Annotated in this window: 105 protein-coding genes and 1 pseudogene (1 of these 106 running past the window's edge); 60 read left to right on the top strand and 46 right to left on the bottom strand. The window is 64.8% G+C overall.

Annotation, left to right across the window (positions count from 1 at the left end; translation table 11 throughout):
- Positions 1–886 (top strand): hypothetical protein (locus KVT37_RS04140; protein ID WP_217569995.1); only part of this gene is annotated, 886 nt, incomplete at its 5' end.
- 133 nt (positions 887–1019) lie between these two features.
- Here the strand turns inward: KVT37_RS04140 and KVT37_RS04145 are convergent.
- The gene (locus KVT37_RS04145) at positions 1020–1559 is read right to left on the bottom strand and encodes a dihydrofolate reductase family protein (RefSeq protein ID WP_217569997.1); all 540 of its coding nucleotides are present in this window, start codon (positions 1557–1559) and stop codon (positions 1020–1022) included.
- Between the two features lie 224 nt (positions 1560–1783).
- Between KVT37_RS04145 and KVT37_RS04150 the strand changes: the two genes are divergently transcribed.
- Together KVT37_RS04150 and KVT37_RS04155 are read left to right on the top strand one after the other, a co-directional pair.
- Positions 1784–2215, top strand: coding sequence for a hypothetical protein (locus KVT37_RS04150; RefSeq protein WP_217569999.1), 432 nt, complete (start codon positions 1784–1786; stop codon positions 2213–2215).
- Complete coding sequence (locus tag KVT37_RS04155; protein ID WP_217570001.1) at positions 2215–3081, top strand: alpha/beta fold hydrolase; 867 nt, start codon at positions 2215–2217, stop codon at positions 3079–3081. The genes KVT37_RS04150 and KVT37_RS04155 overlap by 1 nt, the downstream gene beginning before the upstream one ends.
- Positions 3082–3114: 33 nt before the next feature.
- Here KVT37_RS04155 and KVT37_RS04160 read toward each other — a convergent pair whose 3' ends face one another.
- Positions 3115–3702 (bottom strand): hypothetical protein, encoded by a 588-nt coding sequence (locus tag KVT37_RS04160; protein WP_217570003.1) that lies wholly within the window; start codon positions 3700–3702, stop codon positions 3115–3117.
- Positions 3699–4892 carry a cytochrome P450 gene (locus KVT37_RS04165; RefSeq protein WP_217570005.1) on the bottom strand — a complete coding sequence of 398 codons (1194 nt, stop codon included), beginning with the start codon at positions 4890–4892 and terminating at the stop codon, positions 3699–3701. Before KVT37_RS04165 ends, KVT37_RS04160 begins: the two co-directional genes overlap by 4 nt.
- Before the next feature lie 275 nt (positions 4893–5167).
- Here KVT37_RS04165 and KVT37_RS04170 point away from each other — a divergent pair, with 275 nt between their 5' ends.
- The 7 genes from KVT37_RS04170 to KVT37_RS04200 all read left to right on the top strand — a co-directional run bounded on the left by KVT37_RS04170 (position 5168) and on the right by KVT37_RS04200 (position 13684).
- Positions 5168–6040, top strand: a complete 873-nt coding sequence (locus tag KVT37_RS04170) for an Lpg1974 family pore-forming outer membrane protein (RefSeq protein ID WP_217570007.1) — start codon at positions 5168–5170, stop codon at positions 6038–6040.
- 19 nt (positions 6041–6059) lie between these two features.
- Positions 6060–6917 (top strand): alpha/beta fold hydrolase, encoded by an 858-nt coding sequence (locus KVT37_RS04175; protein WP_217570009.1) that lies wholly within the window; start codon positions 6060–6062, stop codon positions 6915–6917.
- Between the two features lie 236 nt (positions 6918–7153).
- The gene (locus KVT37_RS04180) at positions 7154–8194 is read left to right on the top strand and encodes a LacI family DNA-binding transcriptional regulator (RefSeq protein ID WP_217570011.1); all 1041 of its coding nucleotides are present in this window, start codon (positions 7154–7156) and stop codon (positions 8192–8194) included.
- Positions 8195–8270: 76 nt separating this feature from the next.
- The gene (locus KVT37_RS04185) at positions 8271–9518 is read left to right on the top strand and encodes a sugar ABC transporter substrate-binding protein (protein WP_217570013.1); all 1248 of its coding nucleotides are present in this window, start codon (positions 8271–8273) and stop codon (positions 9516–9518) included.
- Positions 9519–9895: 377 nt separating this feature from the next.
- Positions 9896–10816 (top strand): carbohydrate ABC transporter permease, encoded by a 921-nt coding sequence (locus KVT37_RS04190; protein ID WP_217570015.1) that lies wholly within the window; start codon positions 9896–9898, stop codon positions 10814–10816.
- Entirely contained in the window at positions 10816–11673 is an 858-nt protein-coding gene (locus KVT37_RS04195) for a carbohydrate ABC transporter permease (protein WP_217570017.1), read from the top strand. The genes KVT37_RS04190 and KVT37_RS04195 overlap by 1 nt, the downstream gene beginning before the upstream one ends.
- Before the next feature lie 25 nt (positions 11674–11698).
- Complete coding sequence (locus KVT37_RS04200) at positions 11699–13684, top strand: glycoside hydrolase family 127 protein (protein ID WP_217570019.1); 1986 nt, start codon at positions 11699–11701, stop codon at positions 13682–13684.
- A gap of 9 nt (positions 13685–13693) precedes the next feature.
- Here the strand turns inward: KVT37_RS04200 and KVT37_RS04205 are convergent, their stop codons facing one another.
- Genes KVT37_RS04205 through KVT37_RS04215 form a run of 3 tightly spaced genes read right to left on the bottom strand, consistent with a single transcriptional unit; the run spans position 13694 to position 16896 of the window.
- The gene (locus KVT37_RS04205; protein ID WP_217570021.1) at positions 13694–14503 is read right to left on the bottom strand and encodes an endonuclease/exonuclease/phosphatase family protein; all 810 of its coding nucleotides are present in this window, start codon (positions 14501–14503) and stop codon (positions 13694–13696) included.
- A gap of 22 nt (positions 14504–14525) precedes the next feature.
- The gene (locus KVT37_RS04210) at positions 14526–15986 is read right to left on the bottom strand and encodes a phospholipase D-like domain-containing protein (RefSeq protein WP_217570023.1); all 1461 of its coding nucleotides are present in this window, start codon (positions 15984–15986) and stop codon (positions 14526–14528) included.
- Positions 15987–16044: 58 nt separating this feature from the next.
- The gene (locus KVT37_RS04215) at positions 16045–16896 is read right to left on the bottom strand and encodes a LysR family transcriptional regulator (RefSeq protein ID WP_217570025.1); all 852 of its coding nucleotides are present in this window, start codon (positions 16894–16896) and stop codon (positions 16045–16047) included.
- A gap of 220 nt (positions 16897–17116) precedes the next feature.
- Here KVT37_RS04215 and KVT37_RS04220 point away from each other — a divergent pair, with 220 nt between their 5' ends.
- Positions 17117–17710, top strand: coding sequence for an ankyrin repeat domain-containing protein (locus KVT37_RS04220; protein WP_217570881.1), 594 nt, complete (start codon positions 17117–17119; stop codon positions 17708–17710).
- Positions 17711–17757: 47 nt separating this feature from the next.
- Positions 17758–18942: a cyanate transporter gene (locus KVT37_RS04225; protein ID WP_254633811.1), complete on the top strand. Its 1185-nt coding sequence runs from the start codon at positions 17758–17760 to the stop codon at positions 18940–18942.
- Between the two features lie 27 nt (positions 18943–18969).
- Here KVT37_RS04225 and KVT37_RS04230 read toward each other — a convergent pair whose 3' ends face one another.
- The 4 genes and pseudogenes from KVT37_RS04230 to KVT37_RS04245 all read right to left on the bottom strand — a co-directional run bounded on the left by KVT37_RS04230 (position 18970) and on the right by KVT37_RS04245 (position 21947).
- Entirely contained in the window at positions 18970–19617 is a 648-nt protein-coding gene (locus KVT37_RS04230; RefSeq protein WP_217570027.1) for a class I SAM-dependent methyltransferase, read from the bottom strand.
- Positions 19618–19650: 33 nt separating this feature from the next.
- Positions 19651–20709 (bottom strand): aminopeptidase, encoded by a 1059-nt coding sequence (locus KVT37_RS04235; RefSeq protein WP_217570029.1) that lies wholly within the window; start codon positions 20707–20709, stop codon positions 19651–19653.
- A 150-nt stretch (positions 20710–20859) separates the two neighbouring features.
- Positions 20860–21048, bottom strand: a pseudogene (locus KVT37_RS04240) (hypothetical protein); the annotation flags it as partial.
- Between the two features lie 149 nt (positions 21049–21197).
- Positions 21198–21947, bottom strand: coding sequence for a DUF899 family protein (locus tag KVT37_RS04245; RefSeq protein WP_217570033.1), 750 nt, complete (start codon positions 21945–21947; stop codon positions 21198–21200).
- A 120-nt stretch (positions 21948–22067) separates the two neighbouring features.
- Between KVT37_RS04245 and KVT37_RS04250 the strand changes: the two genes are divergently transcribed.
- Entirely contained in the window at positions 22068–23288 is a 1221-nt protein-coding gene (locus tag KVT37_RS04250) for a helix-turn-helix domain-containing protein (RefSeq protein WP_217570035.1), read from the top strand.
- A gap of 67 nt (positions 23289–23355) precedes the next feature.
- Positions 23356–23997 carry a DUF5074 domain-containing protein gene (locus KVT37_RS04255; protein WP_217570037.1) on the top strand — a complete coding sequence of 214 codons (642 nt, stop codon included), beginning with the start codon at positions 23356–23358 and terminating at the stop codon, positions 23995–23997.
- A 20-nt stretch (positions 23998–24017) separates the two neighbouring features.
- On the opposite strand, the gene KVT37_RS04260 is transcribed toward KVT37_RS04255, so the two are convergent.
- From KVT37_RS04260 to KVT37_RS04270, 3 genes are all read right to left on the bottom strand, one after another.
- On the bottom strand, positions 24018–25106 hold the full coding sequence (locus KVT37_RS04260) for an acyltransferase family protein (protein ID WP_217570038.1): 1089 nt from the start codon (positions 25104–25106) through the stop codon (positions 24018–24020).
- A gap of 108 nt (positions 25107–25214) precedes the next feature.
- Positions 25215–26474, bottom strand: a complete 1260-nt coding sequence (locus KVT37_RS04265) for an MFS transporter (protein ID WP_254633812.1) — start codon at positions 26472–26474, stop codon at positions 25215–25217.
- A complete protein-coding gene (locus KVT37_RS04270) occupies positions 26471–27202 on the bottom strand; it encodes an MBL fold metallo-hydrolase (RefSeq protein ID WP_217570040.1) in 732 nt (243 codons plus the stop codon). The genes KVT37_RS04265 and KVT37_RS04270 overlap by 4 nt, the downstream gene beginning before the upstream one ends.
- 112 nt (positions 27203–27314) lie before the next feature.
- On the opposite strand from KVT37_RS04270, the gene KVT37_RS04275 reads away from it, so the two are divergent.
- Positions 27315–27989, top strand: coding sequence for a metalloregulator ArsR/SmtB family transcription factor (locus KVT37_RS04275; protein WP_217570042.1), 675 nt, complete (start codon positions 27315–27317; stop codon positions 27987–27989).
- Here KVT37_RS04275 and KVT37_RS04280 read toward each other — a convergent pair whose 3' ends face one another.
- Positions 27990–29984, bottom strand: coding sequence for a BTAD domain-containing putative transcriptional regulator (locus KVT37_RS04280; protein WP_308642554.1), 1995 nt, complete (start codon positions 29982–29984; stop codon positions 27990–27992).
- A 169-nt stretch (positions 29985–30153) separates the two neighbouring features.
- On the opposite strand from KVT37_RS04280, the gene KVT37_RS04285 reads away from it, so the two are divergent.
- Together KVT37_RS04285 and KVT37_RS04290 are read left to right on the top strand one after the other, a co-directional pair.
- On the top strand, positions 30154–30405 hold the full coding sequence (locus KVT37_RS04285; RefSeq protein ID WP_217570046.1) for a DUF1127 domain-containing protein: 252 nt from the start codon (positions 30154–30156) through the stop codon (positions 30403–30405).
- A 505-nt stretch (positions 30406–30910) separates the two neighbouring features.
- Positions 30911–31633, top strand: a complete 723-nt coding sequence (locus KVT37_RS04290) for a phytochelatin synthase family protein (protein ID WP_254633813.1) — start codon at positions 30911–30913, stop codon at positions 31631–31633.
- Positions 31634–31729: 96 nt separating this feature from the next.
- Here the strand turns inward: KVT37_RS04290 and efp are convergent, their stop codons facing one another.
- Positions 31730–32299, bottom strand: a complete 570-nt coding sequence (efp, locus tag KVT37_RS04295; RefSeq protein ID WP_217570050.1) for an elongation factor P — start codon at positions 32297–32299, stop codon at positions 31730–31732.
- A 129-nt stretch (positions 32300–32428) separates the two neighbouring features.
- Here efp and epmA point away from each other — a divergent pair, with 129 nt between their 5' ends.
- From epmA to lpxK, 7 genes are all read left to right on the top strand, one after another.
- Positions 32429–33472 (top strand): EF-P lysine aminoacylase EpmA, encoded by a 1044-nt coding sequence (gene epmA / locus KVT37_RS04300; RefSeq protein ID WP_217570052.1) that lies wholly within the window; start codon positions 32429–32431, stop codon positions 33470–33472.
- Positions 33473–33662: 190 nt separating this feature from the next.
- Positions 33663–35006: a TldD/PmbA family protein gene (locus KVT37_RS04305; RefSeq protein WP_217570054.1), complete on the top strand. Its 1344-nt coding sequence runs from the start codon at positions 33663–33665 to the stop codon at positions 35004–35006.
- Entirely contained in the window at positions 34993–35802 is an 810-nt protein-coding gene (locus tag KVT37_RS04310; protein ID WP_217570056.1) for a 3'(2'),5'-bisphosphate nucleotidase CysQ, read from the top strand. The genes KVT37_RS04305 and KVT37_RS04310 overlap by 14 nt, the downstream gene beginning before the upstream one ends.
- A 75-nt stretch (positions 35803–35877) precedes the next feature.
- A complete protein-coding gene (locus KVT37_RS04315) occupies positions 35878–36123 on the top strand; it encodes a DUF4170 domain-containing protein (RefSeq protein ID WP_217570058.1) in 246 nt (81 codons plus the stop codon).
- 5 nt (positions 36124–36128) lie between these two features.
- Positions 36129–36908: a lysophospholipid acyltransferase family protein gene (locus tag KVT37_RS04320; RefSeq protein WP_217570060.1), complete on the top strand. Its 780-nt coding sequence runs from the start codon at positions 36129–36131 to the stop codon at positions 36906–36908.
- Entirely contained in the window at positions 36905–38221 is a 1317-nt protein-coding gene (gene waaA, locus KVT37_RS04325) for a lipid IV(A) 3-deoxy-D-manno-octulosonic acid transferase (RefSeq protein WP_217570062.1), read from the top strand. The genes KVT37_RS04320 and waaA overlap by 4 nt, the downstream gene beginning before the upstream one ends.
- 138 nt (positions 38222–38359) lie before the next feature.
- Entirely contained in the window at positions 38360–39388 is a 1029-nt protein-coding gene (gene lpxK, locus KVT37_RS04330; protein ID WP_217570887.1) for a tetraacyldisaccharide 4'-kinase, read from the top strand.
- 37 nt (positions 39389–39425) lie between these two features.
- Here lpxK and KVT37_RS04335 read toward each other — a convergent pair whose 3' ends face one another.
- Positions 39426–40370 (bottom strand): UDP-glucuronic acid decarboxylase family protein, encoded by a 945-nt coding sequence (locus tag KVT37_RS04335; protein WP_217570064.1) that lies wholly within the window; start codon positions 40368–40370, stop codon positions 39426–39428.
- A 140-nt stretch (positions 40371–40510) separates the two neighbouring features.
- A complete protein-coding gene (locus KVT37_RS04340; RefSeq protein WP_040986608.1) occupies positions 40511–40744 on the bottom strand; it encodes a DUF2093 domain-containing protein in 234 nt (77 codons plus the stop codon).
- 113 nt (positions 40745–40857) lie between these two features.
- Between KVT37_RS04340 and KVT37_RS04345 the strand changes: the two genes are divergently transcribed.
- Positions 40858–41463, top strand: a complete 606-nt coding sequence (locus tag KVT37_RS04345) for a hypothetical protein (RefSeq protein WP_217570066.1) — start codon at positions 40858–40860, stop codon at positions 41461–41463.
- A gap of 10 nt (positions 41464–41473) precedes the next feature.
- Here the strand turns inward: KVT37_RS04345 and KVT37_RS04350 are convergent, their stop codons facing one another.
- On the bottom strand, positions 41474–42400 hold the full coding sequence (locus KVT37_RS04350) for a LysR substrate-binding domain-containing protein (RefSeq protein WP_217570068.1): 927 nt from the start codon (positions 42398–42400) through the stop codon (positions 41474–41476).
- 90 nt (positions 42401–42490) lie between these two features.
- On the opposite strand from KVT37_RS04350, the gene KVT37_RS04355 reads away from it, so the two are divergent.
- A complete protein-coding gene (locus KVT37_RS04355) occupies positions 42491–43384 on the top strand; it encodes a DMT family transporter (RefSeq protein ID WP_217570070.1) in 894 nt (297 codons plus the stop codon).
- A 200-nt stretch (positions 43385–43584) separates the two neighbouring features.
- Here the strand turns inward: KVT37_RS04355 and mutL are convergent, their stop codons facing one another.
- Positions 43585–45459, bottom strand: a complete 1875-nt coding sequence (mutL, locus tag KVT37_RS04360) for a DNA mismatch repair endonuclease MutL (protein ID WP_217570072.1) — start codon at positions 45457–45459, stop codon at positions 43585–43587.
- Between the two features lie 260 nt (positions 45460–45719).
- Positions 45720–46622: a LysR substrate-binding domain-containing protein gene (locus tag KVT37_RS04365; RefSeq protein ID WP_217570074.1), complete on the bottom strand. Its 903-nt coding sequence runs from the start codon at positions 46620–46622 to the stop codon at positions 45720–45722.
- 90 nt (positions 46623–46712) lie between these two features.
- Between KVT37_RS04365 and KVT37_RS04370 the strand changes: the two genes are divergently transcribed.
- The 4 genes from KVT37_RS04370 to KVT37_RS04385 all read left to right on the top strand — a co-directional run bounded on the left by KVT37_RS04370 (position 46713) and on the right by KVT37_RS04385 (position 51142).
- On the top strand, positions 46713–48263 hold the full coding sequence (locus KVT37_RS04370; RefSeq protein ID WP_217570076.1) for a trimethylamine methyltransferase family protein: 1551 nt from the start codon (positions 46713–46715) through the stop codon (positions 48261–48263).
- Positions 48264–48326: 63 nt separating this feature from the next.
- Positions 48327–49976 carry an ABC transporter substrate-binding protein gene (locus tag KVT37_RS04375; protein ID WP_217570078.1) on the top strand — a complete coding sequence of 550 codons (1650 nt, stop codon included), beginning with the start codon at positions 48327–48329 and terminating at the stop codon, positions 49974–49976.
- A gap of 100 nt (positions 49977–50076) precedes the next feature.
- Positions 50077–50550 (top strand): DUF3828 domain-containing protein, encoded by a 474-nt coding sequence (locus KVT37_RS04380; protein WP_217570080.1) that lies wholly within the window; start codon positions 50077–50079, stop codon positions 50548–50550.
- Between the two features lie 4 nt (positions 50551–50554).
- Complete coding sequence (locus tag KVT37_RS04385; RefSeq protein ID WP_217570082.1) at positions 50555–51142, top strand: hypothetical protein; 588 nt, start codon at positions 50555–50557, stop codon at positions 51140–51142.
- Positions 51143–51363: 221 nt separating this feature from the next.
- On the opposite strand, the gene queF is transcribed toward KVT37_RS04385, so the two are convergent.
- Entirely contained in the window at positions 51364–51825 is a 462-nt protein-coding gene (gene queF, locus KVT37_RS04390; protein WP_217570084.1) for a preQ(1) synthase, read from the bottom strand.
- A gap of 135 nt (positions 51826–51960) precedes the next feature.
- On the opposite strand from queF, the gene KVT37_RS04395 reads away from it, so the two are divergent.
- From KVT37_RS04395 to KVT37_RS04430, 8 genes are all read left to right on the top strand, one after another.
- Complete coding sequence (locus tag KVT37_RS04395) at positions 51961–54006, top strand: FAD-dependent oxidoreductase (RefSeq protein ID WP_217570086.1); 2046 nt, start codon at positions 51961–51963, stop codon at positions 54004–54006.
- A 202-nt stretch (positions 54007–54208) separates the two neighbouring features.
- Positions 54209–54982 (top strand): SDR family NAD(P)-dependent oxidoreductase, encoded by a 774-nt coding sequence (locus KVT37_RS04400; protein ID WP_217570088.1) that lies wholly within the window; start codon positions 54209–54211, stop codon positions 54980–54982.
- Between the two features lie 100 nt (positions 54983–55082).
- Positions 55083–56405 carry a histidinol dehydrogenase gene (hisD, locus tag KVT37_RS04405; protein ID WP_217570090.1) on the top strand — a complete coding sequence of 441 codons (1323 nt, stop codon included), beginning with the start codon at positions 55083–55085 and terminating at the stop codon, positions 56403–56405.
- A 12-nt stretch (positions 56406–56417) separates the two neighbouring features.
- Complete coding sequence (locus KVT37_RS04410) at positions 56418–57440, top strand: zinc-binding dehydrogenase (RefSeq protein ID WP_217570092.1); 1023 nt, start codon at positions 56418–56420, stop codon at positions 57438–57440.
- 32 nt (positions 57441–57472) lie between these two features.
- Positions 57473–58204 carry a histidine utilization repressor gene (gene hutC, locus KVT37_RS04415; protein ID WP_217570094.1) on the top strand — a complete coding sequence of 244 codons (732 nt, stop codon included), beginning with the start codon at positions 57473–57475 and terminating at the stop codon, positions 58202–58204.
- 283 nt (positions 58205–58487) lie between these two features.
- Entirely contained in the window at positions 58488–59489 is a 1002-nt protein-coding gene (locus KVT37_RS04420) for an ABC transporter substrate-binding protein (protein WP_217570889.1), read from the top strand.
- Positions 59490–59581: 92 nt separating this feature from the next.
- Entirely contained in the window at positions 59582–60376 is a 795-nt protein-coding gene (locus KVT37_RS04425) for an ABC transporter permease (protein WP_254633840.1), read from the top strand.
- A 13-nt stretch (positions 60377–60389) separates the two neighbouring features.
- Positions 60390–61172 carry an ABC transporter ATP-binding protein gene (locus KVT37_RS04430; RefSeq protein WP_217570098.1) on the top strand — a complete coding sequence of 261 codons (783 nt, stop codon included), beginning with the start codon at positions 60390–60392 and terminating at the stop codon, positions 61170–61172.
- Between the two features lie 123 nt (positions 61173–61295).
- Here KVT37_RS04430 and KVT37_RS04435 read toward each other — a convergent pair whose 3' ends face one another.
- The gene (locus KVT37_RS04435; protein WP_217570100.1) at positions 61296–61703 is read right to left on the bottom strand and encodes a hypothetical protein; all 408 of its coding nucleotides are present in this window, start codon (positions 61701–61703) and stop codon (positions 61296–61298) included.
- 149 nt (positions 61704–61852) lie between these two features.
- Between KVT37_RS04435 and KVT37_RS04440 the strand changes: the two genes are divergently transcribed.
- On the top strand, positions 61853–62290 hold the full coding sequence (locus KVT37_RS04440) for a MarR family winged helix-turn-helix transcriptional regulator (RefSeq protein ID WP_217570102.1): 438 nt from the start codon (positions 61853–61855) through the stop codon (positions 62288–62290).
- On the opposite strand, the gene KVT37_RS04445 is transcribed toward KVT37_RS04440, so the two are convergent.
- The 3 genes from KVT37_RS04445 to KVT37_RS04455 all read right to left on the bottom strand — a co-directional run bounded on the left by KVT37_RS04445 (position 62281) and on the right by KVT37_RS04455 (position 65452).
- Entirely contained in the window at positions 62281–63015 is a 735-nt protein-coding gene (locus tag KVT37_RS04445; protein WP_217570104.1) for a polysaccharide deacetylase family protein, read from the bottom strand. The genes KVT37_RS04440 and KVT37_RS04445 overlap by 10 nt on opposite strands.
- Before the next feature lie 79 nt (positions 63016–63094).
- Positions 63095–63331 carry a hypothetical protein gene (locus KVT37_RS04450; protein WP_217570106.1) on the bottom strand — a complete coding sequence of 79 codons (237 nt, stop codon included), beginning with the start codon at positions 63329–63331 and terminating at the stop codon, positions 63095–63097.
- Between the two features lie 51 nt (positions 63332–63382).
- On the bottom strand, positions 63383–65452 hold the full coding sequence (locus KVT37_RS04455) for a bifunctional diguanylate cyclase/phosphodiesterase (RefSeq protein ID WP_217570108.1): 2070 nt from the start codon (positions 65450–65452) through the stop codon (positions 63383–63385).
- 300 nt (positions 65453–65752) lie between these two features.
- On the opposite strand from KVT37_RS04455, the gene KVT37_RS04460 reads away from it, so the two are divergent.
- Genes KVT37_RS04460 through tdh form a run of 3 tightly spaced genes read left to right on the top strand, consistent with a single transcriptional unit; the run spans position 65753 to position 68232 of the window.
- Positions 65753–66940 carry a glycine C-acetyltransferase gene (locus KVT37_RS04460; RefSeq protein ID WP_217570110.1) on the top strand — a complete coding sequence of 396 codons (1188 nt, stop codon included), beginning with the start codon at positions 65753–65755 and terminating at the stop codon, positions 66938–66940.
- Positions 66937–67149: a hypothetical protein gene (locus KVT37_RS04465; protein WP_217570112.1), complete on the top strand. Its 213-nt coding sequence runs from the start codon at positions 66937–66939 to the stop codon at positions 67147–67149. The genes KVT37_RS04460 and KVT37_RS04465 overlap by 4 nt, the downstream gene beginning before the upstream one ends.
- 48 nt (positions 67150–67197) lie before the next feature.
- A complete protein-coding gene (tdh, locus tag KVT37_RS04470; RefSeq protein ID WP_217570114.1) occupies positions 67198–68232 on the top strand; it encodes an L-threonine 3-dehydrogenase in 1035 nt (344 codons plus the stop codon).
- A gap of 201 nt (positions 68233–68433) precedes the next feature.
- Here tdh and KVT37_RS04475 read toward each other — a convergent pair whose 3' ends face one another.
- Positions 68434–68880 carry a MarR family winged helix-turn-helix transcriptional regulator gene (locus tag KVT37_RS04475; RefSeq protein WP_217570891.1) on the bottom strand — a complete coding sequence of 149 codons (447 nt, stop codon included), beginning with the start codon at positions 68878–68880 and terminating at the stop codon, positions 68434–68436.
- 129 nt (positions 68881–69009) lie between these two features.
- Here KVT37_RS04475 and hmgA point away from each other — a divergent pair, with 129 nt between their 5' ends.
- Genes hmgA through KVT37_RS04495 form a run of 4 tightly spaced genes read left to right on the top strand, consistent with a single transcriptional unit; the run spans position 69010 to position 72771 of the window.
- Positions 69010–70323, top strand: a complete 1314-nt coding sequence (hmgA, locus tag KVT37_RS04480; protein WP_217570116.1) for a homogentisate 1,2-dioxygenase — start codon at positions 69010–69012, stop codon at positions 70321–70323.
- Entirely contained in the window at positions 70320–71219 is a 900-nt protein-coding gene (locus KVT37_RS04485; protein ID WP_217570118.1) for an MBL fold metallo-hydrolase, read from the top strand. The genes hmgA and KVT37_RS04485 overlap by 4 nt, the downstream gene beginning before the upstream one ends.
- The gene (locus KVT37_RS04490) at positions 71216–72229 is read left to right on the top strand and encodes a fumarylacetoacetate hydrolase family protein (protein WP_217570120.1); all 1014 of its coding nucleotides are present in this window, start codon (positions 71216–71218) and stop codon (positions 72227–72229) included. Before KVT37_RS04485 ends, KVT37_RS04490 begins: the two co-directional genes overlap by 4 nt.
- A 2-nt stretch (positions 72230–72231) precedes the next feature.
- A complete protein-coding gene (locus KVT37_RS04495; protein WP_217570121.1) occupies positions 72232–72771 on the top strand; it encodes a DinB family protein in 540 nt (179 codons plus the stop codon).
- On the opposite strand, the gene KVT37_RS04500 is transcribed toward KVT37_RS04495, so the two are convergent.
- The 3 genes from KVT37_RS04500 to hppD are packed head-to-tail and all read right to left on the bottom strand — an operon-like array spanning position 72772 to position 74541.
- A complete protein-coding gene (locus KVT37_RS04500; protein ID WP_217570123.1) occupies positions 72772–73146 on the bottom strand; it encodes a type II toxin-antitoxin system VapC family toxin in 375 nt (124 codons plus the stop codon). It lies immediately after the preceding gene.
- Positions 73143–73370, bottom strand: coding sequence for a type II toxin-antitoxin system Phd/YefM family antitoxin (locus KVT37_RS04505; RefSeq protein WP_217570125.1), 228 nt, complete (start codon positions 73368–73370; stop codon positions 73143–73145). The genes KVT37_RS04500 and KVT37_RS04505 overlap by 4 nt, the downstream gene beginning before the upstream one ends.
- 55 nt (positions 73371–73425) lie before the next feature.
- Positions 73426–74541 (bottom strand): 4-hydroxyphenylpyruvate dioxygenase, encoded by a 1116-nt coding sequence (hppD, locus tag KVT37_RS04510; RefSeq protein ID WP_217570128.1) that lies wholly within the window; start codon positions 74539–74541, stop codon positions 73426–73428.
- A 138-nt stretch (positions 74542–74679) separates the two neighbouring features.
- Between hppD and KVT37_RS04515 the strand changes: the two genes are divergently transcribed.
- Positions 74680–75147 carry an Lrp/AsnC family transcriptional regulator gene (locus tag KVT37_RS04515; RefSeq protein WP_217570130.1) on the top strand — a complete coding sequence of 156 codons (468 nt, stop codon included), beginning with the start codon at positions 74680–74682 and terminating at the stop codon, positions 75145–75147.
- Positions 75148–75301: 154 nt separating this feature from the next.
- On the opposite strand, the gene KVT37_RS04520 is transcribed toward KVT37_RS04515, so the two are convergent.
- From KVT37_RS04520 to aztA, 4 genes are all read right to left on the bottom strand, one after another.
- Entirely contained in the window at positions 75302–75640 is a 339-nt protein-coding gene (locus KVT37_RS04520; protein ID WP_217570132.1) for a TIGR01244 family sulfur transferase, read from the bottom strand.
- Positions 75641–75910: 270 nt separating this feature from the next.
- Positions 75911–76852, bottom strand: a complete 942-nt coding sequence (gene aztC, locus KVT37_RS04525; protein WP_217570134.1) for a zinc ABC transporter substrate-binding protein AztC — start codon at positions 76850–76852, stop codon at positions 75911–75913.
- 23 nt (positions 76853–76875) lie between these two features.
- Positions 76876–77751 carry a zinc ABC transporter permease AztB gene (gene aztB / locus KVT37_RS04530; RefSeq protein ID WP_217570894.1) on the bottom strand — a complete coding sequence of 292 codons (876 nt, stop codon included), beginning with the start codon at positions 77749–77751 and terminating at the stop codon, positions 76876–76878.
- A complete protein-coding gene (gene aztA / locus KVT37_RS04535) occupies positions 77751–78560 on the bottom strand; it encodes a zinc ABC transporter ATP-binding protein AztA (RefSeq protein ID WP_217570135.1) in 810 nt (269 codons plus the stop codon). The genes aztB and aztA overlap by 1 nt, the downstream gene beginning before the upstream one ends.
- A 223-nt stretch (positions 78561–78783) precedes the next feature.
- Here aztA and KVT37_RS04540 point away from each other — a divergent pair, with 223 nt between their 5' ends.
- Positions 78784–79128: a RidA family protein gene (locus KVT37_RS04540; protein WP_217570137.1), complete on the top strand. Its 345-nt coding sequence runs from the start codon at positions 78784–78786 to the stop codon at positions 79126–79128.
- Between the two features lie 215 nt (positions 79129–79343).
- On the opposite strand, the gene hutC (KVT37_RS04545) is transcribed toward KVT37_RS04540, so the two are convergent.
- Both hutC (KVT37_RS04545) and KVT37_RS04550 read right to left on the bottom strand, forming a co-directional pair.
- A complete protein-coding gene (gene hutC / locus KVT37_RS04545) occupies positions 79344–80090 on the bottom strand; it encodes a histidine utilization repressor (protein WP_217570139.1) in 747 nt (248 codons plus the stop codon).
- A 7-nt stretch (positions 80091–80097) separates the two neighbouring features.
- Positions 80098–81453: a formimidoylglutamate deiminase gene (locus tag KVT37_RS04550; RefSeq protein WP_217570142.1), complete on the bottom strand. Its 1356-nt coding sequence runs from the start codon at positions 81451–81453 to the stop codon at positions 80098–80100.
- Positions 81454–81550: 97 nt separating this feature from the next.
- On the opposite strand from KVT37_RS04550, the gene hutI reads away from it, so the two are divergent.
- The 8 genes from hutI to KVT37_RS04590 all read left to right on the top strand — a co-directional run bounded on the left by hutI (position 81551) and on the right by KVT37_RS04590 (position 99507).
- Positions 81551–82780: an imidazolonepropionase gene (gene hutI / locus KVT37_RS04555; protein WP_217570896.1), complete on the top strand. Its 1230-nt coding sequence runs from the start codon at positions 81551–81553 to the stop codon at positions 82778–82780.
- On the top strand, positions 82777–84318 hold the full coding sequence (gene hutH, locus KVT37_RS04560; RefSeq protein ID WP_217570144.1) for a histidine ammonia-lyase: 1542 nt from the start codon (positions 82777–82779) through the stop codon (positions 84316–84318). The genes hutI and hutH overlap by 4 nt, the downstream gene beginning before the upstream one ends.
- Positions 84318–85136 carry an N-formylglutamate deformylase gene (hutG, locus tag KVT37_RS04565; RefSeq protein ID WP_217570145.1) on the top strand — a complete coding sequence of 273 codons (819 nt, stop codon included), beginning with the start codon at positions 84318–84320 and terminating at the stop codon, positions 85134–85136. Before hutH ends, hutG begins: the two co-directional genes overlap by 1 nt.
- Before the next feature lie 25 nt (positions 85137–85161).
- Entirely contained in the window at positions 85162–86835 is a 1674-nt protein-coding gene (gene hutU / locus KVT37_RS04570; protein WP_217570147.1) for a urocanate hydratase, read from the top strand.
- A 114-nt stretch (positions 86836–86949) separates the two neighbouring features.
- A complete protein-coding gene (locus tag KVT37_RS04575) occupies positions 86950–87537 on the top strand; it encodes a HutD family protein (protein ID WP_217570149.1) in 588 nt (195 codons plus the stop codon).
- A 270-nt stretch (positions 87538–87807) separates the two neighbouring features.
- A complete protein-coding gene (locus tag KVT37_RS04580; protein ID WP_217570151.1) occupies positions 87808–96387 on the top strand; it encodes a glucoamylase family protein in 8580 nt (2859 codons plus the stop codon).
- A gap of 375 nt (positions 96388–96762) precedes the next feature.
- Positions 96763–98532, top strand: coding sequence for a glucan ABC transporter ATP-binding protein/ permease (locus tag KVT37_RS04585; protein ID WP_217570153.1), 1770 nt, complete (start codon positions 96763–96765; stop codon positions 98530–98532).
- Between the two features lie 216 nt (positions 98533–98748).
- Positions 98749–99507 carry a heme ABC transporter permease gene (locus tag KVT37_RS04590; protein WP_217570155.1) on the top strand — a complete coding sequence of 253 codons (759 nt, stop codon included), beginning with the start codon at positions 98749–98751 and terminating at the stop codon, positions 99505–99507.
- 273 nt (positions 99508–99780) lie between these two features.
- Here the strand turns inward: KVT37_RS04590 and KVT37_RS04595 are convergent, their stop codons facing one another.
- Positions 99781–100839 (bottom strand): D-TA family PLP-dependent enzyme, encoded by a 1059-nt coding sequence (locus KVT37_RS04595; RefSeq protein WP_217570157.1) that lies wholly within the window; start codon positions 100837–100839, stop codon positions 99781–99783.
- A 206-nt stretch (positions 100840–101045) separates the two neighbouring features.
- Between KVT37_RS04595 and KVT37_RS04600 the strand changes: the two genes are divergently transcribed.
- Complete coding sequence (locus KVT37_RS04600; RefSeq protein WP_217570160.1) at positions 101046–101732, top strand: D-lyxose/D-mannose family sugar isomerase; 687 nt, start codon at positions 101046–101048, stop codon at positions 101730–101732.
- A 62-nt stretch (positions 101733–101794) separates the two neighbouring features.
- Here KVT37_RS04600 and KVT37_RS04605 read toward each other — a convergent pair whose 3' ends face one another.
- The 7 genes from KVT37_RS04605 to KVT37_RS04635 are packed head-to-tail and all read right to left on the bottom strand — an operon-like array spanning position 101795 to position 108336.
- Positions 101795–102334 carry a hypothetical protein gene (locus tag KVT37_RS04605; protein ID WP_217570162.1) on the bottom strand — a complete coding sequence of 180 codons (540 nt, stop codon included), beginning with the start codon at positions 102332–102334 and terminating at the stop codon, positions 101795–101797.
- 30 nt (positions 102335–102364) lie between these two features.
- The gene (locus KVT37_RS04610) at positions 102365–103246 is read right to left on the bottom strand and encodes an RDD family protein (protein ID WP_217570163.1); all 882 of its coding nucleotides are present in this window, start codon (positions 103244–103246) and stop codon (positions 102365–102367) included.
- On the bottom strand, positions 103233–104249 hold the full coding sequence (locus KVT37_RS04615) for a stage II sporulation protein M (RefSeq protein WP_217570165.1): 1017 nt from the start codon (positions 104247–104249) through the stop codon (positions 103233–103235). Before KVT37_RS04615 ends, KVT37_RS04610 begins: the two co-directional genes overlap by 14 nt.
- Positions 104246–105550, bottom strand: coding sequence for a DUF58 domain-containing protein (locus KVT37_RS04620; RefSeq protein ID WP_217570167.1), 1305 nt, complete (start codon positions 105548–105550; stop codon positions 104246–104248). Before KVT37_RS04620 ends, KVT37_RS04615 begins: the two co-directional genes overlap by 4 nt.
- On the bottom strand, positions 105547–106503 hold the full coding sequence (locus KVT37_RS04625; protein WP_217570169.1) for a MoxR family ATPase: 957 nt from the start codon (positions 106501–106503) through the stop codon (positions 105547–105549). Before KVT37_RS04625 ends, KVT37_RS04620 begins: the two co-directional genes overlap by 4 nt.
- Positions 106490–107704 carry a DUF4350 domain-containing protein gene (locus KVT37_RS04630; RefSeq protein WP_217570171.1) on the bottom strand — a complete coding sequence of 405 codons (1215 nt, stop codon included), beginning with the start codon at positions 107702–107704 and terminating at the stop codon, positions 106490–106492. Before KVT37_RS04630 ends, KVT37_RS04625 begins: the two co-directional genes overlap by 14 nt.
- Positions 107701–108336 carry a DUF4129 domain-containing protein gene (locus KVT37_RS04635; protein WP_308642557.1) on the bottom strand — a complete coding sequence of 212 codons (636 nt, stop codon included), beginning with the start codon at positions 108334–108336 and terminating at the stop codon, positions 107701–107703. Before KVT37_RS04635 ends, KVT37_RS04630 begins: the two co-directional genes overlap by 4 nt.
- Positions 108337–108486: 150 nt before the next feature.
- On the opposite strand from KVT37_RS04635, the gene KVT37_RS04640 reads away from it, so the two are divergent.
- The 3 genes from KVT37_RS04640 to KVT37_RS04650 all read left to right on the top strand — a co-directional run bounded on the left by KVT37_RS04640 (position 108487) and on the right by KVT37_RS04650 (position 111124).
- Positions 108487–109269, top strand: coding sequence for a hypothetical protein (locus tag KVT37_RS04640; protein ID WP_217570175.1), 783 nt, complete (start codon positions 108487–108489; stop codon positions 109267–109269).
- Positions 109270–109462: 193 nt separating this feature from the next.
- On the top strand, positions 109463–110344 hold the full coding sequence (locus KVT37_RS04645) for a hypothetical protein (protein WP_217570177.1): 882 nt from the start codon (positions 109463–109465) through the stop codon (positions 110342–110344).
- A gap of 27 nt (positions 110345–110371) precedes the next feature.
- Positions 110372–111124, top strand: coding sequence for a hypothetical protein (locus KVT37_RS04650; RefSeq protein ID WP_254633815.1), 753 nt, complete (start codon positions 110372–110374; stop codon positions 111122–111124).
- A gap of 13 nt (positions 111125–111137) precedes the next feature.
- Here the strand turns inward: KVT37_RS04650 and KVT37_RS04655 are convergent, their stop codons facing one another.
- The 3 genes from KVT37_RS04655 to KVT37_RS33765 all read right to left on the bottom strand — a co-directional run.
- A complete protein-coding gene (locus KVT37_RS04655) occupies positions 111138–112835 on the bottom strand; it encodes a M48 family metallopeptidase (RefSeq protein WP_217570179.1) in 1698 nt (565 codons plus the stop codon).
- Between the two features lie 83 nt (positions 112836–112918).
- A complete protein-coding gene (locus KVT37_RS04660) occupies positions 112919–114043 on the bottom strand; it encodes an FAD-binding oxidoreductase (protein ID WP_217570181.1) in 1125 nt (374 codons plus the stop codon).
- Between the two features lie 55 nt (positions 114044–114098).
- Positions 114099–114476: the end of an amino acid ABC transporter permease/ATP-binding protein gene (locus KVT37_RS33765; protein WP_217570182.1), read on the bottom strand. The gene runs 1137 nt beyond the window's last position; only the last 378 of its 1515 coding nucleotides appear in the window; its start codon lies beyond the right edge, outside the window; the stop codon is at positions 114099–114101.

Raw genomic sequence — 114476 nt, forward strand, 5'->3', positions numbered from 1 at the left:
CACCACCGGCGAGGACTTCGCCAACTTCGTGAAGTTCTCGATCTCGGGCACCAAATACACCGACGCCAATGGCGACGACACGACGACCCATAACGCCGACGACACGCCGCTTGGCGGCATCACCATCAATCTCTATGCCAGCGGCGATCTCAGCCATGCCCTGGCGAGCACGGTAACTGCGGTCGACGGCAGCTATCACTTCGACAATCTCGGCCCGCTCAGCGGCGGCCAGACCTATTTCGTGCAGGAAGTGCTGCCGAACGGCTATGTCGAGACCCTGGGCAAGGACGGCTATATCGTCGCGGCAACCAGCGGCAACAACACCACGGGCGAGGACTTCGCCAACTTCCTGCCACCGACGGGCCAGGGCTTGACGCCTGGCTTCTGGAAGAACCACATCGATATCTTGAACCAGGAGTTGGGTTCGTTCCATCCGGGCTGGAACTCCAACACCTCCTTTGAAACCATCTTCGGTTTCGTGGACCTGAACAAGATCCCCAAAACGCCCTCAATCGCGGATGCGCTGGGAGCCAAGGGTGGTGGCGTGAACCACCTCGAACGCTCGTCGGCGGCGGCGTTCCTCTCTGCTGCCGTCACCGCCGTGCCCGACGGCCCCGGCGGCAAACCGGAGCTCAATTTCAGTTTCTCCGCGGCGACCAGTTCGAACCCGGCCATCATCTCTATTCTCAATCTGATCGACGCGAACCATGATCACACGCTCCAGCCGGGCGAGGTGACTGCCGCGGTGCGGGACGTCCTTAACGATACCGGCGCCCCAACCAACAATTTCGGCCTGACCGGTCAACCGGGGGTCGAGGATGTCGCCAACGCCTTCGACGCGATGAACAACCAGACGCATCCGGACGCCAGCGTTTTCCTCATCTGACGAGCTGTGCGCGAATTTCGTGATCGGGGGCACCTTGCCCCCGATCGTTCTGCGACAAAACGCAATCAGGCACAGGGCTCGCGCGATCAAGCGGGCGGTCACGTCCCTGGCATCAAGGCGGTCTGGAATTGCGCTAAGCGTTCGCGACCGGCTTGTATTCCATCGCCACCACACCGTTGTCGAACGGCACGGCCGACACAAGCTCGAGCGCGACCGGCGCGTCGGACGGAAACAACTGTTTGCCTCGACCGGCGGCTCCCGGATAGACGAGCAGCCGCACGCGGTCGACCAATCCGGCGCCGAGAAGCTGCCGGGCGACGCTCAGGCTGCCATGCACATAGATGTTGCCGCCGGGCTGCTGCTTCAGTCGGGCGACGGCCTGGGGCAGGGGCCCATCGAGCAGCTCGGACGGTTTCCAGTCGACCGTCTTGAGGCCGGTCGAGGCGACATATTTCGGCAGCGCGTTGAAACGATCGGCGAAGTCGCCGGTTTCCGACGGCCAATGTCCAGCAAAGATCTCGTAGGTCAGACGTCCGAGCAGCATGGCGCCGCTGTCGGCAAGCTCGTCCTCCTTGAACCTGGTCATCGCATCGTTCCAGGCGACGTTGGGCAGCAGCTCATGCTCGGCGATGCCGTCGACGGTGATGAATTCGGTGACGATCAATTCTCTCATGGTCATCCCTCCTGGAGCGCGCCGCCTCTCATATTTATTTAGATCATAGAATAATAAGACTGTCGAAGATATAGGGAGGCGGCGCCTGGCGTCAACGCGGGGCTGCCACTCCCATGTTCGAAAAATCGACCTGACAAACGGTAGCGTTGTCCTCGCTCTTTCCCTCTAGCCCCGCGCGGCTTGCTCATCATAGTCTCTCGCGCCGTTTCAAACGCACGAGTCGCATGAGCAAACTTCAATTCAGCCGTGTTCCCGCCAGTCCGGTCTCGCTTGGGCTCGTCTGCAATTTTCTTGCGCACTACCCGCCCTTCGACGCCTACGAGTTCGGGCTGATGGTGAAGACCTTGCGCTATCAGCTCGAGCAGCAGACACATCTCATCGGCTCGGTCGAGGATCAGATCGTCGCCTATGTCGGCTGGATCGTGACCAGCCGCGAGATCGCCGAGGCATGGGTCGCGCATAGCGGCCCGCTCAATCCCGATCCCGACGGCACGGCCATTGCCGCGACGGTGATGGCGACGCGCTCGTCCGCGCATATCCTGCCGCTGATCAAGGAGGCCAAGCTGCTCAACCTCGACAAATCCGTCTATTGGAAACGCGATTTCATCGATGCGCGAGGCGCCATGAAGCGCGCCGTGCGCAAGCGGGACGCCTGATGGACCAGGCATCGCCCGGCGAGGCGCTGACGCAGGAGATTCTTGTCCGGCTCGGCGAGCGCTATGCGTCGATGTTCGTGCGTATCTGGCAGCCGGCGGGCACGCCGCGCGGCAGCGTGTTCTGCCTGCACGGCTTTACCGGAAACGGCTCCGATTTCGACTATCTCGCCGCATTCCTCTGCCGCAACGGTTATCTGGTGGTCTGTCCGGACTTGCTCGGGCGCGGGCGCAGCGCCTATCTCGGCGGCGGCTATGACATCAACGTCTACTATAACTGCCTGCGCGCGCTCGGCCAGTTTGCCGGCAAGGAGAACCATTTCATCGGCTCGTCCTGGGGCGGCACGATCCTTCTTTTGTTTTTGTATATGACCCGTGCGCGCGCCACCAAGGTGGTGCTCAACGACGTTCCCATGCTTGGTGGCGCCAATGTCGACCACATCCGCTCCGAGATCGTGCGCGACAGCGAGGCGCAATTTTCCACCCGCGCCGAGGCCGAGGCCTATGTGCGCTCGACGCGCTCTTTCATGGGGCCGGTCGAGGAGAGCGTCTTCTCGCGCTATGTCGCCAACAAGATCGTTTCCGGCCCCGAAGGTTTTCGCCTGGCTTATGACCCGGCCACGACCGCAAGCTTCGGTTCGATGACCGGTCGCGACTACGACCTGTTCCAGATCGTCGCGAAGCTGCAAGCGCGCTTCCTTCTGATGTATGGTCGCGAGAGCAATTTCATCGACAGGCAGGCCATCGACCGCACCCGTCAGGGCCGGCCGGATCTGTTGGTGGTCGACAATGTGGATGCCGGCCATCCCCCGTCGCTGATGACGCTCGACCAGGCGCTGCTTGTCCTGGGCTTCCTCACGACCGTCTGAAGGCGCGGATGCTCGGCTGCGCCCGGTGCGCGATCAGCCTTCCGCGTCTATCATCTCGATCCGGCACCACGGCCGCCCTTGGCGGGTGATCGAGCAGGCCGTGAGGCCGCGTTCGGTTCTTGGGTCCTTCAGACTGACCAGCTCGATTGTCGCCGCGGGCCGCCGCTCCAGATGCAATGTTCGAAGCAGGAAGCGCCGGCCTGTGGCCGCCTGATAGCGGTTGAAGACCACCGCCAGGATTTCCGAATGGCCGTGTCTGCCCAGAACCAGATAGCGATGGTATCCGGCGCCGCCGGGAAGCGCGACGTGGGCGGCAAGCGCAGGCTCGCTTTCCGCGCGGGGCAGGGCATCCTCCAGATTGGCGACATAGAGATCGACCGATGCGCCATGGCGTGGCGTCAGCGACACCGCTACGGCCGTGGCGGGGCCGCGCTTGAAGCTGATGACGGCACGGTTGGCGATCGGCCGCAGGAATTTCAGCCCAAGGCGGGCGAAGTCGGGGCAGCGGCGCTCGACCAGCGCTGCGACGTCCAGCCCGCGCACGTAGCGGCGCTGGCCGACGCGCGGGAAGGCAAGCTGCTCGCCCTCGGTGAACAGGCGTGTGAGAGGCACCTCGTTCATCGCCGCGCGACGCTGACCGAAGAGCCGGCTGCCGGCCGCAGGGCCAGCGCATAGTCGAAGCGAATCACGTCGTCGGCGCGGCTGAAGCTGAACTGGCGCACCACGGCGCGCACCGCCTCCTTGACCTCCAGCCGCCCGAGCCGGGCGCCGCCGCACATGCGCGGCCCGGTCAGGAATGGGATGAAGGCGCGGCGGTCGTAAGTGTCTTCGATAAATTCCCGCCGGCTGGCATCGAAGGTCCTCGGGTCCGACCAGAAGGCCGGATGCTGGTGAACGCCCACCACCGACAGCAGGATGAGCTGTCCGGGCACCAGCCTGCGACCGTCCAGCGTGGTCTCGGCGCCAACCTCCCGGACGAGGAACGGGATCGGCGGCAGGTAGCGCATCGTCTCGTTGACGATGCAGTCGATGAACGGCGTCTCGGCCGCGTTGCGGTCGATCTCATCCTGGATGCGCTGCTGCACCTTGGCGTTGGCGCCCATCCGGTCGATCACCCACAGAATGGTTGCGACCGTCGTTTCCACGCCGGCAAAGGCGTTCATGACGAACTCCTCCACCGGGGAGAAGCCATCTATGTCCTTGGCCCTGTCCGCGAAGCGCGCCATTTCCGCCGCGGCGCGCGGATCGGCGGCCAGCTGCCCGGCGAAATCGGCGACCACCTGGCGGGCCTCGCCTATGGCGCCATCGCGCTCCGAGGTTGTCGGCGCTACCCAGGAGAAATATTGCAGCCGCCGCAGTACCTCGCGCACACGGTCGATGAGCGAGATCGTCGAGGCGATGTCGGGAACCAGGTTGAACGCACGGTAGAAAATCGTCAGCGAAGCGGCGAACAACGCCTTCTGGATGCCGGCGAGCGTTGCTTCGCTTTGCGACAGACGAGTGGTGTAGACGTCGCAGACCGCGTTCTGCTGCGCCGGCTTGGCCGCCGCGAGATAGGCATCCTGCGTGATTTCGCGTCGTACCGCCCAGTCTTCGTCATTGGTGTTGAAGCGGCTGTAGCCCAATGCCGAGATCATCGAGAAATTCTTGCGGAACAGCGCCGGCGCCTTGACGATGCGGTCGACCGCCTCCGGGTGGTCGAACACCTGCAGGTTGCCGACGCGTTTCTCCGCGCCGCTCTGCTCGCCGCTTTGCGCGTAAAGCGCATAGACGAGACTGTTGAGGACGTCCTCGATCTGCGATTGATTCATGGCCCCCGCCAAGCCCACCGGTCGCGGCGGCCGAACTGTTACGACCCAAAGGCTAGCCATATTTGTTTCGAGTCGAAAGGCCGATCGGTAGCTGGTGGACCTAGCTGTGGCAAAGCTGCAACATCGCGGCAGGAACACATTTCGATAGCTTTCGTCAAAAGTTCCGTTGAGTTAGCTTCGCGCGGGTTTTGGGTTTTAGCTTCCAACGGGGGGAAGGTATGCGGGCGCAAGCTTCCGGCAAATTTCTGGCGACTGTAGCGGCCTCGGCCGCGTCTATGACATCGGTTGGCGTGGCAACGGCCCATGCCACCGAAGCGCAGGTGACCGATCCGTCGGTGATCGATTCGCGCATCAAGATCGCCTTCGAAGGTGCTGTGTTTCAAAACAACGTCCACAGCGACAAGACCGGCCTGGGCGGCAGCGACAAGCTCGGCAACGCCAATGGCGATCTCTACGGCTCGATCGCGCTGACCAAGCAGATCTCGCCCGACGTCGACTGGCGCCTCGCCGGCGCTTTCCACACCGGCAAGGATCGCTCCTGGGATTTCAACGCCTCCACGCCGACCGAGGCGGTCAACTTCAACTATGGCGACGACTTCAATTTCCAGACGCTGGACTTCGATCTCGGCAAGCACGTCAAGATGCAGGCCGCCGACATCCGTTTCTTCGGCGGGTTGCGGCTTGTGCACTCCAAGGAGCATATCGGCATCGGCGAGGGCTTCAGCGAGACCAGCCCGGTCGACAAGAGCGGCAGCGCGGATAAGCTCGGCAAGGCCGAATACTGGGGCATCGGTCCGCATGTCGGCGTCGAAGGCTACTATCCGCTCGGCGAGAAATGGGGGCTGACCGGCTCGGCCTCCGGTGCGGTCATGTGGGGCCGTCGTACTGAAACCGTCTCCTTCGATGTTGTCAGCGACAACCCGAACAACACTCCCGCCCATCAGGAAGGCCACTTCAGCCAAAGCCAGCACTCCAACGAGACGGTCACGAGCTTCGACGCCTCGGCCGGTATCAGCTGGACGCCCTTCACCAACACCACCTTCACCGCGGGCTACAAGGTCGAGCAGTGGCACAATCTGCTGGTCACCGCGGACAAGAAGACCTCGACCTTCAACGGCCCGTTCCTGCGCCTCGAAGTCAAGATGTGACGGAGGCGGCCGGCTGCAGGTGAACGGGGAAGCGGGTTTCGAATCCAGGTTCGCGGCAAACGGTGGCGTCAAACTGCACTACACAGCGGCGGGCTCAGGCCCGCCGATCGTGTTTCTGCACGGCTTTCCCGACCATGGCCTCGGCTGGCGGCGCCAGCTCGAAGCACTCCAGGGCAGATTCAGGGTGCTTGCGCCGGATCTGCGCGGCTTCGGCCAAAGCGATGCCCCGCAAGGTCACGCCAACTACGCACTGATGCCCTGCCTGATCGAGGACGTGCTGGCCGTGCTTGCGGCCGAAGGCATTTCGCAGGCCGCCATCGTCGGCCACGATTGGGGCGGCATGATCGCCTGGTGGCTTGCGATGCGCGTGCCGCAGGTTGTTCGCCGCCTGGTGCTGCTTTCGGCGCCGCACCCGCGCCACTACCTGCGCGCCATATCCGACCCTGCCAATGCCGGCACCATCGACTATATCCGCCGTTTCCAGGGCGTGGCCGACGCCGTCCTGCCGACACCGGATGAACTCGCCGCCTGGGTCGCCGACAAGGCGGAGAGGCAGGCGCTTGTGGAAGCGCTCCGGCGATCCCATCCGGAGGCAATGCTCGGCTATTACCGGGCCAACATCCCGCTGGGCAAAATGCCCGATATCGGCCCGCAGCCGCTGGTCAGGGCGCCGACGCTGGTCCTGTTCGGCGCCGACGATCCGTACATCCCGACCGCCGCTTATGACGGCACCTTTCGCGAAGTCGACAACGTCACGTCGCTGGTGGCGCTCCCCGGCGCCGGCCACTTCATCCACCACCAGGCGGCGGGATTCGTGACGCGCGAAGTGGAGGCGTGGGTGTCGAGGCCGCCGTCGAGCTTTCGAGCTTTGGGGTAGCGGCAGAGGGCCCTGACGTGAACGGCCATGCTTTGGCGCGTCCTTGGCCGACACGATGTCCTTTCATCAGATCGGCTGTCACAAAAAAATCCTTGCCTTCATGTCCATCTTCACTTTTAATCCCATCTGAGAAAACCTTTTCCCAACCCTTCGCTTTCGACATCCGCCCCCCGGTTCGAATGCAGCAGGCCTCAGTGAGAAAAGGTTTTCTCAACCTGGGAGGTCCTGCGCCGAAAATGGTTTCAGACGCCGAGCAAGCGCCTGTCTTTGCCAAGCCCGTCACGCTCCGCGAGGTGGCGGTGGCCGCTGGCGTCAGCGTCGCGACGGCCTCGAAGGCGCTGAACGGGCAGGGACGCATGACCGCCGAGACGCGCGAGCGAATCCGCGAGACGGCCAGGCTGCTCGGCTTCCGGCCAAACAGCCTGGCGCAGAGCCTGCTGCGTCGCCGCTCCTTCACCGTCGGCCTGCTCACCAACGATACCTATGGCCGCTTCTCGCTGCCGCTGATGGCGGGTGTGTCCGACGCGTTGGTCGACAAGGGCGTGTCAGTCTTCCTGTGCAATGTCGAGGACGACACCAGGCTCGGTCAGCTGCATGTCGAGGCCATGCTCGACAAGCGCGTCGACGGCATCATCGCCACCGGAAAACGCATCGACCGCCATCTGCCGGTCGATCTCTCCAATCTGCGCGTGCCCGTCGTCTATGCCTTCACCCGGCCCGATCCCGGCGCGGTCGGCCTCGTTTCCGACGATGCCGGTGGCGCGCGGCTGGCGGTCGAGCATTTTTTGCGGCTTGGGCGCCGGCGCATCGCTCATGTCAGCGGCCCGCCGGGCTTCGGGGTGGTGCATGAGCGCGCCGATGCCTATCGCGCGGTGCTTCAGGAGAACAACCTGCCGATCGGCGAGCCGCTACTTGGGCAGTGGTCGGAAGCCTGGGGTCACGAGGCGGTCGCCAAATTGTTCGGGGGCATGGGCGAGCGGCCGGACGCGGTCTTTTGCGGCAACGACCAGATCGCCCGCGGCGTCATCGACGCGCTGCGCGAGCGCGGCATCCGCGTGCCCGACGATGTCGGCGTCATCGGCTTCGACAATTGGGAGATCGTGGCCGAGGCGACGCGCCCGCCGCTGACCTCCATCGACATGAATTTGGAGAGCCTCGGCCGCGAGGCCGGGCTTGCCCTGCTTTCGCTCGTCGACGGCCGGCCGGCCGCGCCGGGCATCAGGAAACTGCCGTGCCGGCTGGTGGTGCGTCAGTCATGCGGAAGTCCGCCGGAATGAAGCAACAAGGCCGCGCGCCCGGATCCGCCGGACGGCACGGTCGAAAACTGGGAGGAGAACCATGAGGAGGAACAACGTGAAAACCATGCTTGCCAAGCTGGCGCTTGCCGCGGCCGTCATCGGTGGCGGCCTGCAGGCTGCGTCCGCGGAGACCGCCAACATCTGGGTGCGCGCCGACGGCTCGAACTTCATGCCGCGCATCGTCGATGCCTTCAACAAGGCGCATAAGGACCAGATCAAGCTCGACATCATCCCCAATGCCGAGATCATCCCGAAATATGGCGCCGCCGCGGCCGGCGGCACCGCGCCCGACGCGCTGTCCCTCGACCTGATCTACACGCCGTCCTTCGCCGCCGCCGGCCAGCTCGAGGACATCACCGACTGGGCGAAATCCTTGGCCTATTTTTCGAGCTTGTCGCCGGCGCATGTGAAGACCGGCACCTACAAGGACCGCATCTACGGCCTGCCGTTCTCGGCCGACGCGTCGGTGCTGATCTGGAACAAGAAGCTGTTCAAGCAGGCCGGCCTCGACCCCGAGAAGGGGCCGACCAACTGGGCCGAGATCGAGGCCGACGCCGAGAAGGTCAACGCGCTTGGCGGCGACGTCAAGGGCTTCTACTTTTCCGGCAATTGCGGCGGCTGCAACATCTTCACCTTCACGCCGCTGATCTGGGCCTCGGGCGGCGACATCCTGTCGGAAGACGGCTCGAAGGCGACGCTCGACAGCCCGCAACTGCGCGGCGCCATCGACCTCTACCGCTCGATGGTCAAGAAGGGCCTGGTGCCTGAAGGCGCGCAGACCGACACCGGCTCCAATTTCTTCGCCGCCTTTGCCGGCGGCAAGATCGGTATTTCGCCGTCCGGCGCCTTCGCCATCGGCGCGCTCAACACGCAATACCCCGACATCGACTACGGCATCACCTTCCTGCCGGGCAAGGATGGCGGCTGGTCGTCCTTTGCCGGCGGCGACAATTTCGTCGTCACCAAGGGCACCAAGAAAATCGAGGTGGTGAAGCAGTTCCTCGACTTCGCCTATTCGCTGGAGGGGCAGACGATCCTGGCCAAATATGGCAGCCTGCCGGTGCGCAACGACATCGCCAAGGACGCGCTGAAGGATCTCGACCCGCGCTACCAGGTGGCGGCCGAGGCGATGGCCAAGGGCAAGACGCCTTATTCGGTGGTGTTCAACGACCTGATCAACTCCGCCAACGGGCCCTGGACGCAGATGATCAACGAGGTGTTCTTCGGCGACGACGTCGATGGCGCCATCAAGAACGCGCAGGACACCATGCAGTCGATCATCGACCAGGCGCCGAACAAGTAACACCAGGGCCTGCAGGCGGCGAGGAATGCGCAACGCTCGCCGCCGAAAAGCTCTGACCGGCCGCCCGCCCCGTCTCCCTGGGCCGGGCGGCCGGATGATGTATCGTTGAATGGCAGGGTTATCGCGTTGAGACAGCAGTCATACATCTCGATGGACAGCCGGATTGCGATCGGCAGTTCGGGGCGCCGGCGGGCTGGCTCCCCCTTCTCCCCTTGTGGGAGAAGGTGGCCGAGCGTAGCTCGGACGGATGAGGGGTGCTCCAGCGGAGTGAGACGTACGCAATCGCCGCCGCCTCATTCCTTCCAACACCCCTCATCCGTCTCGGCGCTGCGCGCCGATCCACCTTCTCCCACAAGGGGAGAAGGGAAGGTCCAGCTATGACCGCCATCACCGCCGCCTCCGCACCCGCCCGGTCACGCGCCGGCGCCGGCCTGCGGCAATGGGTGGGCCTGCTCTATGTCCTGCCGGCCGTTGCCTTGGTCACCGTCTTCTTCGTCATCCCGCTGGGCATGACGGCCTGGATGTCGCTCAACAACTGGCCGCTGATGGGCGAGCATTCCTTCGTCGGCTTCGACAACTACGTCGCGATTCTGCGCGACACGCGCTTCTGGAACGCGTTGAGGTTCACCTTCTACTACACGGTGATCGTCACCATCGCGATTTTCGCCGTGGCGTTCCCGCTGGCGATCTTCATCGAAAAGCCGCGCGCGCTCACCAACCTCTACCGCACCGCATTCTTCATGCCGGCGGTGGTCGGCTTCGCTTCGGCGAGCCTGCTCTGGTCCTGGCTGCTCAACGTCGATTCCGGCCTGTTCAGCCCCGCCGCTTTCGACCTGGGCCTGACCGAGAAGAAGGTCAATCTTCTCGCCACCTTCCAGCCGGCCTTCTGGTCGATCATCGCCATGGTGGTGTGGAAGGTCGCAGGCTTCACCATGATCATCCTGATGACCGGCCTGCAATCGATCCCGCAGGATCTGCAGGAGGCCGCCGTCATCGACGGGGCAGGGCCGTTCGCCAGGTTCAAAGCGATCACCCTGCCGCTGATGCGCCGCACGCTGGCGCTGGCGCTGATCCTGTCGGTGGCGGGCTCGATCCTTGCCTTCGACCAGTTCTACATCATCCTGCGCGGCGGACCGCGCAACCAGACGCTGACGGCGGTCTATTGGATCTTCAACCAGTCCTTCGTGTCGTTCAAGCTCGGCTACGGCGCCGCACTCTCCATGGTGCTCTTGGCCATTCTGGTGGCGCTCAGCCTCATCCAGCTCTGGCTGCTGCGCAAGCCCGAGGGGCTCGATTGATGGCCGAGGCGATGTCGCAGAGCCGTAAAGCGGGTTTCAGCCTCGCCCGGCATTCGACCGGCATCATCGCCTCGGTGCTGTTTCTGGCGCCGATCGTGTGGACCGTGCTGTCGACCTTCAAGCCGGCGCAGGAAGCGCGCCAGCCGCCGCTGCCGCCCTGGCCGACCACAGGCTTCTCGATCGAGAACTACGAGACGCTGAACTCCTTCGGCGACGGGCTCTGGGTCTCGGCGCAGAACAGCATCTATGTCTCGGTGATGACGGTGCTGCTCTCGGTGCTGGTCAGCGTGCTTGCCGGCTACGGTTTCTCGCGTTTCCGCTTTCCGTTCCGGGATTTCTTCTTCGTCCTGATCCTGTCGACGATCATGATCCCGTTCCAGTCGATCCTGACGCCGATCTTCCTGGTGCTGACCAGGCTCGGCTTGCACAACACGCTGACCGGGCTGGTCTGCGTCTATGTCACGCTGCAGCTGCCCTTCTCGATCTTCATGATGCGCAACGCCTTCGACGCCGTGCCGCGCGAGATCGAGGAGGCGGCGCGCATGGACGGCGCCAACAACGTCACCATGCTCATCAAGGTGATGCTGCCGCTGGTCTGGCCGGGCGTCGTCACCATCGCGCTGTTTGCCTTTCTCGGCGCCTGGAACGAGTTCCTGGCGGCACTGGTGCTGATGACCGACCAGTCCAAGTTCACCCTGCCGGTGATGATGACTGCACTTCAGTCCGGCCGCTTCGGCGCCATCGACTGGGGCGCGGTGCAGGCCGGCGTCACGGTGATGATGGTGCCCTGCCTGATCCTGTTCCTGGCGCTGCAGCGCTTCTACATCCGCGGCCTCATGGCCGGGGCCGTCAAGTAAATCGCATTCGAATGGAGTGAAGTTCATGACCGCACCGCAAGCCGCCGCCAAGGCCGAGACATCCGCCAAACCGAAGCTCGCCTTCCGGCCGTTGCCCGTGCCGCAGGTCGATGTGCGCGGCTTCTGGGGCGACCGTGTCGACGCGGTCGCCGCACGCACGGCCGGGATCCTCTATGACCGCTGCGTCGAGGCGCGCATGCTGGAGCAGATCGACCCGGACGTGCCGTCGCCCGGCGTCGTCATTCCCTTCCACTCGCCGTCACCGGACGAGGCGGCCAATCCCACCTTCACCGGCTCGACGGTGACGACGCAGATGTTCTGGGATTCCGACTGGGGCAAGACCATCGAGACCGCCGCCTATTCGCTCTACCGCCGCCGCAATCCCGAACTGGAGAGCAAGATTGACGCCGTCATCGACCTCTATGAGAAACTGCAGCAACCCGACGGCTATCTCTCCAGCTGGTACCAGCGCATCCAGCCCGGACTGCGCTGGACCAATTTGCGCGACTGCCACGAGCTCTACTGCGCCGGCCATCTGATCGAGGGCGCGGTCGCCTACTACCAGGCGACCGGCAAGCGCAAGCTGCTCGACATCCTGTGCCGCTATGTCGACCACATCGCCTCGCTGTTCGGCCCCGAACCGGAGAAGAAAAAAGGTTACTGTGGCCATGAGGAGATCGAGCTGGCGCTGGTCAAGCTCGCCCGCGCCACCGGCAACCGGAAATACATGGACCTGGCCAAATACTTCATCGATGAGCGTGGCCAGCAGCCGCATTATTTCGACGAGGAGGCGCGCGCCCGCGGCGCCGACCCGAAGGCCTATCACTTCAAGACCTACGAATATAACCAGTCGCACAAGCCGGTGCGTGAGCAGGACAAGGTCGTCGGCCACGCGGTGCGTGCGATGTATCTCTATTCCGGCATGGCCGACATCGCCACCGAATATGGCGACGACACGCTGCGCGTCGCGCTCGACCGTCTCTGGGACGATCTGATGACCAAGAGCCTCTACGTCACCGGCGGCCTCGGGCCGTCGGCGCACAATGAGGGCTTCACCAGCGACTACGACCTGCCCAACGACACCGCCTATGCCGAAACCTGCGCCTCGGTCGGCCTGGTGTTCTGGGCAAGCCGCATGCTCGGCATGGGGCCGAATGCCCGCTACGCCGACATGATGGAGCGCGCGCTCTACAACGGCTCGATCTCCGGCCTGTCGCTCGACGGCTCGCTGTTCTTCTACGAGAACCCGCTGGAGAGCCGGGGCGGCCATCATCGCTGGAAGTGGCACCGCTGCCCGTGCTGTCCGCCCAATATCGGCCGCATGGTGGCCTCGATCGGCAGCTATTTCTACGGTCTCGCCGACGATGCGCTCGCGGTCCATCTCTATGGCGACTCGACCGCGCGCGTCGAGATCGCCGGACGGCAGGTGAGCCTCGTCCAGACCTGCAACTATCCCTGGGACGGCGCGGTCGCGATCGAGGTCGGGCCGGAGGCGCCGGTGGAATTCACGCTCCATTTGCGCATACCTGGCTGGTGCCGCAAGGCGGCGCTCAAGGTGAACGGCAAGCTGGTCGATCTCGAAGCGGTGATCAGCGACGGCTACGCCGCGATCCGCCGCGAATGGCGCCAGGGCGACCGCGTCGAGCTCGACCTCGAAATGTCGATGGCGCGCCTCTTCGCCAACCCGAATGTGCGCCAGGACATCGGCCGCGTGGCGCTGGCGCGCGGCCCGTTGCTCTACTGCGTCGAGGAAACCGATAATGGCGCCGGGCTGCACCGCATCGCCCTGCCGCGCACGGCGAGGCTGGAAGCGAACAAGGAGCCGAACCTGCTCGGCGGCATCGTCACGCTTTCGGCCATTGGCAGCCGGGCCGAAACGGAGAACTGGGGCGCCGATCTCTATCGTCCGGAACCGCCAGTGACTGAAGAAACGAAGCTAAAGGCGGTTCCCTACTTCGCCTGGGACAATCGCGATCCCGGCGAGATGCTGGTCTGGCTGAGGGAAGGGTAGGGCACCGGGCTATAAATGCACGAAGGCCGTCAGCGGCAGGTGGTCGGAGGCGACGCGCGACAGCGGCGTGTCATGCGCCTCCACCGCTGAAACCAGGTCGTGCCGGTTGCCCATGATGCGGTCGAGCGCCAGCACCGGCAGGCCCGATGGGAAAGTCGGCACCGCCGGCGGCGTCGGGCCGAAGGTCGTGTGCAGCGTGTTCAGCGCCGAACGGTTGCCGAGCCGCCATTCGTTGAGATCGCCGAGGAGCAGCGTCGGCCTTTCGTCGGCGCTGCTCATGATGTCGAGCACGACGCGCGCCTGTTCGGAGCGCGAGCGGCGCAACAGGCCGAGATGGGCGGCAATGACGCGCAGGCTGCGTTTCTCGTCGAGATCGATCTCGGCGACCAGCGCCCCGCGCGGCTCCAGCCCCGGCAGCTTGATCTGGTGCACGTCGCGCACGGTGCCGCGCTTGAACAGGAGCACGTTGCCGCGCCAGCCATGCCCCTTGCCGTTGCCGATGACCGGCACCGGCACCAGCCCGGTATCGTGTTCCAGACGGTTGAGGTCGAGCAGCCCGGCCTTGTCGCCGAAGCGGTTGTCGGCTTCCTGCAGCGCGATCACGTCCGGGCTCATTTCGCGGATGACGCGCGCCGTCCTTTCAGGGTCGAATTTTCGGTCGGTGCCGATGCACTTGTGAACGTTGTAGGAGGCAACCACGATCTCGGCGCCGTTGACGCGCTTGCGCGGCGTCGCCTTCGCCTTGCGCGCGTTTCTGCCGCGGATCGTAAGCAGCACGGTCTCGGGGAGGCTGCGGCCTTTTATGTCGTTGATCTCCATGATCCCGAAGCTCGTTCCTGTTCTAAAGATAGGGCGATCCCAGCCACAGCAAGCGGTCGAAGACGCGGATTACGAACGGCCTTTCCTTCAGCGTCTGCAGCGTCACCGGCTGTGCGGTGGAGATGGCGGCCGCGATGCGGGCGTCGATCTCGGCGGCGAAGTTTTGATCCAGCACTTCCATGTCGATCTCGAAATTCAGCCTGAGCGAGCGGGCGTCCAGATTGGAGGAGCCGACATAGGCCCACACGCCGTCGATTGCCATCAGTTTTGAATGGTCGAACGAGCCTTCATGGCGCCAGACGCGGCAATAATGCTTCAACACCTGGTCGAACTGCGCCGTCATCGCATGGTCGACGAGGAAGAGATTGTTCACCGCCGGCACCACGATGTCGATCTCGACGCCACGCCGGCCGGCGGTGGTCAGCGCGCTGATGAATTCGCGATCCGGCAGGAAATAGGGCGACATGATGCGGATCGATTTGCGGGCGACCGAGAAAGCGCCCATCAGCAGCTTCAGGTTGGTTTCGTTCGACGCGTCCGGCCCGCTGGCGACCGCGCGGACCAGCATCGGCTGCCCGGGCGGCGGGATCGTCCGCTCTACCTGCCAGGGTTCGTCCTTCAACGCCTCGTTGCCGGCAAAGCGCCAGTCCTCGGCGGCAACCGAGAACAGATCGGCCACCACCGGCCCGCTGACCTCGAAATGCGTGTCGCGCGAGCTTTCCGAACCGGCGAATTCGGCCGAGAATCCTTTGCGGATATTCATGCCTCCCGTGAACGCCACCATGCCGTCGACGATCAGTATCTTCCTGTGGGTCCTGAGATTGGCATAGGGAAGTCTCAAGCCCATGACGATATTGCCGTTGAAGAGATCGACGGTGACGTCGGCCTCCCTGAGCTGCTTCAGGATGCTCGGCACCGAATAGCGCACGCCGACAGCGTCGATCAGCACCCGCACGGTGACGCCGCGCTTGACCGCATTGCCGAGCGACTCGACGAAAAGCGCCCCGACCGCGTCATTGTCGAAAATATAGGTCTCCAGAAGCACGCTTCTTTGCGCCGCGTCGATCGCCCGGCACATCGCCGCATAGGCCTCGTCGCCGGTCTTGAGCACGGCGATGGTGTTTCCCGAGGTGAGCGGACGCCGCGCCACCCTGTCGCCAAGCGTCTTCAGCCCGGTGAAACGCTGGCCGAATTCGGCGCTGATCAGGGCTTCGAGCGCAACGTCGCGGTCGTGCCTCGCCGCCGCCGCTTCGCTGGAGACGGGGCGCATGGCGCTGATCGTCGCGCGGCGGATGCGGTTGATGCCGGCAATGGCGTAGATGATCGCGCCGAGGAACGGCGACAGGAGCATGACGCCGACCCAGCCGGTGGCGGCGCGCACGTCCTCCTTGGTCATGATGGCGTGCACGATGCCGACCGCCGCCATCGCCAGCGAGAGGATCAGGATAAGCGTCGACCAGTGACTCGCAATCGCCTCGAACATCGGCCCGACTATTGTGCGGACGGGCGCGGAAGGCAATGCGGGCGGGTTACTCCTGCGCTCATTCGGATGCCTTCTGCCTGACCGCAAGGACCGCGGTCATCTGATCGGCCAGCTCCGCGACCGCCCCGGTCTTTTCCCAGGCATAGAGCGAGACAACCATCGAGGGCTCGGCACCAAGCGGCGCGTAGGGCCGCACGCGATGGCCGATCGTCGCGCTCCGGGGCAGCAAAGAAAGGCCAAGCCCGGCCTCCACGCCGACCAGCACGTTGCGGAGACTACTGCCGGCGAAGGCGATGTACCAGCGGCGCTGCCCGCGCTCGATGCGCTCGAACATGGCCTCGCGGTAGAGGCCGCCGGGCGGGAAGGCGACCAGCGGGACCGGATCGGCCCATTCCGATTGGCTATCGGCGCTTTCGAACCACGCCATGGGTTCGGGAAAGCTCGCCCGGCAATCGGGTTCGGCGGCCGCTTCCTTGACCACCACGATGTCGAATTCGCCGGCGCGATAGCGCCGGGTCAGGTCACGGCTGAGGCCTGCGGTGACGTCCAGCCGCGCCGCGCGGTGCCGCCTGGTGAAGTCGCCGAACACCTGCGCCATCGTCGTGTTGACGATGTCCTCCGGCACGCCGATCCGCACCGGCGTGGTGCCGGCCGGATCGCCGAGCGCCGTTTCCGCTTCGTGCTGCAAGGCAAGGATGCGCCGCGCATAGCCAAGCAGGCGCTCGCCCGCGGTCGTCGGCCGGATCGGCCTTGTCTCGCGATCGACGAGGCTTTGGCCGACCGCGTCCTCGAGCCTGGCAAGCTGCTGGCTGATTGTCGACTGCGTCATGTTCAGCCGCTCCGCCGCCTGCGTAAAGCTGCCGGCGTCGGCAATCGCGATGAAGGCACGCAGAAGGCGTGGATCGAGCATCTCCCACTCCGCAGGGGCGTCGAGGTTCTGGATCATCCAAAACCATAATGAAAGGGATGCATACATTTAATTTCTAAATGAAGACGCGCGACCCTATCTGGAAATGCGGACAAGGCCATTCACTGGCCGAATGCTGCGGGAGCCGGGAATGCGTCATCTCTTTTTTGCCTTTGCCTTGCTGGTGCTCGCCTCCGTTTCGGCGACCGCATCAGGAGAAACCATGCGCACGACCCCTTTGCATGCCGCCGCCGCCCGCGATGACGTAGAGGCGATCGGCAGGCTTTTGTCGCAAGGCGCCGTGATCGACGCGCGCGACGGCACCGGCGCCACGCCGCTGCTTGTTGCCACGCATGACAATAAAATTGCCGCCGCCGGGGCGCTGATCGCGGCCGGAGCGAACGTCAACGCCAAGGACAATATCGAGGACAGTCCGTACCTCTACGCCGGCGCGCGCGGGCATCTGGAAATCCTCGAGCTGACGCTGGCGCATGGCGCCGACCTCAAGAGCATCAACCGCTATGGCGGCACCGCGCTCATCCCGGCATCTGAGCGGGGCCATGTCGAGACGGTGCGCACGCTGATCGCGGCCGGCGTCGATGTCGACCATGTCAACAAGCTCGGTTGGACCGCGCTGCTGGAAGCCATCATCCTCGGCGACGGCGGCCAGCGCCACCAGCAGATCGTTTCACTGCTCATCAAGGCTGGAGCCAATGTCGACCTCGCCGACGGCGATGGCGTGACGCCGCTGCGGCATGCGCGTGATCGCGGCTTCAAGGAGATCGAGAAGCTTCTCCTGGCAGCAGGCGCAAGCTGACGCAAGTGGCCGAGACCGTGAGCGAAAAGCAAGGTGCCAAAACCACGTTGAGCCGTTTGCTCATGCTTGCCGTGGTCGCCCTGGTCGGGCTCAACCTTCGGCCGTTCATCACCGGCATCGGCCCACTGGCGGCGAGCGTGCGCGCCGAAACCGGTCTCGGCACACAGGGCATCGCGCTGCTGACGCTGGTGCCGATGCTGCTGATGGGGATCTTCGCCTTTGCCGGGCCTGCCTTGCAGGCACGCATTGGTGCCGGCCGAGCAGTCATCGCGGCGCTCGCCATCCTCGCGCTTGCATCGTTCCTGCGCCTCTTCGTGTCGACGAGCCTTGCCATGGTCGGCACCGCGGCTTTGCTCGGGCTTGGCGCGGCCGTCGTGCAGGCGGTGTTCCCCGGCATCGTCAAGCGGCAATTCCCCCGCCGTGTCAGCCTTGTCATGGGGCTCTATTCATCGATGCTGATGGGCGGCGGCGCGCTTGGCGCGCAACTCGCACCGCTGATCGCCACGGTCTCGGGCGACTGGCATTTCGGCCTCGCCTGGATGGCGCTGCCGGCATTGGTGGCGGTGGCGCTTGCCACAGCCTGCCTGCCGCGCGACGGCGCCCGCCCGCAAGGCGGGAATGCGACGCCGAATTTCCTCAAACGGCCGCGCACCTGGCTTCTGATGGCCTGTTTCGGTCTCGTCAATGGCGGCTATTCCACCTCCGTGGCCTGGCTCGCGCCCTACTACCAGGAGCAGGGCTGGACGAGCGCTTCGAGCGGCGGCCTGCTGGCGGTCATGGCCGTTGGACAGGCGGTTTCGGCCCTGCTTTTGCCAGCCCTTGCCGGCAAGAGCGTCGACCGGCGGCCGTGGCTCTGGTTGACCCTGGCCATGCAGGCGGTTGGTTTTGCAGGCTTGCTCCTGCGGCCAGAGACCGCGCCTTTCGTCCTGGCGCTGCTGCTGGGAGCGGGGCTGGGCGGCTCGTTCTCGCTCACCATGATCGTCGCGCTCGAACATCTGCCGGACCCGGCGGAAGCCGGCGCACTGTCGGCCATGATGCAAGGCGGCGGCTTCCTGATCGCCGCGATTCCGCCATGGATCGTCGCGGTGCTGCACGACATGACCAGCGGTTTCCGGGCCGGCTGGCTGCTGCATCTCGCCTGCATCGCCATCGTGACCGTGCTGACCTTTCGTCTCGCGCCCGACAGCTACGGGCGGGCCATGAGGCTGGTGCCCGAGCCGGTCGCGCTCTGACGGATGAGCGCACCGGTCATAGCCGACCTAAAGCTTCCTGAAGAAGCCTGACAGGATATTCGGACCCGTTTCGCCGGACCGCAGCCTGATCCCGTCCTCGAAGCAGTTCAGCGCCACGCACTCGAAGCCATTATGCGCAAGCAGTGCCACCAGCGAGTCGCGGTCGAAATGGTGCAGGTGCTCGTTGGGCAGGCACATGCGCCACTTGGCGAACCATGTGTCGCCGTCGGCGCCGAGCTCGCGCCAACGGCAATAAGGCACGGCGACGGCCAGGTGGCGGGTCTGGAGGCGTGAGAGGAAACTGAGATCCGGGATGTGCTCAAGCACGTCGAACATGGCGACCAGATCCCACGCGCCGGCGAGCGCCTCTTCCCAATCGACGAAGCGGACGCCCTTGGGCAGGGGGAATTCAGCGATATCGCAGCCGGCACAGTCGGCGACCCCGGTTATCTTGGCGGCCTCGATGAACGTGCCCGTGCCATATCCGATCTCCAGCACGGACCGGGGAATTTCGCCGGTAATGCCAAGCACCCAGCCAAGCCGCTGGTAACCGAGCTTGATGGTCCGGTCGCTCAGGTCCTCGTAATAGGAAATGTATTTCTTGTCGTACTTGATCGGCGTGAAGTCGATCTGGTGGATCACGCCGAACCTGTCCACCTCGTAATTGTCCAGCATCTGCCCGCGCGGCCTCCGGAATTCCTTACGTGGTCAATGACAGGTGGCCGCTGCCTTGAGCGCTTCGGCTCGGGAAGGTCCGGGCAAATTTCCGATCCGTCGAACAGAGGCGTAGAACCTCGGATAATCGCCGGAGCACAGCTCGAACAGGTGAAGGAACGCCGGAACCTGCTCGCCGTAGACGGCGGTCGCGGCAAGCTTTGCGTTGTTGATCGGGCTGTCGAACCAGGCGTCGTAGCCGCGGTATCCGGCCCAGCGCTTGTCGCGCATTTGCCGATAGCGCATCCGCAGCCTGTCGATTGTGGCTGCCTTGGCGGCGGCCATCTGCGCGGCGCTACGCGGGCTTCCATAGACCTGCTTCAGCTCTTCACGGGTTTTCGCTATCAGGTCGAGAAAATCGGCCTTGCGCTTGCGATCGGCTTCGTAGCTGCGCAATCCGGCGCGATTGCCGGTGGCGCGCAGCCATTTCCTCGTGCCGGTGGTTTCGACGGAAACCGCGAAAGCCTCGTTGAACGCGGAGTCGCCGTTCACATAGACTTTCTGGTGCGCCAGCTCGTGGAAGACAAGGCTGGCGATATAGGTGTCGTCCTGGCGAAGCATGGTGCTCAGCAGGGGGTCGCTGAACCAGCCCAAAGTGGAGTATGCGGTGACGCCCGACACATAAACGTCCAGCCCTCGCTGCTGCAGTTCGGCGGCGCTGGCGATCGCGTCTTTCCGCGAAAAGTAACCCCGATAGGGAACGCAGCCAAAGACTGGAAAGCACCATGTTACCGGCGTGAGCGAGAATTGCGGCGCGGCAAAAACGGCCAAGGTCACATTGTCCCGGCCGATGTCGACATAGCTGCGGTAGCTGCTGTTGTCGGGCAGTGCCAGTTCTTCCGTGGCAAAGCGGCGTATGGCGCTCGCCGACGTCAGCTTGGCGCGCAGCGCCTTTGGCGTCGACGGATCATGGATCAGTTTTCCAACATCTTTTCGCGCGGCCATGATCTGCACATGGCCCTCCAGCGACTGCGCATAGTAGGAAATGCTGGTACACCCGGCGACGCCGGACGCGATGATCGCTGCGGCAAGCAATCGAAAAACGCGCTTCACTGCTTGCCCACCGCTTGCTCATCCCCCTTGGAGCAAATGTCTCCCTTTGCTCCAGAGTCTCAAACAGGCGCGCCTGTTTTCGTCAAGGCCTGGAGGGGCAGCGGCTCGGGCGATTTCTCAGCGGTCGTGAGGCCATGTGGCACAACGGCCTCACCTCTGCCGGGCAACCAGCCGCAGCCACGGCGCAAGATGGAACGCTGCCATCAGCAGATACATCGGCACCATGCCACTGAGCACCGAGGCGCCCGACATGCACATCATGTCGTGGCCGCCAGAGACAGCCGTGACCAGCGCCATCGTTGCGAAGGTCGGCGCCGCGGCGAGGCACAGCCAGTCGGCGAGGCCGAAGCCGCTCAGGCCGGTCGGGCGAGGGGAGTCGATGCTCATGATATCCACCTTCTGAGGGCAGGTTTTCAAGCTCATAGGAACAAGGGCGAAGCGATCGGCTCAGGCGGCGCGCGAGTTGCGCCGCCGGAGTCGCTTCAAGTTCAGGCGTCCTTGTTGCGGAACGCCGCTTCGCCGGCATCCGACACCTCGACCCATCTCTGGTCGGGCGCGGCGCCTGCATCGTAATTGTCGTGCCAGTTCCACCATTTGTAGGTCTGCGTCTGCGGATAGCCCTCGGGCGAATCCTCCCACACCTCCTGGCGGCCGAGCGGCGTAATGTCGAGATAGCTCCAGACGGTGCCAAAAGCCTCGTCGCCGCGGTTGTTGACGAAATAGGTGCGGAAGATGCGCTTGCCGTCATGGATGAAGACGTTGTGGCCGTGCCATTCGTCGACGCCGAAATCCTTATCCCAGCTGTCGGTGATGGTGTACCAGGGCATCTTCCAGTCCATCCGCTGCTTCACCCGCTGGATGTCGGCCTGCGGTGCGCGCGAGGCATAGGCAAGCGTGGTGTCGCGGGCGTTGAGATGGGCAAGATTGCCGACCTGGTCGGCGCCGAGCGAGCAGCCGCGGCAGGCGTGTTCCGGCCAGCCATAGACGCCCGGTTCGAAGAAGGCGCGGTAGACGACCAACTGGCGGCGGCCTTCGAAGAGATCGAGCAGGCTCACCTTGCCGTTCGGGCCTTCGAAGACATAGTCCGTCTTGACTTCCATCCATGGCATGCGGCGGCGCTCGGCGGCCAAAGCGTCGCGGGCGCGGGTCAGGGTCTTTTCCTTCACCAGCATCTCTTCATAGGCGCCTTCCCAGGCTTCCTGCGAAACGACCGGCGGTGTCTTCATGTGTTGGGTCATTGCTCTTGTCCCGTTCTTGGGTTTGGTTGGGGGTGACAGGACAGACATAGGGCCGCATGCTTCGATGGTGAGAGTTACAAGTGTGACGCGATTTGCTGCGGCGGGCCCTGAGGCGATGGCATGGACTCGCTGATCAACGCCGCGGGCCGCGCGCTTGCGGCGGGCGATCCGCTCGGCGCCTTGAAGCGCGTCGCGCTGCGCGACGACGCGCCGGCCCTAGCGCTGCGCGGCATCGCGATGGCGCAGCTCGGCGATTTCGCCAAGGCCAAGGCGCTGCTCAAGGACGCCGCCAAGGCCTTCAGTTCGCGGGAGACTGTCGCCCGCGCGCGCTGCGTCGTCGCCGAGGCCGAGATCGCGCTGGTCTCGCGCGACCTCGGCTGGCCGGAAAAGGCGCTGCGATCCGCCCGCGCGACACTTGCCGCGCATGGCGACCGGCTGAATGCCGCCTATGCCGGCAGCCTCGAGGCGCGCCGCCTCATCTTGATCGGCCGCCTCGACGAGGCCGAACGCCTGCTTTCGGATTTCGATCCGGCGCCGCTGCCGCCGGTCGCGCGCGTCGCGCATGAGCTCGCCGCCGCCGGCATCGCGGTCCGGCGTCTGAGGACAAAGGCGGCGCGCTCGGCATTCGGTCGGGCATCGCTTGCCGCCTACCAGGCCAACATTGCGGCGCTGAAGACAGAAGTTGAAACGGCGTCGCTGGTGCTGAACACGCCGGTCGGCCGGCTGATCGCGCGCGGCACTGAGAAAGAGGTGCTGCTCGATGAGGTCGAGGCGCTGTTGAGTTCGGGCGCGCTGGTCGTCGATGCTTGCCGCAATGTCGTGCGCAAGGCCGATAAGGTCGTTTCGCTGGCCAGCCGCCCGGTGCTGTTCGCATTGGCGCGCACGCTCGCCGAGGCCTGGCCGGCGGATGCCTCGCGCGAGACGCTGTTGAGGCGCGCCTTTCGGGCGAAGCACGCCGATGAATCGCATCGCGCGCGGCTCAGGGTCGAGATGGGTCGCCTGCGCGCCGAACTCGGTTCGCTGGCCGAGATCAATGCGACCGCCGCCGGTTTCGCGATAACCCCCCTCAACGCCGCCGAGGTCGTCGTGCTGGCGCCGCCGGTCGAGGACGAGAACGGCGCGGTGCTCGCCTTCCTGACCGATGGCGAATCCTGGTCGAGCTCGGCGCTGGCGATCGCGCTCGGCGCCAGCGCGCGCACCGTTCAGCGCGCGCTGGAGCAGCTTTCAGCCGAGCACAAGGTGCAGGCGGTCGGCCGCGGCCGGGCGCGTCGCTGGATGATGCCGCCCGTCACCGGATTCCCGACCGTCTTGTTACTCCCGGGTCCGCTGCCAAGCGATTAAGCATGTCTCCCGAAAGTGAGCCGGGAACCGATTGTCCGGCGTCTTGTTCGGATCGATGGAGAGAACGATGAAACGAGCGGCTGCAGAAATCCTGCGTGAATACGGACCGTTTCCGGGCGTCGAGCGCGTCAACGGCGTCACCTATGACGGCGAAAATGTCTGGTTCGCGAGCGGCGACAAGCTGAACGCGCTCGACCCTGACAGCGGCGAGATCGTGCGCTCGATCGATGTCGCCTCGCATGCCGGGACCGCCTTTGACGGCGAGTATCTCTACCAGATCGCCGAGGATCGCATCCACAAGGTCGATCCGAAGACCGGCAAGGTCGTCGCCACCATTCCCGCGCCCGGCAATGGCGGCGACTCAGGCATGGCCTGGGCCGAGGGCTCGCTGTGGGTCGGTGAATATCGGGCGCACAAGATCCATCAGATCGATCCTGAAACGGGCAAGGTGATCCGCAGCATCGAATCGAAACGCGTCGTCACCGGCGTCACCTGGGTCGACGGTGAACTCTGGCATGCCACCTGGGAAGGCGAGGAGGGCGATCTGGTGCGTGTCGATCCCGACACGGGCGACGTGCTGCAGGAGTTGGAAATGCCGTCCGGTGTGTCGGGGCTGGAGTCGGACGGCGCCGGTTGCTTCTTCTGTGGCGGCGGCAGCAGCCGCAAGATCAAGGCCGTACGCCGGCCGGGACACGACGCCGGCAAGTAGCGGTTGGGAAGAAGGCGGCCTCAGGCCGCCTCGCGCGCCGGCCGCGACACAGCTTTGCCGGAAACCTTCTTGACGGTCGGCTCGTCGATATGCGCCCAGGCCGGCCGCTCGAACAGGAAGGTGCCGAAGCCGATGCGCTTGACGATGAAGTAGAGCACCACCGGGCTGATGACCGAGACAAGCAGCACCGCGAAGCTCAGCATGCCGGTGTCGGTCAGAAGGCCGCTTGCCATCGCGGCGCCGCGGAAGAGCGACATCGGGATGGTGAACGCGACATAGACGACCAGCGAGTGTTCGCCCAGCCAGCGCAGCCATTCCATCGAAGCGAACTTCGACAGGTAACCGCCGGCGACGCAAAGCGCCACCGCGCCGGCTATGGCGAGCGCAAGATGCAGCGGCGGCCATGCCGCCAGGCCCATCTGCATGCCGATCGGATGCATGGCATAGCCCGGCGAAAAGACAAGCAGGCCGTTGACGAGCGCCCAGGCAAACAGCCCCGCCACGGTCGTTGCCGGCCGTGCTTGCGTCCACTCGACCAGCCTGAACACCAGCGGCGCCATGACGAAGCCGAGATAGAAGAACACGAAATAGGCCGCGAACTGCTCGAGCGCGTAGCTGTCCGGTTTCGGCGCCCACATCTGCAGCGCGGCCGCAAGCGGGATGACGGCCCAGTGCGTCACGTGAAACTCGCGCAGCACGCGAATGACGATGCCGAACACCGCGAGCATATAGATGAACCACAAGACGCCATAGGGCTCGACGGTGGCCATTGCGAGGTCGTGCAGCATGCCGGCCGGATCGCCGCTGAAGATGCCGATCTTCAGGCCGATCGAGATCACCGCCCACAGCACATAGAAATAGAGATAGTGGACGACGCGCCGGTCGATATAGCGCCGCCACGGCCGGTCGATCACCTGCGACAGGAACAGGCCCGAGATCAGGAAGAATTCCGGCATGCGGAAGGGCGTCGCGAAGCCGATCGCATAGTGCAGGAAGCCGATGTCGTTGGTGTATTCGCCGGTGTTGTAGGCGGCATACATCATCACCACCAGGATGATGGAAAGGCCTTTTGCCGTGTCCACCCACGGCATGCGGTTCGGGCTGCTCATACGCGATCTCGAGGGAAATCTACCTGTCCAGATTGTAGCGGACAGGCAAATCCCGCGCAGCATCAAGCTTCCATTAACGTAAACGCGGCCCTCGTTTCGGAGGCGGTCTCAGCGATCCGCTGACGTCGGAACCACGGCGGAACGCGGCTCGCGCATCGCCACCGCGACGATTGCGCCCGACAGGAAGGTCAGCGCCGCGATTGCCCCGATCGCGGCGACGAAGCCGAAGAAGTCGGCGATCAGTCCGGCGGACAACGCCCCGATCGCATAGCCGAGGTCGCGCCAGAAGCGGTAGACGCTGAGCGAGCGCGCGCGCCAGGAGGGATGCGAGGCGTCCGACACCGCCGCGATCAGGCTCGGATAGACCATCGCCGTGCCGAGACCGAGCAAAAGGCTCGCCACCAGCCACCAGCCGAAATCGCGTGTCAGGGCGGTGGTGAGCAGCCCCGCCGCCTGCACCCACATGCCGGCGACGATCAGCCCCTTGCGGCCCCAGCGGTCGCTCAACGGCCCGGTCGCCACCTGGAAGATGCCCCATACGGCCGGGTAGACGGCCTTGAGGATGCCGATGCGCTCGATGCCGAGCCCGTTGGCGGCGAAGAACAACGGAAACAGCCCCCAGCTCATGCCGTCATTCAGATTGTTCACCAGGCCGGCCTGGGAGGCGGCGAACAGGTTGCGGTCTCCGAACGAGGTCAGCATGAAGATCTCGCGGAAGCTGAGCGGCGAGGCTGCCTTTGGATGATTGGCGAGTTCCAGCCGCACATGCTCGCGCGTGTCGCGCACGAGCAGGATCGACAGTGCGGCACCAAGGACCGCGTAGCCGACGCCGAGATAGATCGGCACCGGGCGCAGCCCGTAGCGGCTCGCCAGATAACCGGTTAGGAAGGCGGTGATGCCAACCGCGAGATAGCCGGCGAACTCGTTGAGCCCGACGGCAAGCCCACGTGATTTCGGCCCGACCAGGTCGACCTTCATGATCACTGTCATCGACCATGCAAAACCCTGGTTGATGCCGAGCAGGGCATTGGCGGCGACGATCCAGCCCCAGCTCGGTGCTGAGATGATGATGAACGGCACCGGCAGGCCGAACAGCCAGCCGAGGATCAGCACGCGCTTGCGGCCCCAGATGTCGGCAAGCTGGCCGGAGACGAGGTTGGCGCAGGCTTTGACCACGCCGAAGCTGACGATGAAGGAGGTGACGAGCGTGGTCGAAGCGACGCCGAATTCCTCCGCCCCGATCAGCGGCACGACGGTTCGCTCGATGCCGACCATGCCGCCGACGAAGGCGTTGATCAGCACCAGCAGCGCGAACTGCTTCCAGTTGGCCTTGAGGCCGAGCGCGACGGCGGGCGCCGCTGCGCTCAAGATTGCGCTCCGGCGTTGAGCGCCCGGGTCCGGGCGGCGTCTGGCGGCGGGGGCGGGATGTCGGCGGTCATGGCGGCGACGAACTCACCCTCGTCCTCGATGCGGAAAGCCTTGTTGAAGCGCCGCTCGAAGCCGATCGTCGATGTCGGCTTGCCGCTCAGCGAGCGGCCGCAGACCGAGCCGGAATAGGCGCCTGGCAGCACCTCGATATGGTCGGGCAATTCCTTCAGCCGGCGCACGCTGGAGAAGAGCGCGCGCGCCCCGTCCTCGGCGGTTGCGGCAAGCTCGGTCCTGCCGAGATCGCCAACCATCAGCGTGTGGCCGGTGAGCACGAACCAGGGCTCGGTCGATCGCGTCCGGTCGGTGACGAGGAGGCTCAGATGCTCAGGCGTATGGCCCGGCGTGTGCATGACCGTCGCCGTGACATTGCCGAGTTCCAGCACTTCGCCGTCCTTCGCGCGCCGGAACGGAAAGCCCGCTTCGGCGCCTTCGAACAGCACGTAGTCGGCGCCGGTCGCCTCGGCCAGCGAGCGTCCGGCCGAGATATGGTCGGCATGGATATGCGTGTCGACGACATAGAGGATGCGCATGCCGGTGGCGCGCGCCGCCTCGACATAGGGCGCGATGTCGCCGACCGGATCGACGACGGCGGCGGACGCCTTGCCGCCGCAGCCGAAGAGATAGGAGGCGGCAACCGGATCGGTGTGCAGGAACTGCCTGAGAATCATCGCTTTTTCCTCCGAGCAGACGAACGCGCCGGGTTGGCATCCCCAGCTTGACAGCAGGCTGAAATCATCATTCAATTATTCTGTTGAGTGACGATGCGTTGCAGAAAGGCCGATGTCAATCCGCAACCCGAAACAGGCGCTCTACGAACAGTTCGCGATCGTCGCCAAGGCGCTCGGGCACCCGCTGCGCCTGGAGATGATCGAGCATCTGGCGCAAGGATCGCGCAGCGTCGAAGCGCTCGCGGCAAAGCTCGGCCAGCCGGTCGGCAACATTTCGCAGCATCTGCAGGCGCTGCGCCGCGCCGGCATCGTGTCTGCCGAACGCGACGGCAAATTCGTGCATTATTCGCTGAGCGACGCGAGCGTGCTGTCGGCCTTCGCCGCGGTGCGCGGCGTTGCCCAGCGGCAGCTTGCCGAGGTCGACCGCATCGTGCGCGGTTATTTCGACGCGCGTGACGACATGCGGCCGGTGACACGCGACGAGCTTCAGGCGCTGATGCGCGACGGGCTGGTGACGCTTATCGACGTCCGCCCGGCGGACGAGTTCGCGCTCGGCCATGTGCCCGGCGCGATCAATGTCCCGTTAGGCGAGATCAAGGCGTGGTCCGGCAGTGCTGTCGCTAGCAGGGAAGTCGTCGCCTATTGCCGCGGCCCGTGGTGCGTGATGTCGTTCGAAGCGGTCGCGGCCCTGCGCTCGCTTGGGCATTCCGCGCGCCGCCTTGAGGACGGCATGCCGGAATGGAAAGCCGCCGGCCTGCCGGTGGAAATGACCGATCGATGGCGATAGTCAGCGCTCGGGCAATCCTGCCAGCTTCAAGGCTTCGACCACTTGGTCCGCCCATTCCGGTGTGCTTCGAAGAATAGGTAGAGATCGGTATCGTTCGATCGTGAAGTCTGGCTGGGCGGTAAGCAGTTTTTGCGCGGCCCAGCGGGCGGTCTCCAGGTCGCGGCTCATCGCCGACCATGCGGCGAGGTATCGATAGGACATGATGATGTCGGGATGGGCGGCGATAACCTCGCGGGCGATCGCGACAGCCCGGGAAAGCGAACCCGTCTTGGCCATGGCGGTCGCCATTCCCAGTCTCATGGAGAATGTGAACGGATCCATCGGGCTTAGCGCCATCGCTCGCTGGAACCGCTCCGGCGCGCGGGCGGCATCGCCCGTGTAGGTCGCGATCCAGCCCTGGCGCGCCCAGGCCCATGCATTGTTCGGATCGAGCGTGAGTGCCCTTTCGATGAAGGCCGCGGCGCGATCCTGGTCGCCGCACATGCTCAATGCCGAACCGGCGGCGGCCAAAGCGGTCGGATCATCGCCGATCGAGCCCGCGGCTTCGACCGCCGCACGCGCCTTCTCCAGCTCGCTCTCGGGGTGCTCGGCCCACAGATAGGAGGCGTTCGAGGCGTGGCACCACGCCAAGAGCGCATGGGCGCGGCCATAGGCCGGATCGACCGCGATCGCTTTCTTGAGCAGCTCTATCGCCAGGTCGTTGGTGTCCTTGCGGCGGCCCCAAATGTTCGGATAGGCACGCATGACGAAATCATAGGCCCGCAGGCTGGTCGGCGGCTTGCGTTTGGCCAGCTCGATCTCGGCGCCGCGGATGGCCGGATGGATGGCGCCCGCCACCTGTGCCGCGATCCTGTCCTGGAACTCGAAGACGTCCTCGGCCGCGCCCTCGTAGCGCTCGGACCACAATTGTGCGCGCGTCTCGGCATCGACCAGCTGCACGGAAATGCGCAGCCGGTCGCCGCCCCGCCGAACGGTGCCCTCGACGACATAATTCACGCCAAGTTCCTTACCGACCTCGCGCACGTCGACGAAGCGGCCCTTGTAGGTGAAGGTGGACTGGCGCGCGATGACGAAGAAGTCGCGGATGCGCGAAAGCGCGGCGGTGACCTCCTCGACCACGCCGTCGGCGAAATACTCGTCATCCGCCCCGCCGAGATTGTCGAAAGGCATCACCGCCACCGAGGGCTGGTCGTGCGGTCTCGCCGGGGTGGCCACAGGCTGGGCCAACTGGGCGGTGTCGCGCGCCGGCGCCGTCTGGCGGTCTCCGCCCCGCGTTTGCAGCGATGCCGCCAATGACTGCGTCTGTGCCTCGGGTTCCACGCCCAGATGCTTCTTCAGCAGCGCACGGCAGGTTTCGAACTGGCGCAGGGCCGCGTTTTCGTGGCCCCGCGCGGCGTGGATGCGCATCAAGGCCCGATGCGCCGGCTCGGCGGTCGGATCCGAGGCAAGCAGCCTTTCGGCGAGCCGTTCGCAAGCCGCTTCGTCCGCCGAACCGGCCTCGGGCTTCGCCAGGCTCAGACGCTCCACCAGCTGCTGCGCCTTCTGACGGTATCTCACCTGATACGGGCCGAACCATTCATCCAGACCGTCGGGAATGACTTCGCCGGCAAGCACATCACCGCCGTAGAGGTCGGCGGCGAAGGCGAGCTCGGCCGTGCCGCCTTCAGCGAGCTTGCGCTCGAAGAGCCAGATATCGGCCTCGTCCGGGCCGGCCGTCAGCGCAACCGTTTCCTGATCGCCGTCGACGGAAATGGCCGCATTGCCGGCGGCGGGGAACCAACGCCTGATGTCGGCCAGCGCCTGGCGCAGGCTGTTGCGCGACTGCGCCTCGCCCCGTCCAGGCCAAAACCCTTCGCAAAGCCGTTCGCGAGAGTGGCCGCGGCGACCCGCCAGGACCAGGGCGGCAAAAAGCAGCGCCGACTTGCGCGTCGTGAACCGGACGGACTGGCCGTCCGCGGAAGTCACTTCGAGGCCGCCAAGCAACCTGATACGCACGCTGCCCCTCCAAATTCGAGCGCGCCGCCAGAATAGCATCTTCGCCGGTCGATTTAACGCGGATTTAACGGCGGTCCACCGGACTTCCCACGACGGTTCACGCCGGGCTGAACAGCCGCAGACCGCGTGTGTGACAAGCTGCGACCGTAATCTGGAACGGGAGAGCAAAATGGCTCACACGGAACCTCACACCGAGACCCGCGCACCGAACCCTTCTTGGCCGCTTGCGGCAGTGTCGAGAAGCGTGGCGGTAGCGGCAGCAGCCTTCACGGCCTGGCGGAAGGCCGTTGCAGGACGCAAGGCTCTAGCGGACCTGACGCCCGATCAGTTGAAGGACATCGGCTGTTCGGAGCCCTTTAAGCCAAAGTTCGTCGTCAAGGTCGGGGTCGGCCTGATGACGGATCTGATGTCGATGAGGTGAGGTCCGCCACCTATCTCGCGTCGCTCGAAAACCTGCGCGTCGCTGCCACCGCCAATCATGGAGAGTAATCATGCATGTGAGGGCCGACACGATTGCACCCGCGACATTTTCGCGGGGGGAAGCGCTGAGCATCCTTTCGGCCGGCATTGCGGGGCCCTGCTGCGGCGAGGCCAATGAGATGCTGGCCTGGCTCTATCTGCTGCCGCCCGGCGAGCCAGCATCCAGCGAGACGGGCGCCGACCCACAGGCCGATCGCCCTCGGCCGTGGCTTCGCCTGCGCAGTCTCTTTCGGACTTGACCTTGCCGACATTTGCCTTCCCATGAGGCGCGCGGTGAGGCCCCTGACAAGCCCCCCGTCTGTAATCTGGAGCGCCGGTTTCATCGGCCTCGGGATTGGGTTGCTGGGCTTGGACGGACGTGCCGGCGGCATCGAACTCGGACGTGCTACGGCATCGACAAGCTGGTACATTCCTCGACGCTTTCTTCCACCGGGCGGAGGATGACCATGTCTGCGCGCTTGTATTTGCTCCTGCTGACGTTTCTCCTGAGTGCATCCAGCGCCTTCTCGGAGACGCTGAAGCTTCCGGACAATCTGACGGGGTTCAGTTCCCCGTCCGGAGAGAGCTTTCTTGTCGAGAGCACGGCTAAGGAGGCCTATTTCCCTCTCGCGAGCAACTTTCTCACGCAAAAAACGCAGTCCTATTGCGGCGTGGCAAGCATCGTCATGGTGCTGAACGCGCTCAACGTTCCGGCGCCCGCGGTGCCCGAATACGAACCTTATAAGACGTTCACGCAGGATAATGTCCTGAACGAGCGCACGGAGGCCATTCTGCCTCGGCAGGTCCTGGACAAGCAGGGAATGACGCTCGACCAGATCGGGGCCATTCTTTCCACGCAGCCGATCAAGGCCGAGGTCAGCCATGCGTCGGACACCAGCCTGGAGCAATTCAGGACCCAGGCCAGTTCGTTCCTTGCCAAGCCCGGGCACTTCGTCATCGTCAACTATCTGCGCAAGGCAATGGGCCAGGAGAAGGGCGGGCATATATCCCCGCTGGCCGCTTACGACGAGAAGGCGGACAGGTTCCTGATCCTCGATGTCGCCCGCTACAAATATCCGCCGGTGTGGGTGAAAACGGCCGACCTGTTCGCGGCGATGAACACGGTCGACAGCGACAACGAGAACAAAACCCGGGGATATGTGCTGATATCGTCCCTTCCGGGACAGTAGTTAGCCGAGCTTGAGAGCCCACAAGGGACCGACCGCCCAGCAGCGACCGGCCCGCCCGGTCGCAGGCGAGCCGCGGCAACAAGGCTGCTCTAAGCCTCAGTCCTTGGCGCGCTCGACGTAGGAGCCGTCGGCGGTCATCACCACGATGCGCGTGCCGGCGGAGATGTGCGGCGGCACGGCGGTGCGCACACCGTTGGAGAGCACGGCCGGCTTGTAGGAGGAAGACGCCGTCTGGCCCTTGGTGACCGGCTCGGTCTCGACCACCTCGAAGGTGGCGCGCTGCGGCAGCGCCAGCGAGATCGGCACGCCGTTGAACTGCGCCAGCTGCACGGCCATGCCTTCCTGCAGATAGGGCGCGAAGTCGCCGACCACGCCTTCCGAGGCCACGACCTGGTCGTAGCTTTCCGGGTTCATGAAGTGAAAGCCTTCGCCGTCGGAATAGAGGAAGGTGTGCTCGCGCTCCTCGACATAGGCGCGCTCGACCATTTCGGTCGTGCGGTAACGCTCCGACACCTTCACCCCGTCGCCGATGCGGCGCATGTCGAGCTGGGTCACCGGCGTGCCCTTGCCAGGGTGGATGTTTTCGGCAAAGAGGATGACATAGAGCTTGCCGTCCTTATCGACGACGTTGCCTTTGCGTAAGGAGCTGGCGATGACCTTGACCACGATATTCGATCCCGTTCGAGTTTTTCGGCCTGCAAGCGTCGATTTCCGCGAAGCGGCGACGGCGGCCACCGCGTGCGCCCTAGCGCATCTTGCGCCGAACCGCCAGTCTTCCGCGCGATTTTCCTGCCCATGACCGCCGCTTCGCCCTGGTGGGCGCCTGATATCCATGCCGACCGCCGGCCACGCCTGATGGCGCGCAATGCCATCGCCGCGGCGCTGCGCGTCTGGTTCGCTGAACGCGATTTTATCGAGGTGACGACCTCGGCGCTGCAGGTTTCGCCAGGCAACGAGGCGCATCTCTCCGCCTTCGCCACCGAGGCGATCGGGCCCGACGCGTCGCGTCGGCCGCTCTATCTCCACACCTCGCCGGAATTCGCCTGCAAGAAGCTGCTGGCCGCCGGCGAGGAGCGCATTTTCAGTCTCGGCGCCGTCTGGCGCAATCGAGAGCGCGGGCCGCTGCACCACCCCGAGTTCACCATGCTCGAATGGTATCGCGTCGGCGAGACCTACGAGACGCTTATGGCCGACTGCGCTGACTTCCTGGCGCTCGCGGCGGAAAAGGCCGGCGCCAAACGCTTCCGGTTTCGCGGCCGCGAAGCGGACCCCTTCGCCGAACCGGAACGGCTGAGCGTGGCTGAGGCTTTCACACGCCATGCCGGCATCGACCTGCTGGCGACCGTTTCCGCCGACGGCAGCACGGATCGCGACGGGCTTCATGCGGCGCTGGTCCAGGCCGGCCTGCGCACCGCGCCTGACGACAATTGGGCCGACCTGTTCAGCCGCGTGATGGTCGAAAAGATCGAGCCTGCGCTGGGGCAGGGGCGGGCTACCATTCTCTATGGCTATCCGATTTCCGAGGCGGCACTTGCGCGGCCGAACGCGCGGGATCCGCGCGTTGCCGAGCGCTTCGAGCTCTATTGCTGCGGTGTCGAGCTTGCCAACGCCTTTGGCGAACTCACCGACGCGGCCGAACAGCGCCGCCGCTTTGCAGCCGAGATGGACGAGAAAGAGCGCGTCTATGGCGAGCGCTATCCGCTGGACGAGGATTTCCTCGCGGCCTTGGCGATCATGCCGCAGGCCAGCGGCTCGGCCCTCGGCTTCGATCGGCTGGTCATGCTGGCCACCGGTGCCACAAAGATCGACGACGTCATCTGGGCGCCGGTGGCCGACTGACGTCCCCTTCGTCCCGCTGCGGCAAAGCATCCCGCCCGAACCGCGGCGATTGCCTTGAGATTGCCGCATCCGCCATTGCACAAGCGTCGGTGGAACAATAGATGGTGCGAAGCATCCATGATGGTGCGTCAGCATCAACAGTCGGCCGGGTTCGCCCTGACGGACTGCATGAACAAACAGGACCAACCGCATGACCGATAAGCTCGACGCAGCGAAATTGACCGATCGCGTCGCGGCTCTCGTCGAGGCTGCCAGGCGCGCCGGCGCCGACGCGGCCGACGCCGTGGCGGTGCGCGGCCGTTCGGCCGGCGTGTCGGTGCGGCTGGGCAAGGTCGAGGCCACAGAATCCTCGGAAAGCGAGGATGTCTCGCTGCGCGTCTTCGTCGGCCAGCGTGTGGCGAGCGTCTCGGCCACCGCCGCTTCCGATCCGAAGGCGCTTGCCGAGCGCGCGGTCGCCATGGCCAGGGTCTCGCCCGAGGATCCATTCCAGGGCCTCGCCGATCCTGCGCTGCTGGCCCGCAATCTGCGCGATCTCGATCTCTTCGACCCGACCGAGGTATCGGCCGATCAGCTCAAGGAAGCAGCGCTTGCCGCCGAAGCGGCCGCATTGGCCGTCAAGGGCGTCACAAATTCCTCGGGCAGCAGCGCCGGCGCCGGCCTGGGCGGCCTAGTGCTTGCCACCTCGCATGGCTTTGTCGGTCAGTATGTCGCCTCACGGTTTTCGCGCTCGACCAGCGTCATCGCCGGCGAGGGCACGGCGATGGAGCGCGACTATGAATTCTCCTCGCGCCAGCATTTTTCCGATCTCGACGCGCCGGAAGACATCGGCCGCAAGGCCGGCGAACGCGCCGTGCGCCGCCTCGGCGCCCGCAAGGCCGCGACCGGCCCGGTCGACGTGGTGTTCGATCCGCGTGTCGCGCGTGGCATTGCCGGCCATCTCGCCGGCGCCATCAACGGCGCGTCGGTCGCGCGAAAGACCAGCTTCCTGCGCGACATGATGGGCAAGCCGGTGGCCTCGGCCGCGATCACCGTGACCGACGAGCCGTTGCGGCGGCGTGGCCAGGCCTCGCGTCCCTTCGACGGCGAAGGTGTCGAGGGCGAGAGGCTGCTGATGGTCGAGAAGGGCGTGCTCAACCACTGGTTCCTGTCGACATCGGCCGCGCGCGAGCTCGGCCTGACGACGAATGGGCGCGGCTCGCGCAGCGGCTCGTCGGTTTCGCCGTCCTCGACCAACCTTGCCATCGAGCCCGGCGAGCGGTCGCCGGAAGACCTGATCGCGTCGCTGAAGAGCGGCTTCTATGTCACCGAGGTGTTCGGCCAGGGCGTCGACATGGTGACCGGCGAGTACAGCCGCGGCGCCTCCGGCTACTGGATCGAGAACGGCGCGCTGGCCTATCCGGTGGCCGAGGTGACGATCGCCTCGAACCTGAAGACCATGTTCCTCAACATGGTGCCGGCGAGCGATCTCGACCGCAATTTCGGCACCGCGGCGCCGACGCTCCTGATCGAAGGAATGACCCTTGCAGGAGCTTGATGCGATCAATCTGGTCGAGGCGCGCGAAGACCTCGCTTTGTTGCGCGAGGCGGCGCGCGAGGCCGGCGCCATCGCCATGCGCTATTTCGGCAACAACCCGCAGGTCTGGATGAAGGGTGGCACCTCGCCGGTGAGCGAGGCCGACCATGCGGCGGACGCCTATCTGCGCGAGACCTTGCTCAGGGCGCGCCCGGATTACGGCTGGCTGTCGGAAGAGACCGCCGACGACCATGCCCGGCTGTCGGCCCGCCGCACCTTCGTCGTCGACCCGATCGACGGCACGCGCGGCTTTCTCGACGGCCTACATTCCTGGTGCGTCAGCGTCGCCGTGGTCGAGGACGGCCGCTCGCTCGCCGGCGTGCTCGAATGCCCGGCCAAGCACGAGACCTATTGGGCGCTGCCGGGCGAGGGCGCCTATCTCAACGACAAACGCATCCATGTGCGTCCGCTCGGGCAGGATGTCGATATCGGCGGACCCAAGCCGCTGGTCGACCTGATGCCGCAAGCATGGCACGACCGGTTGCGGCGGACGGCCTACATCCCTTCGCTCGCCTACCGGTTGGCGATGATTGCCGCCGGCAAGCTCGACGCGACCTTCGTCAAGCCGAGCGCGCATGACTGGGACATCGCCGCCGCCGATCTCATCCTCACCGAGGCCGGCGGCGCCTTGCTCGACCGCGACGGCAAGCCGCCGCGCTATGCCGGCGAGGTGATCAATCACGGCGCGCTCGCCGCCGGCAGCGGCCAACTGCTCGATGTGCTCACCGGCGTCATTGCCGGACTTGACCAAGGGTGAGGCAGTCGGCGGTTCCAAAACCGGCCGCTTTGGTCTAGACCTGTCACAATTCATGAATACGCGTAAAGGATCGGCATGGCCGTGGAAGACGGAAAGAAGCAGCTTTTGCACCTGGTGTTCGGCGGCGAGTTGAAAAACCTGGGTGGAACCGAGTTCCGTGATCTCGACTCCCTCGACATTGTCGGCATCTATCCCGACTATCAGACCGCGCTTGGCGCCTGGAAGGCCAAGGCGCAGGCCAGTGTCGACAATGCCCATATGCGTTATTTCGTTGTTCATCTGCACCGTTTGCTCGATCCAGAATCGAAGGTCGGCGGTTGACGTCGATGGAGCATGAAGCGGTGAAAGGGGCGACCGGGCGGCGCTCCGCCCGAAGCGGCGGAACGCGCACGCTGTGGCGGCGCATCCGCGAGCCGTTGGCGCAGTCGAATTTCGTCAAGAATTTCATCGCCAGCCTGTTCGCCTGGTTCGTGCGTCTGATTCGCCTCACCAGCCCGCTGGTCGAAGGCTCGACCCAGGTCGCCGGCGGCGCCTATGCGCATCTCGAGCCCGGCATCATCGCACTGTGGCACGGCCAGCATATTCTGACCCCCGCCTATTACCCGAAGGGCCGGCCGCTGGTCGCCATGGTGTCGCGCAGTGCCGACGCCGAGCTGCAGGCGCTGATGATCGAGAAATTCGGCATCGAGGCTGTACGCGGCTCCGGCGGCCGCGACAGTTCGAGGCATCTCGACAAAGGCGGCGCCAAGGCCTTGATTGCGCTTAAGAAAGCGCTGACTGCCGGCAAGAATGTCGCCATGATCGCCGATATTCCGCACGGCACGCCGCGCGACGCCGGCATGGGCATCGTGCTTCTGGCAAGGCTTTCCGGTCGGCCGATCCTGCCCTCTGCCATCGCCACCAGCCGCCGCAAGGTGCTGGAAAAGAGCTGGGACAAGACCACCATCAACCTGCCTTTCGGCCGCTCCGCGGTCATCGTCGGCGCGCCGGTCTTCGTGCCGGCCGATGCCGACGAAGCCGAGATGGAGCGCAAGCGCCAGGAGGTCACCGCCTCCCTCAACGCCGCGATTGCCGAGGCCTATCGCCTCGTGGATGGCGCCAAATGAGCGAGCGCTGGGCGCGTGCGGCCCTGACCGCCTATCGCTATGCGGGAGCGGTCGCCTATCCGCTCGTCGGTCCCTATGTCGCCTGGCGCGCCTCGCGCGGCAAGGAGGATCGCGCCCGCCGCCGCGAACGCTACGGCGTCGCCGGCCGTCCGCGACCGGAAGGCCCGGTGATCTGGATCCATGCCGCAAGCGTCGGCGAGACGATCGCGGTGGTGCCGCTGGTCGAAAGCATCCTCGGCTACGGCGTCAACATCGTCCTGACCACCGGCACCGTGACCTCGGCGAAAGTCGCCGACGAGCGCCTCGGCGACCGCATCATCCACCAGTATGTGCCGCTCGATCTGAAGCCCGCGGTGAGCCGCTTCCTCGACCACTGGCGGCCGGAACTGGCGATCATCGCCGAATCGGAAATCTGGCCGATGACCATCCTGGAGCTTGGCGCCCGCAACGTGCCGCAGGTTCTGGTCAATGGCCGGCTGTCGGACCGCTCCTTCATGTCCTGGAAGAAGCGCGCCAGCGTGGCCGAGGCGCTGTTCGAGAACCTCGCCCATGTCATCGCCCAGTCGGATGTCGATGGGGAACGTTTCCGCGCGCTGGGCGCCCGGCCGGTCACCGTCTCCGGCAACCTCAAGGTCGATACCAACCCGCCGCCTGTCGACGAACGGGCCTTGGCCACCCTGCAGCGCCAGATCGGCGCTCGTCCGACCTGGGCGGCGATCTCGACCCATGACGGCGAGGAAGTCGTGGCGGCCGAGGTCCATGCCAGCCTGCACAGGCGCCATCATGGGCTCCTGACCATCATCGTGCCGCGCCATCCCGACCGCGCCGATGCGCTTGCGGCGCAGATTTCCGGCATGGGGCTGACGGTCGCAAGGCGCAGCAAGGGCGACCGCATCTCGTCCGACACCGATATCCTGCTCGGCGATACGATCGGTGAGATGGGGCTTTACCTGCGCCTGACCGAGATCGCTTTCGTCGGCCGCTCGCTGACGTCGCAAGGCGGCCAGAACCCGCTCGAGCCGGCGATGCTCGAAACCGCCGTGCTTGCCGGCCGCAACGTGCAGAATTTCCGCGAGGCCTATCAGCGCCTGCTCGACAGCGGCGGCGCCAAGCTGGTGCGCGACCGCGACATGCTGACCGGCGCCGTCAATTTCCTTCTGACCAACGAAGCGGCGCGCCACGAAATGATGGCTGCGGGTGCGGCCACCGTCGACGAGATGCGCGGCGCGCTTGCCCGCACGCTGAAATCGCTGGAGCCCTATATCCAGCCGCTGGTCGTCAAGGCGCGCCTGAAAGGCGCAAACGGGCGCTAACGCAATTTCAGGAAAAGTGTTTAACGGTTTTCCGTCCGGAATTGCGTAAAACAAAGGGATAGAGCGAATGACGCCAAAAATCGGAGCCGGTTTTTGGAGAAGCTCATGCGCGAAGACAAACAGCATAGAGCAGCTGCGATGACCAGCGAAGCGCCGCCCTTCTGGTGGGAAAAGCCGGACTGGCGCGTCTTCGCGCTGTCGCCGGCCTCGGCAGTTTACGGGCTGATTGCCGGCCGCCGCATGCGCCACGCCCCGCGCGAGAAGGTCGCGGCGCCCGTGCTTTGCGTCGGCAACCTTACCGTCGGCGGCAGCGGCAAGACACCGGTCGCCATTGCCTTGGCCAGAGAGGCCAGGCGCATGCAGTTCACGCCCGGCTTCCTGTCGCGCGGCCATGGCGGCTCGTTCGCCAGGCCGCATGTCGTCGATGCGCATCACGATGCGGCCAAGCATGTCGGCGACGAGCCGCTGCTTCTGGCCGAACACGCCCCGGTCGCGGTGACGGCGAACCGCGCCGCCGGCGCCAAGCTGCTCATCGAGGAGCATAGCTGCGATTTCCTGATCATGGATGACGGCTTCCAGTCGGCGCGCGTCCATATCGACTATGCGCTGGTGGTGGTCGACGCCCGCTTCGGCGTCGGCAACGGCCGCGTCATTCCGGGCGGACCGCTGCGCGCCAAAATCGTCGATCAGCTGGTCTTCACCAGCGGCTTGCTGAAGATGGGCGAGGGGGCCGCCGCCGACGGCGTCGTGCGCCAGGCGGCACGCGCCGGCCGGCCGATCTTCCTCGCGCATGTCGAGCCGGCGGATCCGTCGCGCTTTGCCGGCGGCCGCTTCCTCGCCTTCGCCGGCATCGGCCATCCGGAGAAATTCTTCGACACGGTGCGTGGCGCGGGTGGCGAAGTCGCGCTGTCACGCGCCTTTCCGGACCATCATTTCTACGCCCAGGACGAGCTTGCCGACCTCCTGACGCTCGCCCGGCAGGAGGGGCTGCGCCTCGCCACCACGGCAAAGGACGCAGCGCGGCTGCGCCACGGCGAGACGCCCGCCGGCTTCCTCGATCAGCTGGACGTGCTCGACATCGAGGCGGTGTTCGAGCTCGACCACGTGCCCGGACGCATCATCGACGAGACGCTCGACGCCTGGCGTCAGCGCAAAATGCGGGGCTGAGTTTGGAGGCGCCCCTGTCCAGTCCGGCGCCCGACTGTCAGTTGATAATCCGGCGGAAGTAGCGAACCGTCTCGTCAAGCCCGTCCTTGAGAGCGACACGGGGGGACCAGTCCAACGCCGATCGCGCCAGGCTTATGTCGGGTTGGCGCTGTTGGGGATCGTCTTGCGGCAGCGGCTTGAACTCGATCCTGGAGGTGCCGCCGACGATGCCCAGCACAAGTTCGGCGAGTTCCAGGATCGTGACTTCCATCGGGTTGCCGATGTTGATCGGTCCCACGACATCGTCGGGCGTTGCCATCATCCGGGCCATCGCGTCCACCAGGTCGTCGACGTAGCAGAAGCTCCGCGTGTGGCTTCCGTCGCCATAGATGGTTATGGGCTCGTTCCGCAAAGCCTGGACGATGAAATTGCTGACCACGCGTCCGTCCGACGGCTGCATACGAGGCCCGTATGTGTTGAATATGCGCATCACCTTGATCGGTAGTTTCGACCGGCGCCAATAGTCGAAGAACAGCGCTTCGGCGCATCGTTTGCCTTCATCGTAGCAACTGCGGGTACCGATCGGGTTGACATGGCCCCAATAAGCCTCGGTCTGGGGGTGGACCTGCGGATCGCCATAGACCTCCGACGTCGATGCCTGAAGTATCCTCGCCCCGGAAGCGCATGCCAGGTCGAGCATGTTGATCGCTCCATAGACGCAGGCCTTTGTCGTCTCGATCGGAATGCGCTGATAGTGAATGGGCGAGGCCGGGCAGGCGAGATTGAAGATTTCATCGGCCTCGGCCTGGAGGGGCAGGGTGACGTCATGCCTCAGCAGCTTGAACCGTGCATTACCCGACAGATGGCGGATGTTCTCATCCGAGCCGGTCGAGAAATTGTCGACACACGTCACGTCGCGGCCTTGCGCCAGCAACAGGTCGCACAGGTGCGAACCGATAAAGCCGGCACCTCCGGTCACAACAGCTTTCACATCACCTCCCATGGCCACCGCTTTGGCGTCTATAGCGGCAGATTCGCGAAACTGTCACGTTCGACCGGGTGCGCGTCGGTGCAAGGCCGGCAGCCGGCAGGCACCGCGCCGGCTTTGCCGACCAAGACCAGCCAGCGAGCGGGGTTGCAGGCCTATCCCCGCTTGCGCAATTCGGGATGCATCTCGATCTCGCGGGCAAGCGAGACCGCCGCGTTCACATAGGGCTCCTGCCGGGCGACGCTCCAGTATTTGAGCTCGTCGAGGGGGATGTTCTCGCCCGTCACCGCGCAACGCACGAACGAGCCGGGACTGGTGACCTGGAAGTCGCCGTCGAGATAGCGGATCCGGGCTTCCCTACCACCCGGGCCTTCGAAACGGTTCATCATGAAAGGACGCTTGCGTTCATCGGGTTTCAATCGCCACAAATCGCAAGCAACGTCAAGCTTGACGCAATGCTCGCGCGGTATGGCAGAGCGGCAAATGGTTTCCGGAAGCCGGCATGGACATCACCTCGACCCGCTTGAACGCGCTGATCAGCGAAGCGCTCACCCCGCAGCCGGTGCCGTTGCCCAAGGTCGATCCGGCGACGACGGCCTTGATCAAGACGCTGGTCCAGCCGCCGGCGCCACCCAGCGCGCAGGCGGCGCAGTTCGCGGCCCAGGCGCTGACCAACTCGCTGCAGGTGCCCCCCGCGCGGTCCTCGCAGCAGCGCTCGTCCTCCAACCCGGTCGAAGACGCCTACCGGGCGATGATGGAACCGGATAGCGACGCCGAGGATACTCCGGCCAGGACGCCGCAGGGTCGGCCGCTCGCCGGTGCCGAGAACGGTTCACGCGCCAATGCCACGGCTCAACCGCTCGTCGCCGGCGCGGCTTTGGCCGCGCCTGTCATGCAGCCGCCGCCATCCGCTGCGGCCGCCGTGCTCTCTTCGCCCGCGCTGGTCGCGGCCAACGCCAACGCGCCGCAGCCTCGGGGCACCGGCGGCCGCCCAGCCGGCCACGCGCCGCGCTCCGAGTCCGCGCCGGTATCGCTGTGGACGATATCGGTCGTCACCGCCATTGTCTCGGCCGTGACCACCACGATCATGGTCTTGCTGCTGCGCTGATTCCGCTAGTCTAGATGTCGTCCTGCAGGAAAGCTTCGAGCTTTTCCGGGGCAAGGCCTGCCTGTTCGGCGATGCGCCCGGCAAGGTCCGCCGCCGCCGCGCGTGGACGGCCGACCGGGCGATCCATCCAATACGACACCGGATTGAGCACGATCCGCTCATCGACGGCAACGATACGGCCGGACCGCAGCTGGTCCGCGGTCAGCGGTGGCCGTGCCAGCGCTATGCCCAGCCCATGCGCGGCCGCGTCGAGCACCAGATTATAGTCCTCGAAGCGCCGGTCCTGCGGGCGCGGGCGGTAGTCTACGTCCTGCGCCGCGAACCAGGCGCGCCAGGCGGACGCGTCGGAATCGTTGATCAGCGGGAATTTCAAAAGCCGGGCCGGATCGCCGCGGCCGACCTCCTTCGCCAGATCCGGCGAGGCGATCGGGAAGATATGCTCCTCGAACAGCTGCACCGAGACGCGGCCCGGAATGCGACCGCGCCCGCAGCGCACCGAAAGGTCGATGCCTTCGTCCGCGAGATCGGCCTGGCGGTTGTCGACATCGAGCACGATGCGCAGCTTGGTCGGGCTGTTCTCGAGCGCCGCCATGCGCGGCATCAGCCACAGCCCGCTGACCGAAGGGATGGAGGCCAGCCGCACCACGGCGGTGCCGCGCGGCTCGACCCAGCGGTCGGAGTTGAACGAGATCAGCGCGAAGGCCTCGGCGGTCCTCAAGTGCAGGCGGTTGCCCTCGATCGTCAGCGTCACGCCGCGCGCATTGCGCTCGAACACTTTCAAGCCGAGCCAGTCCTCGAGCTTGGCGATCTGGCGGCTGACCGCCCCATGGGTGAGGTTGAGTTTTTCCGCAGCGGCCGAGAAACTCCCGGTGCGCGCCGCCGCATCGAAGGCGCGCAAGGTCTCGAGCGGCAGTATTTGATCCGAGCTGTGATCCATGCTCACAGCTGACCCTCGAATTGGTCGTTTGTCAATTGGCCGGCAATGGCGTTTTCTGCCTCCATGACACAGAAAGACGAGGCTACGGCAATGAGCGCTTACACCGGCACCTTGAATGAGACACAGCGCATGGACAGCACGGCGGCCATTGCGGTGGCCCTGACGGTGCTCGGCTGGGCCTCGGCTTTCCCGGCGATCCGTGCCGGCCTGGCAGCCTTCCAGCCGCTCGAACTCGGCGCGCTGCGTTTCGCCATCGCGGCTGTCCCGGCCGCCATCTTCCTGGCGGTGAAGCGCCCGGCGCTGCCCAGGCTCGACGAACTGTGGCGCTTCGCCTTTGGCGGCGCCATCTTCGTCGCGCTCTACACCGCCATGCTCAATTTCGGCGAGCTCACCGTCTCGGCAGGCGCGGCCGGTTTCATCATCAATGTCAGCCCGATCTTCACGGCATTCATGGCGATGGCGCTGCTTGGCGAGCGCTTCTCGGGGCTCGCCTGGCTCGGCACGGTGATTTCCTTCGCCGGCATTGGCATCATCGCGGTCGCCGACGGCAACGGCCTGCATTTCAATGCCGGCGCGCTGCTGGTGCTGGGCTCGGCCCTCTGCTCCGCCGTCAACACCATCGTCCAGAAGCCGCTCTTTACCCGCCATCATCCGCTGACGATCGCCGCCTCCAACATGGTGCTCGGCGCGCTCTGCCTTTCGCCGTTCCTGCCGGAAGCGTTTTCGCAGGCAGCGGTCGCCGACCATGCCGGCCTCGGCGCCGTCATCTATCTCGGCATCGTGCCCTCGATGATCGCCTACGCCGCCTGGGCGACCGCGCTGTCGCGCCTGCCTGCCGCCCGCGCCTCGAACTTCCTCTACCTCGTCTCGCCGACCTCCGCGCTGATCGGCTTCTTCTGGCTGGGCGAAGTGCCGAGCCTGCTCGGCATCCTCGGCGGCGCGCTGGCGCTGGGTGGTGTGATCGTGGTGAATTTGAAGCGGTAAATCAGACAGTTGAGGCTGTTTCCGGACTCAAGAAAAGAGCCGCTTCGAGCGGCTCTTTTCTTGCCCCCTCATCCGGCCGCTACGCGGCCACCTTCTCCCCGTCGGGGAGAAGAGATTGGCGCCAGCGCCGAAAGTCTCCTCTCCCCACCGGGGAGAAGTCAGCCGAGCGAAGCGGAGGCTGGGTGAGGGGCCTGGCGCACTCACCGCCGACCGAACAGCCGCTCGATATCGGCGAGCTTGAGCTCGATATAGGTCGGGCGGCCGTGGTTGCAGGTGCCTGAACCCGGCGTCGCCTCCATCTGGCGCAGCAGTGCATTCATTTCCTCGGCCTTGAGTAGCCGGCCAGAGCGCACCGAGCCGTGGCAGGCCATGGTCGCGGCGATTCTATCCAGCCGCTCCTTGAGCGTCTCGACGGTATCGTTGTCAGCGATCTCGTCGGCAAGGTCGCGCACCAGTTGCTGCACATTGGTCTCGCCGAGCATCGAGGGCGTCTCGCGCACCGCCACCGCGCCGGGCCCGAAGCGCTCCAGGCCGAGGCCGAATTTGGCGAGCGTGTCGGAATGCATGGCCAGCCGCTCGGCGTCTTCTTCCGGCAGGTCGACGATCTCGGGCAAAAGCAGCATCTGCGAGGGCACCGCGCGCGAATGCAACGCGTTCTTCAGCGCCTCATAGACCAGCCGCTCATGCGCGGCATGCTGGTCGACGATGACGAGCGAATCCCTGGTCTGGGCGACGATGTAGTTCTCATGCACCTGCGCGCGCGCCGCACCCAGCACCATGCCGAGCAGCGCCTCGGCCGGCTCGGCCAAGCCGGCGCGGGCATCGGCGCTGGCCAGAGGTCCGGTGTCGAAGGCGGCCTGTTCGTTTTCGGCGAAACCACTGGATCGCGGCCTTGCCGCGCCATAGCCCATATCCAGCGGCCGATGCGCCGAGCGCAACGGATCGAAGCCGCCGGAGCCGGAAGCGTGATAGGCGGCCTCGTAGCTGCGGTGGCCGCCGGTCGGGCCGGGATGCGAATAGGGCGCCGCGCCCGGTCGGAACGCCGCCATCATGCCGGCGGCACCCGTGGTTGCCGCGCGGATGCCGGCGCCGGCCAGCGCCTCGCGGATGGCGCCGACGATCAGCCCGCGCACCAGGCCCGGATCGCGGAAGCGCACATCGGCCTTGGCCGGATGGACGTTGACGTCGACCGTCGTCGGATCGAGCGACAGGAAGAGCACGGTGACGGCGTGCCGGTCGCGCGGCAGAACGTCGGCGAAGGCGCCGCGGATCGCGCCGGCGATCAATTTGTCACGCACCGGCCGGCCGTTGACATAGGCATATTGCTGCAGCGCGTTGGCGCGCGTGTAGGACGGGATCGAGACGTGGCCGGCAAGATGCACGCCGTCGCGCATGGCATCGATGGCAATGGCGTTGTCGGGGAAATCCTTGCCCATTACTTGCGCGACGCGCGCAAGCCTGCCTTCCGGCGTGCCGCTGGTCGCCGGCAACTCCAGCGTCGAGCGGTCGGAGCCGGCCAGCGTAAAGCGCACGGCCGGAAAGGCAATGGCGATGCGCTTCACCACGTCGCTGGTCGCCGAGCTTTCGGCGCGCTCGCCTTTCATGAATTTGAGCCTGGCGGGCGTGGCGAAGAAGAGGTCGCGTACCTCGACCGTCGTGCCGCGATTGGCGGCCGCCGGCTTCACCGGTGACACCCGGCCGCCGTCGATGCCGATCTCCGCCGCGCTGTCGCCGCTTGCCGTGCGCGAGCGGATCGACAGCCGCGCGACCGAACCGATCGAGGGCAGCGCCTCGCCGCGGAAGCCGAGCGAGCGGATGTCGTGGATGTCGTCGGAAAGCTTGGACGTGCAATGCCGCGCGATCGCCAGCGCCAGCTCCGGTTCGGCAATGCCCGAGCCGTCGTCGGTGACGCGGATCAGGTTCAACCCGCCGCCCGCCGTGACGATCTCGACCTTGCTTGCGCCGGCATCGAGCGCGTTCTCGACCAACTCCTTCACCACGCTTGCCGGACGCTCGATGACCTCGCCGGCGGCGATCTGGTTGATCATCGTTTCGGAAAGCTGGCGGATGGGCATGCGGCGATTATAGGCGGATTCGAGACCTGGGCGGAAGGGTTCGATCGAGAGGCTGGCGGGACAGCACCCCCCTCTGGCCTGCCGGCCAGCTCCCCCGCAAGGGGGGAGATTGGCTGTGTCATCGCCTCGCTTCTTCTGCAACGTACGAGATTGGCGAAGGCTTGCGTGAAGGCCGATCTCCCCCCTTGCGGGGGAGATGTCCGGCAGGACAGAGGGGGGTGTGAAGGATCGCTGCGATCGCAATTGCGTAGCGATGCAATCTAAGCTTGCGCCACCAGCCAGTCCCTGACCCGGCGCGCATTGTCTGTGAGGTCGCGGTTCTTCGGCCAGATGACATGGAAACCGATGCCGGTCCGCATCACATGATCGGTCACCGGCACCAGCAGCCCCGACGCGACCAGACGCTCGACCAGATGCCGCCATCCGAGCGAGATGCCTTGTCCTTCCATCACCGCCTGGATCACCAGCGCGTAATCGTTGATGCGCAGGCCGCGCTCGGCATTGCGCAGGCTGGTGCCGGCCGACGCGAACCATTCGTCCCAGTTCGGCGCCTCGCGATAGGGCTCCTCCAGATGGATCAACCGGTGCGTGGCCAGTTCCTCGACCGTCTTCGGCATGCCGAATTTGGCGAGATAGCTCGGCCCCGCGACCGGGAAGATCTCTTCCTCCGACAGCGACAGCGAGTGGTAGTCCGGCCAGTCGCGCGGCACGCCGCCGCGCACGCCGAGCGGAATGCCCTCGGCGATGATGTCGAGGTCGCGGTCGGCCGTCTGGATGCGCAGATCAATGCCAGGCAGTTCGTCGCGGAACTGCTGCAGGCGCGGCATCATCCAGAATGAGCCGAAGGCGGTCGAGGCCGCAAGCGTCACATGCCCGCCAGTCGCCTGCAGGCGCAGGTCCTCCGCCGACTTGCGGATATGCGACAGGCCGAGCGAGACGTCGGCATGGAAGCGCTCGCCGGCCTCCGTCAAAAGCACCTGGCGGTGGCGGCGCTGGAACAGCTTGGCGCCGAGCTGCTCCTCCAGGCCGCGCACCGCGTAGGAGACGGCCGCCTGCGTCATGCCGAGCTCGCGTCCGGCGGCGGTGAAGCTCGACAGCCGGCCCGCCGCTTCGAAGACGATCAGGCTGCCGGCCGAGGGCAGGAGGTGGCGTAGGCTTCGCATAAGGTGAGCTTATACAAGAGATCAGGATTTTCCAGCGTCACATCCATATTTCGTCTCGCTAACTTGGTCGGGCGGGAAGAAGGAGACCCCATGAACGCACCGGCCGCTGAATTGACCGAACAGACCCACCGCCGCGGCGGTGGCCGGCTTGGCCGCAAGGCGCTGAGAAGCGCGCCGATAGCGTCCTTCCCGACCCTTGTCCGGCAGATCCCCGCCTACGAGATCGTGCCCGACGAGGCGGTGGAACTGATCCACGAGGAATCGCTCAAGATCCTCGAGGAGGTGGGTTGCGAGTTCCGCGACGACGGCGCGATCGCGCTCTGGAAAGCGGCAGGCGCCGATGTCCGCGAAACACGTGTGCGCATCGACCGCGCGCTTTTGATGGAACTGGTCTCGAAGGTTCCGGCGGAATTCACGCTCCATGCGCGCAATCCCGAGCGCACCGTGCGCGTCGGCGGCAAGAACTCGATCTTCGTGCCGATGTATGGCGCGCCCTATATCCGCGACCTCGACAACAAGCGGCGCTACGGCTCGCTCGCCGACCTCAACAATTTCCACAAGATGGCCTACATGGCGCCGGCGCTGCATTCGTCGAGCTCGGTCATCTGCGAGCCGATGGAAATCCCGGTGCCGAAACGGCACCTGCACATCATCCACTCGGCGCTGAAACATTCCGACAAGCCGTTCATGGGCATCGTGACGTCGAAGGAGCGCGCCGAGGACACGATGGCGATGGCTGCGATCGTCTTCGGCGAGGATTTCGTGCGCGACAATCCCGTGCTGGTGGCGATCACGAACTGCAATTCGCCGCTGGTGTGGGACGCCACCATGATCGACGCCATGCGGGTCTATGCCAGCCACAACCAGCCGCTGATCCTGGCGCCATTCGCGCTGTGCGGCGCCTCGACCTCGGCCTCCGCCGTCGGCGCGGTGGCGCAGGTCAACGCCGAGGCGCTGGCCGGCGTGGCGCTGACGCAGCTCATCCGTCCCGGTTCGCCGCAGCTCTACGGCCAGTTCATGGTCACGGTCGACATGAAGACCGGCGCACCGATGGGCGGCACCCCTGAGGCGGCGCAGATGATGTATCTGATGGGCGCGCTGGCCAGGAAATACAAGCTGCCCTGGCGCACCTCCGGCTTCCATGTCGGCTCCAAGCTCAACGACGCCCAGGCCGGCTACGAGGCGAACATGCTGATGCATGCCGCGATCCTTTCCGGCGCCAATTACATCTGGCATTCCGCCGGCTGGCTGGAAGCGGGGCTGACCTGCGGCTATTCGAAATTCGCCACCGACTGCGAGCAGCTGGTCGGCTGGTACAAATATGCCGGCGGCGTGCCTTTCGACGATTTCAAGGAAGCGATGGCGGCGATCCGCGAGGTCGGTCCGCAAGGCCATTTCCTCGGTACGCAGCACACGCTCGAGCATTTCGAGAGCGCCTTCTTCATGCCCAACATCATGGACTTCAATTCCTTCGAGCAATGGAGCGCCGAAGGCGCGAAGGACCACGACACGCGCGGCCGCGAAAAGGCGCGCAGCATGCTCGCCGACTATCAGGAGCCGAAGCTCGACGAGGGCGTTGCCGAGGGTCTCGCGGATTTGATCGCGCGGCGTGAGGAAAAGCTGCCCGACAGCGTTAGTTGATAGAGGCAGCGTTAGTTGAACCAAAAAGGGCGAAGACCCGATCCAAACAATGGGAGAACGACAATGACGATTTTCAGAAGCAACGGCGACCGGGTTCCGGCCGCTATCGAGGCTATGGCGGAGGAGGCGCGGGCGGGCCGCGTCGACCGGCGCGAATTCCTGGCGCTGGCCAGCGCCTTCGGCGCATCGACGGCTTTCGCCTATGGCATGCTCGGCCTTGCTGCACCGACCAAGGCGCTGGCCGACGAGCCGAAGAAGGGCGGGACGCTGCATGTCGCGATGTCGGTCAAGGCGCAGAAGGATCCGCGCACCTATGACTGGACGGAGATGGCGAACGTCACGCGCACCTGGCTGGAGCCGCTGGTGCGATACACGCACCAGTTCACCTTCGAGCCGGTGCTGCTCGAAAGCTGGGACATCAATGACGACGCCACCGAATACACGCTGCATCTGCGCAAGGGCGTAACCTGGAACAATGGTGACGCCTTCAACGCCGATGACGTGGTCGCCAATCTGAACCGCTGGTGCGAGAAGGGCGCTTCCGGCAATTCGATGGCCGCCCGCGTCGGTGCGCTGGTCGACCCCAAGACCGGCAAGGCGAAGGACGGCGCCATCACCAAGGTCGACGATCACACGGTCAAGCTGAAGCTCAACGAAGCCGATATCGCCATCATCCCGGGCTTCACCGACTATCCGGCGCTGGTCGTGCATCGCGACTTCGACAAGGATGGCGCCGACCCGATCAAGAAGCCGATCGGCACCGGAGCGTTCGAGCTGGTCTCCTACGATGTCGGCCAGAAAGCGGTCGTCAAGCGGCGCGAGAACGGCAAGTGGTGGGGTGGCGAGGCGCCGCTCGATAGCGTGGAGTTCATCGATTACGGCACCGACTTCAACGCCACGCTCAATGCCTTCGATTCAGGCGAGGTGGACCTCGATTTCGAAACGCCGGCCGACTACATCGACCCGCTGGACAAGATGGGCCTGGTGAAATCCGAGGTCGCGACGGCGACCACGCTCGTTGCCCGCACCAACATCACCCACAAGCCCTATGACGACAAGCGGGTGCGCAACGCGCTGCAGATGGCGGTCGACAACAACCAGGTCATGCAGCTCGGCTACAACGGCCGCGGCACGGTCGGCGAGAACCATCATGTCAGCCCGATCCATCCTGAATACTACCCGCTACCCAAGAAGGAGCGCGACTCCGCCGGCGCCAAGAAGCTGATGGCCGACGCTGGCCAGGCCGACTTCGAGCATGAGCTGATCACGGTCGAGGACGAATGGCAGAAGAACACCGGCGACGCCATTGCCGGCCAGTTGCGCGATGCCGGCATCAAGGTGAAGCGCACCGTGCTGCCCGGCTCGACCTTCTGGAACGACTGGACGAAATATCCTTATTCGATGACCATCTGGTACATGCGCCCGCTCGGCGTGCAGGTGCTGGCGCTCGGCTACCGCAGCGGCGAGGCCTGGAACGAGACGGCCTTTTCCAACCCGGACTTCGACGCCAAGCTCAAGGAGGCGCTTTCGCTGGCCGATCCCGCCAAGCGCAAGGAGGTAATGAAGGACGTCGAGGCGATCCTGCAGGACTCCGGCGTCATCATCCAGCCGTTCTGGCAGAAGCTCTACTGCCACATGAACAAGAAGGTGAAGAACTACTCGATGCACCAGACCTACGAAATGGACTTCCAGAACGTCTGGCTGGAGGCCTGAGACTGTCGGCACAAGGACTTCATGAGCCCCAAAAAAGCCGATATGCAGGATGCGTGGTGGCGATCTTGCCACCACGCCGCCGAACATCCGGAGATCCTGCATGAAACTGATGGTGCTTGCCGCTGCCATGTCGATTGCCTTGCCCGCCACTGCGCTCGCCGGGCCGGCTTCCAACGCCGTGAAGTTCTTCTATGTGCCTGAGGTGAAGTTCGAGGGGGACGCGAAATACCGCGACCGCTTCACCGAGCCGGTCACCAAGCTGTTCGAGGCCAATGACAAGGCGCAGAAGGAGAAGCCCGACGAAGTGTCCTGCCTCGACTTCGACCCCGGTCTCGACGCGCAGGATTTCGATCAGAAGACCCTGTCGAAGACGCTGAAGCTCACCGAGGCCGTCAACGGCGACACCGCCGAGGTGACGGCAAACTTCAATCTTTTCCCGCAAGGCGACGACTCCAAACGCGAAATGGTGTGGTCGCTGAAGAAAGTGGACGGCAAGTGGAAGATCGCCGACATCAGTTCCAAGACCAGCGACTGGAAGCTCAGCGCGCTGGAATGCGGCTCCTCGACGGAGTGACGCCGTGCTTCGCCGTCTCGTCCTCGCGCTGTCGAGCTTGTCGATGCTGGCCGCGGGGCTGAACGGCGGCGCCTGCGCGCAGGGGCTGTTCGGCGCGCCGCCGCCAAAAGCCTCGTCCGGCGACAATGCCTCGCCGCCGGCGGTCGACACCTCGCCGCCGGCGGTCACGGCCCCGGAAAGCAAGCCGGCCGAACCGGCGCCTATCCTGCCTGGATCGCCGACGGCGGTGGTGAAGCCGTTCTACGAGCATCTCGGGCTGGAATTGGACCCGGCCCAGCGCAAGAACTTCGTCGATCCGGCAAAGACCGTGCTCGACAAGAGCGATGCGCTGCGCGCTTCGGGGCAGGGCGAGTGCCTCGACCCCAACATGGCGCTCGACAATGCCGACTATGACAAGCTCGCCATCGACAGGAGCCTACGAACCATCGAGGCCGTCAACGGCGACCAGGCCAAGGTGGTCGTCGCCTTCGTCGTCGAGGGTCACCAGCATCGGCTGGAATGGAAGCTGAAGAAGGTCGGCGGCGACTGGAAGGTTTCAGATCTTCTGTCGGTGACCGGCGAATGGGCGCTCAGCCAGTACCAGTGCGAGTGATGATGGTGATTGAAGATCAGGGTCGGCGATCCTTCGCGCCCCCCTCTGGCCTGCCGGCCATCTCCCCCACGAGGGGGGAGATCAGATGTCACGCCGGCTTTCGCCAAGCTCCGACGTTGCAGGATAAGCGGGACGCCGAAGCCGCCAATCTCCCCCCTTGTGGGGGAGATGTCCGGCAGGACAGAGGGGGGCGCTGTCCCGCCAGCCTTTCGCGAAAAATTTCAGCCCCTTCCGCGATAGGGCGCGACGCCCGTATCGGGCAGCCATACGTCCTTGGGCGGGGCGCCGGTCTGCCAGAAGACGTCGATCGGGATGCCGCCGCGCGGGAACCAGTAGCCGCCGACGCGCAGCCAGAGCGGCTTGGTCACCTCGACGATGCGGCGGCCGATCATCACAGTGCACTCCTCGTGGAAGGCGCCATGGTTGCGGAACGAGGTCATGAACAGCTTGAGCGACTTCGATTCCACCAGCGTCTTGTCGGGCGCGTAGTCGATGACGATGTGGGCGAAATCGGGCTGGCCGGTGACCGGGCAGAGCGAGGTGAATTCAGGGCAGGTGAAGCGCACGATCGCCGGCGGCCCGTCGCCGCGCTGGAACGGCACGGCCTCCAGGACCGCCTGTTCGGGGCTTTGTGGCGTCTCGACGTGCTTGCCGAGCTGGGTGAGGTTTTTGGCGTCGGTCATGGGCGGAGCTTTCTTGGTTTTTGCCGCTCTTTAGCATCGGACAGGAAAGTGTGCAGCGGTTTTCGGATGAATCCGCGGCGTGAAATAGAAGCGGGGGCGTTCCGCTCTCGCGCAATTTGAAACGGCAGGAAGACGATGATCAGCAACGACCCGCTTCTCCAACCTTACCAGCTCAAGCATCTGACGCTGAAGAACCGGGTGATGTCGACCAGCCATGAGCCTGCCTATTCCGAGGACGGCATGCCGAAGGAGCGCTACCGGCTCTACCATGCCGAAAAGGCCCGGGGTGGCATGGCGCTGACTATGACGGCGGGCTCGGCGATCGTCTCGCGCGACAGCCCGGCCGCCTTCGGCAATCTGCATGTCTATGACGACCGGATCGTGCCGTGGCTGGCCGAGCTCGCCGATGCCTGCCACGAGCACGACTGCAAGGTGATGATCCAGATCACCCATCTCGGCCGCCGCACCGGCTGGAACAAGGCCGATTGGCTGCCGGTGCTCTCGGCTTCGCCGGTGCGCGAGCCGGCGCACCGCGCCTTCCCGAAGACCATCGAGGAATGGGACATCGAGCGCATCGTCGCCGACTATGCTTCGGCCGCGCAGCGCTGCCAGGCGGCTGGCCTCGACGGCATCGAGTTCGAATCCTACGGCCATCTGATGGACGGTTTCTGGTCGCCGCTCACCAACCATCGCGACGACGAGTTTGGCGGCTCGCTCGACAACCGGCTGCGCTTCACCGACATGGTGGTGGATGCGGTGCGCGCCGCGGTCGGTGAAAAATTCGTCGTCGGCATCCGCATGGTTGCCGACGAGGATTTCGAAAACGGCCTGTCGAAGGAGGAAGGCATCGAGATCGCCAGGCGTCTCGCCGGTTCCGGCAAGGTCGATTTCCTCAACATCATCCGCGGCACGATCGAAACCGATGCCTCGCTCACCAAGGTCATCCCGGTGACCGGCATGCGTTCCTCGCCGCATCTGGACTTCGCCGGCGAGGTGAGGGCGGCGACCAAGTTCCCGACCTTCCACGCGGCGCGCATTTCCGACGTTGCCACCGCACGCCATGCCATCGCCACCGGCAAGCTCGACATGGTCGGCATGACCCGCGCCCACATCGCCGATCCGCATATCGTCAAGAAGGTGATGGAAGGCCGCGAGCACGAGATCCGCCCTTGCGTCGGCGCCACCTATTGCCTCGACCGCATTTATGAAGGCGGCGAGGCGCTGTGCGTCCACAACGCCGCGACCGGCCGCGAAGCCACCATTCCGCATATCATCGCAAAGAGCGAAGGGCCGAGGAAGCGCGTGGTTGTGATCGGCGCCGGGGCCGGTGGCCTTGAAGCCGCGCGCGTCGCGGCCGAGCGCGGCCATGACGTGACCGTGCTGGAAGCCTCCAGCCAGGCGGGCGGCCAAGTGCGGCTCGCCACGCAGAATCCGCGCCGCAAGGAACTGATCGGCATCATCGACTGGCGGTTGGCCGAGCTCGACCGCCTTGGCGTCGAAATCCGCTACGACACCTGGGCCGAGAAGGACGATGTACTGGCGCTGGCGCCGGACGTGGTGATCGTCGCGACCGGCGGGCTGCCGCAGAACCCGCCGCTGACGGCCGGCGACAATCTCGTCACGTCCAGCTGGGACATCATGGCCGGCAGCGTCAAGCCGGCCGAGAACGTGCTGCTTTACGACGACAATGGCGGCCATCAGGGCATGGGCGCCGCCGAACTCATCGCCAACAGCGGCTCGAAGCTCGAGCTGGTCTCGCCGGAACGCTTTTTCGCGCCGGAAATGGGCGGCCTGAACCATGTGCCCTATATGCGCGCCTTCCAGGAAAAGGGCGTCACCGTCACCATCAACACGAGGCTGCGTTCGGTGCGGCGCGAGGGCAACCAGCTGATCGCCGAACTGGCGTCGGATTTCGCCGACGGCTGGCGCGGCGAACGGCGCGTCGATCAGGTGGTGGTCGAGCACGGCACAGCACCCCTCGACGATCTCTACCTTGCGCTGAAGCCGCTGTCGAAAAATGGCGGCGCGGTCGACTATGAGCGGCTGGTGCATGGCGGCGACATTTTCCCCGCGCGCAATGCCGAAGGCGGCTTCGTGCTGTTTCGCATCGGCGACGCGGTCGCCTCGCGCAACATCCACGCCGCCATCTATGACGGCATCCGGTTCGGGATCAGGATCTGACCGACAGATCGCCGCCTGCGACATCGAGACGGCACGAAAAGCGCCGCATAGAGTTGCTGTATCGGCTCGGGGGCTACACGCTCCCCCGGTCAGCCCGTTTCGGTACGGCGGCTCAAAATCATTTGTATATGCTTGTATGTATAACCAATGATCGGCTAATCTCACTGGCCAGGACAGGCCGGCAAGGCCAAGGAGGATCGACATGCGCAATGCTTCCCTCTTCGACCTGTCGGGCAGGAAGGCGCTCGTCACCGGCGCGAGCCGTGGCATCGGGCGCGGCATCGCCGAGGCGCTGAGCGCAGCCGGCGCCGATGTCACTGTTACGGCGCGCAGCCTCACGGCGCTTGACGAGACGACGGCGGCGATCCGGGCAGCCGGCGGCGTTGCGCATGCCATTGCTCTGGACGTCACCGACGTCGGCCGTTGCCGCGCCGCGGTTGCCGAGGCCGCCAACTTGCTCGGCGGTCTCGATATCCTGGTCAACAACGCCGGCATGGAAGAGGTCAGGCCTTCGCTCGATGTCGACGAAGCGCTGTGGGACCGGATCGTCGACACCAACCTCAAGGGCGCCTTCTTCTGCGCCCAGGCCGCCGCCCGGCACATGCGCGATGCCGGGCGCCCCGGCGCCATCATCAACCTGTGCTCGCTGACCTCCGAAGTCGGCATCCCCACGGCCGTGCCTTACGGTTCGTCGAAGTCTGGCCTGCTCGGCATGACGCGGGCGCTGGCGGCGGAATGGGCGGGTCTCGGGATCAGGGTGAACGCCATAGCGCCCGGCTATTTCAGGACGGCGATGACGGAAGTGTTCTACGCCGACGAGGCGTGGCAGCAGTCGATGCTCGCCAAGATACCGCAGCACCGTTTCGGCGACCTGTCGGATCTGCATGGCATTGCGGTGTTCCTGGCCTCGGATGCCTCGGCCTACATCACCGGCCAGTCTTTCCCGGTGGACGGAGGCTTTCTTGCCTCGATCTGACGCCGCTTGCTGTGGCCAGCATGGCGGCAGAGCACAGAAAAATGCTGGCTGCCATTATACATACATGTATATACTTTTCCCGCGTTTCTGAGGAGCAGCCATGTCCGACATCAGCTTCCACGACCTCTCATCCGCCAGCGCCGATCAGCGGGCGAGCCTGCTGAAGCGCGCCGAAGCCGACCTCTCGGTCTTCGTCGAGAAGGTCCGCCCGATCCTCGAGGCGGTCAGAACCGAGGGCGACGCGGCCCTGCTCCGCTTCGTCAGGGATCTGGACAAGGCCGATGTGGCCGCGGGCAGTCTGAAGGTCTCGGAAGCGGAGTTCGACGCGGCCTTCGGCAAGGTCGACAAGGAGGTCGTCGACAGCATCCGCTTCGGCATCGCAAACATCAGGCATTTCCATGAGGAGCAGCGTCCCGAGACGATGTGGCTCAAGGAGGTCCGTCCGGGCGCCTATGCCGGCGACCGCTACACGCCGATCGCCTCCGTCGCCCTCTACGTTCCACGCGGCAAGGGCGCTTTCCCATCGGTGACGATGATGACCTCGGTTCCGGCCGTCATCGCCGGCGTACCGCAGATCGCCATCGTGACGCCGCCGACCGCGGACGGTTCCGTCGATGCCGCGACCCTCGTTGCCGCCCGCCTGGCCGGGGTCGAGACCGTCTACAAATGCGGCGGCGCGCATGCGGTCGCGGCCGTCGCCTACGGCACCGAGACGGTGAAGCCCGCGCTCAAGATCGTCGGGCCGGGCAGCCCCTGGGTGGTGGCGGCCAAGAGCCTGCTCTCCTCGATCATCGACACCGGTCTTCCGGCCGGCCCGTCGGAAGCGATCATCTTTGCCGACGACAGCGTCGACGGCGGCCTCGCCGCGCTCGACCTTTTGATCGAGGCCGAGCACGGACCGGATTCTTCCGCCTATCTCGTGACGCACAGCCGCAAGGTCGCCGACGCTGCCCTGGCGGCACTTCCCGAGCACTGGTCGCGCATGAGCGAGCAGCGGGTCGAGTTTTCGCGGGCGGTGCTGACCGGCAAGCGAGGCGGCATCGTGCTGACCGCCTCGCTGGAGGACAGTTACCGCTTCATCAACGACTATGCGCCCGAGCATCTCGAGATACTGTCCAAGGAGCCGTTCGCGCATCTCGGCCACATCACCGAGGCGGCCGAAATCCTCATGGGTCCGCACACGCCGGTGACATTAGCCAATTTCGTTCTTGGGCCGAATGCGGTGCTGCCGACCAGCCGCTGGGCGCGCACCTACGGGCCGCTTTCGGTGACGGACTTCCTGAAACGTTCGTCGGTCGGCTATGTGACCTCGGCGGCCTATCCGGAACTTGCCGGCCATGCCCGCAGGCTTGCCCGCTATGAAGGGTTCAGCTCGCACGAGAACGCGGTCTCGGAAATCCGCGACCGCTATCTCGGCGCCTGACGGACCGTCGCGATGAAGGCCGCCAGACTTCATGGGCCCGGCGACCTGCGCGTCGAGGATATCGCCGCGCCAGGAGCCCCCGAGGCGGGCTGGGTGAAGCTCAATGTCGATGCCGCGGGCATCTGCGGTTCCGACCTCCACAATTTCCGCACCGGACAATGGATAAGCCGCGCGCCGTCGACGGCCGGCCACGAACTGACCGGCACGGTGGTCGCGATCGGCGAGGGCGTCGATACCGTCGCCGTGGGCGACCGGGTGGTCGCCGATTCCCGTTTCTGGTGCGCAGAATGCGCGCAATGCCGCGCCGGCAGACGGCATCTGTGCGCCGCGCTGGGTTTCGTCGGCGAGGTGTGCGACGGCGGCTTTGCCGAACAGACGGTGCTGCCGGCCCGCCTGCTGCATGTCATCGACGCCGCGCTCGACGAAAGGGTGGCGGCGATGGCCGAGCCGCTCGCCGTCGCGCTGCACGCCGTGCGGCGCCTGCCGAAGACGGCTGGTTCGGTGCTGGTCGTCGGCTGCGGCACCATCGGCGGTCTTGCGGCGCTGCTCTTGTCGCGGACCTTCTCCGGCAGGTTGCTGATCGCCGACCGCAACAAGGCCCGCTGCGAGCGTGTCGCCCGGGTGACCGGCGCCACCATCGTCGATCTCGACCGCGACGCCATTGCCGCCGCGATCGCCGGAGCGCCCTTGCTTGCGGCCGTCGAGGCCACAGGCAGCATCGCCGCGCTCAACCAGTTGCTGGGTATTCTGGGCTCCGGCGCCGCCGTGGCGCTCGTCGGCATTTTCCATGGCCGGCTCGACATTGATCCAAACATGCTGGTCGAGCGCGAGATCGCGCTGCTGGGATGCCATGCCTTTGCCGATGAGCTGCCGGACGCCATCAGGATGCTGGCGGAGCTGTCCGAACCGCTGATCAGCCTGATCGATCGCGAGATCGGCCTGGACGATATTCCCGCCGCTTATGAGCGGCTGTTGGCGGGGCAGGGGGACGGCTTGAAAACCATTATCCGGCTGCGTCAACCTGCCGGCGTCTGATTTCCGATGTTTGCCGGAAAGGACTTTTGAAAATGAATACTTTGCCCGATACGGCCAGCCCCCTCTACGAGAAGGTCAAGGACTACATCCTGACCAACATCGGAACCGGCAAGTGGAGCAAGGACAGCAAGCTGCCGTCCGAGAATGATTTCGTGGCCGCGCTCGGCGTGTCGCGGATGACCGTTCACCGCGCCTTGCGGGAATTGACCTCGGCCGGCTTCCTGATCCGGCTGCAGGGCGTGGGGACGTTCATCGCGCCGCCCCGGCCGCAATCGACGCTGATCGAGATCAACAATATCGCCGCCGAGATCGTCGCGCGCGGCAACAGGCATCGCTCCGAAGTTCTCGTCCTCGAAAGGATCACGCCGACCAAGGAGCTCTCGCTGTCCTTCGAATTCGCCAAGCGCGCGGCGATCTATCATTCGGTGGTCGTCAACTTCGAGAACGACCTGCCCGTCCAATTGGAAGAGCGCTTCGTCAATCCGAGCCTGATACCGGACTATGACAAGCAGGATTTCTCGAAGACGGCGACCTACGATTACCTGATGCAGAAGACGCCGGTGACCGAGGTCGAGCACATCATTTCCGCCGTCCCGGCCGATGCCGAGACGGCGCGGCGCCTCGCCATCGACATCGGCAGTTGCTGCCTTCTCCTGCATCGCCGGACGTGGACGGGCGCGGTCGTGGCCACCATCAGCAAGCTGACCTATGTCGGCAGCCGCTACTCGCTCGGCAGCCGCTATTCTCCTTCCCGCAGGACCTGAAACGGTTGCTGTTCGGGCCGCTGACGCCAGCCGTGAAGGAGCTTGGGATCAGCCTGCCCAAATCCCGCCAAGGCGCCGGAAATCTGCTTCTCCAACTTGTATATGCATGTATGTATTTTAACCTTGACATCCATCGTTGCCGACGTTGAATATCGTTTCACTTCCGTCGACGTGGCAGGTAAGACGCCGAGGCACAGTGCCGCAAGAAGCAGAAGCCGCATTCTCACCGGACAGGAAGTTTGGTTCAAAAAAGCGGTCTCAAATCATCAAGGGGAACAAGATGATGCGTAACCTCACAGGACAATTCCGTGCGCTCGTGGTGGCTGCCGCCCTCGGCTTCGCCCCGCTGGCCCATGCGGCCGATACGGCCATTCCCGCGACGCCCGAGGCGGGATCGTTCAAGATCGGCATCGAGCCGTGGCTGGGCTACGGCCAGTGGCATGTCGCCGAAGCCAAGGGCCTGTTCAAGGCGAGCGGTCTCTCGGACGTCCAGATCGTCAACTTCAGCGAGGACAAGGACATCAACGCCGCCCTGGCGAGCGGCCAGCTCGATGCGGCGAACATCGCCACCCACACCGCCATGGGCATGGTCGCGGCCGGCCTGCCGGTCAAGATCGTGCTGCTGCTCGACGTCTCGATGACGGCCGACGCCATGATCGCCGGCAAGGACATCAACTCGGTCGCCGATCTCAAGGGCAAGCAGGTCGCCTTCGAGGAAGGCACGACCAGCGACATCCTGCTGAAATACGCGCTCGCCAAGAATGGCATGTCGATCGCCGACGTTCAGCCGGTGCCGATGCCGGCCGCGGATGCCGGCAGCGCGCTGATCGCCGGCCGCGTCCCGGTCGCCGTCACCTATGAGCCGTATCTCACCACCGCCAAGGCGCAGAACAAGGACGTCAAGCTTCTCTTCACCGCCGGCGAGGATCCCGGCCTGATCAGCGACGTGCTGGTGGTGCGCGACGAGGTGATCAAGTCGCGGCCCGGCCAGGTGCTTGCCATGATCAAGGCGTGGGACGCCGCGCTCAAGGACTACAACGCCGACACACCCGGCGGCCGCGCCATCATCTCCAAGGCGGTCGGCTCGAGCGTCGAGGACCTGAATACCGCCTTTGACGGCGTGCGTTACTATTCGCTGGCCGAGAACAAGGGCGCGCTGACGGGTGACTTTTCCACCAAGACGTTCGCCGACGTCGAGGCCGCCGCCAAGAATGCCGGCCTGCTTCAGGCCGACGTGACGCCGGAGCAGATGATCGATCCGGCCTTCGTCAAGGCCGCGCAGTAGACCGGGCCGTGGCGGTCGCCGAGATGCCCGACGAGCCTGCCGTCAAAGCGAACCCGTCCGGCCCGGCAGCGGGACCTGCCGCCAGGCAGGCGATGCGGCGCCGCCGATCCTTCGGGATCGGCGCCCCCATCGCGCGCACCCGTTTCTTGATCATCGCCGTGGCCGTCTTTGCCGGCCTCGGCCTCGCCTGGTGGGCAGCGACGGGCCTCGAACTGGTCAAGCCGATCTTCCTGCCGTCGCCCGCCAGCGTGGTGATGCAGCTCGGCAAGCTCTGGACCGACGGCACGCTGCTCATCGATCTCAAGGCCTCGATCTACCGTATCTCGGTTGGCTTTCTCATCGCCTCGGTGCTCGCCATTCCGATCGGCGTGCTGATCGGCAGCTTCCGGACCTGGGAAGCGGCCATCGAGCCGCTGGTCGATTTCATCCGCTATATGCCGGTGGTCGCCTTCGTGCCCCTCTCCATCCTGTGGGCGGGGACGAGCGACGCTCAGAAATTCCTGATCATCTTCATCGGCACTTTCTTCCAGCAGGTGCTGATGATCATGGACAACGTCAAGCGCGTGCCGGCCGACTTCGTCGGTCTCGGCAGGACGCTCGGCCTGCCGGATCGAAAGATCCTGACGCGCATCGTTGTGCCCAGCGCCTTGCCGGGCATCTGGGATACGCTGCGCATCAGCCTGGGCTGGGCCTGGACCTGGCTGGTGCTGGCCGAACTGGTCGCGGCGACCTCCGGCCTCGGCTACCGCATCACCGTCTCGCAGCGCTATTTCCAGACCAACACCATCATCGGCTATATCCTTCTGCTCGGCATGCTCGGCCTCATCACCGACCAGGTGATGAAGGCGCTGGGCAAGGTGCTGTTCCGCCAGGACAGCCGTTCATGACAAGGGAAGGCCGATGAATTCCCCCAAACTGCGGATCAAAGGTCTCCACAAGAGCTTCGGTACCGGAGCGCGGCGCACCGAAGTGCTGCGCGACATCAACCTCGACCTCGCCGACAACGAGTTCGTGTCGCTGGTCGGCACGTCGGGCTGCGGCAAGAGCACGCTGTTGTCGATCGTCGCCGGACTGCAGGATTTCGACTCCGGCGATCTCGACATCGACGGGTCGCCGATCCTGAAGCCCGGCCTCGACCGCGGCGTCGTCTTCCAGTCCTACACGCTGCTGCCGTGGCTGACGGCGCAGCAGAACATCGAGTTCGCCCTCAAGGCCGCCGGCCACGACCGCGCCACCTGCCGCAGGATCGCGCTCGAGCATCTCGACCTGGTCAAGCTCCCGCACTCGGCCAATCTCTACCCATCCGAGCTTTCGGGCGGCATGAAGCAGCGTGTCGCCATTGCGCGCGCGCTGTCCTACCGCCCCAAGATGCTCTTGATGGACGAGCCCTTCGGCGCGCTCGACGCCCTGACCAGGCATCAGATGCAGGAGCTCCTGACGCAGATCTGGGAGGAGCACAGGCTAACCGTGCTCTTCGTCACCCACGACGTTGAAGAGGCTGTCTATCTGTCGGACAGGATCGTCGTCATGGGTATCGGACCGGGGCGCATCATGCGGACTTTTGACGTCGGCATCGAGCGCCCGCGCCGCGAAGAGGTCATGGAGAGCGCCGCTTTCATGGACCTGCAGCGCAATGTCCACAAGGCCATTCGCGAGGCCTCCAGGCGCCCCGAAATGGCTTAGGCGTTTGCTCTCGCCGTCCGGTCCGCCGGCTTGTGGCGCGCAACGGACCTTTGCAAGGAGAGCCACCTGCCGCTTTGGTCCGTTGCGCGCCGCGCATGATCGGCTTTCACCGGCCGTGCGATTTCAAAAAAGCTTGGCGGTGGCCATGCAAAACACGGTGATGACCAACAGTCCGCCGGCGATGCGTTCGCCTCTGGTCATTTTCGCCCGCAACTGGCTCTGCGTCGCCTGGTCGGCACCGGCCAGCTGCCGGCTGGCGGAGGCCACAAGGGCACCCTGCACGCCGGCGGCGATCAGCGCCGTCAAAATGCCGAGCGCCAGCGCCTTCTCCATCGGGCCGAATGCGCCCTCATGGAAGAAATACCAGAGCAGTATGCCGGTCAGGAAAACCATGCCGGAGGCGCCAAGCTGCGGCCGGATGAAGCGCTCGGCCTTGATCTCCGGATCGCGGGCGACCGCAATGGTCGTGCCGGCCCAGAAGACGCCGGCCATTACATGCAGGCCGATGGTGACGATATAGACATATTGCATGACCGCGTTCCTCTCTGCCGCCCGCCGCCCGCCGCGCGTCGTAGCCGTGTCGTGACGCCATTGATAAGACAAAGTTAGATATCTAACGGTTAGATGTCAATTCATGAAGTCAAGTTCCACGTTCCCGCTGCTTGCTCTACTGTCACGTCATGACACCGTTTGATCGCCCGCCTGTCGGCATGAATCTCGCCCGCACCTCCAAAGTGGTGGCGCAGGCTTTCGACGCCGCGTTGACTGAGGCCGGCGGCACGCTGCCGGTCTGGCTGACCCTCTTGTCGGTCAAGTCGAAGGAGTTGGCCAACCAGCGCGAGCTTGCCGGCATGATCGGCATCCAGGGCGCGACACTGACGCATCACCTCAACGCCATGGAGGCGCAAGGGTTGCTGACGCGCCGCCGCGATCCGGAAAACCGCAGGGTCCACCAGGTGGCGCTGACGGAAGCCGGTGAGGCGCTGTTTGAAAAGCTCCGCCTCGCCGCGGTCGCCTTCGACAAGCGGCTGCGCGTGGGCATCGCCGATAACAGGCTGGCCGAATTCGCCGAGGTGCTTGCATTGCTGAGACGGAATGCCGAACCGCCTCAGTCGTAACCTGCTATCGCGCCGAAGGCGTAGTGGCGAAGCCTGAGCGCAGCTATCAACGCCGTCAGCTTTGCCTTGCCGTCGAAAGCGTCCTGGAACATCTCGTCATGCATGAGCAGGATCAGCTTGTTCGGCTTGGCGAAATGGCCGTAGCCGAACAGATGGTCGATTTCGCTGACCAGATGGTCGACGCTCTGCACCGGCTTGCCGCTGTCCTCATGCACCCATTCGTGGTCCCAACCGTAAAGCCAGAAGCCCGATGCCGCGACGAATTCGTAATCCGGATCCTCGCGCCCGGCCTCCGCCAGCCCGAGCGAGTTGTCGTCCTTGGAGTAATTGGGCAACCGGAACACGTCGCGTCCCGGCAGCCGCGCATGCACGGCCGGCTTCAGGCCGAGCACGGTATTGGCTTTCAGCATATCGGCGACCACGCCTTCGGTGTCGCCGTAGAAATGCCGGTAGTGGTTGTAGGCGTGGCTGTAGCTGTGGTTGCCGATCGTCACCAGCGGCATCGATTTCGCCCGCTGCAACAGCTCCCGGTTGGTGGCGTTGGCCTCGGCATGCATGCCGACCATGAACAGCGTCGCCGGCACCTGCTCGGCCTGCAGCACGTCGAGGATATTGCCGGTGCCGTTCAGTGGACCGTCGTCGAAGGTGAGGTAAATGGTGCGGTCGGCGGCCAGGGCCGGCGATGCGGCGAACAGCAGCAGCGGCAGGACAAAACGAAGCGTCATTCGCGAGATCCGGTTGCGATCACAAAGGCCGCCATGCAGGCGCGATCGTGTCAAGCTCTCCGGTGAACGGGCAGGTGGATCAGTTCGAAATGACCTTTTCGAACGCCACCAATTTATCCACCATGGGCTCCACCCCTGTTCTCAGCGGCTGGAACTTGCACCGCACGATGTCACCCTTTACGAACTCCCACACAGGATCGTTCGGCGCCTCGTCCAGAATAACATAGAGGTCGTCCGCAAGGTGCCTTGCTTTCGCTGGATACCAGCAATCGACAGCCTCTTCTGGAAGGTAGACATATATCGTCGTGACCGTCATGCCCGTCTCTCGGCATAGATCGCTCAGTGGGTGCAGTATCCTGGAATTGCTCTAAGCCAAGCTGCCCTGCAGCACTTTCAACTTCGCCTTCTTGGGGCTGCGCGCGATCAGCCACTCGCGCGCCTTGTCCTGCGGCATCGGGAAGGCGATCGAATAGCCCTGCACCTGGTCGCAACCGATCGCCATCAGCGAATCGAGCTCAGCCTCGGTTTCGGCGCCCTCGGCGACGATCGAGATGCCGAGCCCCCGCGCAAGCTCGGTGATGGCGCGCACGATCTTGGTGTTGTCGCCGTTCTCGTTGATGTTCTGGACGAAGCGGCGGTCGATCTTCAGCCGGTCGATCTCGTTCGGATTGACGTGGCTCAGCGAGGCATAGCCGGTGCCGAAATCGTCGAGCTCGAGATGCACGCCGGCGGCACGGATATGACGGAGCTTGGCGGCGATGCCGGTCTTTTCGTCGTCGAGGATGACGGATTCGACGATTTCCAGCGACAGCTTCTGCGGCGTCAGCCCGGCCCGCTCCAGCGTGCCGAACAGGAAGGCGTCAAAATCGGGCTCGCGCAGCTCGGTGCCCGAGACATTGACGGCGATGCGCCCGAAATCGATGCCGGCGCGATCCCACTCGGCGGCCTCCTCGATGGCTTTGGTAATGACGATGCGGCCGATATCCGGCATGAAGCCGCATTTCTCGGCGACGGGAATGAACTCGCCGGGCGAGATCATCCCGCGCGTCTCATGCTTCCAGCGCACCAGCGCCTCGATGCCGCTGATCTTGCCGCTGGTCAGCGATACCTGCGGCTGGAAATAGACCTCGAAGCTCTTGTTGGCGATCGCCGTGCGGATGTCCTGTTCGAGCTGCTTGCGATAGTCGAGCTCGCGCCGCAGCTCCTCCGAGAAGAAGGAGAAGTTGCCGCCGCCGAGCTTCTTGGCCGAATAGAGCGCGAGGTCGGCATGGACGAGCAGGTCCTGCGCATTGTCGGCGTCCACCGGATAGACCGCGATGCCGGCGCTGGCTCCCGGCATGATCGTCGTGCCCTGGAAGGTGATCGGCTCGTTGATCTCGCCAATGATGCGCTTTGCCAGTGCATGGATATCCTCGGTCGAGCCCGCGCCATTGAGGATCATGACGAACTCGTCGCCGCCAAGCCGCGCGCAAAGATCCGACGCCCTGCAGGAATCGCGCATGCGCTGCGCCGTCACCACCAGCACATAGTCGCCGGCGGCATGGCCGAGCGTATCGTTGATCTGCTTGAAGCGGTCGAGATCGAACTGGATCACCGCCAGACGCTCGCGGCGGCGGTGCGCCCCCTTGATCAGCGTGTCGAAATGGTCGGTGAGGAAGGTGCGGTTATGCAGGCCGGTCAGGCCGTCATGGACGGCGATGAAGGCCATCGAGTTGCGTGCGTCGACCAGTTCGCGTGTCTTGCGCAGGATGGCGTTGGACATCGGCCGGAAGATGAACAGCGCGACCAGCACGATGACGCCGAGAGTGGCGAAGAACAGCGTGCGGTGCAGGTCGAGGATGCTGCTGGATTTTTCGTCGGCGAAGGCGCTGATGCGCTGGCCGAGCGCCGCATAGCCGGACATGGTCGCATTGGCGACGGAGGCATCGAGGCCGACGCGCTCGCCGCCGCCCTTGTAACCGTCGCTCTGCATGCCGAGCTGCGATTCGAAGGACGAGACCAGCCTGTCGCCATTGGCGACGAGGCCGACCGAGAAGTAATCGAGGTGGAACGGCTTGCTGAACAGCACATATTCGATCGACTTCGGATCGTTGCGCGCCGGCGACAGCGGATCGGCGCCGGTTTCCTTGAGCAGCCGGTCGTAGCTGGTCTCGAACTCGCCCGTCGCCTGCTTGAGCGCGGTCACCAATGCCGGCTGCTTGTCACGCGCGGCGGCGCCGGTGGCGCTGGCCAGGAAGACGATGCGCTGCGACAGCGCCTTCTGCGTCGAGACGATGTCGAGCAGCGTATCGTTATGCTGCTGCTGCGCCATCAGCTGCTGCAAGAGGACGAAGGAGGCCACCACCATGGCGGCAATGATCGTCAGCGCCAGCCAGTAGCCGGTCTTGATGAGCAGGATCAGCTTGCGTGAAACGCTATGCACTGGCTGCTGCGACATAACTTGAGTGACCCCTCCGGTCGACGGATTCCTGCCAAGGTTCGTGGCGGGAAAACGCTTGCCTTGAAAGGGTTAACAGGTCGGCAAGGCAGGCCGGCGGCGATCGCGACGGCGCGACAAAGCTCGCAAAATGGTTATCACGTCCTTTCCCGCATACCCGATTTTTGCGCGCATCGCGGCCGCGCCGCTGCGAAACATCGCTACCGGGCTTTCGCGACGCCACCGAAGCGGTCGCTTTTGCGATGGATTTTTCCCGGCTCCGGCGCGACAGTCCGGCCTCGAACCGAACAGGGCCGGATCATGAGCAAAGCATTCCTTTCCCATATCGACAGCGAACTGCAGGGCCTGAAATCGGCCGGGCTCTATAAGTCAGAGCGGGTGATTTCCTCGATGCAGTCCGCCGAGATCGAGGTCGGCGGCGAAAAGGTGCTGAATTTCTGCGCCAACAACTATCTCGGCCTCGCCGACAGCCCGGACCTGCGCGACGCGGCCAAGCATGCGCTCGACCGCTACGGCTACGGCATGGCCTCGGTGCGCTTCATCTGCGGCACGCAGGAAGAGCACAAGGAGCTCGAGGCGACGATCTCCTCCTTCCTCGGCATGGACGACACTATCCTCTATTCCTCGTGCTTCGACGCCAATGGCGGCCTGTTCGAGACGCTGCTCGGCGAGGAGGACGCCATCATCTCCGATGCCTTGAACCACGCCTCGATCATCGACGGGGTCAGGTTGTCGAAGGCGAAACGCTTCCGCTACGCCAACAACGACATGGCCGATCTCGAAGCCCGCCTGAAGGAGGCGAAGGACTGCCGCTTCCGGCTGATCGCCACCGACGGCGTTTTCTCGATGGATGGCATCATCGCCAATCTGCAGGGCGTCTGCGATCTGGCCGAAAAATACGATGCGATGGTCATGGTCGACGACAGCCATGCGGTCGGCTTCGTCGGCAGACAAGGCCGCGGCTCTGCCGAGCATTGCGGCGTCGAGGGCAGGGTGGACATCATCACCGGGACGCTCGGCAAGGCGCTGGGCGGCGCCTCCGGCGGCTACACGTCGGGCAAGAGAGAGGTCGTCGACTGGCTGCGCCAGCGCTCGCGGCCCTATCTCTTCTCCAACACGCTGATGCCGGCGATCGCCGGCGCCTCGATCAAGGTGTTCGACCTGATCCGCCATGGCGACGCGCTGCGCCAGCGCCTATATGCCAACGCGGAAAGATTCAGGTCTGAGATGGGTAAGCTGGGCTTCACGCTGGCCGGCGCGGATCACCCGATCATCCCGGTAATGCTGGGCGATGCGGCACTGGCGCAGGAGATGGCGGCGCGCATGCTGAAGCGCGGCATCTATGTCATCGGCTTTTCCTTCCCGGTGGTGCCGAAAGGCCAGGCCCGCATTCGCACGCAGATGTCTGCGGCGCATTCGAGCGCCAATATCGACCGCGCGGTTGAGGCGTTTGGCGAGGTCGGGAAGGAATTGGGGGTGATCAAGTGAACAAAGATCCCCACGTTCAATGCTGGTTTTGCGGCAAGGGCATCGAAAAGGAAGATAAGAACGCCGTCGAGGTATCGATTCAGAATCTTTGGTCCGACGAGGATGATCCGCCTAAGCAGTATTTCTGGCTGCACTCCGTTTGCGCCCTAGAAAAATTGCAGGGCAAAGGGCCAAAATTTGAACTGGATGTATTCACCGACAGCAGGTGATCGTCCGCATTGACCTCAGAAAATGCCTGATTGGGTCGAGGATCGAGAATGTCGAACATGATGAAGGCGCTGGTGAAGGCCAAGGCCGAGCCGGGCATCTGGATGGAAGAGGTGCCGGTGCCGGAGATCGGCCCCAACGACGTGATGATCAAGGTCAAGAAGACCGCGATCTGCGGCACCGACGTCCACATCTACAATTGGGACCAGTGGGCGCAGAAGACGGTGCCTGTGCCAATGGTGACGGGCCATGAATTCGTCGGCACGGTCGCCGATTTCGGCGCCGCAGTCACCGAATACAAGGTCGGCCAGCGCGTCTCGGGCGAGGGCCACATCGTCTGCGGCCATTGCCGCAACTGCCGCGCAGGGCGAGGCCATCTTTGCCGCAACACGCTCGGCGTCGGCGTCAACCGCCCCGGCGCCTTTGGCGAATACATGGTCATCCCGCAGCACAATGTCGTGCCGATCCCCGACGATGTGCCGGACGAGATCGCGGCGATCTTCGATCCGCTGGGCAACGCGGTCCACACCGCCTTGTCCTTCGATCTCGTGGGCGAGGACGTGCTGGTCACCGGCGCTGGCCCGATCGGCATCATGGGCGCGCTGGTGGCGCAATGCGTCGGCGCGCGAAAAGTCGTGATTACCGACATCAATCCGGTTCGCCTCGATCTGGCGCGCAAGCTCGGCGTGCAGCATGTTGTCGACGCCTCGAAGGAGAAACTGCGCGACGTGATGCCCTCGATCGGCATGACCGAAGGCTTTGACGTCGGCCTGGAAATGTCGGGCGCAGCGCCCGCCTTCCGCGACATGATCGACACCATGAACAATGGCGGCAAGATCGCCATCCTCGGCATCGCGCCCACCGGCTTCGAGATCGACTGGAACAAGGTCATCTTCAAGATGCTGCACCTGAAGGGCATCTACGGCCGCGAGATGTTCGAGACCTGGTACAAGATGATTGCGCTGGTGCAGGGGCCACTCGATGTGTCGGGGCTGATCACGCATCGCATTGGGATCGACGATTTCCAGGTTGGCTTCGATGCGATGCGCAGCGGCAGTTCGGGCAAGGTGGTGATGGATTGGTAGGGGCCTAAAGAGACGTAGAGTTCCTTCGCCCCCCTCTCTGTCCTGCCGGACATCTCCCCCTCAAGGGGGGAGATCGGCCGTCACGCCGGCTTTCGCCAATCGCAGACGCTGCAAGACGAGCGCCGTCGCCAAAGCTGCCGATCTCCCCCCAAGAGGGGGAGATGTCCGGCAGGACAGAGAGGGGGGCCTCGCGCCAGCCTGTCATCTCTTTTCTTCTAATGCCTCCTCCAGCGCCGCCACTCCCCTAGCAACCGCCCCGCGTTCCTCCGCGCTCGTCCTCGCCAGCAGCTCCCTCTCAAACGCTTTCGCCAGCGGCACCATCTCACGATAGGCGGCAAGCCCCGTCTTGGTCAGCGCCAAATGCTCCACCCGCCGATCGTTCTCGTCCGGCGTGCGCGTAAGCCAGCGCCGACGTTCCAATTCCGCCACCGCGCGCGACACCTTGGTCTTGTGCATGGCCGATTGCTCGCCGAGCTCCGTCGCCGTCATCGTGCCGCGCTGTCCGAGGCCTGACAGCGTGCGCCATTCCGGCCGCGTGAGGCCGTGGCGCTCCTTGTAGATCTTCGAGAATTCGCGGCTGATGGCGTCGGCCAGCCGGTAGAGCCGGTAGGGCAGGAAGCTTTCCAGTTCCAGGATGTCGGGTTCCATCATGAGCCCTCGATATAGCGTGGCCGTTGATTGTTACATTTTCGATGGTTACAAATGAAACCAGTTTGGTCAACATCACCGATGGCCTCACGCAAGTGAGGCCGGCAGACTAGGGTTAGGGAGGATCGGATGGGCTTTTCCTATATGCCGGGCTTCGGCAACGACTTTGAAACCGAGACGCTGCCCGGCTCGCTGCCACAGGGCCGCAACTCGCCGCAGCGGCCGGCCTACGGACTCTATGCCGAGCAGTTGTCCGGCTCGCCCTTCACCGCGCCGCGGGGCACCAATGAGCGCTCCTGGCTCTACCGCATCCGGCCGAGCGTGAAACACACCGGCCGATTCAAGGGGGCGAGCTATCCCTTGTGGAAGACCGGACCCAGCATCGGCGACCACGAGCTGGCGCTTGGCCAATACCGTTGGAACCCGACGCCGATGCCGAGCGAGCCGACCGATTTCATCTCCGGCATGCGAACCTTCACCACGGCCGGCGACGCGGTCGGCCAGTCCGGCATGGCCGCGCATGTCTATGTCGCCAACCGTTCGATGACCGACGATCATTTCTTCAACGCCGATGGCGAGTTGCTGGTGGTGCCGCAGGTAGGCGCGCTGCGCTTCGTCACCGAGATGGGCGTCATCGAGCTTCGCCCCGGCGAGATTGCGGTGCTGCCGCGCGGCCTCGTCTTCAAGGTCGAGCTCGCCGACAAGGAGGCGCGCGGCTATGTCTGCGAGAACTATGGCGCCAAATTCACAATGCCCGACCGCGGGCCGATCGGCGCCAACTGCCTGGCCAATCCGCGCGACTTCAAGACGCCCTGCGCCTGGTTCGAGGAGAAGGAGACGCCGTGCCGGCTGATCGTCAAATGGTGTGGCACTTTCCACGTCACCGAGCTCGGCCATTCGCCGCTCGACGTCGTCGCCTGGCACGGCAATTACGCGCCCTATAAATATGATCTGGCGACGTTTTCGCCGGTCGGCGCCATCCTGTTCGACCATCCCGACCCGTCGATCTTCACCGTGCTGACGGCGCCGAGCGGCGAGGAGGGCACCGCCAATGTCGACTTCGTCATCTTCCCGCCGCGCTGGCTGGTGGCGGAAAACACCTTCCGTCCGCCCTGGTACCATCGCAACATCATGAGCGAGTTCATGGGCCTGATCCACGGCCAGTACGACGCCAAGGAGGAGGGGTTCGTGCCTGGCGGCATCAGTTTGCACAACCAGATGCTGGCGCACGGGCCCGACGCTTCCGGCTTCGAGAAGGCGACACGGGCCGAGCTGAAGCCGGTCAAGCTCGACAACACCATGGCCTTCATGTTCGAGACGCGCTTCCCGCAGATGCTGACGCGCTATGCCGCCGAGCTCGGCACCTTGCAGGAGAACTACATCGACTGCTGGGCCGACCTGAAGAAGCGTTTTAATGGCACGCCGGAAGGCGATTGGTCTTGAGCGCCGACAAAGTGGATCGGCTCGTGCTGCTCGGCTCTAAGGGCGGTCCGGCCTTGCGGCCGGGCGGGCCATGGCCGAGTTCTTCGCTGCTGGAGTTCGGCGGACGAACCATCGTCGTCGATTGCGGACTGGGCGTCACCCGCGGCCTGGTCGATGCCGGCATCAGCCTGAAGACGCTTGACCTGATCTTCATCACACATCTCCATTCGGACCATGTTCTGGAACTCGGGCCGCTGATCCATACCGCCTGGACCGCGGGCCTGCCGACGCCGGTGACGGTCTACGGACCGCCAGGCACCCACGACCACTGGCGGCATTTCTGCCGGGCGATGGATTTCGACATCGAGATACGCATCGTTGACGAAGGGCGGCCGGATATCCGTAAGCTGGTTTCGGTCGAGGAATTCGGCGAAGGATTGGCCCTGCACTCGCGTGGGCTGACGGTGGCGGCGCTGCGCGTCGACCATCCGCCGGTGACCGACTGTTTCGCGCTGCGCTTCGAGCATGGCGGCAGGAGCGTGGTGTTTTCCGCCGACACGGCGTTCTTTCCGCTGTTGGCCGACTTTGCCAAAGGTGCTGATATCCTCGTCCACGAGGCCATGCTGGAGGAAGGCGTCGAACGGCTGGTCGCCAGGACCGGCAACGGCGCACGGTTGAAAGAGCATCTCTTCGCTAGCCACAGCTTCGCGGAGGAGGCAGGCTGCATCGCCAGCAATGCCGGGGTAAAAAGGTTGGTGCTCAATCACCTCATTCCGGCCGACGATCCGGCGATCGGCGAAGCCGACTGGATCGACGCCGTCAGGAAATCGTGGACCGGTGACTTGACGATTGCCCGCGACGGCCTTGTTGTGGGGCTAAGCAGTAAAAAGGCTGCTGGAGGAGAGGAAACCGCATGAAGCTTGCCACACTGAAGAACGGGACACGCGACGGAAAGCTGGTCGTGGTCTCGCGTGATCTGACGCGGTTCACCGACGCTTCCTTCCTGGTGCCGACGCTGCAGGCCGCGCTCGACGACTGGCGCCGCATTGCGCCGCATCTGGCGGCCATGGCGGAATCGCTGGAGACCAACGCGGTGCCCTCGGCACGCTTCCATGAGCATGACGCGCATTCGCCGCTGCCGCGCGCCTATCAATGGGCGGACGGCTCGGCCTATGTGAACCATGTCGAACTGGTGCGGAAAGCGCGCGGCGTCGAGATGCCGGCAAGTTTTTGGACCGACCCGCTGATCTACCAGGGTGGCTCGGATTCCTTCATCCCTCCGCGCGATCCGATCCGCATGGCCGACGAGGCCTTCGGCATCGACATGGAGGCTGAGGTCGCCGTGATCGTCGACGACATGCCGATGGGCGCCGGGCTGGACGAGGCGAAGGACGCGATCCGGCTGGTGATGCTGGTCAACGACGTGACGCTGCGCGCCATCACCGGTCCTGAACTGGCCAAAGGATTTGGCTTCTTCCAGTCGAAACCGTCTTCGGCTTTCTCGCCGGTCGCGGTCACGCCGGATGAACTTGGCGATGCCTGGGACGGCGGCAAGGTCAAACTCGCGCTGCTCGCCGATCTCAACGGCAAGCCGTTCGGTCGCGCCAATGCCGGCATCGACATGACCTTCGACTTTCCAGCGCTGATCGTGCATGCCGCGAAAACCCGGCCGCTCGCCGCCGGCACCATCATCGGTTCGGGCACCGTCTCCAACAAGCTGAATGGCGGGCCGGGCAAGCCGGTTTCGGCCGGCGGCGCCGGCTATTCCTGCATCGCCGAACTGCGCATGATCGAGACTATCGAGAGCGGCGAGCCGAAGACGCCCTTTCTGCATTTCGGCGACACGGTGCGCATCGAGATGAAGGATAAAACCGGACATTCGATCTTCGGCGCCATCGAGCAGAAGGTCGAGAAATACGAGGGTTGAAGGTGACCCTGCTCGAGCATCTGCGCCGCATGGCCCGCAACAATCTGTGGTCGAACGACCGGCTATATCGCGCCGTGCTCGACTTGAAGCCCGGCGAGTTCGAGGCCGGGCGCATCAGCTTCTTTCCGTCGATCAGGGAGACGCTCAACCACATCCTCGCGGTCGACCTTCTCTACCTGGATTTTCTCACGGATGGCGGCCTCGGCGCCGCCGCCTATGACGACTTCGTGCCGTTCGACGGTGCGGCAAGCCTGGCGGCGGCGCAGGCGGATTTCGACCGCAAGCTGATCACCTTCTGCGACGGTCTGTCGGAGGCCGATCTCGATCGCCGCATCATCACCGACCGGCGCGAGGACGGCATGATCCCCGAACGGATCGGCGACATCCTCGCCCATGTCTTCCTGCATGACATCCACCATCGCGGCCAGGTGCACGCGATGCTCTCAGGCACGTCAGTCGCGCCGCCGCAACTGGATGAGTTCCTGCTCGACTACGACATCAAGCTGAGGAAGGAGGAGGTCGAGCGGCTGGGGCTGGAATGATCAAGCCAGCGCGACATCATACGCTGAAAAATGCCGATCCGCGGTAACGAGAGTCAGGCCCTCAATTTGAGCCTGCGCGATGAGCAGGCGGTCAAAGGGATCGCGATGATGGAGCGGCAAGTGTTCAAGCCTAGCCGCGTGCAGTTCATTCACGCCGAGGATTGGAATTCCATTCGATTGCAGAATGTCAACGATGTTGGCGGTGAGTGTGATCTTGCCGAGCGACTTCTTGATGGCAATCTCGGCCACTGAGATGGCGCTGACGGTCACATCCTTGCCCGCCAGAAAAATGTCGCGATGGTGATCCGAAAGACGTGTGTCCGCGTTGAGTACCCAAAGCAGAATATGGGTATCGACCAGGTATCTGGGGCTCATTTAGTGTACTCGTCCCATTCGGGACCGAGTTCATCAAAATCATCCGCTATCCAGATTTGGCCTTGCAGCGCTCCAAGCAGGCCTTTGCTCCCGCCAGGCCGAACGGGAGCGCTCAAGGTCGCGACAACCTCTCCATGCTTTGTCAGATGGATCTTTTCACCAGCCTGGGCACGCTTCACCAACTCGGAAAGCTGCGCCTTGGCTTTTGCCATTGGAATGTTCATGGGCGACCTCTAATGACCAGAATTTAGGTCATAAGAGGTCAAGCCGCAAGCAGGTTTACGCCGCCTTGCCGTCCAGCTTGATCACGCCGCGCTTGATCTGGTCCTGCTCGATCGATTCGAACAGGGCGCGGAAATTGCCCTCGCCAAAACCTTCGTCGCCCTTGCGCTGGATGAACTCGAAGAAGATCGGTCCGATCACGGTCTTCGAAAAGATCTGCAGCAGGATCTTGGTCATCCCGCCGTCGACCACGCCTTCGCCGTCGATCAGGATGCCGTGCTTCTTCATGCGCTCGATCGGCTCTTCATGGCCGTTCACCCTGTCATGCGACATGTCGTAATAGGTGTCGGGCGGGCCGGGCATGAACTTCAGCCCGTTGGCGGCAAGCTTGTCGGTGGCCTCGTAGATCGCATCGGTACCGACGGCGATATGCTGGATACCTTCGCCATTGTACTTCTTCAGATATTCGGCGATCTGGCTGGTCTCGTCCTTGGATTCGTTCAGCGGAATACGGATCTTGCCGCAGGGCGAAGTGATGGCGCGGCTGACAAGGCCGGTGATCTTGCCGTCGATGTCGAAGAAATGGATCTGCTTGAAGCCGAACAGGTCGCGGTAGAAATCCCACCATTTGTCCATGTTGCCGCGATAGACATTGTGGGTCAGGTGGTCGAGGAAGTAGAAGCCGACGCCTTCGGGCTTGGGGTCGCGCTCGCCCAGCCATTCGAACTCGGCATCATAGGCCGAGCCCTTCTCGCCATAGGCTTCGATGAAATAAAGCAGCGAGCCGCCGATGCCCACGATCGCCGGCACGTCGAGCGCCTTGTCGGTGCCTTCATAGGGCGTGGCGCCTTTCGATACGGCATGGTCGAAAGCGTGCTTGGCATCGACCACGCGCCAGGCCATCGAGGCGGCGCAGGGGCCGTGCTTTTCGACGAACTTCATCGCATGCGAGCCGGGCTCGGCATTGACGACATAGTTGATGTCGCCCTGCCGCCAGACGGTGATGTCCTTGGTGCGGTGCTTGGCTACCGCGACATAGCCCATGCGGGTGAACAGCTCGGCGAGCTTTGCCGGCTCGGCATGCGCGAACTCGACGAACTCAAAGCCGTCGGTGCCGGCAGGGTTTTGCTTGCTGATCCGGGCGGGCGGGGCGTCGTGCGGGAAGGGGCCCATGGCAGTCCTCCGAAAGCTGTTGCGGCCGTGCTTGGCCATCTTTCAGCATGATAGCGCGGAGCCGCCGCACGGTGCTTGCATTCGGTCACCTGAAATGCGCATGATGTGCGTAAATTGTGCACGAGAGGAGAAAAATCCATGGAAGATGCGCGCCTTGATCAGTTTGACCGCAAGATAATGGCGCTTTTGCAGGACGATGCGCGATTCACCAACAACGATCTGGCGGAGCGCGTGAACCTGTCGCCCTCGCAATGCTCGCGCCGCCGTCTGCGGCTCGAGGACGATGGCTACATCAAGGGTTACCGCGCCGTGCTCGACCGCGATCGTCTCGGCTTTTCGCTGGTCAACGTCATCTCGGTGACGCTCGCCACCCACAACCGCGACAACGCCCGCCGCTTCGGCGAACTGGTGGCGCGCCTGCCCGAGGTGCAGGAGGCGCACGCGCTGACCGGCGAGATGGATTACATCTTGAAGGTGGTGACGCCCGATCTCAAATCATTGTCGGAGTTCGTCAACGGCGTTCTCCTGCCGCACGAATCCGTGCAACATGTGAAAACGGCGATCGTGCTGGAGACGCTCAAGGAAACCGGCGCGCTGCCGATTTAAAGTGTGCTGATATTCAGGTGAATCCGGCCTGCAAATGGCGGCTTCCTGCGCTTCCGGTGCTCACGTACTTTAAGTACGCTCCGCTCCGGTTCTCGGAACCCGCCATTTTCGACTCGGCCTGACCTGAATCTCAGCACACTTTCGCGACAAATCTTCACCCACGCTGCTGCTGGATCAGCCCGTAAAGGTTGGTGCAGCGCGCGCCTGAGCGGCAATAGGCAAACACCGGCCCTTCGAGCTCGTCGAGGGCGGCGGCCTGGTCCTCGACATTGTCCATGGTGATCTGGCCGCTGATGACCGGAATGTAGCGGAAAGCAAGCCCCGCCGCCTCGGCAGCGGCCTGCACGCTCTCGGCCGAAGGCTGGCCCGGTTGCTCGTCGTCCGGCCGGTTGCAGATCACGCTCTTGAAGCCGGCGTCCTTGATGGCCGCGATGTCTTGCGGCTGGATCTGGCCGGAGACCGAATAGTCGTCGCTGATCTGGCGGTATTCCATGGTGTCGTCCTCGCGATCTCTTTGGCGGCAGTCTTGCCACTCCGGGAGAGGGGCGGCAATCCGCATTGAAGGAATTCTCTGCCAAATAGACATCGCGCGCAGGAAATTCCAACCGCCGCCGTTTTCCCTTCTCCCCGTTCACGGGGAGGTGAGGCGTGGTCCGCGCAGCGGACGAAAAGCCAATTGCTTGGCTTTTCGAACAACGAACGCCCGAAGGGCGGATGAGGGGCAGCGCCGGCATCGACAGTCTTCGCTGAACCGTCGCTCGGCTCAACTTCCCTGGATCGCGCCTTTGATCTGCGTGATGTTGTTGTGCATCATGTCGATATAGCTCGAGGCCGGGCCGTCCGAACCCGACAGCGCGTCCGAATAGAGCGTGCCGCCGACCTTGATGCCGGTTTCACCGGCGATCTGCTCGATCAGTCGCGGATTGGTGATGTTTTCGACGAAGATCGCCGCGGCCTTGTCCTGCTTGACCTGCTTGACCAGCTTGGCGACGTCGGCGGCCGAGGGCTCGGAATCGGTCGAGATGCCTTGCGGCGCCAGGAAGGTCAGCCCGTATTCGTGCTCGAAATAACCGAAGGCGTCATGCGAGGTGATGACGACGCGCTTGGCCTCCGGGATCGACTGGATTGCTGCCTTCACTTCGCCTTCCAGCGCATCGAGCTTGGTGGTGTAGGCGGCGGCGTTGGCCTTGTAGCTGTCACAGCCCTCACGATCGGCCGAGCAGAAAGCGTCGGCGATGTTCTTCACATAGATCCTGGCGTTGGCGATCGACTGGAAGGCGTGCGGATCGGTGACGGTCTTGCCGCCGCTGGTGTCGGCGCCTTCGGCCGCGTCCGCATCGGCGAATTCCGGCTTGAAGTCGATCGGCGTCACACCCTTGGTCAGCGTCACGATCGACGCCTTGGTGGCGCTGGCGTCGACCAGGCGCTGCAGGAAACCCTCGAAATGCAGTCCGTTGACCAGCACGACATCGGCTTTGGCCATCGCCACCGCGTCGGCCGGGCTCGGCTCATAGACATGCGCGTCGCCATCCGGCCCGACGATGGTGGTGATGTTGACGCGGTCGCCGCCGACATTTTTCGCGAAGTCGGCAATGACCGTGAAGCTCGCCACCACTTTCAGCGGCGCCGCGATGGCCGATGAGGTTGCGAAGGCGCTTAATGTTATAACGCTCAACGCCAAGGCGGCACGGAAGGATTTCAACATTGGGTGGTCTCCTTGCTTGGGGATTATGCGGTGCGGTGGCGGTGATGCACGATGCGGGCGCGCAGAACGCCGCGGGTGCCGAACAGGATCGAGCAGAAATAGACGACGCCGGCGGAAAGGATGATCGCCGGGCCGGAAGGCAGCGAGGCGTGGTAGGACAAAAGCAGCCCGGCGATGCAGGAGGCAAAGCCGGTCAGCACCGCCAGCACGCACATTGGTTCAACCCGCGCCGTCCAGAAGCGGGCGGCGGCGGCCGGCAGCATCATCAGCCCGACCGAGAGCAGCGTGCCCAGCGCCTGGAAACCGCCGACGAGGTTGAGCACGACAAGCCCGAGGAAGATGAAATGCACCGGGCTGCCCATGCGGCTCACCGAGCGCAGGAACAGCGGGTCGAGGCATTCGGCGACCAGCGCGCGCCAGAAGACAGCGAGACTGGCGAGCGTCACCACCACGATGCCGCAGATCAGCGTCAGCGCCTCGTTGTTGAGCGCCAGCACGGTGCCGAACAGCACATGCATGAGGTCGACGCTGGAGCCGCGGATCGACACCATGAGCACGCCGACGGCGAGCGAGATCAGATAGAAGGCCGCCATCGAGGCGTCCTCGCGCTGGATGGTGAAGCGCGAGACTGCGCCCGCGCCGAGCGCGACGATGACGCCGGCGATCAGCCCGCCGATCGTCATCGGCAGGATTTCCAGGCCATAGAGCAGGAAGCCGGCGGCAGCGCCAGGCAGGATGGCATGCGCCATCGCGTCGCCTGACAGGCTCATGCGCCGCAGCATCAGGAAGACGCCGACCGGGCAGGCGCCGAGCGACAGCATCAGCGAGCCGAACAGCGCCCGCTGCATGAAAGCGAAATCGGCGAAAGGCGCGATGAACAGGCCGTAAAGGAACTCCATCACGCCGCCCTCGGTCCGGAGCCATGCTGATGGTCGTGGTGGTGATCGTGCGCGTGATCATGGCCATGGTCGTGAGCATCTGGCTCGCACCACGGCGCGTTCTCTTCCCATGCCTCGTGGAAACGCCTCGCCTTGAGCAGGTTTTCCGGCCGCAGCGTTTCCTTGGTGTCGCCCCAGGCCACGGGCTGGCGCGCGAGCAACAGCGTCTCGGGAAAATTCTGCCGCACCAGATCTAGGTCGTGCACCACGACCATGATCGTGCGTTCCTCGCCATGCCAGCGCTTTATTAGCGCAATCAGGTCGCCAACCGTCTTGGCGTCGACCGCGTTGAACGGCTCGTCGAGCAGGATCAGGTCGGCGTCCTGCAAAAGCACGCGGGCAAACAGCGTGCGCTGCAACTGGCCGCCGGACAGCGTGTCGATCGGCCGCTTCTCAAAGCCGCCAAGCCCGACCGCCATCAGCGCCTTGCTGACGGATTCGCGGTCTTCCTTGGTGTAGCGGCCGAGCATGCCGCGCTTCGGCCACAGCCCGAGCGAGACCAGGTCGACGACCCGCGCCGGAAAGGAACGGTCGAGTTCCGACTGCTGCGGCAGATAAGCGGTGCGCACGCCTTGCATGCGAACCACCGCGCCTTCCATCGGCTTGAGCACGCCCACGATGCCCTTCATCAGCGTCGACTTGCCCGACCCATTGGCGCCGACGACCGCCGTCAGCGAGCCTTTGCGGACGATGCCGTTGAGGTGATGGATCGCCGGATGGCTGCCATAGCCGAGCGTCAGGTCGCGAAAGGTCAGGCAGGCATTGGTCATCAGACGGTGGTCCGCGAAATCGAATGCGTCGTCGATATGTGATGTTATTACATTAGTCAACACGGCGGCCGGGCGCAATTATGTCACGACCGGTCAACTCGCCGTGTACGCAAGCAGGGCAGGGCCACACAATTGGCTCAATTGGTTTCGCGCCCGCCGGCCTTGCCCCAAGTCGGCCCGGACTCTAAAGAGCAGCGATCCCCATAACGAAGGAACCTCTCGAATGAGCATTCGTCGCATCGATGTCGGCCCGCGCATGAGCCAGATCGTCATTCACGGCAACACCGTCTATCTGGCCGGCCAGGTCGGCGAGCCCGGCGGCAACGTCGCTTCGCAGACCCGCGATATCCTGAAGACCATCGACGAATTGCTGGCCAAGGCCGGCACCGACAAGACCAAGATCGTGCAGACGATCATCTGGCTGGACGACATGAAGACCTTCGCCGAGATGAACGCCGAATGGGACAAGTGGGTGCCGCAGGGCCACACGCCCGCCCGCGCCACCGGCGAAGCCAAGCTCGCAACGCCGGAATATCTGGTCGAGATCATTGTGACGGCGGCGCTGTAAAGCGCGGCGGCACTTCTCCCTTCTCCCCCCTGTGGGAGAAGGTGGCCGCGAAGCGGCCGGATGAGGGGTGTTGGAAGGTTCGCTGCGTCGAAGAAATGGGCGCTTGAAGCACCCTGTTCTTTAGCGCCTCGTTTCTTCCAACACCCCTCATCCGTCTCGGCGCTGCTGCGCGCCGATCCACCTTCTCCCCGCAAGGGGAGAAGGGGGCGCAGGCGCTATCCCTGCGACGGCGTGAATCTCGCCACCAGCGTATGGCTCTCCGCCGGATAGATGAACCGCACATGCGTCACTGGATGCTCGGCGCTCCAGGTGCGGCGCTCGACCACCAGGCAGGGCGCGCTCGCGTCGATGTCGAGCGCGTCGGCGATTGTCTCGTCCGCTGCCATGGCGCGGATGCGGTGCTCGGCCTCGCTCCACGGCACGCGGCCGATCAGCCAGGGGCCGGGGGCGATGTCGAGAAATTCTTCTTCGGCTGCCTCGGCCACGGCTGAGAGGTTGATCAGACGCTGCTCGAGCGCGAACGGCCGCTCGCCGGCAAAATGCAGGCTCTCCAGCGCAAGCACCGGACCGGGTGCGCTAAGACCCAATAGCGCGCGGTCCTCGGCGCCGCTGCGTCGCTTGATGCGCGCCAGCCGCTCATAGCGATAGGGCAGGCCGAGCGCCTCGACTTCGATCCTGATGTCATGCAGTTCCAGCACCGCCGCCTGCGATTGCGGCTGGCGCACGAAACTGCCGGAGCGGCGGCGGCGCTCGATCAGTCCGGCCTTGGCGAGCTGCGACAGCGCCTTGTTCACCGTCATGCGCGAGCAATTATACTGAGCCGTCAGCTCATGCTCGAAGGGGATGCGATGCCCAGGCGCCCACGCGCCCGACAGGATCTTGTCGCGAATGTCGGACAGGATGCGCTGATGCAGCGATATGCTCTCGCCGCCCTCGATATCGTCTGTCTCGACCAAGCTCATCGAATGTTCAGCCTTGCGACAGGGCGGTCATGACGGCGCGGAATCGGTTGGCAACTGCCTCGCGTTTCGCATGCCTGCCGCCGCTGACCTGCTTTTTGCCATGCACCCAGACGCAATCGACCTTGCTGCCATTGGCAAAGATCCAGGCGTCGAGGATCGCGTCTCCCGCCTTGCCGGCAAGCGAAGGGTGGCCGGCATCGAGCGAGACGAAGTCGGCCGGACCGCCGGCGGCAATCCGTGACGGGGCGGCACCGAGCGCCTGGCTGCCGCCGTCGAGCGAAGCGTCGAACAGCGCGCGCCCGGTCGAGCCGCCGGCCCGCGCCATCACGTTGCGGGCACGGTGGGCGAGGCGCTGCGAATATTCGAGCTGGCGAAGCTCGTCCGGCAGGCCGATCAGCACATTGGAATCGGAGCCGACGCCGAAACGGCCGCCATGCTCGACGAACAGCGGGGCCGCGAAAGTGCCGTCGCCGAGATTGGCCTCGGTGATCGGGCAGAGCCCGGCGATGGCGCCGGCCTTGGCCATGGCGATTGTCTCGGCCTCGGTCATATGCGTGGCGTGGATCAGGCACCAGCGATCGTCAACCTTGGCATTGGCCAGCAGGAACTCGACCGGACGCTTACCCGACCAGGCAATGCAGTCCTCGACCTCCTTCACCTGTTCGGCGACATGGATGTGGACCGGCCCGCCCGGCGCCATCGCGGCAACGGCATTGAGCTCGTCCGGTGTCGCGGCGCGCAGGCTGTGCGGCGCGACACCGACGACGGCCTGCTCGAGCGGGCGAACAGCCTCGCGGCCTTTCTCAAGCAGGCGCCCGAAGCGCCCGACATCGTTGATGAATCGCCGCTGGCCTTCATTCGGCGCGGCGCCTCCGAAGGATGAATGGGCATAAAAAACCGGCAGCAGCGTCAGGCCGATGCCGGTGTCGGCCGCGGCGGCCGCGATCCGCTCCGCCATCTCGGCGATGTTGGCGTAGGGCCGCCCGTCGCGGTCGTGATGCAGATAGTGGAACTCGCCGACGCGAGAGAAACCGGCTTCGAGCATCTCGACATAAAGCTGCGCCGCCACCGCCTCGACCTGGTCCGGCGTCATCGAAAGCGCGAAGCGGTACATCACCTCTCGCCAGCTCCAGAAACTGTCGGCCGAAGGCCCCCGCAGTTCGGCCAGCCCCGCCATGCCGCGCTGGAAGGCGTGACTGTGCAGATTGGGCATGCCGGGTACCACGATGGCGTGACGCTCGTCGCCGGCCTGCGCATGAGCGTCGGCCTCGACTGTCGAGATACGGCCGCCATCGAAGGCGATCCTGACATTGCCCTGCCAACCGCCGGGCAGCAGCGCCTGTTCCGCAAAGATCGCCGTCACGTTCCTCTCCGAATCTGAATGCCTGGATGACATTACCACTTGCGTCGCGTTTCAATATGTATATACATAATCGCCATCCAAGCAAATGGAAAAGATGATGGGTGGAGCAAACGGGAAGAGCGGCCTTCGTGTCTGGCGCAATGCGCGCCTGGCGACCATGGCCGATGGCGAGGCCGGGCTCGGTATCGTCGAGAAGGGCGTGGTCGCCGCGCGCGGCGGGCTTATTATTTACGCCGGTCCCGAGGTTGATATGCCGGCTGCTGCCGGGCAGGGCGCCGAGACTATCGATTGCCAGGGACGCTGGATCACGCCCGGCCTGATCGACTGCCATACGCACCTTGTCTATGCGGGAAACCGCGCCAACGAATTCGAGATGCGTCTGGCCGGCGCCACCTATGAAGAAGTGGCCCGCGCCGGCGGCGGCATCGTCTCCTCGGTCAAGTCGCTGCGCGCCGCGAGCGAGGACCAACTCGTCGCCCAGACGCTGCCGCGCCTCGATGCGCTGATCGCGGAAGGCGTCACCACCGTCGAGGTCAAGTCCGGCTATGGCCTCGATGCCGACAATGAAAAAAAGTCGCTGCGCGCCGCCCGTCGCCTGGCTGGCGAGCGGCCCGTCACGATCCGCACCACTTGTCTCGCCGCGCATGCGCTTCCGCCGGAAGCCAAGGGCGACAAGGACGCTTTCATCGATCTGGTCGCCGGCACGATCCTCCCCGAGGTCGCCGCTGAAAATCTCGCCGATGCCGTCGACGGCTTCTGCGAAGGCATCGCCTTCTCGCCGCAGCAGATGGCGCGCGTCTTCGACAAGGCGAAGGCCCTCGGCCTGCCCGTGAAACTCCACGCCGACCAGCTTTCCAACCTGCATGGCGCGGCCCTTGCCGCCCGCTATGGCGCGCTTTCCGCCGATCATCTCGAATACACCGACGAGGCCGGCGCCGCAGCTATGGCCGAGGCGGGCACCGTGGCGACTATCCTGCCCGGCGCCTACTATTTCATCCGCGAGACCAAGAAGCCGCCGGTCGACCTGTTCCGCCGCCACGGCGTGAAGATGGCGGTCGCGACCGACTCCAACCCCGGCACCTCGCCGCTCACCTCGCTGCTGCTCACCATGAACATGGCAGCGACCCTGTTCGGCATGACTGTCGACGAATGCCTGGCCGGCGTCACCCGCGAGGCCGCGCGCGCGCTTGGCCTGCTTGGCCAGACCGGCACGCTGGAAGCCGGCAAATCGGCCGATCTGGCCATCTGGGACATCGAGCGCCCGGCCGAACTCGTTTACCGCATGGGCTTCAACCCGCTCCATGCCCGCATCTGGAGAGGACAATGACGGAACTTACCCTGACGCCCGGCAACGCCACGCTTGCCGACTGGCGCGCCATCTATCGCGGCGCCGTGCCGAAGCTCGACGCTGCTTGCCGCCCGAAGATCAAGGCCAGCGCCGAGGCGGTTGCCCGCATCGTCGCCAAGGGCGAGCCGGTCTATGGCATCAACACCGGCTTCGGCAAGCTCGCCAGCGTTCGCATCCCGTCCAACGATCTCGAAACGCTGCAGCGCAACATCGTGTTGTCGCATGCCGCCGGCGTCGGCGAGGCAATGCCGGTCGCGGTGGTGCGGCTGATGATGGCGCTGAAGCTTGCCAGCCTCGCACAGGGCGCTTCCGGCGTGCGGCCTCAGACCATCGAATTGCTGGAGGCCATGCTCGCCAACGACGTCATTCCGGTGGTGCCGGCGCAAGGCTCGGTCGGCGCTTCCGGCGACCTCGCGCCGCTCTCGCATATGACGGCCGTGATGATCGGCGTCGGCGAATGCTTTACCCCGCATGGCCGCTTCCCCGCCAAGGTCGCCTTTGTCTCGCATGGGCTGGAGCCGGTGACGCTCGGCGCCAAGGAAGGGCTGGCGCTGCTCAACGGCACCCAGTTCTCGACGGCTTTCGCGCTGGCAGGCCTGTTCGAGGCCGAGGTGCTCTACCAGTCGGCGCTGGTCGCCGGTGCGTTGTCGACCGACGCGGCGCGCGGCTCCGACGCGCCCTTCGATCCGCGCATCCATCTGCTGCGCAGGCATCGCGGCCAGATCGAGACTGCCGATGCTCTGCGCAACCTGATGGCCGGCAGCGCCATCCGTGAATCGCACCGTATCGGCGACGAGCGCGTGCAGGATCCGTACTGCCTGCGCTGTCAGCCGCAGGTGATGGGCGCGGCACTCGACGTGCTGCGCAAGGCCGCCGACACGCTTCAGACTGAGGCCAACGGCGTCACCGACAATCCGCTGATCTTCGCCGAGGACGACACCGCGCTTTCCGGCGGCAATTTCCACGCCGAGCCGGTCGCCTTCGCCGCCGACATGATCGCGCTCGCCGTCTGCGAGATCGGCTCGCTGTCGGAGCGTCGCATCGCCATGCTGGTAGACCCGGCGCTCTCCGGCATGCCGGCCTTCCTGACGCCGAAGCCCGGTCTGAATTCCGGCTTCATGATCCCGCAGGTGACGGCGGCAGCGCTCGTTTCGGAAAACAAGCAGAAGGCCTATCCGGCGAGCGTCGATTCCATCCCGACCTCGGCCAACCAGGAAGACCATGTCTCGATGGCCGCCCACGGCGCGCGCCGGTTGCTCGGCATGATCGAGAACGCAACCGCCGTCATCGGCATCGAACTCTTGGCCGCGGCGCAAGGCTGCGATTTCCATCAGCCGCTCGCCTCCAGCGTCGCGCTCGAAGCCGTGCGCAAGCTGGTGCGGGCCGAGGTGCCGCATCTCGACAACGACCGCCATTTCCATCCCGACATGGAAAAGGCGATCGCCTTGGTCCGCAGCGGCGCCACGGTGAAGGCGGCAGGTGCCGTGTCGCTGCCTTCGATTGCGGGAGCGGCCTGATGGCAACGCCGTCCTGGCTCACCATCACCCAAGGCAGAGCGCCGCTGCTAGTCTCGATCCCGCATACGGGCATCGACCTTGCCGGCCTCGACAGCCGGCTGGTCTCGACCTGGCTGGGGCGGCGCGACTGCGACTGGTGGATCGACAATCTCTATGACTTCGCCAAGGACCTCGGCGCGACTGTCGTGCACACCGCCATCTCGCGCACCGTCATCGACGTCAACCGCGATCCGTCGGGCGTCTCGCTTTATCCGGGACAGGCAACCACCACCCTTTGCCCGACCGATACCTTCGACGGCGACCCGCTCTATCGCATGGGTGAGGAGCCGACGCCGGCCGAGATCGACCAGCGCCGCGAGAAATATTTCGTGCCCTACCACACCGCCTTGCAGGCCGAGATCGATCGGCTGCGCGGCATGCACGAGAACATCGTTGTCTACGATTGCCATTCGATCCGCTCGGTGCTGCCGCGCCTCTTCGAAGGCACGCTGCCGGTGTTCAATCTCGGCACCAATGACGGCAAGAGCACCGATCCGCTGCTGCAGCAGAAAGTCGCCGCCATCCTCGCCGCGACCGGCGAGACCTGGGTGGTCAACGGCCGCTTCAAGGGCGGTTTTATCACCCGCAGCTTCGGCAAGCCGCAAAACGGCGTGCACGCGCTGCAGATGGAACTCTCCAACCGCGGCTACATGCGCGAGCCGTCGGAAAAGGGTTCGCCGGAAAACTGGCCTGTTCCTTACGACGCGACCTATGCCGCGCCGATCCGCGCCACGCTGAAGACCATCCTCGAAACCGCCATTGAATGGGCCGGGCGCTGACGCGCCGCCTTGCTAGAAAGGGACAATGATGAACGATCCCCGCCACAACATCCGCGAAGTGCGCGCCCCGCGCGGCGACAAGCTCAACGCCCGCTATTGGACGACCGAGGCGCCGCTGCGCATGCTGATGAACAACCTCGATCCCGAGGTCGCCGAGAACCCGAACGAGCTGGTCGTCTATGGCGGCATCGGCCGTGCGGCGCGCACCTGGAACGATTTCGACCGTATCGTCGCTTCGCTGAAGACGCTCGGCGAGGACGAGACGCTGCTGGTGCAGTCGGGCAAGCCGGTCGGTGTCTTCAAGACCCATTCCAACGCGCCGCGCGTGCTCATCGCCAACTCCAACATCGTGCCGCATTGGGCGACCTGGGAGAAGTTCAACGAGCTCGATAAGAAGGGCCTGATGATGTACGGCCAGATGACGGCCGGCTCGTGGATCTATATCGGCACGCAGGGTATCGTGCAGGGCACCTACGAGACTTTCGTGGAGGCCGGCCGCCAGCATTACAACGGCAACCTCAAGGGCAAGTGGATCCTGACCGGCGGTCTCGGCGGGATGGGCGGCGCCCAGCCTCTGGCGGCGGTCATGGCCGGCGCCTCCTGCCTGGCCATCGAGTGCAACCCGGACTCGATCGATTTTCGCCTGCGCACCCGCTATCTCGACGAGAAGGCCGAGACGCTCGACGAAGCGATGGAAATGATCGAGCGCTGGACCAAGGCCGGCGAGGCGAAGTCGGTCGGCCTGCTCGGCAACGCCGCCGAGATCGTGCCGGAGATGTTCAGGCGCGGCATCCGCCCCGACATGGTCACGGACCAGACCTCGGCGCACGACCCGATCAACGGCTATCTGCCCAAGGGCTGGACGATGGCCGAGTGGCGCGAGAAGCGCGTCAGCGACCCGAAGGCCGTTGAAAAAGCCGCCCGCGCGTCCATGCGCGAGCATGTCGAGGCGATGGTGGCGTTCTGGAACGCCGGCGTGCCGACGCTCGACTACGGCAACAACATTCGCCAGGTCGCCAAGGAAGAAGGTTTCGAGAACGCCTTCGCCTTCCCGGGCTTCGTGCCGGCCTATATCCGGCCGCTGTTCTGCCGCGGCATCGGTCCGTTCCGCTGGGCAGCACTCTCGGGCGATCCGGAAGATATCTACAAGACCGACGCCAAGGTGCGCGAGCTCACCCCCGGCAACACGCATCTGCACAACTGGCTCGACATGGCGCGCGAGCGCATCTCGTTCCAGGGCCTGCCGGCGCGCATCTGCTGGGTCGGCCTCGGCGATCGCCATCGCCTCGGCCTCGCCTTCAACGAGATGGTGGCCAGGGGTGAGCTCAAGGCGCCGATCGTCATCGGCCGCGACCACCTCGATTCCGGCTCTGTCGCCTCGCCGAACCGCGAGACCGAAGCGATGAAGGACGGCTCCGACGCCATTTCCGACTGGCCGCTGCTCAACGCGCTGCTCAACACCGCGTCCGGCGCCACCTGGGTGTCGCTGCACCATGGCGGCGGCGTCGGCATGGGCTTCTCGCAGCATTCCGGCATGGTGATCGTCGCCGATGGCACGGCCGAGGCGGCCAAGCGCCTGGAGCGCGTGCTGTGGAACGACCCGGCAACCGGCGTCATGCGTCATGCCGATGCCGGCTACGACATCGCCATCCAGTGCGCCAAGGAGCACCAGCTCAACCTGCCGGGCATACTGGGCTAGAGCATGATGCCGAAAGTGTGAAACGGTTTTCGGACAACATCATGCTGCCCACCAAGAAGACAGAGGCGGATGATTTCAGGTCGAATCGACTTGAAATCGTCCGGCTCTAGGCCGATGCGCATCCTTCGTGCCGCCGGCTACCGCGTCATGCCGTGGAAGAATGGCGGCGGCACGACCACCGAAATCGCCGTCTCGCCGGACGGCGCCGGGCTCGACGATTTCGACTGGCGTATCTCCATGGCGTGCGTCGAAAGCAGCGGGCCGTTCTCCAGCTTTGCTGGCATCGACCGAACGTTGTCGGTGCTGGAGGGCGATGGCGTCGTCCTCGATATCGCCGGCCAGCCCCCGGCGCGGCTGACTAAGGCTTCGTCGCCGCTCGCCTTTCCGGGCGATGTGCCGACCGGTGCCACGTTGATCGGCGGTCCGATCACCGATCTCAACGTCATGACTCGTCGCGGCCGCATGGCGCATGAGGTCGGGCGCCGGCCGCTCTCCGGCGAGATTCGCATTGCGCCGCGTGCCGACACGACGCTTATTCTTGCCGTCGACGCCGGGGTCACGCTGTTCACGCACGATGCGTCGGAGCTCGGACCGCTCGATACGCTGGTCCTCGACCGCGATGGCCCGGAATTGCGGCTTCAGCCCAAGGGGCCGGGCCAGCTTTTCGTGATCGAACTCCACCGCCTCGCCGCCAACCGTTAACGGCTGTTGCCAAACATGATCGCGGCTGGGGCGAATTATCGCCCGGCCCCTTGCATGTATCACGAAAAAGCCTGAATCCTTGCCCTGATCCAACCGGGGGCGAAGAGCGAGGGGCGTTCGCCCACGAGCTGTCGAAAGGGCACGCCCCTATAATGGTGCGCAACACAAACTTTCGGCCAAACCGTCATGCAACCAATTGCAATTGAACCGGTTTTAGGGGCATTGCCGTGGCGGTGACGCCGCATTGCGCCCCGCCTTACGGAATTTTCAATGAACATTCAGACGAACCCCAACAAGATCGAACATGCAAGCGCCGGTTTCCCGGCGGTGACGGACGCGCCGATACGCTCCAACTTCCTGCCTGAGGACCGCCTGCGCGCTCTTGGCGTCGCCTTAGCCAAGGGCGAGGTCAAGGAACTGTTCGGCCTCGCCCCGTTCGAGTTCCAGGCCCGCATCCGCGACAGCGCCAAGAAGATTCTCGAAGTCTACCGCTCGACCAATGCCGCCCAGGCCAAGGGCGAAACCATCACGCCGGCCGCGCAGTGGCTGCTCGACAACAATTACCTCGTCGAGGAAACCATTTTCCAGGTCAAGCGCGACCTGCCGCGCCGCTTCTACCGGCAACTGCCGACGCTGACGCTCGGCGACGGCACCGTGCTGCCGCGCGCCTTCGTCGTGGCCTGGAGCTATGTCGAGCATTCCGACAGCTCCGTCTCCGCCAACATGTTCAAGGCGATCGTCGAGGGCTTCCAGTCCGTCGAGCCGATGAAGATCGGCGAGCTGTGGGCGCTGCCTTCGCTCTTGCGTTTCGTGCTGATCGAGAACCTTCGCCGCATCGCGGTGCGCGTCGAGCGCACCAGGCAGATGCGCCACATCGCTAACGAAGTCGCCGACCGGGTGCTCGCGACCGACGACAATGCCGACCGGACAAGGATCCTGTCGACCTACAGCGCGCATGCGCAGGACACCACCTTCGCCACCCAGTTGCTCTACCGCCTGCGCGACGGGTCGCAGAATGCCGGCCGCGCGCTGGAATGGCTGGAAGGCGAGTTGGAAAAGACCGGTTCGGATGCCGAGGAGATCATCATCTCCGAGCATCAGACGCTGTCCAGCGGCAACGTCACCACCGGCAACATCATCCGCGGCCTGCGCCTTATCAACGACGTCGACTGGACGGTCTGGTTCGAGGGCGTCAGCCGCATCGACACGCTGCTGCGTGAGAAGACCGATTTCGCCGCGCTGGACTTCTTCTCGCGCGACCAGTACCGCACCGCGATCGAGCAGCTGGCGCGCCGCTCCGAGCTTTCCGAATACCGGGTGGCCGAAAAGGCGATCGAGCTTGCCGGCCACACGCCCGGCGTCACCGATGCCTCCGGCGTGCCCGAAACCGCCGATCCTGCCGTCCACACCGATGTCGGCTTCTTCCTGGTCGGCCCGCGCCGACAGGAACTGGAAAAGGCGATCGGCTACCGGCCGCCTTTCTATGTGACCTTCAAGCGTGGCTTTGCCAGCGCCGGCTGGCTGGGCATCGTCGTGCCGGTGTTCCTGCTGACGGCGCTGCTTCTGGTGCTGTCGGGCAGGGCGCTCGCCAATCTCGGCCTGTCGGTGGAATCGATCACTTTGATGCTGGCGCTGTTCGCGGTGCCGGCCAGCGAGGGCGCTCTGGCCTTCTTCAACACCGTGGTTGCGATGTTCCTGAAGCCGACCCGGCTTGTTGGCTACGACTACAACAAGCACGGTATTCCTGCCGAGTCGCGCACGCTGGTCGTGGTGCCTTCGCTGATCGGCTCGCGCGACGATGTCGAGGAAAACATCCGCAACATCGAAGTGCATCACCTCGCCAACACGGCGGAGGAGATCCATTTCGCGCTGTTGTCCGACTGGCCGGATTCCAAGACCGAGATCGACGCCGCCGACATCGAGATCCTGCAATATGCCCGCGACGAGATCGCCAGGCTCAACGCCCGCTATCCGTCGGAAGGCTCGCCGCGCTTCTATCTTCTGCACCGCCGCCGCCTCTACAACCAGGCGCAGGGCTGCTGGATGGGTTGGGAGCGCAAGCGCGGCAAACTGCACGAGCTGAACCTTCTGCTGCGCGGCGACAGCGACACCACCTTCCTGCCGCTCGACGTGCCGCTGCCGGAAAAGGTCGTCTATGTGATGACGCTCGATGCCGACACGCGCACCACGCGCGATGCGGTTTCGAGCCTGGTCGGCAAGCTTGCGCACCCGCTGAACCGCCCGCATTTCGACCCGGTCAAGCGCGTCGTCAGCGCCGGCTACACCATCCTGCAGCCGCGCATCACCGCTTCGCTGACAAGCGGCGACGACGCCTCCTTCTTCCAGCGCGTCTTCTCGGCCAATCGCGGCCTCGACCCCTATGTGTTCGCCGTCTCCGACGTCTATCAGGACGTCTTCGGCGACGGCTCCTTCACCGGTAAGGGCCTCTACCATGTCGATGCCTTCGAGGCAGCGCTGAAGGAGCGCATCGACGAAAACACCATCCTCAGCCACGATCTGCTCGAGGGCGCCCTGGCGCGCGCCGCGCTGGTCACGGACGTGGAGCTGGTCGAGGACTATCCGACCCGCTACTCGGTCGACGCCTCGCGCCACCACCGCTGGGCGCGCGGCGACTGGCAACTGCTCGGCTTCATCTTCGACCCGCGCTCCGGCGTCCCGGCGCTGTCGCGCTGGAAGATGGTCGACAATCTGCGCCGCTCGGTCACTCCGATCTTCTGGGTCATGGCCTGTGTCGCCGGCTGGACGCTGCTGCCTTTCACCCAGGCCGCGCAGTGGCAGGCGCTGATGATCCTCAGCCTGTTCATGGCGCCGACCTTCGACATCGTGAACGGCATCCTGCCGAAGAGCGGCGACCAGACGCCGCGCGGCCATTTCTCCGCGCTTGCGCGCGACACCGTTTTCGGCACCGCGCTTGTGGCGCTGAAAGTGCTGTTGATGGCGCATCTGGCCTGGATGATGGGCGACGCCATTGTCCGCACCATCTACCGCCTCTTCGTCAGCCGCCAGAACCTCCTCGAATGGCGCACCGCCTCGCAGGCGGCCAAGGGCGGCAACGATCTCGGCGCCTATTACGGCATGATGTACGGCGCGGTGATCATCGGCGTCGTCGGCCTCGCTATCCCGGTGCTCGCCGATTCCACCGGCGCCTTCGTCGCCTTCTTCTTCGCCATCTTCTGGATCGCTTCGCCCGCCGTCGCCTGCTGGATCAGCCGCTCGGCCGAGACCGAGGACAGGCTGCGCATCTCGAGCGCCGACATCCATGCGCTGCGCACCTTCGCGCGCCGCACCTGGCATTATTTCGAGACCTTCGTCACGCCCGAGCAGCATCATCTGCCGCCTGACAATTTCCAGGAAAGCCCGGCGCCCGTGGTGGCGCCGCGCACCTCGCCGACCAATATCGGCGTCTATCTTCTGTCGGTGGTGTCGGCCCGCGATTTCGGCTGGATCAGCCTGTCGGATGCCATCACCCGCATCGACGCCACGATGACGACCATCGAGAACATGCCGCGCGATCGCGGCCATCTCTACAACTGGTATGACACGACGACGCTGAAGCCGCTCTATCCGCTCTATATCTCGGCGGTCGACAGCGGCAACCTCGCCGGCCACCTGGTCGCGGTGGCGGCGTCCTGCGCCGAATGGGCCGAGGCGCCCTCCGTCCATCTGCAGGGCGATTTCGAAGGCATCATCGATACCGTCACCATTCTCGACGAAAGCCTGGACGAGTTGCCGGATGACCGGCGCCAGCTGCGGCCGCTGCGCCAGCGGCTGGCCGACCGTCTCGACGGCATGCGCCGCGCGGTTACGACCATCAAGGCGCAGCCCGAGATGGCCTCGATCCGCACCATCAATCTTGCCGTGCTCGCCGGCGAGATCCGCAAGCTCGCCACCGCCATCCACACCGAGGCGGCCTCGCCGAAGAGCGATATCATCGCCGACTGGGCGGAACGGCTGGAAGCGACCTGCGAAGCGCATGTGCACGATTCGCACAATGACGAGGGCGCGGTCGCCGCGCTGCGCGCCAAGCTGCTCGCCCTGCGCGAGCGCTGCCGCCGCTACGCCTTCGAGATGGATTTCTCCTTCCTGATGCGCCAGGAGCGCAAGCTTCTGTCGATAGGCTACCGGGTCGAGGACCGCCAGCTCGACGAGAGCTGCTACGACCTGCTCGCCTCCGAGGCGCGGCTCACCAGCCTGTTCGCCATCGCCAAGGGCGACCTGCCGACCGAGCATTGGTTCCGCCTGGGACGCCCGATCGTCGAGATCGGCTTCCAGGGCGCGCTGATGTCCTGGTCGGGCTCGATGTTCGAGTATCTCATGCCGCCGCTGGTGATGAAGGAGCCGCAGGGCTCGATCCTCAACCAGACCAGCAAGCTCATCATCAAGCGCCAGATCCAGTATGCGCGTTCCAAGAACGTGCCCTGGGGCATTTCGGAAGCGGCCTACAACGCCCGCGACCGCGAGCTCACCTACCAGTACACCAATTTCGGCGTGCCCGGCCTCGGCCTGAAGCGCGGCCTTGGCCAGAACACGGTGATCGCGCCTTATGCGACGATTCTCGCGGCGCAGTTCAGCCCGCGCGAGGCGGTGCAGAACCTGCAGCGGCTGCGCTCGATCGGCGCGCTCGGCCGCCACGGCTTCTACGACGCGGTCGATTTCACGCCGCAGCGCGTGCCCGAAGGCACCGACCACGCCGTGGTGCAGAACTACATGGCGCACCATTCCGGCATGTCGATCGCGGCCGTCGCCGACGCCATTTTCGAGGGCCGGCTGCGCGAGCGTTTCCACAGCGACCCGGTGATCGAGTCGGCCGAGCTCCTGTTGCAGGAGAAGGCGCCGCGCGACATCCCGACCGCCACCGTCAGGACGGAAGCCGACGAGCGCGCCAAGGACGAAACCGAGGCCGAGAGCCCCGACAGCCGCGTCGTGCTCGACCCGATCAAGGCGCTGCGCGCCACCAACGTCATGTCCAATGGCCGTTATTCGGTCATGGTCACCGCCACCGGCTCCGGCTACAGCCGCTTCGGCGAGCTTGCCGTCACCCGCTGGCAGCCGGACCCGAGCGAGGACCGCCTCGGCTCCTACATCTTCCTGCGCGACACCGCGACGGGCGACTGGTGGTCGGCCACCGCCGAGCCGAAGCGCGCCGAGGGCGAACGCGTCCAGACGCTGTTTGGCGACGACAAGGCGAGCTTCACCAAGTCGGTCGGCTCGCTGCGTTCGGAGGTCGAGTGCATCGTCATTTCCGAGGGCAATGGCGAGGGCCGCCGCATCACGCTCTACAATGACAGCGCCACCGACCGGCATATCGAGATCACCTCCTTCGCCGAGCTGGTGCTCGGCAACGAGGCTTCGGACAACGCGCATCCGGCGTTCTCCAAGATGTTCATCGAGACCGAGATCGCGCCGAACAATGGCGCGATCTTCGCCACGCGGCGCAAGCGCGACAAGAACGAGCCCGACCTCACCATGGTGCATTTCGTCACCGACCCGGCGGGCCCGTCGCGCGATGCCGAGGCCGAGACCGACCGGCGCGCCTTCATCGGCCGTGGCCGCACCATTGCCGACGCCGTCGCCTTCGACCCCGGCGTCAGGCTGTCCGGCAGCCAGGGCTTCACGCTCGACCCGGTGGCGGCGCTGCGCCGCCAGGTGCGCGTGCCGGCCAACAAGAAGATCTCGCTGACCTTCTGGACCGCCGTCGGCGCCAATCGCGGCGAGCTCGACGAGGCGATCGCCCGGCTCGACCACCAGGAGAGCTTCGCCCGCCAGGCCATGCTTGCCTGGACGCGCAGCCAGGTGCAGACGCGCCACCTCGGCCTCAGCCTCACCGACGCCGCCAATGTGCAGAAACTGGCGCGCTACCTGATCTATCCCGATCCGTTCCTGCGCCTGCCGGCGGAGTCCATCGCGTCGGGCCTCGGTCGCCAGTCGAGCCTGTGGCCGACCAGCATCTCCGGCGATTTCCCGATCTTCCTCGTGCGCATCGGCGACGTCGCCGATCTCGAGATCGTCGCCCAGGCGCTGCGCTTCCAGGAATATATGCGTGCCCGCGGCATGATGATCGACTTCGTCGTCGTCAACGAGCAGGCCTCATCCTATGTGCAGGACCTGCAGCGCGCGGTGGAGACGCTGTGCGAGAACAGCCGCCTGCGCGGCCGCGAACTCGGACCCCGCCAGCACATCTTCGCGGTGCGCCGCGACCTGATGGACGAGCCGACCTACAAGACCTTGCTGTCGGTGGCGCGCGTCGTTCTGCATACCCGCAACGGCACGATCTTCGACCAGCTCGAACGCGCCGAGACGGCGGCCCTCCAGGCCCGCGATGCCTTGCTGCAGGCGGACGGCGGCAGCCCGCGCGAGCCCACGCCGCCGCTGCCCTTGCCGGTGCCGGCAAGCCGGGATGGCGGCGACATCGCCGCCGACGGCAGCGGCCTCAGCCTCTGGAACGGCTTCGGCGGCTTCGATGGCGACGGCCGCCACTATGTGACGCGGCTGACCGGGCGGCGTTCGACGCCGCAGCCCTGGATCAACGTCATCTCCAACGCCTCTTTCGGCTTCCACGTCTCGGCCGAAGGCGCCGGCTTCACCTGGAGCCGCAACAGCCGTGACTACCAGCTGACGCCATGGTCGAACGACCCGGTGTCGAACCGGCCGGGCGAGGGCTTCTATATTTTCGACCAATCGAGCGGCAAGGCGTTCTCGCCGATGGCCGCGACGGTTCGCGATCCGTCGATGACCTATGAGACCTGGCATGGCCAGGGCTTCTCGACCTTCCGCTCGAGGCGCGGCTCGCTGTCGATGGACCTGACGCAGGTGGTCGACCCGGCCGATCCGGTGAAGATCAGCCGGTTGCGCATCCAGAATGCCGGCGCCGCGCCGGCGCGGCTGCGCGTCTACGCCTATGCCGAATGGGTGCTGGGCGGCCACCGCTCGCGCACCGCGGCGACCATCGTGCCCGCGCGGGACGCGGCAACAGGGGCCATGCTGGCGCAGAATCCTTACGGTCTCGACTTCGGCGAGCGGGTGGCCTTCCTGGCGGCGGCCCATCCGGTCCATTCGGTGACGGCCGACCGCTCCGAGTTCATCGGCAGGCACGGCACGACCGAGTATCCACAGGCCGTGCTGGGCGGGCTCGCGCTGTCCGGGCGCATCGAGGCGGGCGACGATCCATGCGCGGTCGTCGCCAGCGACATCGACATCCCGGCCGGCGGCGACGTGACGCTGTTCTGGCTGCTCGGCGACGCGGCCACGCCCGCCGAGGCCAGCGCCCTGGTGCAGACCCATCGCGGCAAGGATTTCGACCAGCGCCTGGCCGACAACGAAAAGGCCTGGCGCGGCTTCCTCGACACAATCCAGGTCGAGACGCCGGACGAGGCAATGAACGCCATGGTCAACCACTGGCTGCCTTATCAGAGCCTGGCCTGCCGTATCCGCGCGCGCTCGGCTTTCTACCAGGCGAGCGGCGCCTTCGGCTTCCGCGACCAGTTGCAGGACACGCTTGCGCTTCTGGCGCATGACCCGAAGCTGGCGCGCGACCAGATCCTCAATGCCGCGCGCCGGCAGTTCCCGGAAGGCGACGTGCAGCATTGGTGGCTGCCGCGCACCGATGCCGGGGTGCGCACCATGATCTCGGACGATGTGGTCTGGCTGGCGCATGCGACCGCCCGCTACATCGAAGTGACCGGCGATGCCGCGATCCTCAAGGAGCAGTTGCCTTTCATCGACGGGCAGGAGCTCGGTGAGGGCGAGCACGACGCCTTCTTCACGCCCGAGATCACCAAGAACACCGCTTCGCTCTATGATCATTGCGCGCGGGCGCTCGACCTCGCGATCAAGCGCAGCAGCCCTGCCGGCCTGCCGCTCATCCTCGGCGGCGACTGGAACGACGGCATGAACCGTGTCGGCGAGGGCGGCAAGGGCGAGAGCGTGTGGCTGGGCTGGTTCCTCCTGAAGACGCTCACCGACTTCGCGCCCGTCGCCAGGGGGCAGGGCGACACCAAGCGGGCGCAGGCGTGGATGAAGCACGCGGACGTGCTGAAGCGGGCGCTGGAAAGCACCGCCTGGGACGGCCAGTGGTACCGGCGCGGCAGCTTCGACGACGGCTCGCCGCTCGGCTCGCACAATTCGGACGAGTGCAATATCGACTCCATCGCCCAGTCCTGGAGCGTGCTGTCGGGCGAGGGCGATCCGGCGCGCTCGACGACGGCCATGGAACAGGCGACCAACATGCTGGTCGACGACGAGCTCAAGATCGTCAAGCTGTTCACGCCGCCCTTCTCGAAGAGCGAGAAGGACCCCGGCTACATCAAGAGCTATCCGCCGGGCGTGCGCGAGAATGGCGGCCAGTACACCCATGCCGCCACCTGGTTCGTGATCGCGCTGGCCGAAATGGGCCGCACCGACGAGGCCTATCGCTGCTTCTCGATGCTGAACCCGGTCAACCACGCTTCTGACGAGGCTGCCGCCGAACACTACCGCGTCGAGCCTTATGTCGTGGCCGCAGACATCTATTCCGGCCAAGGCAAGGGCGGGCGCGGCGGCTGGACCTGGTACACGGGCTCGGCCGGCTGGCTTTACCGCGCCGCGGTGGAAGGCATCCTCGGCATCGAGCGGCGTGGCAAGGAGATCACGTTTAGGCCGAAGCTGCCCGGGCACTGGGACGGCTACGCCGCGACGCTCAAGATGTTCGGCGGCGAAATCAAGGTTCGCGTCATCCGCGACAAAAAGACCAAGTCGATCTCGCTAGAAGTCGATGGTTCGAAGAAAAAATCGGCGTCTTTCGAGCCGAAAGCCGGCGACAAGACCGAAGTCGTCGTCAGGATACCAGCGTAAAATCAAAGGCTTGGCTTGTTAGCCGCGCATCCCGAGGGATGCGCGGCCAATCGCTGTTTTTTACTTGGCGTGGGCACCGCGCCCCACCGCTTGCCTTCCTTTAGGGCAGACTAAGCAAGCAGCCGGTGATTAAAAATGTGGCAGCCCGGGGCAAGTGCCATTATTTTGCCGCAAGGCTGACATTTCACCTTTTATCTCAAACCGTTAGGCGATCACGTCAGATTTCGTACCGTCGTCATCTTTTGTTCGCTAAATGGGAACTGAAGGGATAGACGACGCATTGTTTCGCGACACATTTACCGTTACGTGTCAAAAAATGGTGCGGTGCACAATAGCGGCATTGAGCACGGACAAGAGTTTGGCGGAGTAGCTGAAGTGTCACTTCTGCAGATCTACTTTAGAGCGCTGGGTTATCTGGCGGCCGACAAGAAGCGCGTCGCGCTGATTTGCGGCGCCAACGTCGCGCTCGCGGCGATTGCGATCCTCGAGCCGATCCTGTTGGGTCGGGTGATCGGTGCCATTTCCGAAAAAGGCGCGGTGTTCTCGACGCTCGCCGTCTGGGCCGCTCTCGGTGCCTTCAATGTCGTCGCTTTCGTGCTGGTGGCGCGCGGCGCCGACCGTTTCGCTCATGCCCGTCGCTCCGAAGTGCTGTGCCAGTCCTTCGAGCGCGTCATCACGATGCCGCTCGCCTGGCATCAGCAGCGCGGCACGTCCAATTCGCTGCACACGCTGTTGCGCGCCGTCGAGACCCTGTTCAGCCTCTGGCTCGAATTCATGCGCGTGCATCTCTCGACCGCCATCGCGCTGGTGCTGCTGGTGCCGACCGCGCTTGCCATGGACGTCCGCATGTCCATCGTGCTGCTTGGCCTCGGCGTGCTTTACGTCGGCATCGGCCGTATCGTCATGCGCCACACCAAGTCGGGGCAGACGGCCGTCGAGCGCCACTACCACACCGTCTTTGCCCATGTGACCGACAGCGTCAGCAATGTCGCCGTGCTGCAGAGCTACAACCGCATCGGCCATGAGACCGCGACGCTGAAGCGTTACGTGAAGGACCTGCTCGACGCGCAGAATCCGGTGCTCGACTGGTGGGCGATCGCCAATGCGCTGAACCGCCTGTCCTCGACCATCTCGATGATGATCGTGCTCTCGATCGGCGCTTATCTCGTCACCCGTGGCCAGCTCCGCGTCGGCGATGTCGTCGCCTTCACGGGCTTTGCCGGAATGCTGATCGCCCGTCTCGACCAGATGTCGGCCTTCACCACGCAGATTTCCGAGGCGCGTGCCAAGCTGGAAGACTTCTACCGCCTCGAGGACTCGGCCGCCGAGACCGCCGAGCCCGATGGTCTGCGCGAGCTGACCAATGTCACCGGCCATGTCCGCTTCGAGGACGTCAGCTTCGAGTTCGCCAATTCCGGCCACGGCATCGAGGACGTCTCCTTCGAGGTCCAGGCCGGCCAGACGGTTGCCATCGTCGGCCCGACCGGCGCCGGCAAGACGACGCTCATCAATCTGTTGCAGCGCGTCTTCACGCCGTCCAGCGGCCGCATCCTGATCGACGGCATCGACACCCGCACGGTGACCCGCAAGTCGCTGCGCCACTCGATCGCCACCGTCTTCCAGGATGCCGGCCTGCTCAACCGCTCGATCGAGGACAACATCCGTGTCGGCCGCGCCGACGCGAGCAATGACGAGGTGCACGCCGCAGCCAATGCCGCCGCCGCGCAGGACTTCATCCTGTCCAAGAGCTGCGGCTACGACACCGTCGTCGGCGAGCGTGGCGGCCAGCTCTCGGGCGGCGAGCGCCAGCGTATCGCCATCGCCCGCGCCGTGCTGAAGGACGCGCCGATCCTGGTGCTCGACGAGGCGACCAGCGCGCTCGACGTCGAGACCGAGGACCGCGTCAAGGAAGCGATCGACGAGCTGCGCCGCAACCGCACGACCTTCATCATCGCCCACCGTCTGACCACCGTCCGCGACGCCGATCTGGTCGTCTTCATGGACAAGGGCAAGGTGGTCGAGATGGGCGGCTTCACCGAACTGTCGCTGCGCAACGGTCGTTTCGCCAGCCTGCTGCGCGCCGGCGGCCTGCTCAACGACGAGGAAGTTCGCCGCCTCAGCCGCACGGTTACGGAAGCGGCGTAACCAGCGCCTTTCCCTTCTCCCCTTGTGGGAGAAGGTGGATCGGCGCGACAGCGCCGAGACGGATGAGGGGTGTTCCAGCGGAGTGAGGCGCTGGCTTTCCCTGGAGCACCCCTCATCCGTCGCCTTCGGCGACACCTTCTCCCACAAGGGGAGAAGGGGAAGAGTGCGACACTCCCCCGATTGCTCCTGTCGCGTCACCGGTCTATTTAGATCGGCATGAGCGACACCACCTCACGCTTGAGCGCCTGGACCGATCTCGCCAACCCGACACGCTTCGTCGGGCTCGCCGGCAAGGTCATTCCGTGGCTGGCGGGGACAGCCGCCATCCTGCTCGCTGTCGGTCTCTATATGAGCTTCACGGCGCCGGAGGATTTCCAGCAGGGCATCACCGTGCGCATCATGTACATCCACGTGCCTTTCGCCTGGCTCGCCATGATGTGCTACACGATCATGGCGATCTCGGCGCTGGGAACGCTGGTCTGGCGCCATCCGCTGGCCGATGTCGCGCTGAAATCGGCGGCGCCGATCGGCGCCACCTTCACCGCGTTGGCGCTGGTCACCGGCTCGATCTGGGGTAAGCCGATGTGGGGCACCTGGTGGGTGTGGGACGCCCGGCTGACCTCGGTCTTCGTGCTCTTCCTGATGTATCTCGGCATCATCGCGCTGACCCGCGCGCTGGACGACGCCGGCCGCGCCGCCTGGGCCGCCGCAATCATCACCCTGGTCGGCTTCATCAACATCCCGATCATCAAATTCTCGGTCGACTGGTGGAACACGCTGCACCAGCCGGCGTCGGTCTTCCGCCTTGGCGGCCCGACAATCGATCCCTCGATGCTGTGGCCGCTGGCCGTGATGGCGCTGGGTTTCACGGTGCTGTTCTTCGCGCTGCATCTGATGGCGATGCGCACGGAGATTTTCAGGCGCAGGGTGACGGCGATGCGCAGGGTTGCGGCCAGGCAGGCGGAGCGGCAGTAGCGATGCCGAGCGCTGACGTCGGCGATTAGCCGAGCCTCTTATGCCTTCGTCATCCTAGGGCGGAGCGACGCGTAGCGGAGCGCAGACCCTAGGATCCATTCCGTTATTTCTCCACTTTGCAGCCATCGGACTCTTGGCGCCCGATGCCGATGCCCGTTCTGCAGCGTGGCGTTTGTCGTTCACGTCACGGAATGGATCCTAGGGTCTGCGCGCGTCGCTTCGCTCCTTGCTCCGCCCTAGGATGACGAACGATCGTGGGTTCTCGCCGCTTGACTACCCCATTCGCCCCCTTGCCGCCACCGGCAGTGTTTCCAGCACCTTGTCGCCGTCGATCAGATGCACCTGGTCGAACAAATTCGTCACCACGCAGCAGTGATCGGGCACCACGCGCACGCGCTCGCCGATGCGAAGGCCTGCGCCATCCAAGAGTGTCACAGTGCCATGCTCTTCGCTCAATCCCGTGACGCGGGCGCCGGGGATGCCCAGCAACTCGCCGAACTCCGGCAGCCCGAGCGTATCGGAGGACAGCGCCTTGCTGCCGCTGTCGAGGATGGCGCGGGTCGCCGTCGGGTGGCTGACCACCGTGGCAAGCACCGTCAGCGCGCAATCGTCGAGCGTGCCAACGCCTTTGGCGACCTGGTAGCGGTCGAGATAGATGTAAGTGCCAGGGCGGTATTCGGTGACCACGCGGTCTTCGCCTGACCTCCACATGTCCGGCGTGCCGCCACTGGAAATGCGGGCACACTCGAGCCCGGCCGCGGCAAGCGCATCGCGCGTGGTCTTCAGCCATGCATCGGCTTCCGCCGCGCGGCCCGCCGCCGGATAGGTCATCAGTCCGCCGAAGGCGAGCCCCTTCGCCTGATCGATCACCTTTGCAAGGGCCAGCGCTTCGTCGGGGCTCTGCACACCGCAGCGGCCCATGCCGGTATCGCACTCGACCAGAACGGACAGCGGATGGCCGGCATCGGTGAAGGTAGCGGCCAGCCCTTCCAGCGTCTCATGGCTGTCCGCCGTTACGGATAGCGTGACGCGCCCGTGCAGCGCCTTCAGCCGCTCCAGCTTGGCGCGCCCAAGGATGTTGTAGGGGATAAAAATGTCGGTCAGCCCGGCATCGGCCATCACCTCGGCCTCGCCGATCTTCTGGCAGGTGATGCCGACGGCGCCCGCCGCCACCTGCTTCTTCGCCCAATAGGGCAATTTGTGCGTCTTGATGTGCGGACGGAGCTTCAGCCCATGCGCGTCGGCATGCGCCTGCGCCTTGTTGATGTTCGCTTCGGCGCGGACCGCGTCGATCAGGATCGCCGGTGTGTCGAGGTCGTCTATGCTTGGCATGAAATCACCGTTCAGGGGATGTCTTCCGAACGGCGAACCCGTTCCGGGACAAAGACATTCGCGTTAAATCAAATCAGTTGGTTTATGGCCCCGAACGCAGCCGATGTCACCGGGCCAGAGGCGTGAGTTTGCGTCGACAGCGGGCCGGCATTGGGCTATTCGGAGGGGCAGATTTCAGCAGGCAGCGGCCGGAAGGAAGAGAACTCATGAAGCGCTCCAAGATCAACGACATCATCCGCGAAGCCGACGCCTTCATCCGCTCCTTCGGCTATATCATGCCGCCCTTCGCCTATTGGTCGCCGGAAGAGATGAAGGCGCGCAAGGCCGACTCCTCGGCCATCTTCACCTCGCGTCTCGGATGGGACATCACCGACTACGGCCAGGAGAAGTTCGACGAGCTCGGCCTGTTCCTGTTCACCGTGCGCAATGGCCGCTACGAGGACATGAAGCTCGGCATGGGCATGCTCTATGCCGAAAAAATCATGATCTCGCGCAAGGATCAGCTCTCGCCGATGCATCGCCACAACATCAAGGCCGAGGACATAATCAACCGCGGTGGCGGCAAGCTGGTGCTGGAACTGTTCATGCACGACCGCGACGGCGGCATCGACCCGAAGGCCGAAGTGTCGGTGCCGGTCGACGGCACGATCACCAGATTGCCGGCCGGTGGCCTGCTGAAGCTCGATCCCGGCCAGAGCGTCACGCTGCTACCCGGTGTCTGGCACGCCTTCTGGGCCGAGGGCAAGGACGTGCTGATCGGCGAGGTCTCGACCGTCAACGACGACCTCACCGACAACGTCTTCCGCGAGCCGATCGGCCGCTTCTCCAACATCGACGAGGATGTCGCGCCGGTGCACCTGCTGGTCTCGGACTATGAGAAGTGGGTCGGGTAGGCGAGGGGTTCATCGGCCGACAGTCCGCGTGGCCGGTCGGCCGATCCTGGAACTGCGCCCTCTCAAATTATTCCGAAGTGGATCCTAACAGCGGAAAGCCAGCGAGGGTCGGAGTCCAGGATGGCCTTCGACACATACACGCTTTTGACACTCCCGATTAATTCCCTGCGACACAGTGACTTGATGGATCGTACCGCGGTTTTATAGATCTCAATGAGATTCTTGGGCGGCTGTATGTGCGTTCCATTTTTCGTAACGAAAAAAGAGGTATAGCCAATCGCGAAGTAGAAATACGGGTCCTCCGTGAATTTTCTTGAATTTATCTTGATATGCCCATCCCCATGTAATTCCTTAAATTGATACCAATTGGTATCGCCATTTTTGTAAATTACGACCTCTGGCTCGTCGGTGGCGAAGGAGGGATGTTTTAACGCCATGGCAGCGCCTCGCCTGCCGATAACTTCAGCAACTGAATCGGCATTCAGGTAGCGAATCTTAGTTCCATCAAAAACATCATAGGAAATTCTTGAGCCTGAATTGATAAGGGTGCGGAGAGTTATTTCGTATTGCTCCTTCGTAATTACGAATTCAGACGAAGCCATATTGGGAGACCTTCAATAACTCGCGCCCGGCTAACGCGCGTACTTATCCGCCTTGCGGTTTCCGAGCAGCAGCTTGCGTTCCAGATGCGCGCGGAGTTCGCCGTAATAAGCGGTGAGGAAAGCCTTTGAATCGATCGGCTCGACCCTGGCGCCGATCTTGCGGCTGATTGTTTCCGCCACCGCCTTGAGCGCCGAATAATCGTCACGGCGCAGCACTTCCTCGAGCTTCTGCAGCTCGGCGATGCCGTAGGCGTCGAGCTGCGCCGGGCTGAACTGGAAGCGGGCCGCGACCGGGTCCTTGCGCAGCGAAAGGTCCTCGACCAGCGCCACCTTCGGCGCCTCGACCACCCAGGTGCCGGCGAGCAGGTCGCCGATTCTGAGCCGGTCGCGGTTGAACAGCGGGAACAGCGAGAACAGCAGCGCCCACACCAGCCCGAAGATGGTCGTCAGCGTGTCGGCGACATCGGCGCTGGCGCGCGCGGCGAGGATCGACAGCGGCAGGAACACTTCGATCTCGCGCATCAGGTTGCGCGCGATGACCTGGTCGATGGTAAGGCCGGCGCCGCTGCGCGAGGCGACCCTGGTGCCGACCATGCGCTTGCCCGGCGTCGCTGCTCGCCGCCCTGCCTCGAAGGCGATGAAGTAGACGTTGCGCAGGAAGAAGATGAAGATGATCCAGACGATGAACAGCGGTTCCGCGTCCTTCACGCCGAGGCCGCCAAGGCCGAAGATCGTGACCAGCGAGACGACCACGGCCGCCACGATGACGACCACCACATCGAGCAGGAATCCCGAAGCGCGCGTGCCGGCATCCGCCAGCTTGACCCTGAGGTCGACGCCCTCCGGCGTGACCAGAGGACGGGTCAGCGCGGCCGGGTTCCTGGTCTTCACCTTGGCCTTAGCGGTCGCCATGCCGCACCATACGGAAAAGGTAGAAATATGAGATCCAGAAAGCCAGCATGCCGACGCCGATCGAATAGCGAACGATGTCGCTGGTGATGGTCTGCCGGCCGATCCCTTCGAGCAGGCCGGCGAAAAGCAGCATCACCGTGACGCCGATCATGGCGGTAGCGGCCACGCGTCCGGCCCGGGCGGCGGCGGCCATGCGGGTCAGCTCGCCGGGAAAGGCGATGCTGGTGCCGATGCGCATGCCGGCCGCGCCCGCGATGGCGATGGCGAAAAGCTCCGTCGTGCCGTGGATCGACAGCCAGCCGCCCAGCTCGAAGCCGAGGCCCTTGGCGGCATAGATCTGGAAAATGGCGCCGAGCATGCAGCCATTCATCAGGATGATCAGCACGCTTGGCACCGCAAAGGCGAAACCCAGCGCGAAGGCCAGGATCGAGACCTGCGTGTTGTGGGTGAAGAGATAGGCCGCAAAGCCCGACAGAAAGTGGTCGCCGCCGCCGTAAAGCACGCTGCGCAGCGTCTCGGCCGACGAATCCGGGTTGCGCCCGCCGGCAAGGCTCGGCGCGATGATGGCGTCGTACCAGCGCTTGTCGGAGGCGACCAGCCAATAGCCGGCAATCGCGCCCACCACGGTGAGGGCGACCGATGTCCACACTTCGCGCCAAAGGTCGCGGATCGCCGCCGGCCAGTCGTGCAGGAAGAAGTCGCCGATGCGCGTCCGCAAGGACCTCCGTGCGCCGTAGAGATAGAAATAGCCGCGCAGGCAGAGCGCCTCGAGATAGGCGATCAGCGCGCTGTCGAGCGAGGTCGCGCGCGCCACCGAAAGCGAGGACAGCGCCGAACGATAAAGGAGTGGCAGCGACAGGAGCTCGTCTTCCGACAGCGCGCGCGGCGCGCGCCTTTCGACGCGCGCCAGCAGCGCCTCGAAGGCTTTCCAGTCGGCCTCCCGCTCCTGGCGGAAGCTGGCCAGCGACTGGCGCACCGCATCGGTGCCGACGGACAGCGTCATAAGAGGTTCTCCTCCTTGAGCTGGATGTAGCGCTCGACGAGCGCCGGGCCGAGCCGTTGGTGATCGGCCTCGATGACATGCGCGCCGAGCAGCCTGAGCCTGCCGATCACCACTTGCCGCTGCCTCAAAAGGTCGCCGGCGGTGACGGAGCGGGCGACATCCTCGGGTGTTGCCGGCGCCATGTCGGCCAGCGTTTCGAGCTCCACGTCCCGCATCAGCATGAACAGCACCAGATGCCGCTCGGTCAGCCGGCCGACGGTGCGCAGCATCAGTTCGGCGCTGATCGGATCGACGAAATCGGTGAAGATGATGACCAGCGAGCGGCGGTCGAGCTTGGCCGAGAGCGTGGTGAGCGCCAGGGTGAAGTTGGTCTCCTCGGTCGAATAGTCGATCTCGGCGGCGCGCTTCTGGATCATGGTGAAGTTCGGCGAACCGCGCACCGCGCCGCTGGAAACGCGCGGCCTTGCGTCGAAGGAAAACAGGCTGACGAGGTCGCCGCCCTTGAGCGCAATGAAGGCCGACAGAAGTGCTGCCGTCACCGCGCGATCGACCTTCGGCACGCCGTCGACCGGCTCGCACATCAGGCGGCCGCTATCGATGGCCAGAACGATGTTGTTGTTCTCCTCGATCCGGAATTCGCGCGCCAAAAGCTTGCCGTGGCGGGCGCTGCGCTTCCAGTCGATCATGCGCCGGCCCATGCCGGGCTGATAGTCCTTCAGCGCTTCGAACTCGCGGCCTTGGCCGGCGCGCTTCTGCGCATGGCCGTCGGCAAGGGCCGAGCGCTGCAACAGCGTGATCGCCTCGTCGCGCGCGCTGTTGACGTTGGGCAGCACCGCCACCTTGCGGTCGACGGGCAAGATGACCTGGTTCCACACCAGTCCGAACGGGCCCTGCCAGCGCAGCCACAGCCGGTCGAAACTGGCGATGCCGCGGCGGATGGCCTCGAATTCGAGGTCGAGCGTGCCGCCATTGGCAGGCAGCGCGCCGCCGGTGCCCGCGACCGGCTGCACCCGCTGATCATGGCCGACGCGCGCCTGCAGGCGCCGCAGCCTGGCGCCGAGGCCGGCCGCGATGTGCAGCGTGAAGCGCCCGCCGACGCCGACCTGCGGTGGCGCCGTCAGCGTCGCGTTGAGCGAGGCGCGGCCTCGTCCGGCGGCGGCGTCCACCGCCAGGAAGGCAAGCAGCAGGCAGATCCACAACAGGCCGAGATACCAGACAGAGGGCAGCGCGAGCGCGACCAGGAAGGCGGGGATCGCCCCCCCCGCCGCCGCCCAGACTGCTCGACCGCTCGGATAGATCAACGTGGCGCTTCCGTGTGGTCGACGAGGTCGGAGACGATCTGCTCGACCAGCCGTCCGTCGATCTGCGCTGCCGGCGAAAGAACGACGCGGTGGCGCAGCGCCGGCACGGCCAAGGCCTTGACGTCGTCCGGAATGACGTAGTTGCGGCCGTCGAGCGCCGCCCTGGCGCGCGCGGCCCGCGCCAGCATGGCGCCCGCGCGCGGACTTGCGCCGACCTCGAGGTCGGGGCTTTCGCGCGTGCCGCGCACGAGTGCCGCGATATAACCGACGACATCGTCGACCAGCGTGACGTCGCCGACCGTGGCGACCGCTGCTTCGAGCGACTTGCGGTCGGTCTGCGCCTTGATGCCGTATTGCTCGATATCATGCGAGGCCGAGCCGCCGCCATGATGGACGATGATGGCACGCTCTTCCTTGGGGTCCGGATAGCTCACCCTGTGCTTGAACAGGAAGCGGTCGAGCTGCGCTTCGGGCAACGGATAGACGCCCTGATGCTCGATCGGGTTCTGCGTCGCCACCACCATGAAATTCCGGCCGAGCGAATGCGTGGTGCCGTCGAAGGTGACGGCGTGCTCCTGCATGGCTTCGAGTAGGGCGGCCTGCGTCTTCGGCGGCGTGCGGTTGATTTCGTCGGCGAGCAAGAGGTCGCAGAAGATCGGGCCACGCGTCAGCGTGAACTGCCCGGTCTGGAAATTGTAGATGTTCGCGCCGACGATGTCGCCGGGCATCAGGTCGGGCGTGAACTGGATGCGGCCATAGGTGACGCCGAGCGCCTGCGCGAAGCAGCGCGCCGTCATGGTCTTGGCGGTTCCGGGCGGACCTTCGAGCAGGATGTGGCCGCCGGCGAACAGCGCCGTCAGCATCAGGTCGACCGTGTCGCGCTGACCGGTGATTGCTTTTGCCACTTCTTCCCTGATCGCGTTCGCCAGGGCCTTCACTTCATCGACGTTCACCGAGCCTCCTTGCCGTCCAGTCATGCAGCTGTTCGGCTGCCTCATGCATTGCGGCCAAATTGTTGGATTCGTTCGCGGCCTTGAAGCGCTGGCTGAATCCGTGCGTCTCGCCCTTGTCGCGGGAATCGAGCCAGCGGTCGAGCGCTTCGCCCTGCAGGCCATGCGGCGCGCCGAGCAGGGCGCCGGCGCGCTGCCGCACCAGCGCCGCATAGCGGTCGCCAAGCCCTTGCAGGCGGCCGGCGCGCCTCAGCAGCATCGCCGTGGTGTCGACCAGCGCCCTCTTGCCGAAGGCGATGGCGCGGTCTTCCGCGCGCGGCGGGCCGAAGCGGCCGAGCCCGTGCAGGAAGGCAAGCGCGGCCGCCACCAGCACGGAGAGCGTCAAAGCCAGGAAGGGCGGTTCGACCAGGAGCTTGGCGAGATCGTATTTCTGGCCGATGCCGTGCAGCGTCAGGTCGAACATGACCGCACCCTTGGCGGGCTCCAGCATGGCGATCATGTCGAGCGCGGCGGCCGCCTTCTGCTCGTCGCCCAGTGCCGCATTGTTGATGAAGTCGGGATCGGTCAGGATGTAGTGCGGCTCGTCGTCGAGCTCGGTCAAGATGGCCTTGCCGTCGCTCGTCGCGATCAGCGGGTCATCGTCCGCCACCCATTGCAGTTCATCCGGTACGGCGATCTTGCGGCCTTGGATATCGATCTTGTCGACCGCCGGCTTGCCTTCGCCGAGCTTCGCCTTGGCGATACGGCCCAGCCAGTCGTTGACCACGGTATTGGGAAGCCGTTCGACCTTGGTCTCCCAGCCGTCATGCCCGAGCAAGGGAAGGGTCTGCCATTTCGGCAGCACGAACAGGGTGTCCTTGCCGCTGCGCAGCTTGATGATGTGGTCGAGCGCGGCCGGGTCGCTGTCCGGCGCGATGGTGACGATGAGCAGGAACGTCTCTGCCAGCGGTGAAGCAAGGTCCTTCTCGCCGCGTTCCATCGGCGGCGCCTGTCCATTGGTGAGCTTCAACCATTCGACAAGTCCGGCGTAACCGGTGCCGCCTTTCGAAAACGGCGTGGCGCCACCTTCAGGCTGGCGGAAATCGGGCGCATAGGTGGACAAAAGGAAGAAGCCGGCCGCCGCCAGCAGGCTGGCGAAAATGCCCCAGAAAAGCGTCTTGCGGCTGAACGGTTCTTGCGTTGCTTCCGTCGTTGCCGTGCTCATGCCCAGGCGTCCCGGAAGGCGAAGCGCTCATAGGCGCCGCGTGCCTGCTGCCAGCCTTCGGCGCCGACCGGTCGCCGGGCAAACAGCGCGGCTTCGACGATGCGCGCGATCTCGCTGAAGGCGGCGCGGGGCCGGGTGGGGATCGAGCCAGCCGCCGCGATGTCGCGCGCTGTGAGCGACGGGCGCAGGAAGTCCGGCAGCCGGGTGGCGATGTCGGCGACGCTGCGGCGCAAGAGAAGATGCACCGCCTCGTCATACTCGCCGCGCGCGGCAAGCGCATCGGCCTCGGAAAGCAGGATTTGGGCGACTTCAGCGTCCGGACGCCATTCTTCCTTCGCTGCCTCGGTTTCCTGGCGTTTCCGCCACCATGGCAGACGCCAGGCGACACCCTGTGCCTCAAGAACGAGAAGCAGCACTATGATCGCGACGCCGATGATCACCGCGCCCCAGAACAGATAGATCATGTAGGGGCCGAGCTTGGCCAGGCCGTCCAGCAGCGGCTTCAGCCATTCAGGCGGCTCGGGCCGCACAAACCTCGGCAAGGCAAACTGGATCGAATCGTCCGCCAGCAGCTGCTTGTGCAGCTGCGCCAGTCGTTCGGCATCTTGCGTCGCTGCCTGTACGGCTGCCACCCGCTCGTTTCCCCCTGCAACCTGCGGTTCGGCGCCGACACTGGCAATACGCGCCATCAATTGCAAGTGCACTGGACGCAGCCCTTCAATCTTGGCAAATTTACTTTGAAGTCGCCGGTTGGATACGGCGGTGACTCGGGGGAAATTATCATGACCACTGCAACACTGGGACGACCCGGCAGATTCGAGATCGGCAGGGTGTTCAACACCACCTTCGGCGTCATTACCCGCAATATCGGGATTTGCGCAGGGCTGGCGTTGTTGTTTTCGGGACTGCCGGCATTCCTCATCAGGCTGTGGACGCAGCCGCAGCTGGACGCAGTGCTGCATGGCGATCCGGGCGCAATGGCCGACCCCAATGCGGTGTGGCGCAATTCATCTGCCAGCGTGATCGGCGGGCTGGTCGCTTTCGTCTGCTCGCTGCTCTTGCAATCGGCCCTGGTGCGAGCAACCATCGAAGACCTCAACGGCAAGCGGCCGTCCTTCGGCGACTGCATTCAGATCGCGATCCGCTTCCTGCTGCCGACGCTGGCGATAGGTCTGCTTGTCTATTTTGGTTCCATCCTTGCGATGGTCGCTCTTATCGTACCCGGCATCATCCTGTGGCTTGGCTGGTCGATGTCGGTTCCGGTCCTCATCCAGGAGCGGCGGGGCGTCTTCGGCTCGATGTCGCGCAGCCGCGCGCTCACCAAAGGCAGCCGCTGGTCGCTGTTCGGCCTGTTCCTCATTCTCATCATCATTGCGATGATCGTCCAATGGGGGATGTTGCTGCTTCTGGTGCTGTTCGGCGGCATCATTGCCGAGATCGGCGCCGCGCTGGTGCAGACCGTGGTGTCGATGGTGCTGTCGATCGCTGCCGCAGTGAGCTACGTCGAACTGCGCCAGGCGAAGGAAGGTACCAGCATCGACGAGTTGGCGGAGATTTTCTCGTAACCGAGCGCCCATCCCGCCCGGCATGCGAAGAACGGAACCGTCGCCAGACTGGCGGGGAAGGCTTCGGCTGCCTCCGCTTATCGGCGGCGACATCAGCAATACGATTGGAGAATTGCAACGCCCTCGAACCGCAAGTATCAATCTTGCGGATACTGTTTAATTTTGCATATTCATTAGTTTGGGGGAATATAAGATGGCGTCGATCGCAAGCGGCAGGCCGGAAAAATTCCGCATCGGCCGGGTGTTCAGCAACACATTCTCGGTTATCAGCCGCAGCTTCGGCCCGCTTGCGGCGATCGTTGGCTTGTTTTCCGCTGCGCCCACGTTGATCTACAATTTTTGGAACCTCACCCAGCTCGCCAGGATGCGCGAGGCCGCGGGCGCCTCTGCCTTCGAAAGGCCGGACATGGCAAGGCTGGCGGCCGTATCGGCGATTGCTGGGCTGGTGTTTCTGGTGCTCGGCTTGCTCGCGCAGGCAGCATTGGTCCGGCTGACGGTCGAGGACATGAACGGCAGCCGTCCGGCGGTCGGCGACTGTATCCAGATCGCGTTGCGCAGGTTCTTTCCGATGCTGGGCATAGGCTTCATTGTTTTTCTTGCCCTGATACTGGCCGGCATCGTGATCGGCATCGTCGCCTCCATTTTCGCCTTTGGCGGCGCCTTCGTCGGTGCGCTCATCGGGATTGCCGTGGCCGCTATCCCGGCGGCAATGTGGTTCATCAGCATATCGGTTGCGATACCGGTGGCGGTCCAGGAAAGGCTCGGCGTGTTCGGTTCGATATCGCGCAGCCGGGCGCTGACCAAAGGCAGCCGTTGGCCGATCTTTGGCCTGCTTTTGGTCATTGGCATCGCGGCCGGCCTGCTTCAGGCGGCATTCTCGCTGCTGTTCAGGTTTGCCCTGGCAACGGCCAGCGGCCTCAGCGGTACCGGTATCTTCGTCGGGGCCGTGGGAGGCAGCCTGCTGTCGAGCATCTTCTCGGCGGTGATTTCGGTGGCGATCGCCGTCATCTATGTCGAATTGCGTCAGGTCAGGGAAGGCGCCAGCGTCGACGAACTGGCGGAGATATTCTCGTAAGCCACAGCGCACAGGGACGATAACATCATGGCATCAGCGGCACTGAACCCGGCTGATCGCTTTCGCATCGGCCGGGTGTTCCACGACAGTTTTGCGGTGATTGGCCGCAATCCGCTTCTGTGTGTCGGACTGGCGCTGATCTTTTCCGGCCTGCCGCGGTTCGCCATCCAGTTTCTGGTGCTGAAGCGGATCGTCCATTTCACGCGATACTCGCCTCAGCACATTGCCTTTGCCGTTACCGCCGCCCTGGTCGCTATGATCCTGGCGGCCGTTCTGCAGGCCGCGCTGGTACGGGTCACCATCGAGGATCTCAACGGTAAGCGGCCGACTCTCGGCGACTGCCTGGCCGTTGCCATCTCCTTCTTGTTGCCAACGATCGGCATCGCGCTGCTCGCTACCTTTGGCGCCGCCTTTGCGCTGCTGGCGCTTGTCGTCCCCGGGGTCATCCTGTTCCTGCGCTGGTCGGTGGCTGTGCCAGCCCTGGTGCAGGAACGGCTCGGCGTCCTCGGCTCTATGGCGCGCAGCAGTGATTTGACCAAGGGAAGCCGCTGGGCGCTGTTCTGGCTATGGATAGTCCTCATCACCGCCGCCTACGCCGTCCAATTCGCGCTGGTCGCGATCGTGCCTGCTGTCGGAGCGATGGCAGGCATGTCGCTGGACGCATTAGCGAGCGCCGTCCTTTACATGTTGACCTCGATCGCGCCGGCCGTCTGCTACGTCGAATTGCGGCGGGTCAAGGAAGGCACCAGCGTTGAGGACCTGGCGGAGATATTCTCTTAAGCCTGTACTGCGCTCAGTCACAGCAGCTGTGTTCTGATCGTCCGTCCAGCGTCACGCTCGTCCGGCATAAGCACGACGAAGTGATCGCCACGTCCGCCTTCGCAAGCGCAGCCGCAAGCTTCGCCTGCAGGCCCTGCAGATCCTCCTTTTCGCCACGCCGCTTGAGGCATTCGACCAGCCCGTGCAGTGCCCAGACATTGTCCGGATGCTGGGCGCAACGCTGCACGGCGCCGCTTAAGCCGAGATCGTCGCGATAGACGTGCTCGGCCTCGGTCGCATGGCCCTGGTCGAGCAGAAGTGCGGCCAGCGCGTGGCGTGGCGGGTGCATCCAGGCCCATGGCTCGGTGTAGGACAGATTGTCGTCGAGTTCGACCGCGCGGCGCAGGTGGTCGTAGGCCTCGTCGTGCCGGCCCTGGTGGTAGGCGAACTCGCCGTCGAGCAGCGCCGCGCCCACCGCGAGCGACGCTTTCGTCGGGTTGCTGAGGAAGCGGCGCTCGGGCGAAATGCGTTCGATTTGCCGGCTAAAGAGATCGCGTTCGCGCTCGGCATCGGCGAATTCGCGCAGCGTCGCATGCGCCACGCCCTTGGCGTAGTGCTGCATGGCGGTGGTCAGGACATAGAGTTCAGGCTCGCCATTCATCGGTTCGTCGATGATCTCGCGCCAGCGCCCGAAGCGCACCTGAACATGCGATTTCATCGCGTGATAGCCCTCAACCGTCTGGGTGAGCTTCGGCCGCTCCGGAATGGCGACGACATCGCGCGTCACCAGGCTGCGCACCTTGTCGGCCGCCCATAGGGCAGGGCGATATTGGCCAAGGAACATACAGGTGAACATCATCAGATGCAGATCATGGCAGCATCCAAGCAGGTAGTAAGTCGGTTCGCCGGCATAGGCGAGGTAAAGGTCGTTGGCGCGCACAGCCTTCTCGCTGGCGATTTTTGCCTTCTCATATTCGCCGCAGAGCACGTAAATGTGCCCCGGCATGTGGTTCATATGGCCGGCATCCGGGCACATCGTCCCCAGCCGCTCCGCCGAGCGTATGCCGCGCTCCGGCTGCGTCGACATTTCGAGCAGGTGGATGTGAAGATGCAGCGCCGCCGGATGCGGCGCAGCGCCTGCCTCGTCCGACATCCGGATCGAACGCTCGCAGATCTCCAGCGCCTCGATCACGTCCGAGTTCGGCGCCGGCGCGCCAGTCTTGAGGTTCCACAGCCGCCTGACCGTGCGCATCATCAGCGCCTCGACGGTGAGCGCCATCACGTCATGGTCGTCGGGGAACGCGCGAAAAACCTGCCGCATCGCGGTGGCATAGGCATTATCCCATTGCTCGAACTCGGCCGGGCTCACTCCATGCGGCTGCTGGAAACGCGCGGCTAGCGCCTCGATCAACCGCTGCTCGACAGGGCTTGCGCTTGCCGCATTGGCCCGCGCCAGTTCGACATGCTCGAAGCAGCGCCTGGCGGCCTGGTCGGCCTCCGCCTTGCCATGCTCCTTCCAGGTCAGGTTGTAAAAAGGCCCGGCGGCATAGGCGATGCCCCAATGCACGAAGGCGCAGCCGGGATCGGTCTCCAGCGCCTTCTCGAAGCACTTTATCCCTTCCTCGTGGTTGAAGCCGTAGCACCAGTTCAGCCCGATATCGAACCAGCGCTGCGTCTCGGCTGAGGAGGTGGAGATAGCGCGGCGATATGCGCCGAGGTCGAAGTGATCCATGCCTTGCTGCTTCTCGCATTCGGGGCGGCGAGGCCGCTCAGGCGCAATCTGAGCCAAGAGACACGGGCATGGCAAACAGCTTCTCAGCCGTCGAACCGCGCAGGACGAAACGGTTGCAGCAGCGGGCTGGCCTTGCCACCGACGATCTCGCCCGCCAGCAATTCGCCGGCGATCAGCCCGAGCGTTGCGCCGCTGTGGCTGAAGACGACGTAATAGCCGGGAATGCCGGTCAACTGGCCGATCACCGGTTCGCCGTCGGCCGGTATCGGCTTCGGTCCCATGTGACGGCTTTCAAGCTCCAGCGTGGGGTTGCCCTCCAGCACCTTCGAGGCTTCCTCGAGCAGGCCCGCGAATGTCGACGGCTTGGCCTCGTAGCTACCGTCGTCACGCACGATCACTTCATCCTCCGACCAGGCCGAGTCGAGCGCGAACGCGCCGTTCGGCGTCGGCCGGATGGCGACGCGCGGGGTGTTGAGCACGGCGCGCAGCGGGTGGCGGATCGGTTTGCTGAAGAGAAGCAGTGCGCGCGTCGTGCCGTCGCCGATGCGCCGCCCGGCTTTCGCCGCCATGGCCGGCACCGCCGGGCCGGTCGCGACCACCACGGCATCGGCGTCGATGACCTGGCCCGACGCTGCCCTCACGCCAGTCGCGCGGCCATTGGCGAGGATCACATCGGCGGTGCCGCCATCGGTCAGGACGCGTCCACCGCGTTCGCCGAATTCGCGCAGCAGGAAGCCGATAAGCGAAGGCAGGTCGACCCAACCTTCGCCGGCATTGAAGATGGCGCCTTGGCGAGAAACGGCCTTTGTGTCGATGCCTGGCGTGACAGCGGCGATCTCGGCGGGCGCAAGCAGCCGGGTCTCGTAGCCGATCGCCTTTTCGTGGCGGAAGATTTCCGCGATCTGGTTGGCGGCGTTGTCGGCGTCCCAGGTGAGCCCGCCGTCCAGGCGCAGCCAGGCGCCGCACTCCTGTCCGGCGGCGAGCTTTCGGTAGCGGTCGAGGCCCGCGATGCGCAGTGCATGGTAGCCGGCCGAACGCTTGCGCGCCGAGTTCAGCCAGGCAAGCGAGCGCGATGACGCGCCATTGGCGACCGGCCCGTCGCTGACGATCGTCACCTGCGCGCCGAGCCGGACGAGATGAACGGCGGTTGAGACGCCGAAGATGCCGGCGCCGATGACGGCGACCTTGAGGGCGGATTTTTCAGTCATGATTGCAGCTTTCGATGATCGGGCTTTGGCTTGGGAGAGGGCGCGGCGGCATCGCTCACAGCACCTCGGCGAGGAATTGCCGGAGTCTCGGGCTCTTCGGCCGGTCGAAGATTTCCGCCGGCGGGCCGACCTCGACGATACGGCCCTCGTCCATGAAGGCGACCTGGTCGGCCACCTTGCGGGCGAACCCCATCTCATGGGTGACGACGATCATCGTCATGCCGCGCCGGCCGAGATCGGCCATCAGGTTCAGCACGCCCTTGACCAGTTCGGGATCGAGCGCGCTGGTCACCTCGTCGAAGAGGATGACTTCGGGCTCCATGGCGAGCGCGCGGGCGATCGCCACGCGCTGCTGCTGGCCGCCCGAAAGGCGACTCGGACGGTAGTCCGCGCGAGCGGCAAGACCTACTTCTGAAAGACGGGCTTCGGCCGC

Source organism: Mesorhizobium sp. GbtcB19 (assembly GCF_019091085.1).
In the GTDB taxonomy this organism is placed as follows: domain Bacteria; phylum Pseudomonadota; class Alphaproteobacteria; order Rhizobiales; family Rhizobiaceae; genus Mesorhizobium.

Coding starts and splice junctions, on each gene's coding strand:
- KVT37_RS04145 (WP_217569997.1), bottom strand. CDS start 1,559: ATGAGAGAATTGATCGTCACCGAATTCATCACCGTCGACGGCATCGCC.
- KVT37_RS04150 (WP_217569999.1), top strand. CDS start 1,784: ATGAGCAAACTTCAATTCAGCCGTGTTCCCGCCAGTCCGGTCTCGCTT.
- KVT37_RS04155 (WP_217570001.1), top strand. CDS start 2,215: ATGGACCAGGCATCGCCCGGCGAGGCGCTGACGCAGGAGATTCTTGTC.
- KVT37_RS04160 (WP_217570003.1), bottom strand. CDS start 3,702: ATGAACGAGGTGCCTCTCACACGCCTGTTCACCGAGGGCGAGCAGCTT.
- KVT37_RS04165 (WP_217570005.1), bottom strand. CDS start 4,892: ATGAATCAATCGCAGATCGAGGACGTCCTCAACAGTCTCGTCTATGCG.
- KVT37_RS04170 (WP_217570007.1), top strand. CDS start 5,168: ATGACATCGGTTGGCGTGGCAACGGCCCATGCCACCGAAGCGCAGGTG.
- KVT37_RS04180 (WP_217570011.1), top strand. CDS start 7,154: ATGGTTTCAGACGCCGAGCAAGCGCCTGTCTTTGCCAAGCCCGTCACG.
- KVT37_RS04190 (WP_217570015.1), top strand. CDS start 9,896: ATGACCGCCATCACCGCCGCCTCCGCACCCGCCCGGTCACGCGCCGGC.
- KVT37_RS04195 (WP_217570017.1), top strand. CDS start 10,816: ATGGCCGAGGCGATGTCGCAGAGCCGTAAAGCGGGTTTCAGCCTCGCC.
- KVT37_RS04200 (WP_217570019.1), top strand. CDS start 11,699: ATGACCGCACCGCAAGCCGCCGCCAAGGCCGAGACATCCGCCAAACCG.
- KVT37_RS04205 (WP_217570021.1), bottom strand. CDS start 14,503: ATGGAGATCAACGACATAAAAGGCCGCAGCCTCCCCGAGACCGTGCTG.
- KVT37_RS04210 (WP_217570023.1), bottom strand. CDS start 15,986: ATGTTCGAGGCGATTGCGAGTCACTGGTCGACGCTTATCCTGATCCTC.
- KVT37_RS04215 (WP_217570025.1), bottom strand. CDS start 16,896: ATGCTCGATCCACGCCTTCTGCGTGCCTTCATCGCGATTGCCGACGCC.
- KVT37_RS04220 (WP_217570881.1), top strand. CDS start 17,117: ATGCGCACGACCCCTTTGCATGCCGCCGCCGCCCGCGATGACGTAGAG.
- KVT37_RS04230 (WP_217570027.1), bottom strand. CDS start 19,617: ATGCTGGACAATTACGAGGTGGACAGGTTCGGCGTGATCCACCAGATC.
- KVT37_RS04245 (WP_217570033.1), bottom strand. CDS start 21,947: ATGACCCAACACATGAAGACACCGCCGGTCGTTTCGCAGGAAGCCTGG.
- KVT37_RS04250 (WP_217570035.1), top strand. CDS start 22,068: ATGGACTCGCTGATCAACGCCGCGGGCCGCGCGCTTGCGGCGGGCGAT.
- KVT37_RS04255 (WP_217570037.1), top strand. CDS start 23,356: ATGAAACGAGCGGCTGCAGAAATCCTGCGTGAATACGGACCGTTTCCG.
- KVT37_RS04260 (WP_217570038.1), bottom strand. CDS start 25,106: ATGAGCAGCCCGAACCGCATGCCGTGGGTGGACACGGCAAAAGGCCTT.
- KVT37_RS04270 (WP_217570040.1), bottom strand. CDS start 27,202: ATGATTCTCAGGCAGTTCCTGCACACCGATCCGGTTGCCGCCTCCTAT.
- KVT37_RS04275 (WP_217570042.1), top strand. CDS start 27,315: ATGTCAATCCGCAACCCGAAACAGGCGCTCTACGAACAGTTCGCGATC.
- KVT37_RS04285 (WP_217570046.1), top strand. CDS start 30,154: ATGGCTCACACGGAACCTCACACCGAGACCCGCGCACCGAACCCTTCT.
- KVT37_RS04290 (WP_254633813.1), top strand. CDS start 30,911: ATGTCTGCGCGCTTGTATTTGCTCCTGCTGACGTTTCTCCTGAGTGCA.
- epmA (WP_217570052.1), top strand. CDS start 32,429: ATGACCGCCGCTTCGCCCTGGTGGGCGCCTGATATCCATGCCGACCGC.
- KVT37_RS04305 (WP_217570054.1), top strand. CDS start 33,663: ATGACCGATAAGCTCGACGCAGCGAAATTGACCGATCGCGTCGCGGCT.
- KVT37_RS04315 (WP_217570058.1), top strand. CDS start 35,878: ATGGCCGTGGAAGACGGAAAGAAGCAGCTTTTGCACCTGGTGTTCGGC.
- KVT37_RS04320 (WP_217570060.1), top strand. CDS start 36,129: ATGGAGCATGAAGCGGTGAAAGGGGCGACCGGGCGGCGCTCCGCCCGA.
- waaA (WP_217570062.1), top strand. CDS start 36,905: ATGAGCGAGCGCTGGGCGCGTGCGGCCCTGACCGCCTATCGCTATGCG.
- lpxK (WP_217570887.1), top strand. CDS start 38,360: ATGACCAGCGAAGCGCCGCCCTTCTGGTGGGAAAAGCCGGACTGGCGC.
- KVT37_RS04335 (WP_217570064.1), bottom strand. CDS start 40,370: ATGGGAGGTGATGTGAAAGCTGTTGTGACCGGAGGTGCCGGCTTTATC.
- KVT37_RS04340 (WP_040986608.1), bottom strand. CDS start 40,744: ATGATGAACCGTTTCGAAGGCCCGGGTGGTAGGGAAGCCCGGATCCGC.
- KVT37_RS04345 (WP_217570066.1), top strand. CDS start 40,858: ATGGACATCACCTCGACCCGCTTGAACGCGCTGATCAGCGAAGCGCTC.
- KVT37_RS04350 (WP_217570068.1), bottom strand. CDS start 42,400: ATGGATCACAGCTCGGATCAAATACTGCCGCTCGAGACCTTGCGCGCC.
- KVT37_RS04355 (WP_217570070.1), top strand. CDS start 42,491: ATGAGCGCTTACACCGGCACCTTGAATGAGACACAGCGCATGGACAGC.
- mutL (WP_217570072.1), bottom strand. CDS start 45,459: ATGCCCATCCGCCAGCTTTCCGAAACGATGATCAACCAGATCGCCGCC.
- KVT37_RS04365 (WP_217570074.1), bottom strand. CDS start 46,622: ATGCGAAGCCTACGCCACCTCCTGCCCTCGGCCGGCAGCCTGATCGTC.
- KVT37_RS04370 (WP_217570076.1), top strand. CDS start 46,713: ATGAACGCACCGGCCGCTGAATTGACCGAACAGACCCACCGCCGCGGC.
- KVT37_RS04375 (WP_217570078.1), top strand. CDS start 48,327: ATGACGATTTTCAGAAGCAACGGCGACCGGGTTCCGGCCGCTATCGAG.
- KVT37_RS04380 (WP_217570080.1), top strand. CDS start 50,077: ATGAAACTGATGGTGCTTGCCGCTGCCATGTCGATTGCCTTGCCCGCC.
- queF (WP_217570084.1), bottom strand. CDS start 51,825: ATGACCGACGCCAAAAACCTCACCCAGCTCGGCAAGCACGTCGAGACG.
- KVT37_RS04395 (WP_217570086.1), top strand. CDS start 51,961: ATGATCAGCAACGACCCGCTTCTCCAACCTTACCAGCTCAAGCATCTG.
- KVT37_RS04400 (WP_217570088.1), top strand. CDS start 54,209: ATGCGCAATGCTTCCCTCTTCGACCTGTCGGGCAGGAAGGCGCTCGTC.
- hisD (WP_217570090.1), top strand. CDS start 55,083: ATGTCCGACATCAGCTTCCACGACCTCTCATCCGCCAGCGCCGATCAG.
- KVT37_RS04410 (WP_217570092.1), top strand. CDS start 56,418: ATGAAGGCCGCCAGACTTCATGGGCCCGGCGACCTGCGCGTCGAGGAT.
- hutC (WP_217570094.1), top strand. CDS start 57,473: ATGAATACTTTGCCCGATACGGCCAGCCCCCTCTACGAGAAGGTCAAG.
- KVT37_RS04420 (WP_217570889.1), top strand. CDS start 58,488: ATGCGTAACCTCACAGGACAATTCCGTGCGCTCGTGGTGGCTGCCGCC.
- KVT37_RS04425 (WP_254633840.1), top strand. CDS start 59,582: ATGCGGCGCCGCCGATCCTTCGGGATCGGCGCCCCCATCGCGCGCACC.
- KVT37_RS04430 (WP_217570098.1), top strand. CDS start 60,390: ATGAATTCCCCCAAACTGCGGATCAAAGGTCTCCACAAGAGCTTCGGT.
- KVT37_RS04435 (WP_217570100.1), bottom strand. CDS start 61,703: ATGCAATATGTCTATATCGTCACCATCGGCCTGCATGTAATGGCCGGC.
- KVT37_RS04440 (WP_217570102.1), top strand. CDS start 61,853: ATGACACCGTTTGATCGCCCGCCTGTCGGCATGAATCTCGCCCGCACC.
- KVT37_RS04445 (WP_217570104.1), bottom strand. CDS start 63,015: ATGACGCTTCGTTTTGTCCTGCCGCTGCTGCTGTTCGCCGCATCGCCG.
- KVT37_RS04450 (WP_217570106.1), bottom strand. CDS start 63,331: ATGACGGTCACGACGATATATGTCTACCTTCCAGAAGAGGCTGTCGAT.
- KVT37_RS04455 (WP_217570108.1), bottom strand. CDS start 65,452: ATGTCGCAGCAGCCAGTGCATAGCGTTTCACGCAAGCTGATCCTGCTC.
- KVT37_RS04460 (WP_217570110.1), top strand. CDS start 65,753: ATGAGCAAAGCATTCCTTTCCCATATCGACAGCGAACTGCAGGGCCTG.
- tdh (WP_217570114.1), top strand. CDS start 67,198: ATGTCGAACATGATGAAGGCGCTGGTGAAGGCCAAGGCCGAGCCGGGC.
- KVT37_RS04475 (WP_217570891.1), bottom strand. CDS start 68,880: ATGGAACCCGACATCCTGGAACTGGAAAGCTTCCTGCCCTACCGGCTC.
- hmgA (WP_217570116.1), top strand. CDS start 69,010: ATGGGCTTTTCCTATATGCCGGGCTTCGGCAACGACTTTGAAACCGAG.
- KVT37_RS04490 (WP_217570120.1), top strand. CDS start 71,216: ATGAAGCTTGCCACACTGAAGAACGGGACACGCGACGGAAAGCTGGTC.
- KVT37_RS04500 (WP_217570123.1), bottom strand. CDS start 73,146: ATGAGCCCCAGATACCTGGTCGATACCCATATTCTGCTTTGGGTACTC.
- KVT37_RS04505 (WP_217570125.1), bottom strand. CDS start 73,370: ATGAACATTCCAATGGCAAAAGCCAAGGCGCAGCTTTCCGAGTTGGTG.
- hppD (WP_217570128.1), bottom strand. CDS start 74,541: ATGGGCCCCTTCCCGCACGACGCCCCGCCCGCCCGGATCAGCAAGCAA.
- KVT37_RS04515 (WP_217570130.1), top strand. CDS start 74,680: ATGGAAGATGCGCGCCTTGATCAGTTTGACCGCAAGATAATGGCGCTT.
- KVT37_RS04520 (WP_217570132.1), bottom strand. CDS start 75,640: ATGGAATACCGCCAGATCAGCGACGACTATTCGGTCTCCGGCCAGATC.
- aztC (WP_217570134.1), bottom strand. CDS start 76,852: ATGTTGAAATCCTTCCGTGCCGCCTTGGCGTTGAGCGTTATAACATTA.
- aztB (WP_217570894.1), bottom strand. CDS start 77,751: ATGGAGTTCCTTTACGGCCTGTTCATCGCGCCTTTCGCCGATTTCGCT.
- aztA (WP_217570135.1), bottom strand. CDS start 78,560: ATGACCAATGCCTGCCTGACCTTTCGCGACCTGACGCTCGGCTATGGC.
- KVT37_RS04540 (WP_217570137.1), top strand. CDS start 78,784: ATGAGCATTCGTCGCATCGATGTCGGCCCGCGCATGAGCCAGATCGTC.
- hutC (WP_217570139.1), bottom strand. CDS start 80,090: ATGAGCTTGGTCGAGACAGACGATATCGAGGGCGGCGAGAGCATATCG.
- hutI (WP_217570896.1), top strand. CDS start 81,551: ATGGGTGGAGCAAACGGGAAGAGCGGCCTTCGTGTCTGGCGCAATGCG.
- hutH (WP_217570144.1), top strand. CDS start 82,777: ATGACGGAACTTACCCTGACGCCCGGCAACGCCACGCTTGCCGACTGG.
- hutG (WP_217570145.1), top strand. CDS start 84,318: ATGGCAACGCCGTCCTGGCTCACCATCACCCAAGGCAGAGCGCCGCTG.
- hutU (WP_217570147.1), top strand. CDS start 85,162: ATGATGAACGATCCCCGCCACAACATCCGCGAAGTGCGCGCCCCGCGC.
- KVT37_RS04575 (WP_217570149.1), top strand. CDS start 86,950: ATGCGCATCCTTCGTGCCGCCGGCTACCGCGTCATGCCGTGGAAGAAT.
- KVT37_RS04580 (WP_217570151.1), top strand. CDS start 87,808: ATGAACATTCAGACGAACCCCAACAAGATCGAACATGCAAGCGCCGGT.
- KVT37_RS04590 (WP_217570155.1), top strand. CDS start 98,749: ATGAGCGACACCACCTCACGCTTGAGCGCCTGGACCGATCTCGCCAAC.
- KVT37_RS04595 (WP_217570157.1), bottom strand. CDS start 100,839: ATGCCAAGCATAGACGACCTCGACACACCGGCGATCCTGATCGACGCG.
- KVT37_RS04600 (WP_217570160.1), top strand. CDS start 101,046: ATGAAGCGCTCCAAGATCAACGACATCATCCGCGAAGCCGACGCCTTC.
- KVT37_RS04605 (WP_217570162.1), bottom strand. CDS start 102,334: ATGGCTTCGTCTGAATTCGTAATTACGAAGGAGCAATACGAAATAACT.
- KVT37_RS04610 (WP_217570163.1), bottom strand. CDS start 103,246: ATGGCGACCGCTAAGGCCAAGGTGAAGACCAGGAACCCGGCCGCGCTG.
- KVT37_RS04615 (WP_217570165.1), bottom strand. CDS start 104,249: ATGACGCTGTCCGTCGGCACCGATGCGGTGCGCCAGTCGCTGGCCAGC.
- KVT37_RS04630 (WP_217570171.1), bottom strand. CDS start 107,704: ATGAGCACGGCAACGACGGAAGCAACGCAAGAACCGTTCAGCCGCAAG.
- KVT37_RS04640 (WP_217570175.1), top strand. CDS start 108,487: ATGACCACTGCAACACTGGGACGACCCGGCAGATTCGAGATCGGCAGG.
- KVT37_RS04645 (WP_217570177.1), top strand. CDS start 109,463: ATGGCGTCGATCGCAAGCGGCAGGCCGGAAAAATTCCGCATCGGCCGG.
- KVT37_RS04650 (WP_254633815.1), top strand. CDS start 110,372: ATGGCATCAGCGGCACTGAACCCGGCTGATCGCTTTCGCATCGGCCGG.
- KVT37_RS04655 (WP_217570179.1), bottom strand. CDS start 112,835: ATGGATCACTTCGACCTCGGCGCATATCGCCGCGCTATCTCCACCTCC.
- KVT37_RS04660 (WP_217570181.1), bottom strand. CDS start 114,043: ATGACTGAAAAATCCGCCCTCAAGGTCGCCGTCATCGGCGCCGGCATC.